The 115,343-nt window shown below is 68.9% G+C and carries 86 protein-coding genes and 4 pseudogenes (1 of these 90 running past the window's edge); 43 read left to right on the top strand and 47 right to left on the bottom strand.

Annotated elements, in window-relative coordinates:
• On the top strand, window positions 1-2,087 hold the 3' portion of the coding sequence (locus ACG83_RS37905; RefSeq protein WP_054571079.1) for a LuxR C-terminal-related transcriptional regulator. 652 nt of this gene lie to the left of the window's left edge; the window shows 2,087 of its 2,739 coding nt (coding positions 653-2,739); its start codon lies off the left edge, out of view; the stop codon is at window positions 2,085-2,087.
• A gap of 310 nt (window positions 2,088-2,397) precedes the next feature.
• Here ACG83_RS37905 and ACG83_RS48220 read toward each other — a convergent pair whose 3' ends face one another.
• The gene (locus ACG83_RS48220; RefSeq protein ID WP_161934844.1) at window positions 2,398-2,658 is read right to left on the bottom strand and encodes an integrase core domain-containing protein; all 261 of its coding nucleotides are present in this window, start codon (window positions 2,656-2,658) and stop codon (window positions 2,398-2,400) included.
• Between ACG83_RS48220 and ACG83_RS45640 the strand changes: the two genes are divergently transcribed.
• Complete coding sequence (locus ACG83_RS45640) at window positions 2,633-2,935, top strand: transposase (RefSeq protein WP_054571135.1); 303 nt, start codon at window positions 2,633-2,635, stop codon at window positions 2,933-2,935. The genes ACG83_RS48220 and ACG83_RS45640 overlap by 26 nt on opposite strands.
• Before the next feature lie 228 nt (window positions 2,936-3,163).
• On the opposite strand, the gene ACG83_RS37895 is transcribed toward ACG83_RS45640, so the two are convergent.
• Window positions 3,164-4,738 carry a diguanylate cyclase gene (locus tag ACG83_RS37895; RefSeq protein WP_161934842.1) on the bottom strand — a complete coding sequence of 525 codons (1,575 nt, stop codon included), beginning with the start codon at window positions 4,736-4,738 and terminating at the stop codon, window positions 3,164-3,166.
• A 721-nt stretch (window positions 4,739-5,459) separates the two neighbouring features.
• On the opposite strand from ACG83_RS37895, the gene ACG83_RS37890 reads away from it, so the two are divergent.
• Together ACG83_RS37890 and ACG83_RS37885 are read left to right on the top strand one after the other, a co-directional pair.
• Window positions 5,460-7,055 carry a PAS domain-containing protein gene (locus tag ACG83_RS37890; protein WP_369812948.1) on the top strand — a complete coding sequence of 532 codons (1,596 nt, stop codon included), beginning with the start codon at window positions 5,460-5,462 and terminating at the stop codon, window positions 7,053-7,055.
• Window positions 7,056-7,449: 394 nt separating this feature from the next.
• Window positions 7,450-7,983: a hypothetical protein gene (locus ACG83_RS37885; protein ID WP_054571076.1), complete on the top strand. Its 534-nt coding sequence runs from the start codon at window positions 7,450-7,452 to the stop codon at window positions 7,981-7,983.
• Window positions 7,984-8,671: 688 nt separating this feature from the next.
• Here ACG83_RS37885 and ACG83_RS37880 read toward each other — a convergent pair.
• The 11 genes from ACG83_RS37880 to ACG83_RS46300 form a co-directional block, all read right to left on the bottom strand.
• Window positions 8,672-9,133, bottom strand: a complete 462-nt coding sequence (locus ACG83_RS37880; RefSeq protein ID WP_054571075.1) for a hypothetical protein — start codon at window positions 9,131-9,133, stop codon at window positions 8,672-8,674.
• Window positions 9,134-9,280: 147 nt separating this feature from the next.
• Window positions 9,281-9,649, bottom strand: a complete 369-nt coding sequence (locus ACG83_RS37875; protein WP_152991629.1) for a hypothetical protein — start codon at window positions 9,647-9,649, stop codon at window positions 9,281-9,283.
• 831 nt (window positions 9,650-10,480) lie between these two features.
• The gene (locus ACG83_RS37870; RefSeq protein ID WP_054571073.1) at window positions 10,481-11,131 is read right to left on the bottom strand and encodes an NUDIX domain-containing protein; all 651 of its coding nucleotides are present in this window, start codon (window positions 11,129-11,131) and stop codon (window positions 10,481-10,483) included.
• Between the two features lie 8 nt (window positions 11,132-11,139).
• Window positions 11,140-11,913: a sugar phosphate nucleotidyltransferase gene (locus tag ACG83_RS37865; RefSeq protein WP_054571072.1), complete on the bottom strand. Its 774-nt coding sequence runs from the start codon at window positions 11,911-11,913 to the stop codon at window positions 11,140-11,142.
• The gene (locus ACG83_RS37860) at window positions 11,913-13,049 is read right to left on the bottom strand and encodes a hypothetical protein (RefSeq protein WP_063793341.1); all 1,137 of its coding nucleotides are present in this window, start codon (window positions 13,047-13,049) and stop codon (window positions 11,913-11,915) included. Before ACG83_RS37860 ends, ACG83_RS37865 begins: the two co-directional genes overlap by 1 nt.
• A complete protein-coding gene (locus tag ACG83_RS37855; RefSeq protein ID WP_054571070.1) occupies window positions 13,046-13,846 on the bottom strand; it encodes a hypothetical protein in 801 nt (266 codons plus the stop codon). The genes ACG83_RS37860 and ACG83_RS37855 overlap by 4 nt, the downstream gene beginning before the upstream one ends.
• The gene (locus ACG83_RS37850; protein ID WP_054571069.1) at window positions 13,843-14,397 is read right to left on the bottom strand and encodes a hypothetical protein; all 555 of its coding nucleotides are present in this window, start codon (window positions 14,395-14,397) and stop codon (window positions 13,843-13,845) included. Before ACG83_RS37850 ends, ACG83_RS37855 begins: the two co-directional genes overlap by 4 nt.
• Entirely contained in the window at window positions 14,394-15,365 is a 972-nt protein-coding gene (locus ACG83_RS37845) for a hypothetical protein (protein ID WP_200931446.1), read from the bottom strand. The genes ACG83_RS37850 and ACG83_RS37845 overlap by 4 nt, the downstream gene beginning before the upstream one ends.
• A gap of 585 nt (window positions 15,366-15,950) precedes the next feature.
• Window positions 15,951-16,289, bottom strand: coding sequence for a hypothetical protein (locus ACG83_RS37835; protein WP_235498444.1), 339 nt, complete (start codon window positions 16,287-16,289; stop codon window positions 15,951-15,953).
• A 127-nt stretch (window positions 16,290-16,416) separates the two neighbouring features.
• A complete protein-coding gene (locus ACG83_RS37830) occupies window positions 16,417-17,067 on the bottom strand; it encodes an ATP-binding protein (RefSeq protein ID WP_083473917.1) in 651 nt (216 codons plus the stop codon).
• A 10-nt stretch (window positions 17,068-17,077) separates the two neighbouring features.
• A complete protein-coding gene (locus ACG83_RS46300; RefSeq protein WP_193209800.1) occupies window positions 17,078-17,458 on the bottom strand; it encodes a hypothetical protein in 381 nt (126 codons plus the stop codon).
• A gap of 316 nt (window positions 17,459-17,774) precedes the next feature.
• Between ACG83_RS46300 and ACG83_RS37820 the strand changes: the two genes are divergently transcribed.
• Together ACG83_RS37820 and ACG83_RS37815 are read left to right on the top strand one after the other, a co-directional pair.
• On the top strand, window positions 17,775-18,632 hold the full coding sequence (locus ACG83_RS37820; protein ID WP_054571065.1) for a DUF5753 domain-containing protein: 858 nt from the start codon (window positions 17,775-17,777) through the stop codon (window positions 18,630-18,632).
• A gap of 4 nt (window positions 18,633-18,636) precedes the next feature.
• The gene (locus tag ACG83_RS37815; RefSeq protein WP_054571064.1) at window positions 18,637-18,840 is read left to right on the top strand and encodes a DUF397 domain-containing protein; all 204 of its coding nucleotides are present in this window, start codon (window positions 18,637-18,639) and stop codon (window positions 18,838-18,840) included.
• A 781-nt stretch (window positions 18,841-19,621) separates the two neighbouring features.
• Here the strand turns inward: ACG83_RS37815 and ACG83_RS37810 are convergent.
• The gene (locus ACG83_RS37810) at window positions 19,622-20,062 is read right to left on the bottom strand and encodes a hypothetical protein (protein WP_054571063.1); all 441 of its coding nucleotides are present in this window, start codon (window positions 20,060-20,062) and stop codon (window positions 19,622-19,624) included.
• 47 nt (window positions 20,063-20,109) lie between these two features.
• Between ACG83_RS37810 and ACG83_RS43285 the strand changes: the two are divergent.
• A pseudogene (locus tag ACG83_RS43285) lies at window positions 20,110-20,715 on the top strand (IS6 family transposase); the annotation flags it as partial.
• A 120-nt stretch (window positions 20,716-20,835) separates the two neighbouring features.
• Here ACG83_RS43285 and ACG83_RS37800 read toward each other — a convergent pair.
• Window positions 20,836-22,629 (bottom strand): reverse transcriptase domain-containing protein, encoded by a 1,794-nt coding sequence (locus tag ACG83_RS37800; RefSeq protein WP_200931445.1) that lies wholly within the window; start codon window positions 22,627-22,629, stop codon window positions 20,836-20,838.
• A 691-nt stretch (window positions 22,630-23,320) separates the two neighbouring features.
• Here ACG83_RS37800 and ACG83_RS47300 point away from each other — a divergent pair.
• Window positions 23,321-23,425: pseudogene (locus ACG83_RS47300) on the top strand (IS6 family transposase); the annotation flags it as partial.
• Window positions 23,426-23,478: 53 nt separating this feature from the next.
• Here the strand turns inward: ACG83_RS47300 and ACG83_RS47295 are convergent.
• A pseudogene (locus ACG83_RS47295) lies at window positions 23,479-23,790 on the bottom strand (transposase family protein); the annotation flags it as partial.
• A gap of 202 nt (window positions 23,791-23,992) precedes the next feature.
• Between ACG83_RS47295 and ACG83_RS37795 the strand changes: the two are divergent.
• Complete coding sequence (locus tag ACG83_RS37795) at window positions 23,993-25,666, top strand: diguanylate cyclase (RefSeq protein ID WP_161934841.1); 1,674 nt, start codon at window positions 23,993-23,995, stop codon at window positions 25,664-25,666.
• Between the two features lie 130 nt (window positions 25,667-25,796).
• Here the strand turns inward: ACG83_RS37795 and ACG83_RS37790 are convergent, their stop codons facing one another.
• A complete protein-coding gene (locus tag ACG83_RS37790; RefSeq protein ID WP_054571059.1) occupies window positions 25,797-27,038 on the bottom strand; it encodes an IS256 family transposase in 1,242 nt (413 codons plus the stop codon).
• 407 nt (window positions 27,039-27,445) lie between these two features.
• Between ACG83_RS37790 and ACG83_RS37785 the strand changes: the two genes are divergently transcribed.
• Window positions 27,446-30,487 carry an EAL domain-containing protein gene (locus tag ACG83_RS37785; protein WP_235498442.1) on the top strand — a complete coding sequence of 1,014 codons (3,042 nt, stop codon included), beginning with the start codon at window positions 27,446-27,448 and terminating at the stop codon, window positions 30,485-30,487.
• A gap of 435 nt (window positions 30,488-30,922) precedes the next feature.
• Window positions 30,923-31,297 (top strand): hypothetical protein, encoded by a 375-nt coding sequence (locus ACG83_RS37780; RefSeq protein ID WP_054571058.1) that lies wholly within the window; start codon window positions 30,923-30,925, stop codon window positions 31,295-31,297.
• 416 nt (window positions 31,298-31,713) lie between these two features.
• Here the strand turns inward: ACG83_RS37780 and ACG83_RS37775 are convergent, their stop codons facing one another.
• A complete protein-coding gene (locus ACG83_RS37775) occupies window positions 31,714-32,052 on the bottom strand; it encodes a helix-turn-helix transcriptional regulator (RefSeq protein WP_054571057.1) in 339 nt (112 codons plus the stop codon).
• Between the two features lie 154 nt (window positions 32,053-32,206).
• Here ACG83_RS37775 and ACG83_RS37770 point away from each other — a divergent pair, with 154 nt between their 5' ends.
• The 4 genes from ACG83_RS37770 (at window position 32,207) to ACG83_RS37755 (ending at window position 33,991) form a co-directional block, all read left to right on the top strand.
• Window positions 32,207-32,638 (top strand): Hsp20/alpha crystallin family protein, encoded by a 432-nt coding sequence (locus ACG83_RS37770; RefSeq protein ID WP_054571056.1) that lies wholly within the window; start codon window positions 32,207-32,209, stop codon window positions 32,636-32,638.
• 15 nt (window positions 32,639-32,653) lie between these two features.
• On the top strand, window positions 32,654-32,998 hold the full coding sequence (locus ACG83_RS37765) for a hypothetical protein (RefSeq protein WP_054571055.1): 345 nt from the start codon (window positions 32,654-32,656) through the stop codon (window positions 32,996-32,998).
• 96 nt (window positions 32,999-33,094) lie between these two features.
• The gene (locus ACG83_RS37760) at window positions 33,095-33,481 is read left to right on the top strand and encodes a J domain-containing protein (RefSeq protein ID WP_054571054.1); all 387 of its coding nucleotides are present in this window, start codon (window positions 33,095-33,097) and stop codon (window positions 33,479-33,481) included.
• A 183-nt stretch (window positions 33,482-33,664) separates the two neighbouring features.
• A complete protein-coding gene (locus ACG83_RS37755; protein ID WP_235498441.1) occupies window positions 33,665-33,991 on the top strand; it encodes a hypothetical protein in 327 nt (108 codons plus the stop codon).
• A gap of 159 nt (window positions 33,992-34,150) precedes the next feature.
• On the opposite strand, the pseudogene ACG83_RS48215 reads toward ACG83_RS37755, so the two are convergent.
• A pseudogene (locus ACG83_RS48215) lies at window positions 34,151-34,532 on the bottom strand (cation transporter); the annotation flags it as partial.
• Between the two features lie 281 nt (window positions 34,533-34,813).
• Between ACG83_RS48215 and ACG83_RS37750 the strand changes: the two are divergent.
• The 3 genes from ACG83_RS37750 (at window position 34,814) to ACG83_RS45635 (ending at window position 37,129) form a co-directional block, all read left to right on the top strand.
• Window positions 34,814-36,013 carry a PP2C family protein-serine/threonine phosphatase gene (locus ACG83_RS37750; RefSeq protein WP_235498440.1) on the top strand — a complete coding sequence of 400 codons (1,200 nt, stop codon included), beginning with the start codon at window positions 34,814-34,816 and terminating at the stop codon, window positions 36,011-36,013.
• Window positions 36,014-36,687: 674 nt separating this feature from the next.
• Window positions 36,688-36,870: an Hsp20/alpha crystallin family protein gene (locus ACG83_RS47290; protein WP_235498439.1), complete on the top strand. Its 183-nt coding sequence runs from the start codon at window positions 36,688-36,690 to the stop codon at window positions 36,868-36,870.
• Window positions 36,871-36,958: 88 nt separating this feature from the next.
• Complete coding sequence (locus tag ACG83_RS45635; protein WP_161934840.1) at window positions 36,959-37,129, top strand: hypothetical protein; 171 nt, start codon at window positions 36,959-36,961, stop codon at window positions 37,127-37,129.
• Window positions 37,130-37,515: 386 nt separating this feature from the next.
• On the opposite strand, the gene ACG83_RS37745 is transcribed toward ACG83_RS45635, so the two are convergent.
• Both ACG83_RS37745 and ACG83_RS37735 read right to left on the bottom strand, forming a co-directional pair.
• Window positions 37,516-37,818: a DUF6342 family protein gene (locus ACG83_RS37745; RefSeq protein WP_054571052.1), complete on the bottom strand. Its 303-nt coding sequence runs from the start codon at window positions 37,816-37,818 to the stop codon at window positions 37,516-37,518.
• A 1,114-nt stretch (window positions 37,819-38,932) separates the two neighbouring features.
• Window positions 38,933-39,829 carry an NYN domain-containing protein gene (locus tag ACG83_RS37735; RefSeq protein ID WP_226931215.1) on the bottom strand — a complete coding sequence of 299 codons (897 nt, stop codon included), beginning with the start codon at window positions 39,827-39,829 and terminating at the stop codon, window positions 38,933-38,935.
• Window positions 39,830-41,533: 1,704 nt separating this feature from the next.
• Here ACG83_RS37735 and ACG83_RS37725 point away from each other — a divergent pair.
• Complete coding sequence (locus ACG83_RS37725) at window positions 41,534-41,791, top strand: hypothetical protein (protein WP_083473895.1); 258 nt, start codon at window positions 41,534-41,536, stop codon at window positions 41,789-41,791.
• 335 nt (window positions 41,792-42,126) lie between these two features.
• Here ACG83_RS37725 and ACG83_RS44855 read toward each other — a convergent pair whose 3' ends face one another.
• The 5 genes from ACG83_RS44855 to ACG83_RS37705 all read right to left on the bottom strand — a co-directional run bounded on the left by ACG83_RS44855 (window position 42,127) and on the right by ACG83_RS37705 (window position 48,491).
• A complete protein-coding gene (locus ACG83_RS44855; RefSeq protein ID WP_152991628.1) occupies window positions 42,127-42,837 on the bottom strand; it encodes a hypothetical protein in 711 nt (236 codons plus the stop codon).
• 266 nt (window positions 42,838-43,103) lie between these two features.
• Complete coding sequence (xerC, locus tag ACG83_RS37720; RefSeq protein ID WP_235498438.1) at window positions 43,104-44,555, bottom strand: tyrosine recombinase XerC; 1,452 nt, start codon at window positions 44,553-44,555, stop codon at window positions 43,104-43,106.
• A gap of 1,351 nt (window positions 44,556-45,906) precedes the next feature.
• Window positions 45,907-46,767 (bottom strand): NAD(P)-dependent oxidoreductase, encoded by an 861-nt coding sequence (locus tag ACG83_RS37715; RefSeq protein WP_063793340.1) that lies wholly within the window; start codon window positions 46,765-46,767, stop codon window positions 45,907-45,909.
• A 95-nt stretch (window positions 46,768-46,862) separates the two neighbouring features.
• Complete coding sequence (locus tag ACG83_RS37710; protein WP_235498437.1) at window positions 46,863-47,408, bottom strand: nuclear transport factor 2 family protein; 546 nt, start codon at window positions 47,406-47,408, stop codon at window positions 46,863-46,865.
• A gap of 9 nt (window positions 47,409-47,417) precedes the next feature.
• Complete coding sequence (locus ACG83_RS37705; protein ID WP_054571048.1) at window positions 47,418-48,491, bottom strand: alcohol dehydrogenase catalytic domain-containing protein; 1,074 nt, start codon at window positions 48,489-48,491, stop codon at window positions 47,418-47,420.
• Window positions 48,492-48,822: 331 nt separating this feature from the next.
• Between ACG83_RS37705 and ACG83_RS37700 the strand changes: the two genes are divergently transcribed.
• Together ACG83_RS37700 and ACG83_RS37695 are read left to right on the top strand one after the other, a co-directional pair.
• The gene (locus tag ACG83_RS37700; RefSeq protein ID WP_054571047.1) at window positions 48,823-49,851 is read left to right on the top strand and encodes a dihydrodipicolinate reductase; all 1,029 of its coding nucleotides are present in this window, start codon (window positions 48,823-48,825) and stop codon (window positions 49,849-49,851) included.
• Window positions 49,852-50,479: 628 nt separating this feature from the next.
• Entirely contained in the window at window positions 50,480-51,790 is a 1,311-nt protein-coding gene (locus ACG83_RS37695; RefSeq protein WP_235498436.1) for an ABC transporter substrate-binding protein, read from the top strand.
• Between the two features lie 166 nt (window positions 51,791-51,956).
• On the opposite strand, the gene ACG83_RS37690 is transcribed toward ACG83_RS37695, so the two are convergent.
• Window positions 51,957-53,318, bottom strand: a complete 1,362-nt coding sequence (locus tag ACG83_RS37690) for a sorbosone dehydrogenase family protein (RefSeq protein WP_054571045.1) — start codon at window positions 53,316-53,318, stop codon at window positions 51,957-51,959.
• A gap of 198 nt (window positions 53,319-53,516) precedes the next feature.
• Window positions 53,517-54,845 (bottom strand): ABC transporter substrate-binding protein, encoded by a 1,329-nt coding sequence (locus ACG83_RS37685; protein WP_054571044.1) that lies wholly within the window; start codon window positions 54,843-54,845, stop codon window positions 53,517-53,519.
• 34 nt (window positions 54,846-54,879) lie between these two features.
• Between ACG83_RS37685 and ACG83_RS37680 the strand changes: the two genes are divergently transcribed.
• From ACG83_RS37680 to ACG83_RS37670, 3 genes are all read left to right on the top strand, one after another.
• The gene (locus tag ACG83_RS37680) at window positions 54,880-55,530 is read left to right on the top strand and encodes a TetR/AcrR family transcriptional regulator (protein WP_083473894.1); all 651 of its coding nucleotides are present in this window, start codon (window positions 54,880-54,882) and stop codon (window positions 55,528-55,530) included.
• A gap of 603 nt (window positions 55,531-56,133) precedes the next feature.
• A complete protein-coding gene (locus tag ACG83_RS37675; RefSeq protein ID WP_054571127.1) occupies window positions 56,134-57,492 on the top strand; it encodes an ABC transporter substrate-binding protein in 1,359 nt (452 codons plus the stop codon).
• A gap of 97 nt (window positions 57,493-57,589) precedes the next feature.
• Window positions 57,590-58,894 (top strand): ABC transporter substrate-binding protein, encoded by a 1,305-nt coding sequence (locus tag ACG83_RS37670; RefSeq protein WP_369812947.1) that lies wholly within the window; start codon window positions 57,590-57,592, stop codon window positions 58,892-58,894.
• A gap of 319 nt (window positions 58,895-59,213) precedes the next feature.
• On the opposite strand, the gene ACG83_RS37665 is transcribed toward ACG83_RS37670, so the two are convergent.
• The 3 genes from ACG83_RS37665 to ACG83_RS37660 form a co-directional block, all read right to left on the bottom strand.
• The gene (locus ACG83_RS37665) at window positions 59,214-59,834 is read right to left on the bottom strand and encodes a TetR/AcrR family transcriptional regulator (RefSeq protein WP_054571042.1); all 621 of its coding nucleotides are present in this window, start codon (window positions 59,832-59,834) and stop codon (window positions 59,214-59,216) included.
• A 309-nt stretch (window positions 59,835-60,143) separates the two neighbouring features.
• A complete protein-coding gene (locus ACG83_RS44850) occupies window positions 60,144-60,659 on the bottom strand; it encodes a hypothetical protein (RefSeq protein WP_131831286.1) in 516 nt (171 codons plus the stop codon).
• Window positions 60,660-61,205: 546 nt separating this feature from the next.
• Entirely contained in the window at window positions 61,206-62,444 is a 1,239-nt protein-coding gene (locus ACG83_RS37660) for an EAL domain-containing protein (RefSeq protein ID WP_054571041.1), read from the bottom strand.
• A 337-nt stretch (window positions 62,445-62,781) separates the two neighbouring features.
• On the opposite strand from ACG83_RS37660, the gene ACG83_RS37655 reads away from it, so the two are divergent.
• A complete protein-coding gene (locus tag ACG83_RS37655) occupies window positions 62,782-64,953 on the top strand; it encodes a WD40 repeat domain-containing serine/threonine protein kinase (protein ID WP_235498435.1) in 2,172 nt (723 codons plus the stop codon).
• Window positions 64,954-65,063: 110 nt separating this feature from the next.
• Here the strand turns inward: ACG83_RS37655 and ACG83_RS37650 are convergent, their stop codons facing one another.
• From ACG83_RS37650 to ACG83_RS37635, 5 genes are all read right to left on the bottom strand, one after another.
• Window positions 65,064-66,239 (bottom strand): hypothetical protein, encoded by a 1,176-nt coding sequence (locus ACG83_RS37650; RefSeq protein WP_054571039.1) that lies wholly within the window; start codon window positions 66,237-66,239, stop codon window positions 65,064-65,066.
• A complete protein-coding gene (locus tag ACG83_RS37645; RefSeq protein ID WP_235498434.1) occupies window positions 66,236-67,000 on the bottom strand; it encodes a SigE family RNA polymerase sigma factor in 765 nt (254 codons plus the stop codon). The genes ACG83_RS37650 and ACG83_RS37645 overlap by 4 nt, the downstream gene beginning before the upstream one ends.
• The gene (locus ACG83_RS47685; RefSeq protein ID WP_255354831.1) at window positions 66,997-67,122 is read right to left on the bottom strand and encodes a hypothetical protein; all 126 of its coding nucleotides are present in this window, start codon (window positions 67,120-67,122) and stop codon (window positions 66,997-66,999) included. Before ACG83_RS47685 ends, ACG83_RS37645 begins: the two co-directional genes overlap by 4 nt.
• A gap of 164 nt (window positions 67,123-67,286) precedes the next feature.
• Window positions 67,287-69,437: a PAS domain-containing protein gene (locus tag ACG83_RS37640; RefSeq protein ID WP_054571038.1), complete on the bottom strand. Its 2,151-nt coding sequence runs from the start codon at window positions 69,435-69,437 to the stop codon at window positions 67,287-67,289.
• A 16-nt stretch (window positions 69,438-69,453) separates the two neighbouring features.
• On the bottom strand, window positions 69,454-70,368 hold the full coding sequence (locus ACG83_RS37635; RefSeq protein ID WP_063793339.1) for a DUF5995 family protein: 915 nt from the start codon (window positions 70,366-70,368) through the stop codon (window positions 69,454-69,456).
• A gap of 678 nt (window positions 70,369-71,046) precedes the next feature.
• Here ACG83_RS37635 and ACG83_RS37630 point away from each other — a divergent pair.
• Together ACG83_RS37630 and ACG83_RS37625 are read left to right on the top strand one after the other, a co-directional pair.
• The gene (locus ACG83_RS37630; RefSeq protein ID WP_054571036.1) at window positions 71,047-71,742 is read left to right on the top strand and encodes a type 1 glutamine amidotransferase domain-containing protein; all 696 of its coding nucleotides are present in this window, start codon (window positions 71,047-71,049) and stop codon (window positions 71,740-71,742) included.
• A 153-nt stretch (window positions 71,743-71,895) separates the two neighbouring features.
• On the top strand, window positions 71,896-72,318 hold the full coding sequence (locus ACG83_RS37625; protein WP_054571035.1) for a PPOX class F420-dependent oxidoreductase: 423 nt from the start codon (window positions 71,896-71,898) through the stop codon (window positions 72,316-72,318).
• Window positions 72,319-72,572: 254 nt separating this feature from the next.
• Here ACG83_RS37625 and ACG83_RS37620 read toward each other — a convergent pair whose 3' ends face one another.
• Both ACG83_RS37620 and ACG83_RS37615 read right to left on the bottom strand, forming a co-directional pair.
• Window positions 72,573-74,174 (bottom strand): sulfatase, encoded by a 1,602-nt coding sequence (locus ACG83_RS37620; protein WP_054571034.1) that lies wholly within the window; start codon window positions 74,172-74,174, stop codon window positions 72,573-72,575.
• Window positions 74,175-74,499: 325 nt separating this feature from the next.
• Complete coding sequence (locus ACG83_RS37615) at window positions 74,500-75,834, bottom strand: ABC transporter substrate-binding protein (protein ID WP_054571033.1); 1,335 nt, start codon at window positions 75,832-75,834, stop codon at window positions 74,500-74,502.
• Window positions 75,835-76,377: 543 nt separating this feature from the next.
• Between ACG83_RS37615 and ACG83_RS37610 the strand changes: the two genes are divergently transcribed.
• Genes ACG83_RS37610 through ACG83_RS37595 form a run of 4 tightly spaced genes read left to right on the top strand, consistent with a single transcriptional unit; the run spans window position 76,378 to window position 83,326 of the window.
• A complete protein-coding gene (locus tag ACG83_RS37610; protein WP_235498433.1) occupies window positions 76,378-77,037 on the top strand; it encodes a TetR/AcrR family transcriptional regulator in 660 nt (219 codons plus the stop codon).
• 33 nt (window positions 77,038-77,070) lie between these two features.
• Window positions 77,071-77,607 (top strand): MarR family winged helix-turn-helix transcriptional regulator, encoded by a 537-nt coding sequence (locus tag ACG83_RS37605; RefSeq protein ID WP_054571032.1) that lies wholly within the window; start codon window positions 77,071-77,073, stop codon window positions 77,605-77,607.
• A 2-nt stretch (window positions 77,608-77,609) separates the two neighbouring features.
• A complete protein-coding gene (locus ACG83_RS37600; RefSeq protein ID WP_054571031.1) occupies window positions 77,610-81,749 on the top strand; it encodes an ABC transporter ATP-binding protein in 4,140 nt (1,379 codons plus the stop codon).
• Entirely contained in the window at window positions 81,746-83,326 is a 1,581-nt protein-coding gene (locus tag ACG83_RS37595) for an MFS transporter (RefSeq protein WP_200931444.1), read from the top strand. Before ACG83_RS37600 ends, ACG83_RS37595 begins: the two co-directional genes overlap by 4 nt.
• 732 nt (window positions 83,327-84,058) lie before the next feature.
• Here the strand turns inward: ACG83_RS37595 and ACG83_RS37590 are convergent.
• Window positions 84,059-86,086: a DHA2 family efflux MFS transporter permease subunit gene (locus ACG83_RS37590; protein ID WP_054571124.1), complete on the bottom strand. Its 2,028-nt coding sequence runs from the start codon at window positions 86,084-86,086 to the stop codon at window positions 84,059-84,061.
• Between the two features lie 152 nt (window positions 86,087-86,238).
• Here ACG83_RS37590 and ACG83_RS37585 point away from each other — a divergent pair, with 152 nt between their 5' ends.
• Window positions 86,239-86,700, top strand: coding sequence for a MarR family winged helix-turn-helix transcriptional regulator (locus ACG83_RS37585; RefSeq protein WP_054571030.1), 462 nt, complete (start codon window positions 86,239-86,241; stop codon window positions 86,698-86,700).
• 16 nt (window positions 86,701-86,716) lie between these two features.
• On the opposite strand, the gene ACG83_RS37580 is transcribed toward ACG83_RS37585, so the two are convergent.
• The gene (locus ACG83_RS37580) at window positions 86,717-87,304 is read right to left on the bottom strand and encodes a TetR family transcriptional regulator (RefSeq protein WP_054571029.1); all 588 of its coding nucleotides are present in this window, start codon (window positions 87,302-87,304) and stop codon (window positions 86,717-86,719) included.
• 121 nt (window positions 87,305-87,425) lie between these two features.
• Between ACG83_RS37580 and ACG83_RS37575 the strand changes: the two genes are divergently transcribed.
• Window positions 87,426-89,057, top strand: a complete 1,632-nt coding sequence (locus ACG83_RS37575) for an MFS transporter (RefSeq protein ID WP_054571028.1) — start codon at window positions 87,426-87,428, stop codon at window positions 89,055-89,057.
• A 266-nt stretch (window positions 89,058-89,323) separates the two neighbouring features.
• On the opposite strand, the gene ACG83_RS37570 is transcribed toward ACG83_RS37575, so the two are convergent.
• Both ACG83_RS37570 and ACG83_RS37565 read right to left on the bottom strand, forming a co-directional pair.
• Complete coding sequence (locus ACG83_RS37570; RefSeq protein ID WP_054571027.1) at window positions 89,324-90,061, bottom strand: TetR/AcrR family transcriptional regulator; 738 nt, start codon at window positions 90,059-90,061, stop codon at window positions 89,324-89,326.
• Between the two features lie 100 nt (window positions 90,062-90,161).
• The gene (locus ACG83_RS37565; protein ID WP_083473911.1) at window positions 90,162-91,700 is read right to left on the bottom strand and encodes an MFS transporter; all 1,539 of its coding nucleotides are present in this window, start codon (window positions 91,698-91,700) and stop codon (window positions 90,162-90,164) included.
• Window positions 91,701-91,946: 246 nt separating this feature from the next.
• On the opposite strand from ACG83_RS37565, the gene ACG83_RS37560 reads away from it, so the two are divergent.
• The 3 genes from ACG83_RS37560 to ACG83_RS37550 all read left to right on the top strand — a co-directional run bounded on the left by ACG83_RS37560 (window position 91,947) and on the right by ACG83_RS37550 (window position 95,668).
• Complete coding sequence (locus tag ACG83_RS37560) at window positions 91,947-92,519, top strand: DUF1990 family protein (RefSeq protein ID WP_076834265.1); 573 nt, start codon at window positions 91,947-91,949, stop codon at window positions 92,517-92,519.
• A 300-nt stretch (window positions 92,520-92,819) separates the two neighbouring features.
• Complete coding sequence (locus ACG83_RS37555) at window positions 92,820-93,446, top strand: TetR/AcrR family transcriptional regulator (protein ID WP_054571026.1); 627 nt, start codon at window positions 92,820-92,822, stop codon at window positions 93,444-93,446.
• A gap of 41 nt (window positions 93,447-93,487) precedes the next feature.
• Window positions 93,488-95,668, top strand: coding sequence for an ATP-binding protein (locus ACG83_RS37550; RefSeq protein WP_054571025.1), 2,181 nt, complete (start codon window positions 93,488-93,490; stop codon window positions 95,666-95,668).
• A 65-nt stretch (window positions 95,669-95,733) separates the two neighbouring features.
• Here ACG83_RS37550 and ACG83_RS37545 read toward each other — a convergent pair whose 3' ends face one another.
• On the bottom strand, window positions 95,734-96,387 hold the full coding sequence (locus tag ACG83_RS37545; protein ID WP_054571024.1) for a DUF2278 family protein: 654 nt from the start codon (window positions 96,385-96,387) through the stop codon (window positions 95,734-95,736).
• A 364-nt stretch (window positions 96,388-96,751) separates the two neighbouring features.
• Here ACG83_RS37545 and ACG83_RS37540 point away from each other — a divergent pair, with 364 nt between their 5' ends.
• The 5 genes from ACG83_RS37540 (at window position 96,752) to ACG83_RS37520 (ending at window position 107,912) form a co-directional block, all read left to right on the top strand.
• Window positions 96,752-97,495, top strand: a complete 744-nt coding sequence (locus ACG83_RS37540; RefSeq protein WP_054571023.1) for an ABC transporter ATP-binding protein — start codon at window positions 96,752-96,754, stop codon at window positions 97,493-97,495.
• On the top strand, window positions 97,495-99,006 hold the full coding sequence (locus ACG83_RS37535) for an ABC transporter permease (RefSeq protein WP_235498430.1): 1,512 nt from the start codon (window positions 97,495-97,497) through the stop codon (window positions 99,004-99,006). Before ACG83_RS37540 ends, ACG83_RS37535 begins: the two co-directional genes overlap by 1 nt.
• Complete coding sequence (locus tag ACG83_RS47280; RefSeq protein WP_054571021.1) at window positions 99,006-100,250, top strand: histidine kinase; 1,245 nt, start codon at window positions 99,006-99,008, stop codon at window positions 100,248-100,250. Before ACG83_RS37535 ends, ACG83_RS47280 begins: the two co-directional genes overlap by 1 nt.
• Window positions 100,251-100,339: 89 nt before the next feature.
• On the top strand, window positions 100,340-101,077 hold the full coding sequence (locus ACG83_RS37525; RefSeq protein WP_054571121.1) for a response regulator transcription factor: 738 nt from the start codon (window positions 100,340-100,342) through the stop codon (window positions 101,075-101,077).
• A gap of 151 nt (window positions 101,078-101,228) precedes the next feature.
• Window positions 101,229-107,912, top strand: coding sequence for a toll/interleukin-1 receptor domain-containing protein (locus ACG83_RS37520; protein WP_054571020.1), 6,684 nt, complete (start codon window positions 101,229-101,231; stop codon window positions 107,910-107,912).
• On the opposite strand, the gene ACG83_RS37515 is transcribed toward ACG83_RS37520, so the two are convergent.
• Entirely contained in the window at window positions 107,857-108,831 is a 975-nt protein-coding gene (locus ACG83_RS37515; RefSeq protein ID WP_054571019.1) for a DUF5996 family protein, read from the bottom strand. The two genes, ACG83_RS37520 and ACG83_RS37515, sit on opposite strands and share 56 nt — an antisense overlap.
• Before the next feature lie 151 nt (window positions 108,832-108,982).
• Entirely contained in the window at window positions 108,983-110,029 is a 1,047-nt protein-coding gene (locus ACG83_RS37510) for a hypothetical protein (protein ID WP_054571018.1), read from the bottom strand.
• Window positions 110,030-110,486: 457 nt separating this feature from the next.
• Between ACG83_RS37510 and ACG83_RS37505 the strand changes: the two genes are divergently transcribed.
• The gene (locus ACG83_RS37505) at window positions 110,487-111,341 is read left to right on the top strand and encodes an Fpg/Nei family DNA glycosylase (protein ID WP_054571017.1); all 855 of its coding nucleotides are present in this window, start codon (window positions 110,487-110,489) and stop codon (window positions 111,339-111,341) included.
• Window positions 111,342-111,379: 38 nt separating this feature from the next.
• On the opposite strand, the gene ACG83_RS37500 is transcribed toward ACG83_RS37505, so the two are convergent.
• Window positions 111,380-112,027, bottom strand: a complete 648-nt coding sequence (locus ACG83_RS37500) for a TetR/AcrR family transcriptional regulator (protein WP_054571120.1) — start codon at window positions 112,025-112,027, stop codon at window positions 111,380-111,382.
• A 214-nt stretch (window positions 112,028-112,241) separates the two neighbouring features.
• On the opposite strand from ACG83_RS37500, the gene ACG83_RS47820 reads away from it, so the two are divergent.
• Entirely contained in the window at window positions 112,242-113,249 is a 1,008-nt protein-coding gene (locus ACG83_RS47820) for an aquaporin (protein ID WP_054571016.1), read from the top strand.
• Window positions 113,250-113,346: 97 nt separating this feature from the next.
• Here ACG83_RS47820 and ACG83_RS37490 read toward each other — a convergent pair.
• The coding region (locus ACG83_RS37490; RefSeq protein ID WP_054571015.1) for an ATP-binding protein at window positions 113,347-115,343 on the bottom strand (1,997 nt) is incomplete at its 5' end.

The following is a 115,343-nucleotide window of genomic DNA, read 5'->3' as shown; positions in this document are numbered from 1 at the left end:
ACGTTCATCGACTGTGCTCCAGCACCGACGGCTGGGTTGCCGCGCTCCAACTCGCCACCCTGTCGCTACGCAACAGCGATGACCCGTCAGCGCTGATCCGCGGCTTCTCCGGACGGCATCACTCTATCGGCGACTACCTCGCCGAGAACGTGCTCAACACGCTGCCCGCCGACCTGCTTGACTTCCTCCTCACGACCTCCATCTGTGATCGTCTCTGCGGTGACCTCGCCGCCGCGGTCAGCGGACAGCGGCGTGGGCAGGCCCTGTTGGAGGAGCTCGAACAGCGAGACATGTTCCTGCGGCCGCTCGACGACAACCGGGAATGGTTCCGCTATCATCACCTCTTCGCGGACTATCTGCGGCGGCACCTGGAACGCACTCATGCGGACCGGATCATCACTCTCCACCGCACCGCGTCAGGGTGGATCGCCAATCATGACCTGCTCGGTGAGGCCGTCACCCACGCCTTGGCCGCCGGCGACGACACCGGAGCTGTGGATTTGGTGGAACGGCAGGCCATGCCCCTGGTAGAGCACAGCCGCATGGCCACTCTGCTCGGCTTGGTCAACAAGCTGCCGCAGACTCTGCTACCCGGCCGACCGGGGCTGCAGATCGCCATCGCCTGGGCCAACTGCCTCCTGCAACGGGCACAGCCCGCGCAGACCGCGCTCGATCACGTACGAGCCACCTTGGTCTCCGTAGCCGACGACACCAGTAGGGAAATCCTTGGCGAGGCCGATGTCGTCCAAGCCTGCATAGATGTTTACGGTGACCGGATCGACCGCGCCGCCATCCTGGTCGCCCCCTACCTCGCGGACGACCCGAGCTACCGACCCTGGCCAGTCGCGGTGTCGTCCAATATCCGTACATTTGTTGATATCCACACTTTCGCTTACGACACCGCGAAGACACGGCAGCAGTGGGCCAACGCCTTCCATGAGACGACACACGGGCCTTTCCCTGCCGTGTACGGGCGTTGCTTCGCCGGACTAGCAGCATTCGCCCAACTTGACCTGGTGACCGCCGGGCGCCTCTATAAGGAAGCAGTGGTCCTCGCCCGCGGAGGTGCTGGAGGAAAATCGCATGCCGCCCGGATGGCGGGAGCGCTACTGGGCAGGCTGTACTACGAGCGCGGCGACATCAACGCCGCCGAGCGGCTCCTTGAGGAGTGCCATGAACTTGGCGCCGAAAGCGGCGTTGCCGACTTCATGATCGCGACTTACTCCACACTGGCCCGTATCAAAGTGCTGCGAGGCGACGTCGAAGACGCCTGGTCATTTCTCAATGAAGGCGAAGAAGCGGCGAGCCAGCTCTCGCTACCTCGTTTGTCGGCCGCCGTCGATCACGAACGCCTGCGGCTGCATTTGGACCTCGGGGACATCAGGAGCGCACAGAACGTACTCGCCCGCCAAGTCGAGGATATCGAACGCGGCGACGATGGCATCGCCATGGCCACCCGCCACTACCAGCTCGCGATGCGCGCGCGAATAATGTCTGCTCAGGGCGACTACGAAGGCGCACTCCGACTACTGTCCGAGATTCTCCAGGAGAGTAGCTCCGTAGCCTGGCGGTACGCTGAAACGACCGCACGCGTCGAACTCGCCGTGGTCCTCTCTCTCGGCGGCGACTCTGACGCTGCGATCCGTGCAGCGGTGCCTGCGCTGGTTGCCGGAGCCCGCTCCGGTCTCGTGCGCACTATGATCGATGCGGGGCCGGAGCTCCTAAAGATCATCAGAGGGCTTCGAGACGCTAGTCGATGTCGCCGATGGCCCGCGAATTTGCCCACCGTACCGTCGGACTACCTGTACAAGCTGCTCACCGCGACCCATATCGACGCGGGGCGGGCAGCCATCCCCATTATCGATCGCCCGGGCGAGCGGAATCCGCCCGAAGAACCGCTCAACGCCCGCGAGATCGACATCCTCCGTCTCCTGAACTGCGGGCTGTCAAACAAAGAAATCGCACGTAGTCTCGGCTTGACTATAAATACCGTCAAATGGTATCTTAAAAACATTTATGCCAAGCTAGGAGTCGCCCGCCGCGGCGAATCAGTTGCGGAGGCGCGGCGCCGAGGTTTCCTGCCTTGAAAGCTCTACCATCTCTTCGGCGAAGGCGCTGACAGTAGCCTCGGGTTGGGTACGTCAGGCGGCGTGTGTCATTCGGGGTACCGGCTGCGGCGCGTTGCTGGTACTGGTAGCAGTGCACCCGCGAGATCTGGACTCCGCAACTTGGACACCTGGCCGGCGGCCGGCGCATCTGATGTTCGGTCCCACCCGGATCAGTGATCAGGTTGCCTTCTTCCTCTCCGGAAAGTCCGGAAAGCGCTAGATCCGGACTGATGTGCCCGTTAAATCCGGACAGGCGAAATTAAGCTAGTTTACGCCGCAGACTGTCTTTTCAGATAGTCATCGTGGACCTGGCGCGGGTACGGTAACCGAGTCCCGAGTGGCGGCGTGTCGTGTTGTAGCGGAGTTCGATGTAGCGGGTGATGTCACGGCGGGCGTGTTCGCGCGTGGGGTAGACGGTGCGGTGGACGTGTTCGTTCTTGAGGGCCGCGAAGAACGACTTAGAGTTGACCCGTTCCTGTTCACACCCGGGCTCTTTGGGGCAATGGTCCCAGGGAGGAGTGCAGGTGCCGAGATCAAAACCGCCGTACACCGAGGAGTTCCGCCGGCAGATGGTGGAACTGGTTCGAGCTAGGCGGATACTCGAGGAACTAGCGAAGGAATACGGCCCTTCAGGGCAGTCGATCCGTAACTGGGTCCGGGAAGCCTCCCGAGACGAAAGCGGCAGAGCGGACGAGATCAGCACCGCGGAACGCGAGGAGCTGAAACGCCTCCGGAAGGAGAACCGGCAGCTCCGCGAAGAACGCGACATCCTCCGCAAGGCCACAATTTTCTTCGCGACGGGTGTGTCCAGGAGTTCGACTATGTGAGGTGTAGTCGGGCGTAAGCTTGAGGTGGCCAGCCGGTGGAAGTCCAGTCTGCGGAGGTGCCGGAACCCGCGGTAGCTGGTTCCCGGCGTCGGGAGAGATCCCGGGCGTCGAAGCGGAACACGCCACCTGACCCGCCAAGCCGACGCCCTCGGCTACACCGTCCGCTTCGACCCCATCCCCGAGGCCGCCCGAGCCGGGCACCGCCGTCACCTCACGTTATTTCTCGGGTCAGACCCGCCACCGGTCGTCGTCAACTAGGGCGTCGGCGACAACGGCTCGGTTACGGCCAGTGTTCTTGGCGTGGTAGAGAGCCGTGTCGGCGCGGGCGAGAAGGGAGTCGAGGCCTGTGTCAGCGGCATGGAGAGTGGCGAGGCCGACGCTGACAGTGACCGACAGTGGGCCGACAGAGGTGGGGATCGGGGTCGCGCTGACAGTCTCGCGGAGCCGTTCGGCGAATGCGCGGGCGGTTTCGGTGGGTGCGTCGAGGGCAACAGTGAACTCCTCGCCGCCGATCCGGCCGATGATGTCCCGCGCGCGTAGCGTGGCGCGGAATCGCTGGGCGACCTCGGTGAGTACCGTGTCGCCGATGGCGTGTCCGTGCAGGTCGTTGACGCGTTTGAAGTGGTCGATGTCGGCCATCAGAACGGCCATCGGCCGGCCACTGCGCAGGTGTCGTCTCGTCATCGCCCCGGCCTGATCGAGGAGGTGACGGCGGTTGGCCAGTCCGGTCAGAGGGTCCATCTGGGCAAGGCGCTGGGCCTCCTCGTATCGGCAGGCGTTCTCGCAGGCAACCGCAGCGTGGCCGAGCACGGTGCGGGCGATTGCGAGCTGCTCGGGTCCATAGCAGTCGGCCTCCCGGCAGGTGATCAGGATCAGAACGGTCGGATGCGGGCGGAAGGCCGCAGGGACGGCCAACCAGCTACCAATAGGATGGCGTTGGCCAGGGAGAGGTTCGGGCGGGCCACCGCGGGGGTCGGCGAGCGCTTGCCCGGCGTAGGCATCCAGCAGCGACGAGCCCGGGCGCAGCCTGATCCTCTGGCCCACGGTACGGGAGTCCACGTCGCCATGAACGGCAACGACCCGCAGCGTTCCGCTCGGTTCGCGGGCCAGCGCCCAGACCGTGTCGAACGCGAGCATGTGGGCAGCAGCGCTCATGACCCTGCGCAGAACCTTGCGGGCGTTGAGGGTGGATGCCGCAGCGGCGGTGATGTTCTGAATGGTTTCGGCCAGCTCGCGCTGGCGGCATTCGCTGGCCACCAGCATCCGCAGTTTCGCAGGGTCCGCGGTGCGCAGCGAGATCAATTCCCGGTCCGCTCTGCTCGTCGAAGCGAGCACGGCTTGACGGATCTCGCCGGCTGCGATACTTGCCATCGCCGAGAGCAGGGGTCCTGCATGCCGGTTCGGGCAGGTCACGTCCAGCAGGCCGAGGAGTTCCCCGGTCACCAAGTCATGCAGCGGAACTCCGACGCAGGCGAGGTCGCTGTAGGGTTCGCCGTAGTGCTCGGCGCCGAAGACGCCAATCGGGGCATCTCCCGCCAGGGCGGTTCCGACGCCGTTCGTGCCGACGAAGCGTTCCGCGAAGTTGAAGCCGGGCGCCACCGGTACCCGGTCGAGCCGCCGCTCGAAGGCAGCGTCACCGGTTCGCCGAACGAGGATCAACCCGTCCGCATCGGTCAGGATCATACTGATCTTCTGGCCTTCCAACCGGTTACCCAGCTCCTTGATGATTGGTTCCGCCGTCTGAATGAAGGGCGCATCGAGTTCCAGGCCCGAAAAAGACGGCTCCGGGCGATCGGGGGCCACCGTAAGATCCCGCGACCGTTGCCACGACTGCAGGATCGGGTCCCGCACCCCGCGAAGGTCGCCGTCCTCGCCGGTGAGGAAAAGCTCTCGTGCGCGGGACCTCGATGCACGGCCGCCTGACTGTGACGCTGTGGATCGACCCGTCATCGAAACCACTTCTTTCACAGAAAGATCAGATAACCTAGATTCAGTCTATACCCGGGAGTACCCTTGGTCTGATCGAGATGTCGTTATGACCCATACGGACCGAAAGTGATATCTGTTCGTTTCGAAACCTATTAGACGAATTTTTCGGGTTCCGTCACGATCAGCTGTCAACGGCCATTTCGTTCTCCCCGTAGGCGGCCTGCGGTTGTCCCCACCGTCACCAGATGCAGGCCCTGGATCGCGCCGTACCGGTGCGGCCACCTCAGCCGCAGGCCTCGGGTGGGGACGCGGTGTACGTCGTGGCCATGTGTGGTCCGCTGCGTTGTTGCGGTGGAAAGCTGATGCAGGTGCTGCATAGATGTGATTTGTGCATCTGAGTTGGCTAGATAGCGGGCGGAAACGCCAGATAGAAGGGCTACCGGGGCTGTGGAGCATAGGGCGTGGGACAGCGTCAGGGTCTCGCGGTGTGCTCGTCGGCCGTCGCCTGCCGGTCGGGGGCGATCGGCGGGCCGCGCGGGCTCGTCTGTGTGAGGGGATCCGCCGTCGCGGGGGGAGGCGACCATCGGTGAGGTCTGTGTCGAGAGGGACTCTGCAGCGCGGGGATTCGCGGCGGACCGGGGCGGGGCGCGATGGGGACGCGGCCCGAGGCCGCGAGGCCGAGGATGTGCTGGATTCGCTAAGTGAGGTGGTGTTCCGGACCGACGCTGAGGGCCGTTGGACCTACCTGAACCGGGCCTGGACGACCCTGACCGGTTTCGATGTCGTCGCCAGTCTGGGTGCCCGGTTCCTGGACTATGTCCACCCTGACGAGGTCGAGTACACCGTCACGTTGTTCATGAGTGTGGTCGCGGGCGGTGCCGACCACTGCCACCACGAGACCCGCTATCGGACCCGGGACGGAAGCTACCGCCGGGTCCAGATCAGGGCCACCGTCGTGCGGGACACGGCCGGCGCGGTGGTCGGCAACATCGGGACGATCCTGGACGTCACTGCCGCCCGCCGAGACGAGAAGACCATCGGGGAGCACGCCGCGTTGCTGGACCTGGTGTCCACGGGCGTTCCCGTCGGCGAGCTGCCGGTAGGGGTGGCCCTGTATGACGCCGACCTGCGGCTGTGGCGTGGTTCACCGGTCATCGACGAGATCGTGGGCGTGCCCCAGTGTGTGGGGGACCGTCTCGACCAGCTGACGGAACGGCTGTCGCCGGCCGGTCCGCACCAGCGCTGCCTGGGCGGCGAATGGGGCATGATCGCGGCCGCGCTGGCCACCCACCACGCCCAGGTCGGCGATCTCGATCTGAGAGGGGAGCACGATTCCGCCCGGTCGGTGCGAATCACGGTGATCCCTTGGCTGCGGGGTGGTGAGGAGATGCTCGCGCTCGTCTTCACCGACATCACCGACCTGCGTCGGGCCGAGCGGGAGGCACACCGGCTCTGCCGGCGGGCGGAGCGGGGCCGGGCCTGGCTGGCGGCCAGCGCCGAGATCACGACCAGCGTGCTCGCCGCCCCGGACCCCCGCGACGCGCTCGGTCTCGTCGCGCGGATCGGCCGGCGCACAGCCGCCGCAGACCTGGGCATCCTCGCCGTCCCCGACGAAGACGGCGCCCTGGTCGTGACCGCCGCCGCCGTGGCCCCCGACCTGCCCGCCGACGCGGAGGCACTGCGAGGGCTGACCGTCACCCGCGACCCCGACGCCGGGGCGGACATGCCCACCGCGGGCCAGACCGTCGTTCTGAAAGGTCTGCACGTGCGAGGCAACCGGGCCGTTCCCACCCCGGAACTGACCCTCACGGGCGCGCTGGCCGTCCCGCTACGCCTCACCCGGAACACATCGCCGATCATGATCCTTGGGTACCGGTCCAGCTCGCCGCACCTTGCCGCGTCCGACATCGAGCTGGTCGAGGCGTTCGCCGCCGACGCCGCGCTCGCCCTCGATCTGGCCGAGGCACACCAGGAACACGCACGCCTCGCGGTTCTCGAGGATCGCGACCGCATCGCCCGTGACCTGGGTGACCTTGTCCTGCAACGCCTGTTCGCCATCGGCCTGCATCTGCAGTCCCTGACCCGCGTAGCCGGCGACCTCATCAGCGCACGACTCAACGCGGCCATCGCCGCCCTCGACCAGACCATCGAGGAGATCCGCCGCACGATCCTGCACGTGCAATCCGCATGATCCGGGCGGCACCGCCATGGTTTGCCTGCAGTGGTGAGCGGCGCGCCAGACCGGATCCCTCGCCGCTGCCGGTTCGGTGATCCGGGGCATGGCGGAACGCGCGCGGGTCCGGGAGATCGACCCGGACGAGAGGAGAAGCTGTTGCGGATTCGTGCGCTGATCCTCGTGCCCGGGTGACGCGGCGCCGAGCGCAGAGGACCCTGTTCTCAGCGCCGGCTATAACCCCAGCGCGGATCACGGAAAGGACGTTCCTGTCGGAGGACCGGGTCCGGGATGCGGTCCCGAAGAGCCCCGCGGTTTCCTCTCGGCCTGCCGCACGCCAGGATACCGCTGGCAGGCGCGGTCGCGGCGGCGAGTGGACCGGGTCGCACCACGAGGCTCACAATGGGCGACCGTGACCGATCCCGCGAGCGCCGCCCAGCGCACGTTGGCCCTGCTTACCGGCCAGCTCCACGTCGCAGACCACGAAGGCGGCCCGGACACCACCGCGCTGCGGGCCGCACAGCGACACCTCGACGCGATCATCCGCGACGCCGCTACCCGCGCCCCGATCGAGACCATCACCAGCGTGGAACGGCTGGCCGTCGGACTTCTGCTGCAGCTCGCCAAGACCACCCACACATCCCCGCAGACCACGCTCCAGGACATCGCCGTCCTCCACGCCCGCCAAAGCACGGACGCAGACCCGGCCGTCGCCTTGCTGACTGCCCGCCTCGACATGGCCGACACGACACCGGCCACGGCACCGTTGGACGCGGTACGCCAAGAACTGATCTTCCACGCGGTGCAGAGCAACCCCCAGCGCATCCTGCGCACCTTGACCATGGTCGCCACCGCGTTGCTCATCGCCCTCGCCGAAGCCCTGGGAACAACCCCCGAGAAGCTGATCGCTCGCCTCGCTCTCTACACCTACCCGCACGACCACTGACCTGGCGCGGGGGAAGACATCGGCCGCCCTCGCGCCCGCGCGCTGCGGCCGACCTTGGTCGGGCACGGGCCGACGGGACCCGCGTCACCAGCGACCGGTCGACTTAGGGGCCGGTGAGCTGTCCGTGGCGCGGCGTCCCCATCCCGCGCGGCATGGCTCGCGGGGAGACCGGCGTTGGCCTCGTCAGCCGTTCCACCGGGACCGGTAAGACCACGATCGCCACCTGGTCAGCTACCCAGCGTGGCTATGACGCGAGTCGGCGCCGTTTGTCGGTGGGGGGGAGTGTCTGCCGGTCGCGGACGGCTGGTAGGTCGTGTCAGCGGGAGTGAGCGCCGCTGGTGGTGAGGGCAGGAGGGTCGGGTCTGGGGTGGGCTGTTGGGGGTGGTGTGGGCGAGGCGGTAGGACTGGGTGCCGGTCTCGATGATGGGGCCACCGAATCGCCGAATCGGGATATCCCCGGCCCTATCCGTCATCATGGATGAGCCACGTGATGGCTAACTACGCCACGGTCGCCATGACGATCGCCGTGGCAGGATGAACTGCATGGGGCCGCCGCAGCCAACCCCCTACGACCGCGACCGTCGGTAGCCACCGATGGGCTCCGAACCAAGGCCGTGCTCCTCTAACCGTCGCAGGGAGGCCACGCCGAGCGCAGCGGCGGTTCGTGTCGTCGCGAGGTGCTCGTGATTCAGTCGTCGAATCCGACGGTCTCCGGAGTGAGCGGGCGTGCGGCTGGCCTGGTCTGGAAGCTGACGTTCCAGCCGTCATGTTCCGGTTCGCCGGCCATGGTGGCCTCCCATCGGTAACGCGTGCCCGCGGTCAGTGTCAGCGGCGGTAGGGTGATCGCGAGAGGGATCTGCAGGGGGGAGCCCTCGGCGAGGTCCTGGGTGCGGCCCGCCTCTATGATTGCTTCGAGCCGTACGGGCTGAGGCCCGGCCGGCCCGGGCTGGACGGCTGGTGCGCCGTCCTGATCGTGTAGCTCGAGTTGCAGCGTGAACGGTGAGTTCGCTCGGTCCCAGGGAACCTCGATCAGGATGCCGAGGGCGGACGGAGCAGGCGACGGCCCGATGAGGTTCCAGCCGCCGCCGAGAATGTACAGCTTGCCTTCCGAGACCTGGGCGGCATCGCAGAGGATCATGGTGAGTTTCACGGGCTACTCCTGATCTGCTCGTGCGGCGGGCGCAACGCGGCCAATCGGCAAGGGCTGGCTCTGCATCGCCGACGTAGGGCTGATACCTGTGGCCGTGAGGCGTTCGTTTCATCGCGATCAGACCGCCGCTCCCGGTGACCGTGAGGTTCAGGATCGCCGCAGGAGGCGGTCGTCGAACGCGATGTCGACAGTCTGCAGGAAGGACCCGGCACCTCCGCGGATATGCTCGCGGGTCGCGATCGCGACGGGGCAGATCGCCTGCGCCGAACGCCACACGCACGACGCCGCCGATCTCCGCGAGCACGCCCGGCCATCGAGTGGCCGCTTCACCTCGCGCCACAGCACGGCCGCGCGGGACGCGTCGCCGGCGGACTGCCTGGTCGGGTTCGGGCGCCAGCAGTAGTCTGAGCGTGCTGCGGGCGACAATCGCTTCAGACCCTGGCAGGCGTAATGGCCGAGGATGGCCACGGCGTCGTCGGCCGGCTCGGCCAGCCCGCCATCACGGTGCGCGATCATGATGGGCAGCTCGGACGAGCCGGACACCGTGGTGAACACAGTCGCCATGCTTGGTAAGCCGGCCAGCAGGTCGATGTGGCGGGTCCCACCGGCGCAGCACAGCGGACACAGGCCGGGTGTGGGCCGTTGGTCCGGCCGCAGTGCCAGCCAGGGCCGTCCGCCCCGCGCCGGGCGGTGTTGGCCTGGGCGAGGGCTCCAGGAGGGGGCATGGGTGGGTCCCAGTCCAGGTCGGCCGGGGCGGACACGTCGACGAGGCCGGGGCCAGATCCCGTTCTCGCTTGCGTAGCCAACCGCAAGACCCTCGGCGTCTGCCGCGCCTGCCACGAGGACATCCACGCCGGACGTCTCACACGCAGACCACGATGAGCACTGGAGAGCCCGCTGCTACGGAAAGCGGGCACGGCTGGTTCGGAGGGGGGCCGTCGGAAAAGGACCAGGCAACTGGCACCTCGCCGACGGCCTACCCTACGTCACGCCGGGATCTGTGGGAGCCCGGGGGTGTGATCCCCCCGGGCTCCCCGACCAATCATTCCTCGACGTTACCCATCGCTGATTGACGGTGGCCAGTGAAAAATCCCTGTATGTGGGGACAACCGCAGGCCGCCTACGGGGAGAACGAAATGGCCGTTGACATGGGTCGCCTTCGATGGCACGCGGCGCAGGTTCGCTGTCAAAGGACACCGATCTTGTCTACCGGTGTGGTGGACGCGCCGCCTGGCGCTCAAATCGATCGTCATCTGATCTTCCTTTCGGAGATCAGATCGTGCTCAATGCCGCGTGCATCTGGCGCTCGATGCCATGTCCGAAGCCAGATGGCTCGGTTCTCGGCGGTCACCAGAACAGGTGTGCGCGTTCGCCGGCGCAGAAGCGACGCGCGGCGATGAACAGGCGGAGGTAAAGCTGATCGAGTTTCAGGTAGTTGGGGATGAGGTCGGCCGTCGTCAGGGCGGCCTCGCGGTACTCAAGCCCGATGTCGGTGCGGGTGGCATAGCGGGCGGGCACGGTGTCGGTGTCACCGTCGGCGAGCTTGATCGCGTCGCCCAAGGCGATGTCCACCAGGCCGGATACCTCAGCATCGGCGAGTGGGATCTCCTCCAACGCCACGTCCAAGGGGATCAGATGCCAGTGTTGGAACTCGCGTTCGATGTAGTCGGGGGCGAGGGTGACGGCGGTCTGCCGCAGGCCGATCGGGTGCAGGTCGGCGTAGGCGACGGGCAGGCCGAGTTCCTCGTGGACTTCCCGCACGCCGTCGGCGATGGTCTCACCGGCCTGGTAGTGGCCGCCGACGGTGATGTCGGCGTAGTCGGGCCGGTCGAAGCTGTAGCGACCGGGGGCCTTCTTCTGGAGGAGCACGCGCCGGGTGGTGGGGTTGATCGCGAGTGCGGAGAAGGTGCGGTGCCACAAGCCCGTGGCGTGGGCGGCCTTCTTGTCCTCGGTGCCGACGGGTTCGTAGCGGTCGTTGAAAATATCGATCAGCGTCACGGTTGTCCTCAGGGGTGAACGGCGGGTTTCGTCTGGAGTTGCCAGTAGGTTTGGAGGGCTTCGAGGTATCGGTGTGGCTCACCGACGGTGACCCAGCGTCCGCTGATCCGGTGGACACGCACGTCGGCGATCCGGGCGATTTCACCCACGGCCACTCCGAGATCGACTTCTCCGCGGGCGTGTTCGGTCGGGACGAGCAGATCGAAGATCGACGGTCGCAGGATGAGTCGGGACACGACCGCGAGCGGTTCTACCACCGTGGCTGGATCGGGGCGTTGCCGGATGCCAAGGACGCGGTCGGGGTTGTCGGGATGGGTGTCGATCACACCGAACGAAGCGATGTCGGCGGGGGCTACGAGTTGCGCGGCGATCACCGCGTCGGCTCCGTCGTTGGCGAGGTCGCGCATCGCCGCGAGGTCGTGTCCGCCCAGCAGCACCTCGTCGCCGAACGCCACGGCGAAGGAATTCTGCGCGGAGAGTCTGTCCCGCAGGGTGAGTAGCGGGGTGCCGTTGCCGTAACCGTGCCCGAGGTCCTCGGCGATGGCCTCGACGGGCACACCGTCGTCGCGCAGCACATCCAGGTAGGCGGGCACGACGACATCATCGGGCCGGGTGGCGACGATGACAGTGGTGGCTCCGGCTCGGACACATTCGGAGATGACATGGTCGACGGCGGGCCGGTGCCCGACTGGCAGCATCTCCTTGGGGACGATCGTGCTGAAGGGCCGGAACCGTGTCGCGTGCCCCGCCGCGGTGACCACCGCTGTCCAGGCCTCTGGCATCACCGAATACCTCCCGTTGCGCTCTCAAGGATGCGGGCGAGGTCACTGATCGGGTTGTGCGCGCCGAAGTTCACCTCGATGCACGGCACGGCCGCCGCGATGTGTTCGATCGCGGCCCTTGCGTGGCGGTCGAGCTGGTCGTCCGTACTGCGGCGGGGGACCAGCCAGGGCCGGACCCAGAACTCGTCGCGGGGGGTGAAGCAGTTCGCTGCGACGATCCGGCGCGTCTCGGGGGCGGTCAGGCGGCGTGTCTGTGCCGGCTTGCTCGTATCGGCCAGCCGGGGCACCACGACCATCCGCAGCGCCGACCGTGAGATCAGGCGGGCACCGAACGCCTCGGCGAACTGGCGGGCGGTGAAGGCGTGCTTGACCGTCGAGCCGATGTCCGCGGGCATCCTGTCGAGCCCGCTGCCGGTGCCGGCGGTGCGTCGAACCAGGCTCTCCAGCTCGGGGAACGCTGCGATGGTGCCTCGCCCGGTCGGCACCGGAAGCGGCACCGCGACCGCGTGATCACCCTTGTGGAGGACAAGCCGATCGTTGGACATCAAAGCAGCGCCGGGTAACCGCAGCAGCGCCGCAGCCACGGTGGTCTTGCCCGCCCCACGGGGTCCGCAGACCATCACGGCCGTGCCGCCGACATCGACACCAGCCGCGTGGAAGATGACACCGCCGGCGTCTTCGTAGGTGCGCAGCATGGCCTCCCGGATGAGCCTGATCGGGTAGCGATGCGGGCGCACGGTCCCGGTATGGGTGAACAGATCGATGTCGTGGCCGTGCACGGTCACGGCGTACGCGCCCGGCTGGTGTTCCACCTTGTCCGTGGCGATGACGTAGCAACGGCGGCCCGTCGGGTCGTCGGCCGTCTGCATCAGCAGTCCCGGAACCGGTTCGATGAAGCTTGTGGTCGGCGAGCGCGTGATGGTCGCGACGACCTGGTGAAATGCCAGGTCGTCGGTGTGCACTCGGATGCTGAACCCGGCCAGATCGAGTTCCCCTGGTGGTGTCGTGAGGAAGTCCGACAGGTACGTCTGCTGGGTTGACAGCCATGTGGATGGTGCTGTGATCGCGAACGCCACATCTCCGGCGTGACAGTCCCACCTGGCCAGGGCCGCCGATGGATGGGCTGACGGTTTCATGTCAGGGCAAGCTCCTTCACTGCCTGGTCGGCCTGCCGGATGCGGCGGGCCCGTTCTGCTTCGGGTAGATCCCGGAACGCCCGTACGGAGGTCAGGGCGAAGAAGGTATGAGCGCTCGCAGGTTCGGCCTGCCCGGCCAGCGCGCGCAAGGCCAGCACGGCTCGCGTCCGGAACCACCATGCGGAGAACGACTCGACGGGCTGGGTAGCTGTCGGCGACACCAGGCATGCGAGATCCTCGCGTTGGCCTGCCGCCGCGGTGGCAGAGGGATGCAGGAGCGCGCGGGCGGCGTAGCCGATCATCGCGTCGAGGGTCACCGTGGTGTCGAAGCACAAGGCGTCGAACAGCTCCTCGAACAGGTTCGACGGCTCCGGACGCATGCTCGGGATGAGCGGTGGCAGCACGTCGACCAGCACGACGTGGTCCTCGGCGAGGCAGAAGTTCACCAGATTGGTGTCCACGCGGGCATCCGTGGCGTCCAGGGCGCGTACCCATCCGGCGATCTCGATGACCGCGTCGATGAAACGAGGCGGGTTGATGCTGGCGTGGTCGAGCAGCGTCGGGCCGGTGACCCAGCGATGCCGTACCGCGAGCGGCTGGGTGGATTCCACCGACAGGCGGGATGGCAGGGTGACTCCGGCTGCTCGCAGCGTGGACAGGTAGGCGTTCATGCCGGTCGCCCCGGCGTTCTGCGCCACTGCCGCGAACCGGGACCCCGCCGGGTGCTGTCCGTTCAACGTTTTGATCACGTCGTCGCCGTCGCGGCGATGCGCGGCGAAGTCACCCTGCTCGGTCATCGGGTGCTATTCCTGGCGCGGAGGAAGGCGTCGGCGTCGAGCACCATGGCGCGGAATTCCGCGAGCAGGTCCAGCCTGAGGCGGTTGGCCAGCGTGCCGGCGGCCGTGACCGCGCTGGCGCTGGCTGCCGGGATCGACGGCGGTGTGCCGGTGGGCTGGTGACGGAATCCGTCGTGCATCATCGCGGCTTCGGCGAGCTGGCCCACCGTGATCAGCAGGCGCAGGAAATGTTCGATCTCGCCGTCACGGCCTTCCGGTCCGGCTGTCGGAAGCGCGGCGGGCTCTGTGCCGGCCAGCGTGGGCACGCTGAGCGCGGCCAAGAGCACGTCGGCTAGTTCATCCCCGGTGTTCGTGATCGGCCGCTGCGGATCGTGGAGGCCGGTGGTGTCGGCTCCCCGCCGGCGGAGCAGACACAGGGCCAGGTGTCCGAGTTGGACGGTCATCTCGGCGGCGGCAGTGGTCGCGGTCCACGGCTGCGGCGCGGTGCCCGCGAACCCTGCCCGCAGCCGGCGCACGTCGGTCAGCGCGCCGGCCAGGTCCTCGGGTGTCATCGGGCATCACCGATGACCAGTGGGAGGGCGCCGGCTGTTCCGCTGCTCCAGTAGGGGTCGCTGTGCTGGCGCGCGATGCGTACCCGCATGCCAAGGTCTTGGGTCAGCGCGGCGGCGGCGCTCGTCGGCAGGACCGCATGGATCACGACTTCTCCATGGGGGTGGTCGAGGGTGAACGGCGTGTCGGGGTGGCCACGTCGGTTCAACGCGGTGCGAACGGCCGCCTCGGTCAGGGCGGGTCGGCTGAGAAGGTCGGCTTCGCAGCGGCGGCGTTGGGCGGCGGGGCAATGGTTGCGTGCCGTGCACACGCTGCTGCCGAACACCCCGAACCGGTCCGACTGGTCGAGTACATAGGCCAGGGCGCAGGAGTTCGTGTGGAACAACGGATAGCCGGGCCGGCGCCTATGAGTCGCGTGGATGAAGTCCCAGAACGCTTGGGGGTACACACATTCGGCCGCGGTGACACCCGGCGTGGTGGCCAGCTCCGACCACAGCTCGGCGAGTCGGGCCAACGCGGCGGACTCCACCTTCAGACCGGCAGCCACGGTGCAGCGTGCGTACTCCGCCGCCCAGTCGAAGACCGCTTCCATCGTGCCAGTGGTCGCGGACTCCGGGAACGCGGGCCGCCAGTAGTGCGCGACGGGGACGTCCGCGTCGGCCAGCCGAGGAAAGGTGGCCTTCAACTGGTCATGCCGGATGCCACGTTCCATGTCGCGCCCCAGGCCCGAATAGCTCAAATACACGATCGTCCGTAGTCCGGCCTGGCGAGCCGTGGTCACCACATGGAGTGTTTCATCGGGGATCGGGCATTTGGTGATCAGCACGAGGGGGTTGGAGATCTGCCGCTCTACCAGCACGGCCAGCAGGTCGGCGAGGTGCGCGCGGGAACTCGGCAGCGCCATCACATCGGTCCAGGTGTACAGCGCCACCGGGCGATCCGGCGCGTAGTACGGCGAGGCGGTTAGCATGTCGACCGTTTCCACCGGAGTGGCCAACTGCTCGGGCCGGACGGCGGTCTGCCCGCGCTCATTCAGAAAACAGTACGAGCAGGCCTTTGGACAGCCCTGGATGGGGTTCACCGCGATCCACGTAGCGTGCTGGTCGACAACGGCGGTCCTCGTACGGCGCGAGTGATGGACCCGGCGTGCATCTACGCCGAGGCGGCTTTCCATGGTCTCCACGCTCCTTGTCAGTCTGGGCAGAGCCTGTCAACCCCGGTGAGACATCAGGCGGCGGCTTGGTTGGTCGGTGGAGCAGCTTCGGTCCCGATGATCGCGGGGACTGGTTGATCCATGCCTCGCTCGGGCATGTGGGCGGGGTTGGTCGGTATCCTCAGTGACGACACGGACACCGAGATCTCGGCTCCCCGCTGCGGGAGGCACCTCCGCCGCCAGGGCACCGTCGGCAAGCCGATGCAGAGCTGCGGGCCGGCGGACCCGGTGACCGGTATGGTCAGACAGGCAAACTCGCTGAGGGCCGTAGCACGCGGCTGCCGTAGGTCGGTGGCGGCCATCGCCGTGAGATTGCGGTTCCTCTTGATGACCGGAGGGTCATCAATGGTCATGTGCGACTCCCGGGTTCCGCGGTGTTCGCTGTGTCGGCACATGGTGCGGGCTGGTCGCGCTGGTCGCGCTGGTGAGCAGGATGACGGCGGCGATGTGGATCTGTGTACGGGCCGCGTCGCGGCTGGCCTGGTTCTGCGCGGCGTCGTAGCGGTCGAGGGCGGCGCGTAGCGCGGTCCATTCCGGTGAGGCCGGGTCGATGGGCGGGGTAAACAGCGCGAGCATCCGGGCGATATCCCCCGGTGGGGTGATCTCGGGCAGGGCCGCCATGCGCGCGGTGAGCACGATCGGGCGTAGGGCGACTGGAACGAGAGGAACGTGGGGGGTCACGCGATCCGCACAGCCCGTATCGCCCGGTGGACGCCGGTGTCATGGTCGATGGTCTTCGACACGGGCGGGGCCGTCCCATCCCCTGGGCTGAGCGGCAGGGCACGGGTGGTGGGACTGGGATTGGTCATCACGCACGTCGCGCTGCCGTGCGGGTTGGCTGTCCGACCGCGGTGGCGGGTGGGGGCGTCCTGGGCGGGGCGGCCCTGGCGCCGGGAAGGTGCCAGTCGTCCAGGGCTCGTAGCCCGTCGACGACCCGGCGCAGCAGCGCCGGATTCTCCTCAAAGGTCACCGGCCTAATCGGATCTGGGGTGGGCTGTGCCGTGCGCTGTTCCAGCCGCCCCGCCTCGGTCCCCGGTTGCATCGGCTGCAGTTCCGCCCGTATCTCACCCCAGACGACTTTTCCGCCCGATTTGACCCGATACCACGACCATGTGCTGCACAGCGCATCAACCAGGACCAGGCCACGTCCGTCCTCGCTGAACGCCTCCGGACTCCCGATCCGGGGACCGACGTCGCTGCTGTCCCACACCTCCACCACGACCTGCCCGCTCGTCGCCGTCAGCCGCACGGCCACCACATCCTGCGGACGGCTCACCTTCACGGCGTTGGAGGCGAGCTCTCCCACGACGAGTTCGACGGTGCTCACGGCGTCGGTGTCCACCGACCACCCGATCAGCGTGCCTGCGGTCCTCGCGCGCACCTCGGGCACAGCGGCCACGGTCGGCGGGAAATGCGCCACCGCCACCCGGATCATCGGCGACCGGTCGGCCGCTGTCACGCCGAGCCCCTCACGCTGCGGCCGGCGCACGACTGGTGCGGATGCCGATGATCGTGACGTTCATGCATGCACTGGCCGGTGTCGCTGTTGATGGCGCGTGCAGTGACCGCAGGTCACAGCCAGGCAGGACGACGAACTCAGCCCAGGCCACCAGCTCACAGCGCGCGTGGGACAGGCGGCGGCTGACCTTCGCCACATGGTCATCAACGGTCAGGGAAAGACGGGTACGTGCCTGCCGCATTCGCCCGTGCGCAGACACGTGGGCGCTGTCGAAGTCGGCGAACGCCCCGAGCGCGTCCGGCTCCCACACCACGAACCGGCGATCATCTTTAGCCCTCTCCCCTCGGCCTGCCTTGGCAGGTTCCTGCCTGGTCTCTCCCGAGTCGTCCATCACGCTCTCCCTGCCATGCCCTTGCCAGTGGAGGTGGGGGATCAGCTCCTAGCCCTCGGGGGACGGCACGCGGTGAGGGCCGGGAGGCTGATCATGGCGGCGCGCACCCCGGCTGTCTCCATCCCACCGAGCGGGGGTAACGGAGCGCTGAGGGGGACCTGCTCACAGCATAATGATGAAGCACTACAGCTTTAGATGCAAGTGCATCTGTACTGTAGTTGTGGCGGTGTGGTCCTACCCGACGCCGGAGGACGAGGGGTGGGAGACTCGCCCAGCACGGGAAAGTCAGCCCAGACGTTCCAGACAGGAGGAAGCGTTGGCGCGTCAAGCGTCGGGAACTACCGTCCGCAGCCGCCGGCTCGGTCGAGAGCTACGCCGGTTGCGCGAGGCGGCCAACGTATCCGTGGAGCGGGCGTCGGAGGTGCTCCGCTGCTCCGTACAGACGATCTACCGCCAGGAGAATGGCGCGGTGTCGGTCAGGCTGAAGGATGCGAACGATCTTCTTGCCCTGTACCGCGTCGCCGACGCTGCGACCCGCGAAGCCGTTCTCGAACTGGCGAAGACCACGACTCAGCAAGGCTGGTGGCGACCGTACGGTGATGTCGTGCCCCGGTGGCTCCAGGTCTACATCGGGTTGGAAGGCGACACCACGGAGATCAAGGACTACCACTCCGCGGTCGTGCCCGGTCTCCTCCAGACGCGGGACTACGCCAATGCCGTGATCCGTACGGACTGGCTTGCCGCTGAGGAGGAGGTAGCGAAGCGTCTCGACCTGCGGGCCGACAGGCAGGCGAGGGTACTCGGAACGAACCCGCCGAAGGTGGATGTCGTCCTTGACGAAGCCGTACTACGGCGACCAGTCGGTGGCCGGCACGTCCATCGGTCCCAGCTCGGCCACCTCCTGGATGTGGGCAGCCGTGACGATGTCACGATCCAGGTCGCGCCGTACAGCATCGGGGCGCACCCCCCGCTCGGGACGCCTTTCACGTATCTGGGGTTCACCGACGAAGATGATCCTGACGTTGTGTACATAGAGATCCCGACTGGAAGCCTGTACATCGAGAAGCCGCAAGAAGTGAGGCACTACCAGCATATCTTCGATCGGCTACAGACAGAGGCTCTGTCGGCTGAGGCGTCAACCGACAAGATCGCAAGTGTGATGAAGGAGTTGTAAGGGGATGAGCACGGAACTCCCGGGCGGGCTGACCTGGGTGAAGGCGACCGCGTCCAACGACAAGGGGGCATGCGTCGAGGTCGCTAAGCTGCCCGACGGCGGTCGGGCTGTCCGTCACTCGCAGGACCCGGACGGCCCAATGCTGCGTTACACCGAGGCCGAGTGGACGGCGTTCCTGGACGGCGCGCGAAAGGGCGAGTTCGGCTGAGGCCGTGACCAGAAAAAGCGATAGCTCCGATTTCACCACCGCCACGGGGATGGCGCTCCGCGACCTGCCGGGGCGCCATCCCGTTCCGCTCACGAGAAAGGCAACCGCGGTCGGTCCCTGCCGGCATCGATTCGCTCGCGATCACCGACCGTGAGCCTGACCGACGGCGCGGCGCTCCACCCGCGCAGGGGTTGCCTCGGCAGCAGCGCGTGCGAGCCGGGCAATGCCGGCACGAGCACGACCCAGTGGGCCTCCACCGCTCGAAACCGAAGCCCACAGCGAGTGAACACACACGCTCGTAGGCGTCGTACATCACGCTCAGGGCCAGTTCGACGCATGGCCCCGCCTTCCGGCTGGTGCCGAACTGCGGCCTGGTGACTTGGTGTTCTTTGGTGGCGGCCCGGCGGAGTCACTCATGTCGGCCTCTACCTGGGAGTCCGGGACGGCCGGCCGGTGATGGTGGACGCGCCTCATCGAGGCGCGCCGTCATCCGGGTCGAGGCGTTCCCGACCGTAGGGGTCGCCTGGGGTGCGGACATCTACCTGGGCGCCACCCGACCCGCCTCTGACCATCGACCTTGAGTCAACGGGGCGAAGAGACGAGGAGACACGCGCAAACAACTCGCAGGAGATTGCCAGTTGGACGAATCACGTCTTCTTCGCCGATCGAGGAGGAGGTAAGGGATACCGAAAGGGATCATTAATGTGGGTGGGGTGTGAGGGGTCGGGTCCGCCGGCCCCGCCGGCAAGGGAGTTCCGGTCGACACTGGTGCCTGGCTGAATCAGGCCGCATCTGGTTGCCGGCGTGGCGGGCGCTTGCGGAGACGTAGTTTCGCGTAAACGGCCCGGGTCGACGTCTTGGCGGTCCGTGCCGCGAGGTCCTCGAAGTAGACCCAGAAGTTTGGTATATGTTCTCGCTCTGCGTAGACGTATGGTGCCAGGGCGTCCCACAGATACACGATCGATTCGCCGTAGGAGCCGATAACCAGGTCTTCGCTGATCACCTGGTGCGCGATGAGTTTACCAAGGTCGTCATAGATCAGCCCGATGGTATTGGCCTGGTCGCGTGCCTGCTGCGGCAGATCACGCCAGGCGCATCCGGCGGCGTGCTCCCTCGACAACCTGTTCAGGATGTATTCCTGCGCCTCGAACCACTCCGGGTAGCGCGACGCCTTGAAGGCATCGAGAACCACGGGCAGGTGGTTCGCGCGGCAGTGTTGCATCGGCGAAGTCCGCCATCACGCGGCTGCGGATCAGTCATGATCGAACGATGCGCCGACGTCGTGTCCGTCCACCGGTTCCGACGTCGGCGTTCGTCGGTTCCGGTTCCCGCCCGAGGTGATCGTGCTGGCGGTCCGCTGGTACCTACGGTTCGCGCTGTCGTACCGGGACGTCGAGGAGCTGCTCGCTGAGCGCGACATCGAAGTTGATCACGTAACTGTGTACCGATGGGTCCAACGCTTCACGCCCTTGCTGGTCGACGCCGCGCGGCCATGTCGGCACCGCCCTGGGGACAGGTGGTTCGTCGACGAAACCTACGTCAAGATCTCCGGCCGGTGGACGTACCTGCACCGGGCGGTTGACCAGCACGGACACGTCATCGACGTCCTCGCCAGCGAACGACGCGACCAGGCCGCGGCCCGAAAGTTCTTCACCGCGGCGCTGTCTCACGGCCGCCGGCCGGTCGAGGTCACCACCGACAAGGCCCCTGTCTACCCTCGGGTCCTCGACGAGCTGCTTCCCGGCGCCCGCCACGTCGACGCCGCGCGGGAGAACAACCGGATCGAATCCGACCACAGCCGCCTGAAAGCCAGACTCCGACCCATGCGCGGGTTGAAACGCCTGCGCTCTGCCCAGACGATCAGCGTAGGGCATGGTCGGGTAACGGGGGCGCATTGCTGCGTCCCCGTCCCCTCAGAACCGTGCGTGCGCCTTCCAACGCACACGGCTCAAGCAGCCCATTTTGGCTTTGCAGTCTCTGCAGTTGCTGTCCGTGTCAACTGCGTCTGCTGCCGGGTTGGCGGCGGGCGCAGTCAGCGTGCATGTATATCCCCATGTGCATGGTTTGGGTCGTGCTTGTGTGGCGTCCAGCCCGGCCGTCCGCGTTTCCTGTGATGATGTCCTTTCGTTCGATCGCCTTGCGGATTGCGCGGAACCAGTTCTCCCATTCGCCGGGGAGGTTCGGGGTGCGGTCGGCGAACAGCAGACTGTGGCCACAACCCGGGCACCTGCCGTCCTGTACGCGCAGGGCGTGTTGGATGGACGATGCCAATGGTGGGCTGTGACGGGTCTGCCGCCGACGTCGGTCGGCCCAGTAATCGGCAAGGGCCGGGTCGTCCGGTGACGACCGGCCCGCGACCATGACGTGCCGGATGATCGGAGTCCAGGCGTATTTATGCAGGTAGGCGCCGGTCTTGTGGTCTCCGAACACCCACTGATCGTTCCTGGACTCGTTGAATGGGCCCCAGTAGCGCTTTATGATCCACTGTCGGCCTTTGTTGGGGTGGGCGCCCCGAGCCCACTGGTCGAGTTGCACCCAGAGGACCCGGTCCAGATCGCTGAACGCCTTCTTTGCCACCCCTGTCCGGTAGTAGGCCGCCTGCCCCCTGATGACGGGGTTCAGCTTGCCTATCACGGCCGAGGCGGGCTGTCCCCGCAGCGCCCGCAGTTCGGCCTTCATCCGCCGCCGTATCCTGACCAGCGCCTCCTCGCTGGGTTTTATAAGAATTTTCGGGCCGTCCTTCGTCGGGTAACGGCGGACGTTGAATGAGAGGAAGTCGAAGCCCTCGGTGTCGGTGGTGATCCGGGTCTTTGCGTCGTTGAGACGCAGACCCTTCGGAGCCAGCCACACAGCAAGGCACTCCCGCGCCGCTTCGGCCTGTTCCCGGCTGTGGCACAGCACGACCAGGTCGTCGGCGTAGACGACGACGGCGGGGCAGTCCCGGGCCAGTTCTCCATTCTTCCGATATCTGACCCCGACGGCTTCCTCTATGCCCTGCAGCGCTATATTGAGTAGCAGCGGCGAAATGACCCCGCCCTGGGGAGTTCCTTCCGGGGTCGGGGCGTATCGGTTGTTGTCCACCACCCCTGCCCGCAACCACCCTGCTATCTGATCCTTCCCAGGGAATCCGCGGAGGCGGCCGAGCAGGTGGCGATGGTCGATTCTGTCGAACGCGGCCTGTAGATCCGCGTCGAGGATCCACCCGCGTTTCGCCCCTTTCTTTCCCAGCAGGGAGAAGATCTTCTCGATCGCGTCATGGCAGCCTCGTCCGGGCCGGAAGCCATACTGGCTGGCATCCAGCCGGGCTTCCCACTCGGGTTCCAACGCGTTCTTGACCCGGTTCTGCTGGGCGCGGTCCGCGATGACGGGTATACCGAGTGGTCTGCTTTTTCCATTTTTCTTGGGGACGTGCACCCGTCGGACGGGGAGTGGGACCGTGCCCGATCCGCAGCGATGCAGCCAATGGGCCAACGAGGCCCGCTGCCGAGAGGTCATGGCGACCTCGCCGTCCACTCCCGGAGTCCTTCGGCCGGAGTTGCGCTGGCTTACCTGCCGCACGCTGACCAACGTGTTGGCACGGCTGCGCAACATCAGTCTCTGTAGATTTCGGGCGCGCTTCATATCGCCTGCCTGCGTCGCCTTGAAGATCCTCTGCCGTAACCGCGCTACCTGCCTGTCCTGAGACAACCAGTCGAGGGCATCCCAGTCCGGTAGGTCCTCGGGTCCGTTCACCCCGGCTTCGGGCACGGCCGATACCGCCACCACGGCGGTGCTGGTCGTGTCCTTCACCGAAGCGCCCAACGTGCCCCTCGGACTCGGGCGGTTCCTGGTCATCGGTGTGTTCAAAGGGCCACCTGGCTCACGTCAGCTCCCTTTCGGGCCCAGGCACGGGTCAGGCCTGGTATACGGCCAGTTATGCGGGCGCGGCCGGTTGAAGGCCCCGCCATCTGCACCCGCCTTCCTGTCACCTTTCGGCTGCCGCCCTTCGCTTCTTGAGTCATCCTTTCCCGCCACAGTATTAAGCCCCCCTCACGGTCGGCTTACCGGAGCCGGTCAGCTCTCCGGACCTCGACGGGGTTTCCGCGTTCCACACATGTGAGATACAGCCGGGATTGGGTGCCCTCTCTACCCCGGGGCCATGGTGCTCATACGGCCAGAGGAAAGAACCCCAGCCGCCATCGCCGTCTCCCAGCGGCAGGCCCTGGACGCCGGTCTTGTATTCCATCTCCGGCGCTTCTGATTACGAGGCTTCCATCAAGGGTTCACCTTATTCACCCTTCCGGCCTTCCCCTCGCCTGTTCCCGACGGATGGACATCGGTTCTTGGGCTTTTCCCCGGGCTTCACACCCAGCCGCATGGGGTGCATGCGGCGCGCGTGCCAGGGCGGGGACGGGCTCCCGAGCACTAGCCCGGAGACTCAGTACCGATCACCGGCCCTCCATCACTGGTCTCACTCACTCTGTGCGACTTCGTCGTCGCATCGTTCGTCCAGAACATCCGCCGCGGCCACTACGAACTTGGGATCGGCACTGACCCGCACGCACGGCTGACAGCCGCGTTTACCGAGCTCACCCTCGCGATCTGATCACCCGCTCGACAGGGGCAACCATGCCCTGCCTTCCCCCAACGCAACAGACCCCGCTCCAGCACCCCGGGCAGCTGTTCGCGGAAGGTCTGCCGGCAGCCACGGTCGGGCAGACTAGCCGACGGACCCGCACGATCACAGCACCCGGCGGGCGTCGATCGCGACATCCGCCAGCGTCCACTCGTGATAGCTGTGCACCCGCGAGGTCACGACCCCGCAACCCGGGCAGGCCACCGGCCCCTCAGATGTCCGGGCCCGCACTCGGACCGGACCAGACTGCCCTCGCCGGCCGCATCCTCGATGACCAGCGGCGACAGACCCGGAAACACCAGCTTAACCAGACGATTCGTTCCCGACATGACCATCGTGTCGCCTCACGCCGAGCGGATCGGCCGCCTTCCAACGTGAGGCCTAGCCGTGGACCATGCTCCGTCACCACCGAAGGCGAGCCAGAGCCGATAAAGAGGATCATGAATATCGACGTACGTCGCGCAACGTGATCGTCGGACATGCGCGTCATCTCCGGAGCGGTCATCGTGGGCCTACATGGCTGAAGGAGGCCGGCCCTTGACGGATGGCGGCATCGAGACCCGAGGGGACAGGACGCCCTCGGCGGGCCGGGTGCGCGGCGTGCGGGCTCGGCCCGTCACGGATCGGACCTTCCATATCCTGCTGGCGCTGGTGACGGCGCTGTTCGTACCAGCGGCCGCGGGCCAGCTGGCCTTCTCCGGTCAGCCGCGGCTGGTCGCCCAGGCGACGGCTCTGTTCGTCTGCGGCGTGGCGTCGACCGTGTTCGCGGTCATCGGCATCGCGCGCACACGCGGCATCGGCCGTAGGTGGCGGGTGCTGGTCGCCGCCGGCCCACTCTCCGCGCTTCCCAGCGCGGTCGAATGGACACGCCAGTACTCTTCCGGTGATCCGCTGGAACTTCAGCTGACGCCCAGCGAGAGCCTGTTCCTGATCGCTCCGCTCCTCACGGTCGCAGGCCTGATCTGCGTGCCCGCCCGCACCGGCGACGGGCCGACCCGAGCGCCTCCGGACAGTGGCTGGTGGCCGCGGTACTCCCACGCGGTCATCGCACTGGACAGCCTGATGATCATCCTGTCCATCCTCATGATCGCTTGGTTCGCTGTGCTGCGGGACATCACCCACAGCAGGATCAGCGGGACGTCGTTCGTCATCGCGGTCACCTTCGTGGTCGTCTTGGCGCTGCCGGTGGTGGTTCTGGTACTCGTGGCGACCTTCCGCCGGCCCCGCAACGGCCGCGCGGTCGCCCTGCTCGGTGCCGGCCTCGTCGTGCTCGCCGCGTCCGAAACGGTGCTGGTCCAGCTCAGCCTGCCTGACCCGGACGGCGCGGAGGGCAGCATGCCGACATGGCTCGGAGCGGCCGCGGGTCCACTGCTGGTCGCCCTCGCCATGATCGCCCCCGAGCGGGACAGCCGGCCACCCGCGCCTGCGGTCGCCTGCCCCACAGCCAGCCGATTCCTCTGGTCGGGGCAGGAGGTCCGTCACTGGCTGCACGCCTATCTGCCCTATCTGCCGCTCAGCGTCGCCGCGGCGCTCGTCCTGGCAAGCGCCCTGCGCGACGGTGGGTTGTACGGGCTGCCCCTCTACCTGGCGATCTGCCTCGCCATGCTGGTCAGCCTCCGCCAGATCGTCATAATCGCGGAGAACCGCCGGCTGGTCAGCGATGTACGGCGTGCGCACCAGCGGCTTGAGTACCAGGCGCATCACGACGGGCTGACCGGCCTGGCCAACCGCGTCCTGTTCACCCGCGAGCTCGAGAAGGCGGTGACCGCGCACCGCCGACACGGAACACCCGTCGTCGTGTTGTTCTGCGATATCGACCACTTCAAGACCGTCAACGACACGTATGGCCATTCCGCCGGCGACGAACTCCTCCGTACGGTCGCAGCCCGCCTGCACACCGCCATACGCGACGGTGACCTCGCCGCCCGTCTCGGCGGCGACGAGTTCGCCGTCCTCCTCACCGGCACCAGTACCGACGCCAGCCCCCACACTGTCGGCGAGCAGTGCGCCCGACGGATCGCGATCGGCATGCTCCGGCCCATCACCCTGGCCGGTCGCCCTGCGCGGATACAGATCAGTATCGGTCTGGCGATCGCCGACGGGCGGCAGCCCTCCACCTCCGCCGAACAGATACTCCATCAGGCCGATACCCGTATGTATGACGCGAAGCGCAGGCGGGCGAAACCCCGACGAAGAACCCTGGCTATCTGACGGCCTGGACTGCCGGACGGCACGACAGCGTCGTGCCGAGGGCGTGGGCGAGCGTACGCGCCAAGGCGCATCGGGTCACGTCCAGGGGCGTGGTGTACGGAGAGTGACTCCGCGTGATCCTGACTGAAGGTTATGCGGCGAGGGCTTCGGGTGTCACGCGGATCTCGGGTGTGTCGGATGGGTTGTTCGCGGCGTCGACTTTCGCGAGGACTTCCACGCCGAAGTAGCGGTGAGTTTCGATCCACTCGTCGTGCTGTTCGGCGAGAACCGCACCGACGAGACGTATGATGGCTCCACGGTCAGGGAAGATACCCACGACGTCGGTGCGTCGCCTGATTTCCTTGTTCAGGCGTTCCTGCGGGTTCGAGGACCAGATCTGCCGCCAGATCTCCCGCGGGTAGGCGGTGAACGCGAGCAGGTCGACTTTCGCTTCGGAGAGATGTTCCGCAGCGCGAGGAAGTTTTTCGGCCAGTCCGTCGACGACCCGGTCGAACTGGACGACGACCTCGTTCGCGTCAGCCTGATCGAAGATTGTTCGCACGACGGTGGCGACCCACGGCTGCGACGATTTCGGTGTCAGGACGAGCAGGTCTCGCAGGTAATGAGTCCGGCATCTCTGCCACGAGGCGCCGGGCAGGGTCGCTCCGATCGCGTTGACCAGACCGCGGTGGGCGTCCGAGGTCACCAGCCGCACCCCGGACAGGCCCCGGGCGACCAGACCACGGAAGAACGCCAGCCAACCGGCACCGTCCTCGCTGCTCACGACGTCCAGGCCGAGGATCTCCCGGTGCCCGTCACCGTTGACCCCGACCGCGAGCAGACAGTGCACGTTGATCACACGGCCGCCCTCGCGGACCTTCATCGTCAACGCGTCGGCCTGCACGAACCGGTACGGACCGGCGTCCAACGGTCTCGACCGGAACGCCTCGACCTGGCCGTCGAGGTGCTTCGCGAGCTCGGACACCTGCGACTTCGAGATGTGTGCCACCCCGAGCTGCTCGACGAGTTTGTCGACACGGCGGGTCGACACCCCGAGAAGATATGACGTCGCGACGACCGAGATCAGGGCCTGTTCCGCCCGCCGGCGGCGGGTCAGCAGCCATTCCGGGAAGTACGACCCGGTCCGCAGCTTCGGAATCGCGATATCAAGTGTCCCGGCCCGGGTATCCCACTCGCGCGTCCGGTAGCCGTTGCGGCGATTCGTTCGATCCGGTGATATCTCGCCGTATTCGGCGCCACAGGCACTGTCCGCCTCGGCGCTCATCAACGCCTCCGCGAACGCCTTCACCATCGAGCCCAACAGATCCGGACTCGCCGCCAGCAGTTCCTTGCCGAACCCCTCGGCATCGGCCACAGTCGGACGCACGGCCATCGCGTATCTCCTCATCGAGTCGCTTTCGCAGGTTTCTCGTGAGGATCACGCGGTGGTCGCTCTACGTCACGGACCGCCACTCCGGCGAGTCGCTAGACGATCGCGATCCGTACACCACGTCAGTGGACTCCACTGCGCATCGGCGGTGCTGGCGGGTAAATCCCCTCGAAGTCGGCCCGCTGCACGCTCCAACGACTCATCCCGGGTACACGCTCCGACGACTCGTCACCGGGTATGGGAGGGGCATGGCCTGGCTGTGGACGAACGCTCGCCCGGGCACGGAGGGCCGCTCCCGCGCCCGTGTTCGCGGCGATCTGCCGCCGAATGTCCAGCGGTTTGGTCGGGGCATCCCGACGGGCGGGGATGGGCAGCGTCGCATCAGGGCCGTCGGCGACCGTGGGTTCTTCGTGGCTTCGCCCCTTGTCGGCTCCGTCCTTCTGCTGCTTCTGGTGGTTGTCCCCGGCTCGCCGGGCCACCTGGACCCGTCTGTCGCGGTGGGGGCCGGGCTCGGGCTGGCGACCGTCGCGGCGATGTCCGTCGCCGCGGCGACGGACCTGCGTCCGCTGGCCCTGGTCGCCTCCATGGCGACCGTCACAGCGGTCACGGTCGCGTTGGCCACGGCGGAGTCCGCCGAGCTTGCGCTGACCCTGCTGTTCTGGTTTCCGTGGGCGGGCAGCCAGGTAGCTCTCGCATGGTCCCGGCTCGACGCCGTCGGGGTGCACGCGGCCGTTGTGGCGGCTGTCGCGCTCGGCGCGTTCAGTCTGCACGGGTGGTTCACGGAGTTTCCCCTCGCGGGAGCGGGCTGCGCGATGGGCATCTGGGCCGCCGCGGTCCTCACCCACACGTCCCTCCACCGGGCACGGGACCGTACCCTCACTGACCCCCTGACAGCGCTGGCAAGCCGCGTGGGACTGAAGCAGGCCGGTGATCGGCTTGTCGCCGACATCCTCGCGACCGGGCGTCAGGCCGTACTGATGGTCGTCGATCTCGACCACTTCAAGGAGATCAACACCGCGTGGGGTTACGAGACGGGCGACGAGGTGCTGAGGAGGTTCGCGCGCCGGCTCCGCCTGGTAAGGCCGGCCCCGAGGCTCAGCGCCCGTCTCGGCGGCGACACGTTCGCCCTGCTGGTACCTGGAGCGGCCGTGGCAGCCGATGGCGGGGAAAGTCCACCGTCGTCGGCGGATCCCCCGCTTGCCGACTTCGGCCGAGCCCTCCTGCGACAGGTCGACGGCTGTCTGCGGATCAACGGCTGTCTGCGGATCAACGGAGTCGAGGTCGAGGTGGAGGCGACGGCGGGTCTCGCCGCGGCACCGTCCTGCGGGAACCGGATCACCGACCTCCTGTCGTGCGCCGACACGGCACTCGCCGACGCCAGACGCCGCGGTGAGCCGGTCAGGGTGTGGACGACCGGGATGGCCGCGGTACAGCCGTGGGAACTCGAACTGCAGGCCCAGTTACGCTCGGCGATTGAACGGGACGAGCTGGAGCTTCACTACCAGCCGATGCGGGAAGCGGCGACCGGTCGGACCGTCGGCGTCGAGGCGCTGATGCGCTGGCGGCACCCCACCCGTGGGCTGCTGCCGCCCGCGTCGTTCCTGCCGATGGCCGAACGATCCTCACTGATCGTCGAGCTGACCTGGTGGGAGCTGGAAGAGGCGTTGCGCCAGTGCGCCCGCTGGCGGGCGGAAGGCATACAGGTGCCCGTCTCGGCGAACCTTTCTCCCCGCCTGCTGGTCATCGACGAGCTCCCGCAGATCGTCGCCGAACGCCTGGCAGCCCACGATCTTCCCCCCGACATCCTCACCCTCGAGATCACCGAGAACGCGCTGGTCTCCCAGCCGGCCCGGGCTGCCGCGATGCTCGGCGACCTGCGGGTCTCCGGGGTGAAGCTGTCGATGGACGACTTCGGGACCGGCTACAACTCGATGGAGATCCTCAAGGCCCTGACCCTCGACGAGATCAAGATCGACCGGAGTTTCGTCGCGGACGCCCACGGCAGCCTGCCGGACGTCGCGATCGTGCGGTCCGTCGTCGACCTGGGCCACCGACTCGGGCTACGCGTCGTCGGCGAGGGCATCGAGGACGAACCCAGCGAACGGATCCTGACCGAGCTCGGATGCGACGTCCTCCAGGGCTACGCGTTCTCGCCCCCACTTCCGGCGCGGGACCTCACACCCCTGCTCACCGACCCGAAGCGGTGCGGCTCGTCCGCCGCCGCGCTGGCGGCGCCGCCCGCGCCGCGCGCCGGACTGTCGCGGGATACCCGGCCGCCGGGCGATCGGAGCACCGGGCAGCCGGTCGACGAAGGCATCGGGCACGCCCGGCAGGCCGGCGCTACGAAGGACGACAACGGCAGGCCCGCATACACCACCATGGCCACCGAGAAAGGCAACGGCCGCTGGGGCGAGGGTGGCCTGATCGCGTCCGTGCCCGCCGACGAAAACGACCGCTTGGCCGCCCTGCGCAGTCATCGGCTCCTCGACACCCCTCCGGAGCCCGAGTTCGACCAGGCCGCCGCCCTCGCCGCCGAGCTCACCGCCTGCGCCGACGCCCATGTGGTGCTCGTGGACGCCGAGCGGGAGTGGATCAAATCCTGGCATGGCCTGAAGACCGCCGAGGTCGCAGGCAGGGTGGGCGTGGCCTCCCACACGGTCGGGTCGGGTGAGTATCTGGAGGTCGCCGACGCGGCACGGGACATGCGCTTCGCCCCCACGGTCCACGCCGACCCGAACGCCCCGCGGCGCTTCTTCGCCGGGATGCCGCTGCGGACATCCGAAGGACGCACGCTCGGCGCCCTGTGCGTCTGCGACCGGATGCCCCGCCGGCTCACACCCGGGCAGCGCCGCTCGCTGCACGATCTCGCGGCCCAGACGATGCTGCTGTGCGACGCCCGCCGGGAACGGCTGATGAACGAGGAGGTCGCAGACGCGCTCCAGCGGCTCGACCAGCTCTGGTACCCCGACGACCTTCCCGCCGCGGCCGGCCTGACCGCCGATGTCGTCCGCTCCCTCGCCGTCGCGGACGCCGTCGCGGTGATGCTGGCGACGATGCCGGGTGCGACGGTGTTCGAGGCGGCCGGCACGTCGGTGTCCCCGGGCACCGAGCCGCTGACCCACGTGGGAGCCCGGGCCAATCCCGACGACGAGGCCGCGCTCACCGCGTTGGCCCACCTACGGGCCCCGATCTTCATCGCTGACCCCGCCGGCACACCGCTCATCCCGTCCAGTCGGACACGCCAACTGGACATCGGTTCCGCGCTGGTGGTGCCGATGCCGGACGAAGGCGGTCTGCTCGGCTTCGTCGCGGTACGGTGGACCCGCCCCCTGACACAGGTAGACCCCATCATCCGCCGCTCGGTGACTCTGTTCACCGCCGGAGCCCGTTTCACCCTCCACCGCCTACGGGCAACCGCCCGACGCACAGCCGAACACGGCAAGGACAGCTGACACCCAAGGATGTTCGGCCTGGCCTCGGCCTCGGCGAGTCGAGCCCCCAACTCTTTGATCTTCCATGACCCGCTCGATCAGGGTGTTGATCCGCTCGATCGCGCCCGGCGGCTCAACCTCGGCCTGAGACGCCCGGACCAGTCGGCCGTGACCGCGAGATCGCACGATTCCTGCGCCCGATGATCACTATGGGTCAGCTCGCCGCAGCCACGCTCGTCAGCGAGTTCGGTGATGTAGGTGTCCGTCCTCGGCTTCCCACACGACCGCGCGCCTCCGCCGGGTACTGGTACGAGCTACGTCCTGCCGTTCGACGCCACCGCTGATGCGTCCGATCGCCGAAGATGACCGACGAGCGGCCCCGTCGACGGGAACAACAGGAAATGCCGCGTCGAAGTCCACCACGCGGCTTGCCGAGAAGCTGAAGGAGCTCGGCTGGTGAGAGCCATCGTTCGGGTCGCCCGGCACCGCGACATCACGCCGCACGACTCCGACTACATCCATACGAAGCCGCGGGTCGGAGACGTCGCCCGCCTGGTCGTGGCCACGGCGCGGGGACAGCCAGACTTCGCGGGAGTTGCCCGCATAGTCCATGTTTCCCCAGAAGGAAACTTCATCACGGTGGACGGCATGCTGCCTGCCGCGGAGCCCGGCGAGCACAGCATGGACTTCATCGCACCCGCCGCTTTCCGGGACATCAACCAGTTCCTCGCCGCTACGAGTGGGGAGATGCTGACTTCGGCTCGCCTCTGCGAGCTGGAGCGGCAGCACATGACCGTCGCGGCTCGGACCCGGCTGCACACAGTCCGGTGACGGGCCCCGGAGAGCGCCTCAGCGGCGGTAGCCTGCGCCCTGGGCTGCCGACAGGGCCAACAGAAAGCCCGCTCACGCGAGAAGACCTGCAGGTCGAGCTCCACAGTCCAGGTCGGCCGGCATGCTCAACCCGCCACCGGGCGCTCTTGCGACCGCGTACCCGTTCTTTCCAGCAACGACGCGTCGCGGAGGGCATGGTCCGCACACCTGGCGAGCCGGACGCCTTCACCGACGGGAAACCGAATGAGTTCAACCAGTAACCTCCGATATCGCCCGACCCTCAACTCGGTACGGTCACCGTGCTGGCTCGCGCGGGAGAGACGGAAAGATCGACCGGGGGTGAGGGCGAGCTTCCTCGGGCTCGTACTCGCGACGCTCACCGTGCCGGTCGGTGTTTCGGGCGTGGTCTTCCTGTCTCAGCCCGTGCTTCGACGGGGGCCGGTTGGAGGACTCGGCGCCATGTCCGTGGCCTGCGTGCGTTCGAGGTCGGCGCGCAGCTGGGCGTTCTCGGTCTCCAGTTCGAGAACCCTGGCGATCCCGGCGAGGTTCAACCCGGCCGCGAGCAGATACCCGATCCGTTGCAGTCGGGCCAGGTCGTCGCTGCTGTAGCGGCGGGTCCCGCCGCCGGTGCGAGCCGGCTCCAGCAGACCGCGCCGCTCGTACAGGCGCAGGCTCTGCGGGTCCATGCCGACCAGATCGGCGGCCACCGAGATGCCGTACACCCCCTGGGTCGGGTCGACATCGGACGAGCTCACGGGGCGCCTCCAGGGACTCCGCCCGGACGGGCCGGACGGGGACTTGCCTCAGTCTGCCACCGGTGCTATATAAAAATCTAGGCCAGCCACCATAGATAAGTGGATGGCCTGACGCTCTGGTCTACAGGATCGTGATCGTGGAGGTGGAGTTCCGATGTTGGTGCGCACCGACCCGTTCCGGGAGCTGGATCGGCTCAGCCAGCAGGTGTTCGGCGCTTTGGGCACGGCGACCCGGCCGACCGGGATGCCGATCGACGCGTGGCGTGACGGTGAGGAGTTCGTGGCGGAGTTCGATCTGCCCGGGGTGGACCCGGCAACCGTGGATCTGGATGTCGAACGCAACGTGCTGACCGTCCGGGCGGAACGGCCGGCGTTGAACGGGGACCGTGAGGTCCTGGTCGCCGAGCGGCCCCGCGGGGTGTTCAGCCGCCAGTTGATCCTGGGTGACAACCTGGACACGGAGAAGATCACCGCCAGCTACCACGCCGGCGTGCTGACCCTGCGGATTCCCGTCGCGGAGAAGGCCAAGCCGCGGAAGATCGCGATCGACGTGTCCAGCGACGACCGCCGGGCCATCCACGCGTGACCCGGGGCGGGACCGATGGCGACCCTGTATGGGGCGGCGCCGGTCCGGCCGGCCTGTGCGCAGCTGGCTGATCTGATCTGCTCCGACCCCGACCTGCTGCACGCCGAGTTCGACGCGATCATCTCGGCCGCGTGGGGCAGCGACGTTCCGCCGGGCAGGCCACAGCGGCCAGCCGCGCCGCGGCCACCGTCGCCGGGGCCAGCGAGGATCCCGCGCCGTCCGCACCCGCAGCCCTGCCGGGCGCAGGGCTGCCGGCGGCTCCAACGCCGAGCGCGGCAGCGGGCGCCGCCTGGCCGTCCGACCCTCGACACCGACCACACGGCACAGAAGGGAGTCATAGCCACCGCTCACGACACCTAGGAATACCCCTCGGCACATCGATGCGGGCGCGGGCCGGGCCCCGGCCACTGACCGGGGGCCCGGCCCGCCTCCCTCGCAGGTAGAGGACACGGGCACATGGCGACTGACCAGGACCCCTATCGGGTGCTCGGGGTCGAGCCCTCGGCTTCGGCCAGCCGCATCACCCACGCCTACCGCACGCTGATACGCCGCCATCACCCGGACACCCGCAAGCCAGCGCCACAGGCCGCGCAATCCGGCCCCCACCAGAACCACGACGCCGCTCTCCAACAGGTCATCGCCGCCTACACCGTGCTGCGCGACCCCAGCCAGCGAGCCGACTACGACGCCAGCCGCGCCGCACACGCCCGGCGGGACCACGACCGCCTCGCACAGAAGCATTCCCAGCCAGCCCGGTCCGCCTGGCACACCGGGCCACCAGTCTTCCTCGGCGACGTGACGGACAGCCACCCACCGCCCCGGCTCTGGATCACCGTCCGCTGACCCCGCCCCGACCCGCTGGCGACGAACCCGAGTCCGGCACCCACCGACCAGGCCCCACGCCCGCCGGCCGCCGGCGGCGTGGGCCAACTACGGCGAGAAAGGGCACACCAGCACTGGCCAGGAACTCCTGAACTGCGGGGCCGGCCATACTCATGGAATTCCCACACCCCGGGGGTTGATCAGTTGGCTCGCACCATGGGCGACCCGCATGTGCATGTCGAGTGGAGCACGCCGAACACCAGCGCCGACGTACGCACGGTGACGGCAGCGGTCTTCGGGCTCGTCGCCGATTCACCGCGCACCGTACGGACAGGATGCGGCCAGCACGTCCCGTACGCGGCGACCTCCTCACGCCCCGAACGCGTCACCTGCCTGCCGTGCCGGGAGCACGCCCGAGACCGGCATCTGCGCTACGCCGCCAGGATCGAACAGTCAGCGCCCCTGGGCGGCGGTGACCGCGCCCAGACCGCCGCCCGCACCCTGCGCGACCTCGCCCACCGATTCACCTGATCCTGATCCAGCGACGCCTCGACCTGAAACGCGTTCCCTCTGGTCCGCCGCGCCGCTCCGTGGTCGGCTCCTCCAGGGACACCACAGCAGTGTCCGCCGCGTCGGTGATGATCGTCATCAGGTGTCACTCCTTGATCGGGGTTACACCGTTGCCCTCACGGAGTCCGCCACCGCGGAGACGGAGCCGAGTTCGCTGCCGGCGCGGCGCTGTGCGGCGGCAGGAGCGGCACCACCGCCAGTGACACTGCGGCGAGGACGATCTCGGGCACCGAGCGACCCGCATCGTCCCCACCGGTCCAAGGCCCGCGCGGCGACGAACGGCACCGCGATGATCCGCAGCGTGAGGTGTTCCGGAGCTTCCCGAACGGTGTGATCGACAGCGGAGAACCGCCAGACGGCCGCCGCTGCGGAGATGAGGCGGTGGATGACGCTGCCGCGCCGAGCGTCAGCGCGACGACGGCCTCGACGACGTTGTGGGCGATGGTGACAGGAGCCGGATCCGCCGGGCGAGCGGGTCACGGCAGCCCGGCGACGGCCCCAACGTAGGTCGCTGGTACGGATGCTGTGTCCGGTGGCCTACCGGTCGTAGGGCTGCGGGAGCGGGTGGTCAGGGAGCTGGGAGAGTGCGGCGATCGGCGTCTCCGATGAGAGCGGCGCGAGGTTGGTGGGCAGTGCCGTGGGCATGCCGATGAGGTCGTCGGGGTCGTGGTCCTGCGGGTACGGTGAGCGAGACAGCCATCCGATTGATGGTTGCGTGGGTGCACCTAGTGTCGCGTGGTCGGCAATTGGGTATACGTGGCCCTTTATCGAGGATGGTGCGGAATGTGCACCGCGACATATCGGATGCTCAGCTCGCTGTTGGAACTGGGCCGGCTGGCCGTGCTGGAGCAGCTTCCGGCTCTGGTCAGGGAGCAGGCCGAGGTGGCGGGTCTGGCGGATACGCGGATCTATCTGGTGGATCTGCAGGGACAGGTGCTGCGGGAACTGACGGGGCACGGACTCGACGCAGGCGCGGGCGGCGAGACGATCCCGGTGGAAGGGACACTGCCGGGCCGGGTGTTCCAGGGCATAGGCACCCTGCCCAGCCACGCGTCCGCCTCCGACGCACGATGGGTCTACTGGACGCCGCTCATAGACGGAACGGAACGACTCGGTGTTCTCAAAGCCCGCGTGGTCGACGGTGACGACGAGGCTCTCGCGGGTCTGGGCGACCTCGCCGCGCTGATCGGACTACTGCTCGTCAGCAAGCGGGAGTTCAGTGACTCCTTCGCCCGGTTGGTGCGTACCCGTCCGATGACAATCGCCGCCGAGCTGCAGTGGCATCTGACGCCGCCGACATCGTTCGCCAACCAGGATGTGGTGGTGGGAGCGGGAATGGAACCGGCTTATGAGATCGGTGGGGACGCGTTCGACTACGCGATGGCCGCCGGCGTCCTGCACCTGGCGGTGTTCGACGCGATGGGTCACGACGCCTCCGCCGGACTCGCTGCGAACCTCGCGGTAGCGACCTGCCGTAACCAGCGCCGCCAGGGCAGGGAGCTGGTAGAGGTCGGTCAGGCGATCGAGCGGATGCTGATCGACCAGTTCGACCCCGGACGGTATGTGACCGCGGTCCTGGCTGACCTCGACACCCGCAGCGGACTACTGAGCTGGGTGAACCATGGCCACCACCCGCCGGTCATCATCCGTGGGGGGAGGTGGGTCGGCATCTTGTCCTGCCCGCCCGCGCATCCGCTGGGTACTGACCTCGGCCTGACCACCACCCTGTGCCAGGAACAACTCGAACCCGGCGACCGGCTACTGCTCTACACCGACGGTGTCATCGAAGCCCGAGACCCCACCGGCCGCGAGTTCGGCCTGACCCGGTTCGTGGACTTCGTCGTGCGTCACCACGCCGACGGTTTGGCTGTTCCCGAAACCCTGCGACGTCTCATGCGCGCCCTGCTCGACTACCACCACGGCCGCCTCCGGGACGACGCCACCGTACTGTTCGCCGAGTGGGCCGGCGTCGGCGCGGCCTGATGAGGACGAGCAGGCACGCCCGGTCCTTGTCCGGACGGATGGTGACGTGGATGCCGTCCGCCCAGATGGGTGCATAGTCCACGCCGGCCGGGTCGATGGGTGAACGTCTGGTAGGCAACTGCCAGCTGTTTGTCAGCCGGGTCACCGTGGAGGCGGCCACTGCGGCACTCGGACCGGGGCACTGCCCTCACACGGGACGAAATCGCCCGTGCAGACCGTGCAGGTAGGCAGCGACAACACCGCCTCGGCGATTCTCGCGGAGCGGCGGCACCATCGCAGGTAGATGGCCGAGGAGCCCCTCGCGGTCACCGGGGGTCGGGCCGCCCCCTGCCGTCGTGGACCCGCGGCGTGGCGGCCACGACCACGCCGGCGGTCATCACATGCCGCCCGCTGGGGGCGGCGGACCACCAGCCGGCATGTCCGTTCCGCCCAGTTCTTCCAAGGGTCGCCGCGCACGACCGCCACCGATTTCAACTGACCGGGTCACCCGCCGCAGTTTTGGTTCGGTGGGATGCGGATAGCAGGAATGTGGAGCCGGCCAAACGCAGTGGTGACAGACTTGCGCTCGTCCTCGAGCTTGATCTTCCCGGGGTATCCCGGGACGACGTTCCCTGGAGCTACGCGGCAGCGAACTGTTCATTACCGGCGAAATCAGAGAGCGGAAACGCACGGAAGTGGCCCGTCGCCGCAGCCGTATGGTCGGCCGGTTCGAGCATCGCATCACTGTGCCGGGCGACGTTGATCCGGAGTCGGTGAGCGCCTCGCTGGCCGACGGAGTGCTCACCATCCGGCTGGCGAAGACCGAGCGGAGCCAGGCCGAGCACATCGAGATCGCGGCGCCGCGCCTGAAGATATAAGCACCAAACTTGAAATCGAGCGCTGACCGATCACGCCGAGGTCCCCAAGATTACCAGCCCGCACGGTAGCCACCGTGTAGTAGGCAACGTGGTCACCGAGTCGTTCTTCGCCGCCCTCGAAATGCTCCTCGACCGCACCAGCTGCGCCAGCCACGACCAGGCTCGCACCGCCATCTTCGACTTCATCGAGGACTTCTACAAACGGCGATGCCGCCAATCCGCCAACGGATATCTCATTCGTTCAAAGCCCTACCTGTGAACGAGACCGGGGCAGCTTTACCCTCTGACCGTCCGGCAGGCTTTCCTATCGGGTACCACCTCTTTCCGTATCGGTATCAGCGCTGGCAGGCTACGGGTCGCTTGTCCAGTCGGTGGCGGTAGGTCGCGCAGTCCAGTTCAAGATCGGCCATGTAGGCGGCGGCCTGACACGCTGACGCGTCCCCGGTGAGGAAAGCAAGCCTCACCGGGGACACCGGGCTGCACATTCACGTCGATAAACGGGGGCCAGGCCGTCACCTACCTCACCGACGTCCTGGCCACACACGACCTTCATGACAACCCAGACCAGATCGCCGACTTGGCCTTCGATCCGGGGTTGCTGCCACTGGCCCTGTCGCAGGCAGCATGCTGGTGGCGCGCTCGTTCCTACGTGTAGGACAGATTGGTCTGTCCCTGAATCACGCGGCCAGCGATGTACAGATCTCCCTGGGAGTCCAGCACCGCGATGATCTTCTTCTGATTACCGTGATGGGTCGTGAAGATAATCTTGTCTGCCTCCTGGGAAGAGGAGTAGTTCGTGTTGACCGAAAGCTCGATGCTCACCGGCGAGCTGATGAGCACGTCCTTCTTGGGCGAGTTGGGGTAGACCTGATTGTCCCGCAGCCGGATCCGGCCGTGGGTGTCACCCTCCTCCCAGTCGCTGGCCAGTCCGAGGTCGATGTCCGGCATGGTGATCTCCAGTCTTGTTGCGTGGGGAAACCTCTCCCGGTCAGGAGTAGGTCGCCTTTCTCCGCACCGATTGGCGGAGGGCATGTGTGGTGAGGCCTTTCGACCGAGGTCCCCGCAGTCCCAGGAGCCGCCGCGACTTGGTCCCGGACGGCGTTTCCCACCGATCGGATCGGTCAGCGGTTGCGGGCCCACCAGCGAGCGGATCGTAGCCGCACGCCGACGACAATCGGCGTCCGGGCATCGTCAGTCCGCACGCCGAACTCATGCTGCGACGGTGGATGGAGAAGAGTTCTGCGGCTGGCCTGTGCTTTCTCTGTTTCCGCAGCAAACATCCCAGACCGTGCATGATCGCAGTCACGCCTCTCCCCCCGGAGGTGTAGGTGACGAAGTCTCACCATCGCGCAAACCCAGCATCACACCAATGAAATTTCGGCGGGCAAAAATCACCGAGAGATATCATCTCGGTTAACCCATGCCTCTTAGAGGGCGGATTCGACCAAATTTTGCTTAGCCGCGACTGTTGGAGGCGCGGACGGGACGGCTGGGTTCACGTTCCTCACCGGCCGGCGGCGGCAGCGGTCGGCCACGTCATCCCGGCCGTCGTCGGTGACGTGCTGGAAGGCTTCGGTCAGCGTGCGCGGATGCGGACCGAGGACCTGTTGGTGGGGCTGCGCAACCTCGGCGAAGAGGTGTATCCCGACTGGGACGGAAACCGTCTCGCTGCTGAGCTGGAGGACGCTGGGTACGGGGCTTCTGCCAGCCCGCTCGGCACGCCTCAGGGAGGGCGAGTCGTCCGGGCGCACCGCGGGGATTTCCCACCAGGGTCTCGCGGCGACCCAGCAAGCCTCCGTCGTCCCCGCACGCGTGGGGATCTGGCCGAAACAATACGGTTCGTGAATGGCGGTGAAGGTTGCCCCCGCCCTCACAGGGTCATTTGCCTGTGGTGATCAAGGCTGAACCATGTAATTTCCCCTTTCGAGGTCGACGTTGTCCCCGGCGGCTCGTGCGGGACTCGCGGTTCGCGTCTACTGGCATGGAGGCGGAGCTGGTCCGGTCCCTTGGTGCGGCTGCGAGCACGGTGGGCGGGTCACCGTCGCCGTGGTGCTCGAAGTGCCTATTTGAGGCGTGCGTGGACGGGGCCGGACGTGCCAGGGTCGTGCCGCTGGAGCTCGAACAGGTCGGTCGCGACCATCAGGTCCGTGAGACGGGAGTAGCCGTAGGTTTTCAGGACGACCGCGGGGTGCTTACGGATGGCCAGGCCGACGGCCGACAGGTGGGCCCAGCCGTCGGGACCGGTGTTCGTTGTTACCGCGTCGCGGAGCCGGCTGATAAGCGCGGTGTCCGCGCGCAGGTCGTCGGTCGTCGCCCGGGTGTGAGGCGCGACCAGCACGGTCTGCCCCTTCTTCTTTGCCTGCGGGGCGGCGACAGTGACCTGCGGCGTGCCGGTGTCCACGCTCGGTATGGCCGTCGCGGTTGCGCCGCTCGTCCCATGTAGGCGCGGCAGCGGGGCGGCCTGGGCGGGTACGAGCGCTTGGTCGGGCTTCGTGGTGCGTGTCGGTGGCGTGTTCGCCGTGAGGGTTTCGACGAAGACGAAGGTGTCGCAGGCTGCGGGCAGGCCCGGGTTCGTCTTCGTCTCCTCGCCGAACCCGTGGACGGTCAGTCCGCTCTCGCGGATCCGTTCGGCCAACCGGGTGAAGTCGCTGTCCGAGGAGGCGATGCAGATCGTGTCGACGGAGCCGGAGTGCAGCAGATCCATCGCGTCGATCGTCAACGCCAGGTCCGCCGCGTTCTTCCCCTTGACGGCGGCGAAGACCTGCACCGGCCGGATGGACAGCTCCTGCAGGGTCGTCTTCCAGCTCCTCAGCGAGCTCGACCAGTCACCGTAGGCACGCCTGATCCGGACCTTCCCGTAGTGGGTGCTCTCGGTGATGAGTGGCTCGACGGCCCACCGCGGGATGTTATCCGCGTCGATGAGCACTGCAATCTGTGCCGAACCGGTGCCATCCACCATGCTGGTTCCTCCCTTGCGGGCGCCTGGCATCCGCGGTCTCGGAACGCGGCTGGCCGTCCACAGGGTGCCACGCAGCTCGTGCGCTCGCAGTGTCCACCAGCTCTTGGCCGTTCGCGGCGCCGCGTGCCTCCGTTTCCAGTCAGCCCGCATCCGGCCGCATCGCATCGGAGCGTGACGCGGAAGGTGTGGCGCTGGGGTCCCCGTCCTGGCTTTACGCCCGGCGAGCTGGGCGCCTTCGCTGGGGGCGCCGTGGACGAGCGCAAGCAGTAACCGTCGGTCCGGCCCGCATTCGGTCGCCGGTTGCCCGCTGCGTTCGTTGCCGGGACGTCAGGTAGACGCTTCCTCGTTCGGGTTCGGTTACCTGGTGTAATCGACGCACCTTCGTGTCCGGTATCGACTGATATGACTCTTATGTCGAGGGGTCGCCGGTGGCGTGTGTGCGCATTGTGTGCGCGGATGTCGCGGCACGACGCGGCATGCGCCGGCACGTTCCGGCACGAAAATCGCCCTGACCTCGGATTTTGCGGCACGGGGCGGCACGTTCCGGTATGATCCGATACGCGGGGATTCGTCTTGTAATCGAGCGGTTAGGGGTTCGAGTCCCCTCGCCGGCTCCAAAGTGACTGTAGCACAGGCACTTTCGCCGTTTTGCCCACTCGCTCAAGATCTCAAACCCCACGGTTACCCCACGGTTTGCATCACTTTCAGTGACCATCGTCGACCTTCGTGGGCCCGTTGTTCTTCCCGGCTGGATCGGATCGCCGGGCGTGGAAGGCGCGCGCCCGACAGGCGGGCGGGACGGGCAGGGACGACGCGGTACGGCGGACGAAAGCAACGCTGTGTCGCGGCTGCTGTGTCGTGGCTAGCCGCCGGCGGGAGGGTCCGAGAGGCGGGATTCGGCGCGTTTCGCTGGTACTCCGCACAACCCCGCTAGGCCTCTAGACCCCAGGTCAGAGGCATGTTCTCTTGCTAGAGGTGCTGCTAGACCTAGCAGGCGGGGGTGCTAGGTCTAGAAGCGCTCACGCCGGGCGTCAGCCGCAATTTCGCAACCATCCGTGACATTCGTGGTGGAGTTCGATGCCGCCCTGACGGTGCCGCGCCTACCCACCGGAACCGTGGTCCTGACATGACGAAGGCCGGCCCCGAGGACGATGCCTCGGGGCCGGCCCGCTCATGCCATGCCGCACGTCGACCGGTGGATGCCCCGGCAGGATGGCGCTGCCGCCTTCCCGCCGGAGGACCGGCTGGCCTACCTCACGACCGATCCGGTGGGGCTTCGAGCGTCGCCGGTCCGGAGTTCCATCCCGAACCGTGGTGGGGCTCCGCCGGCTTGAACGTCATCTCGCCGTCGGTCATCGACGTGAGCACGCACCCAAGCGGAAGCGTGCGGAGCGCCGTCGCGATCGTCGCCGGGTGAGCGCCCGTCGGCACCGCCACCGCGAAGCACCGGAACGGCCCGGTTCCCTGCTGGCGGACGACAGGATCGCCGTCCCTGCCGCTTCTCTCGGAGTCGGTGTGCGGTGGAGCTGACAGCATGTCGGACACGGTGTCGACCTCCCAAGTCGGTCGGTGCCGAGGGCCGGTTCCGGTGGTGACACACCGGGCCGGCCCGACCTGTTCCTGACACACCGCACGGTAGTCACTATCGGAGCGTAAGTACAGCGCCCACGTTGTAGACGTGGGTACGCTCCTAGCGTCAGTCTAGTGTCCGGGCAGAGCGACAGCGACGACGAGATGATCAGCCGTGCGGAACTCCGCACCCTGGTCGACATCGACGGCCTTCGCTCGCTACTCGGCGCGGGCACCGCCCGCCGGGAGCGTGTCAGCCGGAGCTACGCCACATCGGTGGCCAGCCGAAAAGGCTTCCCCGATCCCCTGATCGACCACCCGAGACTGCGCCTCTGGCGCCGGACCGACGTCGAAGCATGGCTGGACGCGAACCGCCCAGGATGGCGCGGCTAAACCGCCCCGGACTCGGGGAAATCCGGGGTTTCCTGCGTATCGGAATTGCAACTTTGTCAAGTTTATGAATGCGATCCGAAGTCGCCCCTCCCGTCTCGCGGAGTGCGACTAATAGCGTTCCCCGCATATAGGGGATGGGCTGTTTCTTGAATGCCTCTATGGGGTTGTTCGCGTCGCCTGTATCCGACGGCTTCTTATAGCGTATGCCGCGACATCCCCAACGAGTCTCGACAGAAATTATCTAAACGAATTTTTCGGGCGACAGCATGAATGCGCTTATTGTGCCGGCTCGTCATGCGAAGAGCCAGTGTCATATGCGATTCTGAATATAGGTGTCAGGAGTCGGCTCTCTCCCACCCATCAGGAACGAGGCTCAAGATGTCCCGCATTTCGCACCCCAGGGGCGCCGAGGCCCAGATCACCGCATCGCCGTCGAGGCGTACAAGAAATTCGGCACCAGCAAGCCATTTTACCGCCGGCCCATCTGGCTCGGCCCAGAAAGGGTGCTCAGGAATTCCAACCGGAAGTAGCGAGCTGGCAAGAACTTCGGCCGAACCTTCATCGAATTCGCGAAAGATGCGGTTATCCGAAGATGCCATAAATTCATTTAGAATTGCCTCGAGAATGTGTACGGAAAGTCGGTCATGGTAGGGTCGCCATTCGTACCCTGCATCGGCCGGGATTTTAAATAGAGTCGGAGGATCGCGCAGGCTTAGCTGTTGAGCCGCGACCCCCCAGAGTGCGCATCCCTGGTTCTCCTCCTGGATAACAAGTACGTCATCTTCAACATGCAGGTCGTGGGCCTTCAGTAATGGCTCCTGGAAGCCCATCAGATTCTCGCTTCTTCCATACAGGGTCAGGAATCCTCTTAGGGGCGATGGAATCTGCATTCCGAGTCTCTCCTGTGCCGCAACGAGCTCTTCGTGAGTGCAGCCATCTTGGATTCCAGTTCGGCCTCGCCATACCTCAACCAAATCTTCCAGCAAGCTGAGTGTCTCCCTAGGGGTGTATGGCAGCACGGCGAGCTTCCTGGCTATATCGAACACTCGCAACTCCCTCAACATGGTGGGACTTATTGCCCAATTGTGCCTGTCGCGTACAGGTCTGCCACCCTCGGTTTACCCTGAGCTAGCAGCCTGCATAAAGGCATCCGATTTAGCGTGAGAATAATGATTTGAGGCTGCTGCGGTAGATAGCGATTGGGCTGAATGGGCTGCAAGCATGCCCGTCCCGAAAGCTCTGATCAGAGCTGGCCGTGCCCTGATCTCCTGAAGACTGGGCATGGTCCGGTTCTCTGCGTCATCTTCCGGAATCAGAACGTCAGCGCTTCGAGGACCTCCGCCGCGCCGGTGGCCGCGACCTTGCGGCCGAAATAGCGGTCCTGAGTCATGCTGGGTGTGGAATGGCCGAGCTGGTCTGCCGCAGCCCGGGCCGTCAGACCGCTGAAGTCCATAGCAGTCGCAACGGACTTCCGACCGACAACGTGGGACGTTACCGATTCCATGCCGGCCTTACGGAACGCGTCCCGCAGGTCGGCCTGTGTGTTCGACGGATCCCGCAGTCCGCCAAGGGGCGCCGGGAAGACTGGAGCGTCGGCGGACTGATCACTGTGGCGACGTCGCAGAGTGGTGAGCATCCAGGATGGCAGGACGAGGCGCCGATAGCCGCTCTTCGTCTTGGGCTTCGGCTTGTTGATGAGACCCTGTCCGGCGATGCGGACGACCGTTGAGCGGATTTCGATCCAGCCTTCGTCGAGATTGACCGCACCCCAGGTGAGGCCGGCGGCCTCACCGATCCGGACGCCGGTGCTCATCAGGAAGTCCACGAAGTCAGGGACGTCTCTGCGGATCGCCACGTCGTCGTAGGTGAGGAAGCAGCGGAGCTGCCGAAGCTGGGCGATGGTGAGCGCGTGCGGCGCACGCTTCGGTTTCGCGCTTGCGATGGGGCCCGCGTCCCTGACCACGTTGCGCTCGATGGCGTCGTGGCGGGCGGCCATGCCGATCATGCCGGAGAGTACGGCGCGGGTCTGCTTGGCTGTCGCGGCACCGTGCTTGTCGGTCACGAGTGCCAGGAAGCGGTCGACCGCGCCAACGGTCAGCTCCCGCACCCGCAGTGTCCCGAGACCAGGAAGCACCAGGCGGTCGAGCCGCGACCGGTAGACCGCGGTGGTGTTGGGGGAGCGGTCCTGCTTGAGCACGGAGGCGTACCAGGTCTCCGCGAGAACGGCGACCTTTGTCTCCGCGGTGATCCCGCCTTCGCTCACGTCGACGCGGGCGCGGTCGCGCAGTGCCGTGCGGAGCGCCTGCTCGGCGGCGCCCTTGGTCTTGGCGTGGCGTTCGACGAGTCGCGTGCGCCCGTCGAAGTCGCGGTACCGGGCGCGGGCGCGGTACACGTCGCCGTACTTCGCCGTGTAGACGTTGCCGTACGTGCCGAGGGCCAGTGAGGGTCGGGCCACGTGGTCACCACCGTCCGTTTCGGGCGCTTCGTCAGCGTCTGCCACGCTACCTGGAGCCCCACGATTACCCCACGGAAACGACGGAAAATCACGACCGAGAGCGAGGGGGTGGGAGGGCATGTTGCGGCGCAAAGTGCCCCGATAGGAGCAGATCTGGATGATCGATGACGAGTACTGATTAATGATCAATTGTAATCGAGCGTTAGGGGTTCGAGTCCCCTCGCCGGCTCCAGAGAAATAGGCCCTGACCTGCGGTTTTGTGAAGCAAAAGATCATCTTTTCAAGATCGAAATGAGTTTGGGTGCGCATTGGGTGCGCATTCGGCAATCTTGTGCAGGGAACGATCTTGGGTGGGGTGTCATCTCCGGTCGTCTGAGGCCGGGATCTGCGGTTGCGCCACTACCCGCCAATGGTCACGTTCTGTAAGTATCGGCCCGATTTGAGGTGCGGGTCGGGCCGGCAAGAACGACGCGCGCCGGCTGACGGCGGCCGATTCGCTAGCGCACCACACGGTAACCGTGCTGCGGGGATCGAGCGTTCACGGCGTCGTCAGGGCCGGTGGCGGCGCTGCGGACGTGAACATGGCGATGGGGGCGCATGGTCTGGCTTCTGCCGCCACAACACACTCTCGTGCTTCTGCGCGGCTCGCTTACGCGGGTGGATCACGGGCCTACGTCTCGACCGTGGCCTGCGCTGGCAGCAGCAGCCGATCCGCCTGGGCCACCGTCGGGTCGACGCGGCTCGTATGCCACGGAGTGGGAGGACTGTTTGACTCCGCTGCCGGCCATGACTGCCTACTGCCATCGGCCAGTGATCAGGAGCGGAGGGCCGGGTTCATGAGGTCAGACCCACCGCCGCGCCGCGCACAGGAACAACATGACGATCTTCCTTGTCCGAGCCCCCGACTCTGTGGCGAACTCGTGCCAGACCCGGTCGGCCGGGCCTGGCACGGCGAGCGAGTTCACCCACATGTTCGCGGCGTCCAACCCGAGTGATCGACGACTTCAACCGTCGGTTGACCGCTGCGCTCATACGTCACGCACCCACCCTGCTAGCCAGGGTCGGCGTCGGACCGGACACCGCCGCGGCGCTGCTCATCGTCGCCGGCGACAACCCGCGACGGCTGACCAGCGACCGATCTCCCGTTCCCGACCTGGTGGGCCAGATGCAGGCAGTGAGCGATGCCCACGCGCCCGGTCGTGCCGGTAGCCGACCTTCTTTGGTCTAAGCCGTCTTCGTGCGCGAGGACGGCTTAGACCGGGAACGTCGAGAACATAAGTGCAGGGCGACAGGCCATTGACCACGAGCGGCTTGAAGCCGAGCGGCTTGAAGCGGTCAAGGACCCGCCACCGGCGGGTGGCCCAGCCAGGTTCGAGGATCTGGTGGGTGGTCAACACCCGGTGCTGGATCGCACGGGGATCCACCGCTCCCGCGGGGTGAGGCGGCGGGTCAGCCACAGCTGGTGCTCACCAGGCGTACTCCAGCCGCGCCAACCGGGCCTACCCGCGCGGCAGGCGTATCACCGCAACGATCCCCGAGAAGATCGACCAGAAGGCGAACCGGAGCCGCCGTGGTCGCAGCGGTCGACGTCCGATGTCCTTCGACGCCGAGGCGTAGTCCACGCCAGCTCCAGTGACGATCGCGGCTTTCCCTCGCAGCCTCATGAGGTCAGGGGCAGGGGTCCGTGGTGGGCGGTGTGGGCGAGGACGCCGGGGTCGGCGCCTTCCTCAGCAGCGGTGGTGAGGGCGGCGGTGACGTCCTTGCGCAGGTATTTGGCGCCGAGTTCGGCGTACTTCTCGACGGAGCCGACGGCCCGCATGGTCTCGATGGCGTAGGTGGCGGCGCTGCAGTGCGCGAGCGCGTCGAACAGGGCGTTCGTCTCGATGCCGAGCTGGCGGCCGAGGTGGGCGGCGGCCGCTGCGGTCTGGACGTTGACGGTGAACAGCAGGTTGTTGACGAGTTTGACCCTGGTGGCGGTACCCATCGCCCCGGTGGGCAGGACTGTGCCGTAGGTCTTCAGTGCCGGGCGGATCTGCTCGATGACGGCCGGGTCGCCGCCGGCGAGGATCGTGAGGCGCCCAGCGAGGATGTCGTCCGGCGCGCCACTGACCGGCGCGTCCACCAGCAGGACTCTGTGCGCGGTTGCTGCCTCGTGGAGGCGGGCGAGTAGCCGGATCCCCACGGTGGTGTGGGATATCAGGACAGCATTTGGTTCCAGCAGGGAGATCAGGCCGTCGGGGCCGAGCAGCGCATCCTCGACCTGGCTCTCGTTGAAGAGGCAGGAGATGACGACACTCGCGCCCTTCACCGCGTCCGCCAGCGAGGCGGTGGTACGCGCGCCCAAGCCGGCGAAGGTCTCCCGGACCTCGGGCCGGCGGGCATGCAGTGTGACATCGACGCCCGCGCCAAGCAGGCGCTCGACCATCGGCGCGCCCATCTGGCCGGCACCGACGAAGGTCACCGGACCAGCTGGCTGACTTTTCCCGCTTGGGCCGAGGCTTGGGGCGGCGGCGTCCGACATGCGATCACCTTTCTCCTGTCGTCTGTTCAAAGTCGTTCATGGTGCTACCCGAGGCGCGTTTCGTGCTCATCCGCCGACCGCCTGAATCGTTGGACTCAGGAGGGCTGGGCGCCGGCCTGAAACGGCTGGGTGCTGGCCTGGAACAGGGCTCTCGGCTCGGGCGAGCCGTCGAGGGCGCGGTTGACCCGACGGGTGACCCGCCAACCGTCCGGCATGCGGCGCAGCCACCAGCTGTTCGCAGACAGCCGCGCGGTCCAGAACCGGTCGGCTTCGGCGTCCCAGCGGATGTTGAGCGCGTAGTTCCAGGCACGGGCCTCGTCGCCGTCGACCTTGACCAGCGGCGCGGTCAGCACATGCCCGCAGCCATTCGCGATCAGACCCTGGTGCCCGGCGCCGTCGACCATACCGGCGATCTCGCCACGCCCGGTCCAGACCGCGTACGGCGGCACCTCGAACACCCCGTCGGATGCCCACAGCCCGGCCGCGGCGTCGGCGGACCCGCTGTCCACCGCCGGCCCGTACCGGGCGATCAGCTGCCCGATCGCCACCTGGTCCTCGACGGCGCGCAGCCGCGCGCCCAAGTCGGCCACGGTGGCCGCCAGCTCGGCGAGTTGTCCCTGGTCACTTGCCACGTCGCTCACCGATCCTCCTCAGTCCACGTCACCAGCAGGATGGATCATGATCCGGGCCGGGCCGTCGGCACGCCGCGCGATCTGTAGCGCGTCCGGAACCCCGTCGAGGTCGACGGTCATCCCGATGACCGGGCTCACGTCGAGGCTGCCGGCACAGATCGCGTCCAGGGTGCCGTACCAGTCCTCGGGGTCCGGGCCCCCGCCGAACTGAATGTTGACGCCCTTGCGCTTGGCCACCATGGAGGAGATACGGTCGCCCTCCGGCGGGCCGCCCGCGGAGAGGATGCGGGTGCCGCGTTCGCACTGCTGGATGATGCCGTCCAGCACTCCCGGCAGTCCGACGAACTCGAACACCACACACTGCGGCGCCGACGGGTCCGCCCCACCGAACGCCGGCCGGCCGGGCCGGCCGCCCAGCGTCACGTCACGCCACAGGTCGTAGGGGGACCGTTCGTCCGGGCTGACCACATGAGTGGCTCCCAGTGCTTCCGCGATTTTCAGCCGGCCGGCGTTGTAGTCCGAGACGACGATGGGACTGATGCCTCGGCGGCTCAGCGCCGCGACGGCGGACAGCCCGATCGCACCCGCCCCGATCACCAGCGGCACGTCATGTGGACCGAGATCTGCCTTGCGGACGTAGTATTCCCCCACCGCGAACGCGTCCGCCAGCGCCGCCTGATCCGTCGGAACATGGTCGGGCACCGCGCGCACCAGCGATTCGGTCAGCAGCATCAGCTCACCGAACCCGCCAGGCGCATCCGGGCTACACCCGACGATGCGCACCGGGCCCGCCCCGACCAGCACCGGCAGGCTCGTCACACGCGTGCCCACCGGCAGCCTGCCCTCGGTACCCGGCCCGTAGGCGACAACCTCGCCCACGAACTCGTGACCCATGACGATGTCCCGGTCTGCGTGGTAGTCCCACAACCCACTGTCATCGGCCGCCACGCCTTCGGGATTGTCCATGAAGTGCAGGTCCGACGCGCAGATCGCGCAGGACAACGTCCGTACCAGCACCTGGCCTGCTCCCGGCACGGGATCAGCTGTCTGGCGGACCTCGATCCGCCCCTCCCGCAACACCGCTGCCCGCATTCCGGCCCTCGCCTTCGTCCGATCACGGCCGCACCCACGGCGCGACCAGAACTGACCAGATATTAGTTACGACTCGCATCGAATCGTAACTGGCATGCAGCTGGCGCGCACGCGATGTGGAGGGCGGCCGGCGGCGGGACTGGCGCCATGCGACCGGCCGCCGCAGTGCCGCCAAGGCGCGGATGTCGACGCACGCCCGCGGAGCTGTCCACGCGCCTTCGCGACTCGCCGCAGGTCGCGGGACTACGCCACCCACTGTCGCTATCAGCCGGTCGGTGCTAATTTCGATGCGATATGCATCGTAAGTGATGCCTCGGCGAGGGGAACTACGTTGCCGTTACGAGTCGTTCAGTGGACCACGGGCATCGTCGGTCGCAGCGCGGTGCGCACGGTCCTGGCCCACCCGGACCTCGATCTCGTCGGGTGCTTCTCCTGGAGCGCCGACAAGGCAGGAACGGACGTCGGTGAGCTCTGCGGTATCGACCCCGTCGGGGTGGTGGCCACCGACAGCGTCGAGGAGATCCTCGGCCTGCGGCCGGACGTCGTCCTCTACATGCCGCTGCACTGGCAGGTGGACGAGATGGTCCGGCTGCTGGAGGCCGGTATCAACGTCGTCTCGACCGCGAACTTCATCACCGGCCGTTCCTACGGCGACGAGGCCATGCGCCGCCTCGACGACGCCGCGAAACGCGGCGGGGTGTCGCTGTACGGCACCGGCATCAACCCCGGCTACGCCAACGCCCTCGGCCTGATGGCCACCGCGGTGTGCCGCCGGGTGGACCGGGTGTCCGTCCTGGAGTCCGTCGACTGCACTGCTTATGCCTCGCCGCAGACCTGGCTGGAGACCGGCTTCGCCGTCCCGCCCGACACGCCCGGCCTCGTCGAGCTCGCGAAGAACCGGCAGCTTGTCTTCGTCGACGCTGTCGAGATGATGGCCGAGGCGCTGCGCGTCGAGCTGGACGAGATCGTCTACACACCCGAGTTCGGTGTCGCCACCGAGGACCTCGACCTCGGCTATATGAAGATCGCCAAGGGCCACGTCTGCGGGCTGAAGGGCCTGTGGTCCGGGCGGGCCGGCGGACGGTCGGTCATCGAGCTCGGCCTCGTCTGGCGGCTCGGCCATGCCATGGAGCCGGACTGGCCCACCGAGGAGGGCTACGTGATCGAGGTCGACGGTGAGCCGTCGGTCCGCTCCAGGTTCACGGTCCGCTACGACACCCTCGGCGTCGACTTCGGCATGCCCACCGCGAACCCCGCCGTCAATGCCATCCCCCATGTCGTCGCCGCGGCACCTGGCCTGGTGACCGTCGACGAACTATCGATGATCACCGCCGCCGGCCTCGTCACCACCGGTGGCTGACACCCACCGGCCGACGACGAGCACGACGCGGTCAACCACGACCGCCCGCCTCAGATTTGGAACGCACAGATCGCCAAGACCGGCGTTATCGGTCACCAAGCCCGCCGATCTGGCCGCAACCTGCGGCAACAAACAGGACGTCGAACCGGGCGACCAACGACCTTGAGCCTTCGCCGTCGCACCACCCGGGGGGCGCTATCCGTAATTACATAGATACAGAGAACGGCCTTGCGTACCCGCAACCATCACTCGCCGCCGATGGCGTTCGGCCCTCCGCACTCGGCGATGCTCCGCCAGTACAGCGTGCGGTCCAGACCCGTGGGACTCCGGAGGCGATCCGAATGGACACCCCACGGCCGGACCTGCTCGACGGGCCCTATCGGCGCCCACCGGTTCACCGGCCGGCGCCGCCTATTCCCGTCCACGACAACTCACGTCGCTCACATCGCCGACGCCGGGATGAAGTGGCATCCGGCTCGGGTCGCGACGGTATCGCCGTCCCTCCTGTCCGTCCGAACGACGAAGCGGGCGGACATGCCTGGGCGTTAGACAGTCCGCAGTCCTCAAAGGAGCTCCGATTATGCGAAATCGCCGGTTACTCATCGCTGTGACGGCGTCGATAGTTGTCATGGCAGTGGCGGCCGCATGCTCGTCGTCCCCCGACGGCCCGTCAGGCGGAGACGGTGGCGGCCAGACCGTCGCCGCCGGCTCGGTAAAGGCCGGCCCGATCACCGGTTGGGACGACGCCGCGTACAAGGTGGACACCTCCAGCCTCCAGTGTGGCCTGACCGCCAAGGATCCCACCCGCGGCGTCACCGACACCTCGATCACGGTCGGTGGCCTCGCCTACCTGACCAGCCCGACCGGGAGCACCGTCTCCGGAACCGACGTGGGTGCCAAGGTCCGATTCGAGCGCGCGAACGCCGAGGGCGGCGTCAATGGCCGCAAGATCAACTACACTGGTACTCTCGACAACGGCGACGACGTGAGTCGGTCCATCTCACAGGCCAAGGCGCTCGCCCAGCAGGAGAAGGTCTTCGCGGTTGTTCCACTGATGACCCGAGACTCGAACTTCCTCGAACCCCTGTGTGACGACCAGGTGCCGTTCTTCGGATGGGGAACGAACTCCGGCTACTGCAAAAACACCATCGGGTTCGGCATCACCGGCTGTCTAACCCCCACCGGGATCGACTACACCACCACCGCCTACGGCCTGATGATCCAGTCGATGCTCGGCGGAGACGCCGAGGGCAAGTCCACCGCCCTCGTCGGCATCGACAACGACGCCGCGCGCGAGGGCCTCGCCGAACTCGCCAAGCAGGTGCAGACGGTCGGCATCCGGACCGTGTACGCGGAAAACCCGGTTCTGCCCAGCGGTGTCACGGACGCCACGGCGATCGTGAACGACATCATGACCTCGGACGAAGGTCACGCCCCGGACGTGGTCCTGTACGTCTTGGACTTCAACTCGGTCGTCAAGCTGACCACGGCGATGAACGCGGCCGGCTTCCAGGGCAAGCATCTCAACGCCGTCGGCTATGACCCGCGACTGGCCGGGTTCAAGGACCTCGACCAGTCCTACACGATCGTCCAGTGGACACCGGGCGTCGACACCACCGTCCCAGCAGTCAAGCAACTCAACGACGACTTCCAGAAGTACGCCCCAGGCACCAGCATCAGCCTGCCCGCGGAGGCCGGCTACTGGGCCGCGGACATGTTCCTGGACGCTGTGAACAAAGCCGGCCGCGATCTGACCGTCGACAAGCTACTTAACCTCATGAACAACAACTACACCTACACCGTCCCCGGAACGGTTGCCGAGACACGCTGGCCCCTCAATCACAACATCGGCATACCCTGCGCGTCCGTGGTACAGCTCAACGGCCAGAAGTTCGACATCACCACCAAGCTCGCCTGCGGATCGCTCATCAGGAAGTGACGATCCGGCCTGGCCGGGCGATGCCCCGGCTCCGCCCGACCAGGCCGGCCCATACCTTGAGCAACGTCCACCCGCGGCCAACCACAACATTTGATCAATGGCCGATTCCCGGCGAGGCTCACCCCTGCCTCCATCGGGTGCTCGCGACCACCGAGACGGCCCCCGGTCAGCGTGCGGGGGGAGCCAGCCGGTACACGGCGCCGGCCTGGTCGTCGGTGATGTAGACGGCCCTGTCAGGGCCCTCGACCGCGGCCACGGGGCGGCCCCACCGGGATCCATCCGCGGCCTGGAACCCGCCCACCAGCGTCTGCTGCGCCCCCAGGCCACCGTCGCGCCAGGGGAAGAACGAAACCTCCGGAGCACGTGGCGGCGACGCGTTCCACGAACCGTGTACACCGACCAACGCACCGGAGGCGTAGCTACTCGGAAGGCCTCCGTCGACGAACGACAGGCCCAGCGGGGCAGAATGCCCGGGGAGCGCCTGCTCCACCGGGGTCAGCGCCGAGCAGTCGAGCATCCGCCCATCCGGATTGGTCTGCACGTCACGGACGAACGGGACATCGGAGAAGTCCTGCCGGCTACCCCGGACGCCGGGATCCACGTCGGCGTCCGGGTTGCAGTAGGGCCAGCCCAGGTTCCGCCCGGGGGTCAGTTTCGCGAAGGGCTCGACGGGATGGTCTCGTACGTATTCGTCGATCACTCGCCCTCGCGCCGATCCGGAGTCGTCGCCGTAGGGGCGGTCGTACGGGAACTGGATGTTGTCCCGGTTGTTGACCGCGGCCCAGACCGCGCCGTCGGGGGCGACGGCGAGTGCGGTGCCGTTGCGGACGCCCACGGCGTAGGGTTCCGGTGGCCCACCGCCGGGTGGTACACGCAGGACCGACGCCCGGGGCGGCGTCGAGGTGAGATCGTCGGCGCTGATGTTGCCGGTCGAGGCGACCGACACGTAGACGGCTCCGTCCTGGCCTACGGCAACGCTTTTCAACGGGTGGCCGTACCTGCCTCGCAGCTCGGGGCTGCTGGCATTGGGTAGATCGGTGACGACGGGGCGCGGGGCCGTCGCCTGCCCTGCCGCGTAGGTGTAGGCGTCCACGCGGTCGGTCTGCGCGACGTACAGGGTCGACCCGGAGAACGCGAGCCCATGCGGCTGGTTCAGCCCGGTCAGAAGTTCGGATGCTGTCGCGGTGCCTCGCCCGTCCGGTTCCAGCCGGACGACCGTGCCGTTCTCCGGCACCGAGACGAGCAATGTGCCATCCGGGGCCCACGCGGCGAGCCGGGCTGACGGGACCCGGGCGTACACCGCCAGTGTCCAGCCCGGGGGGACGAGCGCCCGCCGTTGTGTATCCAGCGGCGCGGCGCTCATACCTTCTGGGACGACGAGGGTCACGGGCACCAGCCCCGAAAGGGCGGCAGCGGAGGCTACCCCGCCCTCGCGCGGAGTGGTGGCGGGAGGGGATGAGTCCGATCCACAGGCGGTCGCGGTGAGGGCGAGAGCGATCGCCAGCAAGGGAAGACGTCGGACCGTCATAGGAGGCTCCTTCGAGGGCGACGGCGTGCCGATGTCGGCGCCGGAACAGCCGGCGGCGATGTGGTCGCATACACGCCGTCCGACGCTAACCGGGCTCGGGTACGTCCTGGGAGGCTCTGTCGGACCCTGGCAGGCCCGGGTGGTGCGATCAGCGGCAGGCCCTCCGCCTCGAGGCGCCGTTCGTCATGGCGGGCGTGGTCATCTGCCGGAATTGATTGAGTGCTGGGGGCGGTGGTAGCCGTCGAATCGCAGCTGGCCGCCACGAAGCTCCCGGATGGTCAGGAAATCGCCCTTATAGCCTTTGTGGTCCCATGGTCCGAACTGGATGTAAGTAGCGGGCCCGCCGTTGGTCGCCGGCAACCAGCGGATACGCTCGATACCGTCCTTGACCTCCTCGGGAGTAGCCATGGCGGCGTTGGCGAGGCCGTGGATCCCGACCCGGGCCGTGTCGTAGCCCAGCGCGACGACGACGTTCTTTGATACCCGACCGAAGCGCTCGCTGAAGCGGGCTACCATGGCCTCGTAGTTCGGGTTGGTACCGTCCTCACCGAGCTGGTCCACCCCGTGCCAGCCCTCGAGCCCATCCGCCCAACGGTTGGTGTTGGAGTAGAACATGAAAGCGGTTCCCATGACCCTCGGCGGGTCCCAGTCGATAGCCCTGAATGCCTCGGCGAAGTGAAACGTCGAGTAGCCGTATCCGCCGTAGTAGATACCAGTGATACCGTCCTCGCGCATTGACTGGAGGTGCTCGGCGAGGTTTCGCGGATTGGGTCCGAGCTTGATGTCTCGGGCAATGGTCAATCCGAGCCTGTTGCACTCGTCCCGAAAGAATCCAGCGTAGTCGCGTCCGGAACTTCCCTGCTCCCAGAACATTCCGATCTTGCGGTGCCCCTGGGACCGGAGCCACTGGGCACACATGACGGCCTCGCTTGGCACGTCACCGTTGGCGATGGTGAAGCAGTACTCGCTGGCAAACTTCCAGGCACCGGTCCAGGAAATGACCGGGACTCTGCGCTGGTTGGCGACCTCCTGCAGAGACAGCGAATTGTCGCTGATTTCCGGGCCGAGAACGACGACACATCCCTCGTCGCATAGCCATTCGTATCCCTTGCGGGTCTTTAGGAAGTTCTCTCGGGGCAGCCCTCGAGCATCGGCGACGAGAAGCCGCACCGGCCGGTCGTAGATGCCTTCGTTGAGAGCGTCCTCGAGAGCGAGGATCGTCGCGTTGATCCAGTCGAAGATGAGCTGCCCGTTGTCGATGTCGATGAGCAGGCCGATCTTCGCCGGCTCAAACGGGTCGCCCTGGGTCTGCAGGCCTCCGGTCGGGGGGTAGACGACGATGTCCGCGAGCGCCTTCTCGCCGACCCGCCCGCCACCTTCGTACCACTTTGTGGCCTCGCCGCGGTCCGGCGAGTCGGTGCCCGAGCGGACGTTGCTGATCGCCCGGTCGGGTTGGGCGATGCCGTGGTCCACCGGTTCCGGGAACATACGTTCCACGAACTCGCTGTCCGCGTACGAGCCGCCCATCTAGCACTCCCGCCACTCGAAGGATTTAAATTACGTGTCACACTATAACGATGATGCGACGCAGGCAACCGTCCATGGCTCCGACGCCGACCCGGGACCAGGGCCCGAGTCAGGACTCGGCTCGTCCCGGGGACGACCACGCGATCCCCAGGTAGACGAGCGGATCAGGAGGGCGACGCGGGAACTGCTGAGCGAGAAGGGCTTCGCCGAGACCACCATCGTCGCCGTGGCCCGCCGCGCGGGCGTGGGCGCACCGGCCATCTACCGCCGCTGGCCATCCCGCGTCGCCATGATCGAAAACGCGATCTTCCCCGGGTTCGATGACATCGTGGTCCGGGCCACCGGCGACCTCACCAGCGATCTTCGCCGTTACGTGGACGGCTTCCTCGCCGCCTTCGACCAGCCGGCGGCCCGTGTCGCGCTGCCCGCGTTGCTCAGCATCTACCAGTCCGACCCGGCAGGCCACGCCGCCGCCGCCCAACGGGTCGACGCCGGAGTCCGCGAGCCCTTCCGTGCGATGGTGGCCGCTGCGGCGCCCAGGGCGACCGGCGTGAACAGTGACGATCTCCTCGACCTCGCGATCGGCGCAGTGCTGTTCCACCTGTTCATCCGCCGCTTCTCCGGGCGCGACATGGCCAGCGACTACATCGCCGACCTGCTCGCCCGTGTCGCCGCAACGGCTTAGCGCCGCGACGGCTCGGAGCGCGCCCGCCGCTCTCCGAGCCATGTCGAGCGCTCTGAGCGCCGGAGAGATCGCCGCTTCCAGCAGCTCGATCCTTGACCGCCACCGGCGGTAGATCGTAAACGGCTCGACACTCATGGCGGGCGACCGTCTGCAGGCGCGATCGATGCTGTCAGGCCAGCCCCGGCCGGGGACACAGGGCACCCAGTCGTAGCTGCCGGCAACCGGTGAGGGCCGACCGGCGGGCCCGAGGTCGACCGGCGGGCTCGGTGAGGGCCGCGCCCGGACGCACCAGGTTCGGGGCCGGCAGGCCATCCACGCATCAGTCCTGGTTGCAGGTGTGCCGCCGACCTGGTTGTATATAAGATACGTTTTAAGTCGTAATTAAGGTTGGGCTGCCGCCGTGGCGTTGCCGCAGGCCGGCTCGCCGCTGACCGTGACGCTGGTCGCGACGAAACGTGCGGCGTTGGACGTCGGTGGCCAAGCGCTTGCGCCTTCGCCGAGGGACGACTCGGCCGCAGGAGCCTGTTGCTGGTCAAGCTCACCCCTGTTCACCGACACAGCCCGGACCGGTCGATCCGGCGCAAACCCCGGAAGGAGACCCCGATGCGAGGTATCCGGTTAGTGGCCGCCCTGGCCACGGCGACGGCGCTCGCCACCGGCCTGGCCGCGTGTTCCGACGACACCGAGGACGCCGCTGCGGCGCCAGTCGTCGCCGCGGACGAGGTGAAGGCCGGCCCACCGTCAGGCTGGAGCGACGGTGGGTTCGCACCGGACCCGGCCAGCCTGCGCTGCGGGCAGACCGCGGCCGATCCAACTCGTGGCATCACCGATGACGAGATCACCATCGGCGGGCTGGCCTACCTGACCAGCCCCAACGGCAGCTCGATGGCCGGCGTCGAACTGGGCGCCCAGGCCCGCTTCGACCGGGCCAACGCCGAGGGCGGCATCAACGGCAGAAAGATCAACTACGTCGGGACCCTCGACGACGGCAACGACCCGGCCCGCAACGGCGCCCAGGCCAAAGCGCTGGTGGACCAGAAGAAGATCTTCGCTGCCGTGCCGGTGATGACCAGCAGCGCCAACTATCTGGACACCTTCTGCGGCGAGACCGTCCCGTTCTTCGGCTGGGGCACCAACTCGGGCTACTGCGGCACCACCATCGGTTTCGGGATCACCGGCTGCCAGGTCCCCAACAGCCAGACCGGCGCCACCTCGACCACCTATGGCCTGATGATCCAGGCCATGTTCGGTGGTGACGCCAAGGGCCGCACCACCGCACTGGTCGGAGTGGACGCTGACTCCGCCCGCACCGGAGTCAGCGAACTGGCCCGCCAGATCCGCTCGGTCGGGATCGACGTGGTCTACGAGGAGAACCCGATCCCGGTGGCCGGCCTCACCGACACCACACCGATCGTGAACGCAATCATGACATCCGATGGCGGCGCACCGCCGGACGTCGTGCTCTACATCGCCGACTTCAACTCGGTCATCAAACTCACCGAAGCGCTCGCCGCCGCCGGATACCAGGGCAAGAACCTCAACCCCGTCGGCTACGACCCCCGCCTCGCCGCGACCAGCTTCGAGGGCCTGCAGCAGTCCTACACGATCCTGCAGTGGCAGCCCGGGTCGGACACCGGCGTCCCCGCCGTCAAACAGCTCGCCGACGACCTCGCGAAGTACGCACCGAAGGCCACGCTGAGCCTGCCCACCATGGCCGGCTACTGGGCCGCCGACATGTTCGTCCGCGCCGCGACCGAGGCCGGTAAGGACCTCACCGTCGACAGCCTCCTCAAGGTGCTCAACAGCGGCGACTACACCAACTACGTCGAGGGCGCGCTGCCGGAGACCCGCTTCCCGGTCAATCACGTCATCGGCGCGCCCTGCGCCTCCATCGTGCAGCTCAACGGAAACCAGTACGACATCATCACCGACCTGGCCTGCGGAACCCTTATCAAAAAGTAGCCGGCCGAAGCGCGCGACAACGACATCGGTCCAGGGAAGGAACCTTGCCCGGCTGGACCCGGGCAAGGTTCCTCTTAAATTCGGGGGAATTCCAGCGGTGCAGATATCCTTGCCAGGTGAAGCCAGTCGTGTGGGAAGCACGCCACCCGCACCCGGCCGGCGCCGTCGCACGGTGGTGGCGCTGTTGTCGTCGACCGTGCTGGTGGTGGCGGCTTGCAGCGGCCCGGAGCATTCCCCGATCACGAAAACCGCATGCTCGACCCCGGGGTTCAGCGCCACATCGGTCAGGATTGGGCAGGTTTACCCGGACAGCGGGGTGCTCGCTGAGGCGTTCCAGCCGACGCGCAGCGGCGTCGAGGCACGGATCCAGCAGGCGAACGCGGAAGGCGGCATCAATGGCCGGACCATCGAATATGTATGGGCCGACGACCGCGGCGACGTCACCGGGAACACGCAGGCCGTGCACAAGCTGGTCGACGACGATGAGGTCTTCGGTCTCGTCGAGACGACGCTCGTCGCCGCCGGCTCCGCTCAGTACCTTGACGACCGGCACATCCCCGTCACGGGCATGCCCGCAGAGACACTCTGGACACAACACCGGAACATGTTCAGCACCGCCTACACCATCACCGAGTCCGGCACCGTGGACACCTTCGGCCGGTACATCCGGGCCCAGGGCGGCACCACTGCGGCGATCATCAGAGCCGACGTCATGCCATCGACAACCGACATCACCGGCAAGATCGAACAAGGCGCCGCACAGGCCGGTGTCCGGATCCTTCCACAGTCTCTGATCTACAACCCCACCGTCAGCAGCCCAACGCAGCTCGCCGCAGCGATCAGGCAGTCCGGCGCGGACGTTCTGATCGGCAGCCTCAGTCCCGGTGACTGGGCCAACATCCTCCCGGCGGTCGCCGCCACGGGCACACCGATCAGAGTCGTTCTCGCACCCGGAGGCTACGACCCCAAGCTGCTGCAGCAGTACGGCACCAGCCTTGCCGGCCTGTCGACCTTCATCTCCCTGGTGCCGTTCGAACTCGGTACCGCGGCGCACCAGCGATACCTCCGCGCGATGGCGAACTACGCACCGGAGCTGGCTGATCCCCGTACCCAGCTCGCCCTGACCGCGTACGTGCAGACCGACCTCCTCCTGCACGGCCTCACCGTCGCAGGACCCTGCCCTTCCCGCGAGCAGTTCATCGAACGTCTCCGCGCGGTCAAGGACTACAACGCCGGCGGCCTGCTCCCCACGCCTGTCGACCTGACCGCCACCTTCGGAAAGATCTCCCAGTGCTACGCCTTTCTACGCGTCAATAATGCTGGGAACGGCTTCGAGGTCGCCCAGAATCCCGGTGCGACCGCTGGCTCCCCCTACAACTGGTGCGGCGACCGCATCGACTGACGGCAATGACTCGAAGGAGGGGCGGGTCCGATGACACGGTCGCCGATAGTTCACGGGACGACCAGCACGATGGGAACTGCTGCCGTTCAGCGCACGGCCGATCATCTGGCGGCCCCGACCTGCCCTTCATCACCGGCCGCCACCTGCTCGGCCGCACTACCGGCAGCTGATCCACAGCGGAATCGCCCAGTTTCAATGGGACTTTGCCAGGTCTTCGATCGTCTGGCTTCGGGGTGCGGATCCGAGTCTGGTCGGCCGCCGAGTGTGACACACCTCGACGGTCCTCGGCGACGATAGCCGTCGTCGGGGGCCTGACAGGTCAGGTCGCGGCGTCGCCGCTGCCGGGGCGCAGCGCCCGCAGCAGCAGGTCGCCCACGCGATCGTCCTGATTGCCCTGGTCCGCGTCGTCAGGCCGGCCGGCGAAAGGGCGGATGAAGGAGTAGTACAACGTCGCACCGATCAGCAGATCCATGACAGCGTCCGGATCCACCTCCGGATCAATCGTGCCAGGATCAGCCGCGGCGAGCGTAGCCCGGAACGCGGGACGCACGTCCTGACCGACCCGCTCCACCAACGTTCCATGCCGCTCCGGCTCCGCTTGGTAAGCGGCCAGCAGACCAGGAATGGCGGCACGAGCGGCCGGCGAGCTGAACAACTCGCGATAGGCCGCGATGTACCGACGAAGATCCTCCCGCACATCCCCCGCGGGAGCCACGTCGAGTGCCCCGATGCCCGGGAAGATCGCCGACTCGATCAGTTCGACGCGCGAAGGCCATCGACGGTAGATCGTCGACGCGCCGACACCGGCGTGCCGGGCGACGGCCTGGATCGTCGTCTCCGGGAAGCCCTTCCGTTCCAAGAGCTCGCGCGTCGAAGCCAGCACAACACCATCGATTTGTGGATCCCGCGGCCGGCCACGAGACGGCTCAGCCCCCACCATGACCTCCCTATACCTTGCTGTACGAAGCGAACCATATCCGAATTCGGGAGCATCCCGTGACCAGCCGGAACGATGCGCGCGTATGGCGTCCGCGTCCTCAGCGGTGGGAGGGCCGGACAATGATACGCGGCGGACCTTCAGCGCGCCGGGCCCGGTCGATGGCAGCGGGAATCTGGTCAAGAGTGATGATCTCTCCGACGCTCGGCAGCGGATCCAGTCGGCCGGCGCACGCGGCGTCGAGCCGCCGACCTGATCTACGGCAGATTTGCCACCGCTGTTTCCGTGCCAAATTTCGTTTGAGGTGAGGTTTCAGGGAATGATTTCAGTGAGACTTCCAACCCTGGCTACATCATGTCCGCCATTCCTTGGGCAGTGCCATACCGGCCAGTCCTCCGGGAAAGAAACATCGAAGGGCCAGTTGTGCTGTGGGCAGTCCGGCCAGGTGCGTAGGTACAGCTCTATGGCAAGTTCCTGGGTGCATGCGGCGACAGAAGAGACCATATCTTCGAATGTCGCCGGAGTGGTTTCTTCTTCGTCGTCGCTCCTTCCGGCATACACGCTGCTTCCTGCGCCGCAGTAGCTGCCGCTCGTGCTGAGGGCCACGTAGACCAGGACGTAGGGTTCGTCTCCTTCTATGTAGGGATCATCCATGTCGGAGGAGATCCATCGAAGCTGGAGTCTTCCTAGCTGCGGGAAGGTGGCGTCGATGTCTCTCTGGATAATTAGAAGTGCTCGCTCCAGATGGTCCCTGATTTCGCTGCCGAGTAGTTCCCCTACTCGGTCGGTTGGACGTTCGAACCAGAGATCGTCCGAGGCTTCTCTCACGTGCCGATCTTATGCCCTCCGCCTCGGAAGGTCTGCGGCCCATCTTCTGATTGGACGGCTGCGGAGCGATTCAGCCGCACAGTAGTTCAAGTATTGCGGCTGCGCCGGTCTCGGCGACCTGACGGCCGTAGTACCGGTCCCGGGTCATGCTGACGTGACGGTGCCCGAGCTGGTCGGCGGCGGCGCGTGCGCCGGCTCCAGAACGCCTGGTAGACAGGCATATCGGCAGGTGCTTAGGCCGTGCGAGATCTAGATCATCCCGTACTTGTCCCGCACTTTGGGAACCCGCGATGCGACAGCGCCCTCGTGGGCGAGCGGGATCGGGTGTTCTGCCACGGGCGGGTCCAGGCAGGGCCGGTTCCGGGCTGGTCTGGTCGAGCGCCTGGCACCTGTCGGAGCCGCCGACCAGACCGGCCGCCAGCCCGCCGGGGACGACCCGCCGGGCCGAGATGGCGCAGGGGGATCCGTCACGCAGTCGCTCTCTCGGCACGCGCCGGCTTCCCGTCTCTGCTGGTCCGAACCTGTGTGTGGCCGGGAACAACGCCTTCAGTGCCGGGTGAGCGCGCTGAAGGCGAAAGGAGACCGGCATGCGGCGCGCGGGTCGGGAGTGGGACGACCGAGGAGGTATCCCTGCCCACAGCGGATACCAGCCTCCCGGGCCGCGGTCAGGTCCGCCGGTGTCTCGATGCCTTCGGCGACGACGCGGCACCCCGTCTCCCGGGCGATGGTGGTGATTCCCGCGACGATCGCCCGGCGGACGGGATCGCCGCTCATGTTCTTGATGAGAACCCTGTCGACCTTCACGACGTCCGGCCGCAGGATGAGCAGCATCTCCAAGCCGGAGTAGCAGGCTCCCAGATCGTCGATGGCGATGAGGACGCCGTGGCGGCGAAGCAGGTGGACAGCCGCGACCAGGTCGGGGTTGTCGTAGGCCTGTTCCGCCTCGGTGATCTCGACGACGAGCCGGCTGGGTTCGCCGGTGTCGAGGAGGAGGTCGACAAGACCGCCGGTGACCGTCGACGGAGCGGCGTTGACGGCGAGGCGTACATCGTCGGGCAGGGCGGGCAGCGCGGGCAGCGCCCGCTGGATCGCGGCGGTCTCCAGTTCGGGGCCGAGACCGGCGGCGGCCGCGTCGCGGAACAGCGCGGCGGTGGAGAGGCGAGGGTCGGGAAGGCGGGTCAGGGCCTCGACACCGACGGTGCGTCCGGCGACGAGGTCGATGACGGGCTGGTAGTGGATGCGCAGACCGTCGGAGTCGATCAGTGTGTGCACACGGTGCCAGACACGGCTCCGGATCTCCCACATCCTGCGGAGGTCGGACACGTAACCGGTCAGGAAGCGGGCGAGCAGCCGCAGGAACCGGATGTCCCGGTCGCCGAGGGACGGCTGCGGATGCCGGTGGAGGCACCCGACCAGCCCGTAGAGGTTCCCATCCGTGTCGAGGATCGGGGTCGCCGCATAGGCGCCGATACCCAGGTCCTGTACCGAGATGATGTCCGCGGTGCGGGGGTCCCGCCGCGTGTCGGGGATCAGTTCCGGGAGGTCCCCGGCGAGCACCCGCCCGAACACGCCGGCGTCGCGGCGGATGGTGCAGCCGAGGGCGAGACCGAACGGCTGGGCGTTGCCGGAGAGTCCCTGAAGGATCAGAAGACCACCGTCAAGGCGGCCGAGCCAGGCGATCTCCATCCGCAGCCGCCGCCGGAGCAGATCCAGCAGACCCATCAGTGCATCGCCGGGTGCGCAGACCTCGCTGCGCGGTCCCAGACAGCCATGATGGGCGGCCATACCCCCTCCTCCTAACAGGTCAGGCCCTCCCGACCGGGGTTACCCACCTCACCGAGCCGCACACCACGCACCCGGATGGACACATCGCGTATCGGGCGGGCTGTTCGCCCCACGCGTGGACGCGCCACGCAGGGTCGTACGGCTGTGGGCCGTCAACACCCCCGCAGGACTGAAATGTCACCAGAATGACGATGGTGGGTCACCGTCCGCCGCACGGGCAAAGCCCGCCCTCCGCTGCGGATGTTCACCGGGCGGACGTCCTGTGCGTCGGGGCGGCGCCGCGGTGCGCGACACCCTCGCGCACACGCATCTGCACATGCGTCTACGATCACGAATCGTGCCGGATTGGGTCGGTTCGCGGTGGTCGCCAGACATCTTTCCCGGGGCTCCGGCGTCCGCCGCGGGTATCGATCGAGAGCAGGTCGCCGCGGCTCTGCCCGGCTACGACCTCGGCCGGGAACTCGGCGCGGGCGGTTTCGGGCAGGTCTTCGAAGGCTGGCACCGTGGCCTGCAACGACACGTCGCGGTGAAGGTGCTGTACACGCGGGGTCACGGCGCGCAGATCGATGACCTGGTCCGGGAGGCGCGGTTACTGGCCCGACTCGATCATCCGCACATCATCCGCGTGTACGACTACGTCCACGCTCAGGCGGGCGACCTGCATCTGATCGTGATGGAGCTGATGGCGGGCGGACCGTTGTCCCGCCGGCAGCAGACGATGACCCAGCAGGCGGCCTGCGCGGTCGGCCTGGCGGTGGCTGGCGCCCTCGCGTACGCCCACTCCCAGGGCGTCCTGCACCGCGACATCAAACCCGACAACATGCTGTTCGACGCCGTAGGTCTGCTGAAGGTGGCCGACTTCGGAATCGCGAAGCTCCTGAGCGGCGTGTCGGGCGGCCGGAACACCGTGATCGGAACGCCCCTGTTCATGCCGCCCGAGCAGCTCGTCGGGGGTTCGCTCAGCCCGGCCACCGATCTGTACGCGCTCGGCGTGGTCCTTCAGCTGCTGCTCACCGGCGGGTCCACGGTGGAGGCGACCCTTTCCCCGTCTCCCGGGCCTCGGCCTGATTCGGACCACACGGGATCACTACCGCGGGCACTCGCGGACCCCCTGCGCGACGTGATCCAGCACGCCCTGGAAGCGGACCCGGCTGCCCGCCCGCCGACCGCGCACGCCTTCGGGCTCGCACTCGCCACGGCCGCGGCCTCCGCCTTCGGACCTGGCTGGCTGACCCAGTCCGCCGTGCCGGTGCGGCTCGAGGACGACATCCGGGCCGTCGCGGAGCCGCACGCCGGAAGCGCCGCGCCGGTCCCGCCCGCCTCTCTTCCCTCCCCGCACAAGGACACACCGGTGGCAGCCCGGCGTGGCGATGCCCTGGGCGCGGGACGGCACGCCCGGCCCCGTGCCCGGTTGGCCCTGCCGCGACGTCGCATCCTCGCCGCCGGCCTGTTCGCCGTAGCCGGTGCCGTCCCCGCCGGATATCTCCTTGCCGCCGCCCTGACGAAGGATCCGGGAGGCGGTGTCGCCGATCCGCTGGGCGCGCTGCCACAGCAGCACACCGACTGGATCCTCTCCCTGAGGTTCTCGCCGGACGGCACGATGCTCGCAAGCGGGAGCAAGGACGGGACGGTGCGACTCTGGGACATGACCGATCCCGCGGCCCCGCGTTCGATCGGAGGGCCCCTGCCGGGACGCAGCCCGGGTGTGACCTCCGTGGCCTTCTCGCCCGACGGGAACACCTTGGCCAGCGCCAACTGGGACGGCACCCTGCAACTCTGGGACATCACCGAGCGGGCCAGCCCACAATCCCTCGGCGCGCCACTGCCCGCCCACGCCATCCTCGCGAACTCGGTGGTCTTCCTCGACCGCGGCCAGACGCTGGCCAGCGCAGGTCGCCAGGAAACCCGCCTGTGGAACATCACGAACGGCGCCGCACCGGAGCCGATCGGATCGCCCATCCTCGGCGACACGGACTGGCCGAGACTGGAGGTGGTCGACAGACCGAGAATGCTCCTGGCACGGGTCGGTGAGAACCGGACCATCCGGATCTGGGACGTCTCGAACGCGGCAAGCCCCCACCAGCGCACCAGGCTCGTCTCCAGCCATGCCGGCGCAGTCCACTGCGTCGCGTTCAGCCAGGATCTGCGCCTCATGGCCACCGGAGGCAAGGACGCCACCCTGCGGCTGTGGAACACCGTCGACCTCGCCAACCCCCAGATGATCGGAAAGCCGGTGACCGGCCACCACAACACCATCTGGTCGGTGCTGTTCTCCCCGGACGACAGGATCGTGGCGACCGCCAGCTATGACGGCACGATGGGCATCTGGAACGTGGAGGACCCCGAACACCCCCGGCTCGAGGGGCTGGTTCCGTCCGGCCAGGAAGGCTGGTTGATGTCCCTCGCGTGCTCCCTCGACCGAGCCGCACCCGTCCTGGCCAGCGGCAGCCAGGACGGAACCATACGGCTCTGGCGGCTCACCGGGACCGGCTCCGACCAGCGGTCCTGAACAGGCGCCGACCAGCGGTCCTGAACAGGCGCCGAACGAACGCGGTCATTCCGAGTGGTCGGAACAAGGTCGAGCAGCTGCCTCCTCGCACGCGCCTGCGGACGACACGGCTAGCCGGCGCGGCAGGCTGTCGGGTCCCGGGTGTACACGCAGAACGACTCTCGTTCCACCGTCCAGCGCGCGCCGTCGAAGCGGACCGTGGCGTCACCGCTGCTGAGCTCGCCGGGCCGGTCCTCGGTAGCCCGCTGGAACGCGACCACCGCCTGAACGGGGCTGAGGAATCGGACCAACGACACCTCCGCCACCCTGATCGGATGGAGGCTGTCCTCTTCCGGATACTTCATCTCGAAGGCATCACCGTGCCCCAGCAGGGACTCGCCATCCTCAACCGCGGCAGCCCGGTCGGCGGGCGGGGTGTCCTCCGAGAACGCCGTGACGACCGCCGCCAGCACCTGCGTGGTCGCCGCGGCGGGATCCGCCGGGCCCGCCGGTGCCGGACCAGCCTCGATTCCCTCGGCGATGGCGCGGACCGTGTTCACGTCCGGCGTACCGCCAACCCCCACCATTCCCTGCGGCGTCGCCCACCACAACGAGTAGATCGGGCGGGTGGCCTGGTTGTTGTCGGGCAATGACTCGGTCATCAGAACGGCGGGGGCACCGTTGACGGTGGTGCGCTCGGCAGTCCGCCCGCCGTAGGCGGCCAGGTCCATCACCTCCTCCTTGGGATCGAGGAGAGCTTCCAGATCAGAGGGGGCCCCAGGCAGGACGGTCACGTGGTAGCCGGCGTCCGGCTCGGTCGAGGCGGGCGCGCTCTTGCCGGTGAATCCGGCAGTGATCGCTACCTGGCCCTGCTTCGCCGGGATCGTGAGGGAATACCAGTAGCCATCGCTGACCCGGATGCCTGCCGACTCGAAGCCGGCCGGTAGCCGGGTGACCTTCATCCCGTACACGTCGATCGGGGAGACCTCGACGACCGGCGGGTGGGCCGGGGCACTCGTGCCGGCGGGGACCACCGAGTGCCCGCTGCCACCGCCCGGCGGCAGCGCGAGCAGCAGCCCGCCGGCCAGTGCCAGCGAACATGCCGCACTCGACGCCGCGACGAGGCGACGCCGATGCCGCCGGCGCCGGGCCGCTATCCGATCAAAAAGGTACGGGTCGGCGGTGACTCCCTCCGCCGCCAGGGTGAACGTCGCGCGGGCTCGGTCGTCGATGTCTGTGCTGCTGTGCGCGACCCCGCCCGGGCCGGCCGGCTCGGGCGGTGGAGTCTGCGCATCCGTCATGGTCATGCCTGAACTCCTCGCGATGGGGGTTGCCCGGGCTGCCCAGGCGCCTGCGGAGATGCCGCGCGCGGGCGCGGCGCGTCCTGCGCTGTGGCGAGTGCCGCCCGCATCCGGGCCAGGCCGCGGGCGGTGTGGGTCTTGACGGTCCCCGGAGAACACCCGACAAGTGCCGCGACCTCCGGATCGGGCAGGTCGTCGAAATAGCGCAGCGTGAGTACCGCGCGCTGTTGGATGGGCAGCGTGCGCAGCACCGCCAGCAACTGCTCGCGGACCGCCACCCGATCGGTCATCCCGAGCTGACTGACGTCGATGTCGCGGCCGGTCCCCGACAGGCCGTCGAGTTGCTCCTCACGAACCCGCCGCCGGCGGCGCGATCGCCTCGACGCACCGTTCACCAGGGCCCGGCGTATGTAGCGGTCGGGGTCGTCGATCCGTCGCCACCGGCTGTAGACCCGTTCCAGCACGTCCTGCAGGAGGTCCTCGCCGGCGTGCCGGTCGCCGGTGAGGAACATCGACGTGCGCAGCAAGGCCGTGGCGTTCAACCGGACGTACTGCTCGAACGTCGAGCTGCTCGTGGGTGGTGTGGCCGGTGCCTGCGCTCGCCAGTCGATCTCATCGACATCCGATGCCTGCCCGGACGGCGGCTCGTCCGCCTGCCCGGATGACGGCCCAGCGCTGTGGTCGGACGGCGGCGCTGACAGTGGTTCCGCCGGCGGCCGGCCGGCGAGCGTCATCGGCAGCCGCCCGAACTCGCTCCCGACGCTCATCCAGCCGATCCGGCCCGGCCCGCGGTGACCTGACGCGGCCGGCCTGCCGCCGGCGCATGCCCGCCGCCGAACGACACGCCTGGCATGCGCTCGATCCCGACTTCCCCTGTTTCGTCGCTCACCGGTGTCCTCCTTCACCTGGCTCTGTCTTCTCAGAGACCGGACGGGTGCTGCTGGAGGACAGCCACTCGCGAAAAGCTTCTACGACGCCGCTCCCGATTGGCGGTCGGACGAGACGTTCCATGCCCGCGGGAGGTCTGGCCCCGCCCGATGGGTGCCTCCCCGGCTAGCCGGTCTGGAGGTTGAAGATCGTGCGGCGGATGTCGTCGATGGTCTGGTCGAGGGCGTTGGTGGCGGCGGTCAGGCGGGCCGCGGCCAGGTCGCCGATGAGACGGATGAGCGACTGCAGCTGCAGGCCGACCGCGAACAGCCGCTGGATGACCTGGTCGTGCAGGTCACGGGCGATGCGGTCGCGGTCCTTGAAGACCGCGAGGCGGGCTCGCTCCTGCTGGGCGTGGACGAGTTCGAGGGCGAGCGAGGCGTCGTTGGCGAACGCCTGTACCAGGTCGTGGTCGCGGGGCTGGTGGTGCTCGAGGCCGGCGCGGTTGCAGAGGATGAGCGTGGCCGGGGCGTTGCCGGTGATGCGCATGGGGACGACGAGCGCGGTGGCGAAGGGCAGGTCCGGGACGGGGGTGAGCCGGCTGCCGCGGAGATCGAGATGGTCGAGGATGACCATTGCGCCGCGGGCCAGTTCGTCCAGGGCGCGCTCGTCGGAGAGCCGGATCGTCAGGCCACGGAGTGCTTCGGGCCCGACCGGGAGGCCGGCGGCGATGTCAGCCGTCGTCACCACCAGGTTGCCGTTCTCGTCGGGAACCGCGACCGTGGCGAGGTCGACGCCGGCCATCTGGCGGGCCAGGGCGGCGACCGTGTCGAAGGCGGTCACCTGGTCCGGGGCCACGAGGACGGCGGCCGTCATCCGAGCGCTGGCCGCGAGCCAGGCGTTGCCGCGTTCCGCCCGCTCGTAGAGCCGGCGCAGCTCGTGTTCCGCGCGCTCCCGCTCGATCGCGGCGGTGAGAACGTGCGCGACGGACTGGACGAACGTGGTCTCGTCCTCGGTGAAGCGACGGGACTGCGGCGATCGGGCGATTGCCAGGAGGCCATACGGCGACCAGCGGCTGCCGATCCGTACGGTGAGGATGGTCAGATCGCTGTCGCTGTGCGATGCGTAGCGGGTCTCCGCGAGCCGGGCGCTCACCGCCGCCGCGCCTGCGCCGGGGCCCGCGCCCCTGCCCCCGCCTGATTCCACGGCCAGGCCCGGTTCCGCACCTGCACCTGGCGCCGTACCTGCACCTCTCCCCGTACCTGCACCTGGCGCCGTAGCCGCACCTGGCGCCGCATCTGCAGCCGGCGCCGTACCCGGCCCAGCGACTGGACTCGTACCGGGCCCCGCACCTGTTCCCGCCTCGGTTCCGGTCGGCATGCCGCCGTCGTCGAGGCGGATGAGCTCGCATTCGGTCGCGTCCAGTGTCGAGGTGACCAGCGCCGTCGCCTCGGCCACCAGGCTGTCGACGTCGTGGCCGGACACGGCATGGTCGCCGAGCCGCGCGAGGCCCGCCTGGCGGCGCTCGGCCCGGCGCAGGTCGGTGACGTCGGCGAGTACGAGCGCGAGCAGGTCGTCGCCGTCCTGCGCATAAGGGATCACCGACACCCGCAGGGACAGGACGGGGCCGTTGCCGACGGTGATGTCGATGTCGCCGGTCTGTGCCTGACGGGTCGTGATCGCGGTTGAGATCAGGCCCCAGGGGCCACCGAGCGACCGCTGCCGTGGGTCGACCGGCCGTAGCAGCTCCACCAGGTGCGCGAGCGGCGTGCCGATGCGCTGCGGCCTGCCCGCGATCCGGTCGATGACCGGTGAGGCGCGCCGCAGCCGCCGGTCGGCGCCGCCGTACAGGGCGACGCCGACCGGCAGGTCCCCACCGGGGGCCTGCGCTGATACCAGCTCCAGCAGCGCGGCGTGTTCACCGATCGTCTCCGTGCCGTGGCGGGAGGCGGTGACGTCGAGGATCGTGCCCGTGTTGCCGACCACCTCGCCGGCGTCGTCCCGGATGACCATCGCCCGGATCTGGACCCGGCGGTAGCTGCCGTCCCGGGTGCGGTACCGGGTCTCGTGGTGGCAGTGGTCGGCGCCGCCGGCCACCACCGCCATGAACAGCGCGATCGTGTGCTGCAGCTCGTCGGGGTGGACATAGTCCAGGAAGCGTGATCCGAGGCTGGGACCGATCTCGAAGCCGGTCAGCCGTGTCCACGCCCGGTTGAGGTAGGTCCAACGGCCCTCGGCGTCGGTCTGGAACACGACCTCGCCGAGTGTGTCGAGTAACCGGAGGGCGTCCTGACCCCGGTCAGGAAGCGGGACGGCATCAGATGCTGACGAGATCATCGGGCCCCCTCGGCGATCAGGATCTCGCCGAACGCGCCGCGCAGTAGGTATCCCTGTTCTGGCCCAGCGGCAGCAGGCGGGGCACGGCGTAGGCGGTGCGCAGGACGGTCGCGGTCGCTGCGGCGGTCGTCTCGATCTCGCGCTGGATCTGTGCGCGGGCCTCGGCGGTGGGTGCGTTCACCAGGCGTTCGGCATTGCGCCAGGCTGTCTCACGCCAGGCCACGAGAATCTGCATGAGCACCGTGTAGGACAGGCCCAGCGGGCTCGCGATGTCGTCGATGGAGGGATCGAACCGATCCGCGGCTTCCCGCAGCAGGGGGTCGATCACCCGGTTGAGCATGACGTTGACCTTGTCGTGGTCCGCCTTGCGGCTCTGGCCGCCCGCCGTCACCAGCCCCAGCGAGGCGAGCACCAGCGGCAGGTCCCGGTTCACGTGCGCGTTCATCCCGAGCAGGATGTTCCCGGCGCCGGCGAGCTGACGGCCGGCCGCCGCGTCGAAGGCGATCTGCCAGGCGGGGGAGACACCGCCGCCGTCGCCGGCGAGCCAGGCGTCGTAGGCATGGAAGTAGTACGCGGCGAAGACGGCGTCCTCGGTGTTGACGTAGGCGACGTCCGCGAAGAAGCCGGGCTGGGCGGCCGTGCGCCGGTACTCCTCGGTGGTCCGCAGATAGGTCAGGGCGAACACCGCGTTGTGGTCGCAGCTCGCCGCGAGCGGCGCGAAGCGGCTCTGCATCTGAGCGATCGTCGCGTCGGCGCACTCCGGGGCCCCGTCGGCACACTGCTGCGCCTGCGCGGGGGAGTAGGCGGCTGGTAGCGGCGGCAGCAGGCCCGACCAGCCGATGAACAGCGGCTCGGTGGATGTGGCGGTCGTGGCGGTCGTGGTCGTGGTCGTGGCGGTGGCGGGCACGGCCGTCGCCAGGGAAAGCCCCACCGAAAGGAGGCCTGCGATAAATGAAATGAATAATCCCGAAGTCCAGCTTCGCCTTGCGGGCATGAAGGTCATAGCACCGCATCATAGGGTCATTGGCGATGGAATATCGGCAGGGGATTCTTGCTAGAAGTTCAAATGATTTATCTTTTCGTGTTTCTGGTGGCCGACTGGGCGTGTAGCGAAATCCCGAGAATCGGCGGATTTGGGCGTAACGATAGTGACCTGGCTGGCCGTGCCCACCCGCCGTACTTCGGCTCGCCGGGGATCTCATGCTGACGCATGGCGCCAGCAATTCGGGCAGACCACACACGCATGGCCACCCGCCGAGGATCCCGCGCTGCCGCGCAGTGCAGACAGTTCACCTCAAGCGGGGCAAAAGGGGCGCGAATTCGCCTGGCGACCCGCAAGAAAGAAGGATTTTGGTCGTCGGAACAACCGAAATCCTTCGCTTTTGCGACTCGCCAAACCGTGCTGCCGGGCTCTCGGGCTCTCGGAGGTACGGCGACGTTCGTGGAGCGCGAACCCCCTACCCATCGGCCGGCGATCTTGACTGGCGCCAGTCTGCGAAGGCTCTGTTTCGATCGAATCTGGTCGTTTCGTTCGGTAAGACGCAGAAGATGGCCGGTGGTTGGGGCGGGTCGAGGGGGCAGGGCGCGCAACGTGGGGTAGGAACGTCCCATGGTGAAGATCCTCTTTGTGGTGACCGGCTCCGACCGATGGACGCTGGCCGACGGGACGGCGCACCGCACCGGCTTCTGGGCCGAGGAGGCCCTGATCCCCTACGCGGAGTTCAGGTCCGCCGGCCACGAGATCACCGTGGCGACACCTGGCGGCGTGGTCCCGCCCGTCGATCCCGCCAGTCTCGCGCCGGATGCCGCAGGCGGCCCCGAGGCGGCGGCGAAGCTGGAGAAGGCGCTGGGCGAGGCCGCCGAGTTCCGCGCCCCGGTGGCGCTCGCCGACGTGCGTCTCGACGAGTACGACGCCGTGTACGTCCCCGGTGGCCACGGGCCGATGGAGGACCTGGCGGTCGACGCCGACTCCGGTCGCATCCTGGCCCAGGCACTGCAACGTGGCCTGCCGGTGGGCGTGGTGTGCCACGGCCCGGCCGCGCTGCTGGCCGCGGTCGGGCCGGATGGTGCCAACGCGTACGCCGGCTATCGCATCACCGGGTTCACCAACGCGGAGGAGCGGTTGGCGGGCTTTGCCGAGAAGGCCCGTTGGCTGCTTCAGGACCGCCTGACCGAGGCGGGCCTGAAGGTCGAGGTGGGTGAGCCCTGGGCACCGCATGTCGAAGTCGACCGCAACGTCGTCACCGGCCAGAACCCGGCATCGTCGGCTCCGGTGGCTGCCGAGCTGCTCAAACTGCTTGGCTGAGGTGGTGGCCCCGAGCTGGCGCCGGGCGTCGACCTCAGCTTAGGTACCTTCGGCTTTCCCCGGCCTGAAGCACCGGGCTGACGCTCGGCTCACCTCGACACCGACTTCTCATCTCGACACCGAATTCGTCCGCCAGAAACCGGGAGGAACCCGATGTCAAAGCCGCCGCTGCCGCCCGAGGCCGTCGAGCTGCTGCGCCGACCGAACCCGTGCGTGATGGCGACGCTGCGTGCGGACGGCACGCCGGTCTCCACCCCCACCTGGTACCTGTGGGACGACGGCCAGGTACTGATCAGTCTGGACGAGGGCCGGGTGCGCCTGCAACACCTGCGCCGTGACCCTCGTGTCACCCTTACCGCCCTCGCCACCGACGACTGGTACACGCATGTGACGCTGATCGGCCGCGTCACCGCGATGCAGGACGACGAGGGCCTGGTCGACATCGACCGCATCTCCCGCCACTACACCGGCAAGCCCTATCCGGACCGGGTCCGCGCCCGCGTCAGCGCCTGGATCGAGATCGAGCGCTGGCACGGCTGGGGGGCGATGCGGGACAGCGACCAGGCGTCTACCTGATCCCTGAGCCCGCGGCCTGAGCCGCGGCTGAGGCCTGAGGCCTGAGGGCTGAGATCTGATACTCCCGAGATCCGAGATCCGAGATCCGAGATCCGCGATCCGAGATCCGCGATCCGAGGTCTGCGGTCCGAGGCCGGCGAACCGGCGTCGGCCCGCTCGATGGCCCGCTGGCCGGGCACGGGACGTCCGTCCGGCCAGCGGGCGAGCCCCTCGCTCCGAACACGGGGCTGGTTCGGCGGGTGGTGGGTCAGGGGTCAGGTTCGGCAGGAGGCTCCGGTGCAGGTGGCGAGGGCGTCCAGGCGGGCGTCCAGCTGCGCGACGAGGGCCGCGTTCGTGGCCCTGCCCTGCGGTGTGGCCAGCAGGTTCGTGAGCTCGTACGGGTCGGCGTTCAGGTCGTAGAGCTCGCGCTGGTGGACGCCCGGATTGCGGTCGGCGTCGTACCAGCGGACGTACAGGTGGTCCTCGGTCCGGATCGCGCTCCACGGCGGAATGTCGAGGAACACTCCGGTCACGTTCTCGACCGCTTCCTGGGCGACTCCGTCCTGCCCGTCGACACCCGGGCCGGCGTACTGCCCGAGCAGGTCCGTGCGCCAGGAGGCCGGGGTCTGCCCGCGCAGCAGCGGTGCCAGCGACTGGCCGTCGACGTCCGCGGGGATCGGCACACCGGCCAGGTCGAGGAAGGTGGGCGCCAGGTCGATCTGGGCGACCATGTGGCCGTCGGTGCCCTTCTCGACGCCGGGCCCCGCGACGACCAGCGGAACCCGCAGCGACTCCTCGTAGGGGGCCATCTTCTGGGTCAGCCGGTGGGAGCCGAGGTTGTAGCCGTTGTCGGAGGTGAAGATCAGGTAGGTGTTGTCCAGCTCGCCGGTGTCCCGCAGGGTCTCGACGATGCCGGCGACCATCTCGTCGAGCGCGTACAGGGAGCCCATCCGGTCCTGGTAGTCCGCGTCGTTGGTCGCGGCCACCCGGGCGGAGCGCAGCTGGGCGCTCTCCTGCAGCCACCATGGCTTGTCGGAGACGTCGGCCTCGTTGAAGTTCGGTGTCCGCGGGGCGCTGTCGTCGGCGTACGGATTGTCCGCGTGCCGCGGGGCGGGGGGCAGCGGCAGGTGCGGAGCGGTCGAGGCCGCATACCAGAAGAACGGGGTGTCGTCGGCGGCCGCGCGACGGATGAAGTCGGTGGATTTCGCGGCGACCACGTCGGTGGAGTAGTTCGCCGGGTCCTCGGTCCCTCCGTACTGCACGAGGGTGCCGTTCTCGTTCAGCGTGTAGTTGTAGCCGGTGTAGAAGTTGTTGTCGACGCTGCCGTACCACTCGGACCAGCCGGGTGGAATGTGGTCGGGCGCGTCCTCGATTCCGTTCATGTACTTGCCGGCGAGGCCCGTGCGGTAGCCGGCGTCGCTGAGGTACTTCGCGAAGGTGTGCTCTTCGTTGCCGTTCGCGGCGAAGGTGGCCCAGCCGCCGCTGTCACCGGCGTTCGTGAGGACTCCGGTGTTGTGGCCGTACTTGCCGGTCAGGATCGTGCCGCGGGCCGGGCAGCAGATCGGGGTCGGGGCGAAACTGTCGGTGAAGGTCAGCCCGGAGTCCCGGATCAGGGCCGCGGTGTGCGGCATCGCGTCCCAGTACGGCGACGTCGTCTGGTCGAGGTCGTCGGCGAGGATGAGGACGAAGTTCGGCCGCTCGGTCGTGCTCGCCGCATTGACCGCGGAAAGCGTGCCGCTCGCGGCCTGCGCGCCGGCCACGGCGTCCGACGAACGAGCTGCTAATCCGGTGGCCGCCGTCACCGTCAGGCCGATCAGGCCGACCAGCCCGGCGGCCCCGAGGCGAGCCCGCCGGCTGAAGCTCCGGTGCCGCGCCATCAGCGGGCTCCCGCCGCTCGGTGGTGCGGCGCTGCGCTCGTCGGCCCGTGATCACTGAGTGGAGTGTGTCTCCGCATGCGATCACGGCACCATGCGTTCGTCTGCGTGAGACGCGAGCAGAATGTGGAAACCCTGAGAGTGGACTCGTCCTGCGTCTGCGATCAGGTGGACCGGTCGGCCAGACGGACCCGAGACGGACCCGAGACGGACACGAGATGGGCGCGAGATGGGCGCGAGACGGGCACCGGGCCCATTCGCGCGGTGTCGAGGCCAGGCAGCTCCGCCTGGTGACGCCTGGCCTCGTTCCGCGGCGTCTGGCCAGTGCTCAGCCGAAGCTGGTTGGCGTCGGCTCGGACCAGGACCGGTCCTTGTTCTGCCAGCAGACGAAGGGCTTTTCAGCGGTGCCGCCGAAGATCTGGAACTTTCCGTTCCGTATCTCGACGAACGCATAACATTCCTGCCGGTAGCCGTGGGTGGCGGGATCGTCCTGGGTCGGCCATTCGTGCTGCCGCGACCAGTCGATGGGGTTGACCAGGCCGCCGGCGTCGTAGTCGGTCATCCTGTTCGTCGCCGCCACGACGGACTTCCGGTCGAAATTCGGCCCGGCGGCGAGCAGCCCCTGGTAGGCGAGGTCGGCGTTGATCCATCCGTTCATGCCGGCCTCGGTGGGCTGGTGTCCGCCCCGGCTGGTCCACCGGAGGTACTCGGCAATTCCACCGCTCTTGGAAGTGGCCTCGAAGGGGCGGAAGAGAACGGTGACGACATCACCCTCGAACAGGTCGCCCGCCGCGGCCACGAAGGCGTGGTCGTAGGTGTTCAGGTGGTACATCGGGACGTCGGCCAGGCCTTGACGCTCCATCTCCTGGGCCAGCGTCTTCATGCCGTTGAGGTCGAAGCACCCGATGACCATGTCCACCCCTGCGGCGCGCATCGCCGACACCTCCGGCCCGACCCCGTTGGGCAGGCCGTACGTCATGTTGTCGTTGGAGTAGACGATCTGCTGCCCGGTCTCCCCGGAATAGAGCCTGATGGTGTCCGTGATGGTGCCGACGCATTTCTTCGGCGCACCGGGGACGTTGTAGCCGAGTGCGGCGATCCTGGTCGCCTTCTTCTTCTCCGCGACGTACGCGAAGCTCCTGATCGTGCAGTCCAGGCAGGTCGGCGCGATGTTGCCGAAGATCGAGTCCTTGCCGTTCATCGCCTCCGACTGGATGGCCCAGACGTACTGCGGGATCCCGGCCTTGTAGAGATCGTCCCAGCCGGTCGGGAGCTGGGCGGCGCCGAACGTGGCGAACGTGTCGTTCGCGGAGATTATCTGCAGGGCTCCTTCCTTGTTCTTGCCCAGCTGGTCGTCGACCCGGGTGGTGACGACCAGCTTCCGGCCGTGTGCCCCGCCCGTGCTGTTCCGGAACGCGAAGTAGTCCTCGATGCCCTGGGTGAGGCACTCCATGATGCAGGTTCCGATGGGGTTGTTGGAACCGGTGGCGAGAACGGCGAAGCGGATCTCACCGGAGGTCACTCCGGGAACGGTTCCGGGTGGGGCGGGGGGAGGGCCGGTCTGGCCGTCGGTGCCGCCGCCGGAGTTCGTGCACGCGGCGGCCAGGCAGATCGCGGCCAACGGGACGGCTAATCGGCGGGCCAGTGCGGGGATCGGGTTCATAGCGCCTCCTGAGGTTTTCCCGGCGACCGGGAGTATCTGGGTGCGGGGCCGCCGTCCGGTACCGCAGGGTGACCGGTGGGCGGGGGTGCATGCGGACTCGTCGAGATGTCTGGCGCGCGCGCAGAAGGAAGGCTGGGTAAATGATGTGCTGTGGGCCGTGGTGGGCCGGTGGAAAACAGCATCGAAGGACGCCGGAGCGCGGCGGAAAGGCGCCCAGGAGTACCGCCCGGCGAGACCCGACCTGGTCGCCGGTGTGCTGGTGAGTGAATGATCGAAGCGTCAGTGAAATATAGGATAGCCGATCGGCTATCCGGCGCAAGAAGGGTGTTGCGGTACCGGCCGAAAAGTGCCATCCGAACGCTTTTCGACGTTGAGTCTCTTGCGTGTCGGCCGGTTTTTGGCTAGCGCGGGAAATGCGAGGTCAGCGGATCGTCCGCCGTCCGCCGTCTGCCGATGTGACGTCCCTGCGACGCCGCCCCCACCTGCCACGGTGGCGGCGCCCGGTTCGGGTGACACTCGATCGCAGCCCGGTATCCTGCGGGTATGTCCACCCCCGGGCCGTCGGAGGGCAGTCGCACTCCGGCTGCGGGCTGGAGCGCCGCCCAGACCCGGGTCCTGACCGCGGCCCTGGAGCTCTTCGCGACCCACGGCGTGAGCGGTACGTCGCTGCAGATGATCGCGAGCGCCATCGGTGTGACCAAGGCGGCCGTGTACCACCAGTTCCGGACGAAGGAGGAGATCGTCCTGGCGGTGGCCGAGCTGGGGCTCGCCGAGCTGGTGGAGGCGGTGGAGGCCGCCGAGGCCGAGCCGCGCCGCGACCGCGCCCGGGACGTCCTGCTCGCCAAGGTTGTCGACACCGCGGTCCGGCGGCGCCGGGAGACCAGCGTGCTCCGCAGTGATCCGGTGATGGTTCGCTTCCTCGGATCTCATCCGCCGTTCCAGCATCTGATCGAGCGGATCTACCGGTTGTTGATCGGCGAGGTGGCGCCCGAGCAGGAGACACGGGTGCGTGTGGCGATGCTCTCCGCCGCGCTCGGTGGCGGGGTCTCCCATCCGCTTGTGGCGGGCATCGACGACGAGACGCTGACCGCCCTTCTCCTGCAGGTGACCCGCGGCATCCTCGGGGTCGAGGCGGCTGGCGCGGCCGCTGCCGAGGCGGCTGACGACGTCGACGGTCAGGAGACATCCGCCACGCTCTACTAGTTCGAGGCTCGAACCACTTGCTACGGTCGTGGGGTGGGTTATGACATTCCCGTCGACAGTGTCCGGGCGGTCGCCCGGCTGTCGAGGGTCCTTGAACGCTCCCTGGACGGACTGAGCCTCGCCCAGTACCGCGTGCTCGCCCAGATCGCGGCGGGGGACGAGCGGGCGTCCCGCATTGCGCACCGGCTGGCGCTCGGCAAGCCGGCGGTGAGCGCGGCGGTCGAGTCGCTGCGCCAGCGGGGCCTGCTCAGCCGCGGCAGCGTCGACGAGGACCGGCGGGCTGTCGCGCTGGCTCTGACCGACGAGGGCAGGGCCGTGTTCGACGCGGCCGAGCGGGCGATGGCCATGCGTCTGCAGGAGATCATCGCGCGCACCGCCGACCCGGCCGGGGCGGTGGCGGTGCTCTGCCAGCTGGGCACCGCGGTGGAGGAGCTCATGGGCGAACGCGCGGCGGGCAACCGGGCAGAGCGGGCAGAGCGGTCGGGGTGCTCGGAGCGGGCGGTGCAGCCGGAGCAGTCGGAGCAGCCGGGGTGCTCGGAACAGGCAGAGCGGCCCAGGCGGAGCGAGTGACGATGACCGCTGCCAGGGATGTGCCGGGCGCTCACCCGACCGGGGCAGCTGCGGCCGCCGCCCCCGGCTGGCTGCGTGGCCTGTGGGGCTTCCTGCTGCTGCATCGCCGCGACCTCGCCCTGGCCTGGGCGGCGGCGCTGCTGGGAAGTGCCTGCCAGGCCGTCGTCCCGCTGATCGCACGGCACATCGTCGACGACGTGATCGTGGCGCGGACGTCCCCGCTGTGGCCTTGGCTGTTGCTTCTGCTCGCCGCGGCGGCGGGCGCGTTCGGCTTCGCCTATGTTCGTCGCTACCGGGGTGGTCGGGTCGCCCTCGGCGTGCAGTTCGACCTGCGCAACGCCATGCACGACCACCTGCAGACCCTGGACCAGGACAATCTCGCCCGGCTGCCGACGGGCCAGCTGGTGGCCCGCGCGAACTCGGACTCGGCGCTGGTGCAGGGGCTGCTGAGCCTGTTGCCGATCATGATGGGCAACGTGCTCATGCTGATCGCGACGCTGATCATCATGATCTTCCTCTCGCCCCCGCTCGCGCTCATCAGTCTCGCCGTCGTCCCGACCCTGTTCGCTCTGTCCTACCGGCTGCGCTCCCGCGTGTTCCCCGCCACCTGGGATGCCCAGCAGCGCGAGGGCGGCGTCGCGCAGATCGTCGACGAGGACGTCAACGGGGTCCGGGTGGTCAAGGCGTTCGGCCAGGAGCGCCGCGAGCTGGACCGGATCGTCGACGCGGCCGGTGATCTGTACGGCTCGCGGATGCGCGCGGTGCGGCTGCGGGCCCGCTACCAGCCGCTGCTGGAGGCCGTCCCGTCGTTCGCTCAGGTCGCGATCCTCGCGGTCGGCGGCTGGATGGCGCTGAACGGGCACCTGACCATCGGCACCTTCCTGGCGTTCTCGACGTACGTCGGCCAGTTCGCCGCCCCGGCGCGCCAGCTCGCGGGTGTGCTCACCGTCGGCCAGCAGGCCAGGGCCGGCGTCGAGCGGATCTTCCAGCTGCTGCGCCTCACCCCGACCATCGCCGACGCCCCGGACGCGGTCGATCTCGGCCCGCTGCGCGGCGAGATCGCCTTCGAGGGGGTCGAGTTCGCCTACCGGGCGGACGTGCCGATCCTGCGCGGTTTCGATCTGCGGATCGCCGCGGGGGAGCGGGTGGCGATCATCGGGTCCAGCGGCAGCGGCAAGTCGACGGTGGCGGCGCTGCTGAGCCGCTTCCACGACCCCGACGCCGGCCGGGTGACGGTCGATGGCCACGACCTGCGGTCGGTGCGGCTGCGGTCGCTGCGCTCCCAGGTCGGGGTCGCGTTCGAGGAGAGCTTCCTGTTCTCGGTGTCGGTGCGGGAGAACATCGCCTTCGGACGTCCCGACGCGAGCGAGGCCGAGGTGGAGGCGGCGGCCCGGGCCGCGGCCGCGCACGACTTCATCGTCGGCCTGCCCCGCGGCTATGACACGGTCGTCGGTGAGCGGGGGCTGTCGTTGTCCGGCGGCCAGCGCCAGCGGATCGCGCTGGCCCGCGCGCTGCTCACCGACCCCCGGGTGCTGGTCCTCGACGACGCGACCAGCGCTGTCGACGCGCACACCGAGGAGCGCATCCACGGCGCGTTGCGCGAGCTGCTGCCCGGCCGCACCACGATCCTCATCGCGCACCGTGTCTCGACGTTGCATCTGGCCGACCGGATCGTGGTGATCGACGGCGGCCGGGTGGTCGAGTCGGGCACCCACGACGAGCTGCAGGAACGCAGTGGCACCTACCGGGCTCTGCTGGCCGGGCTCGACGCCGAGCTGGCCGACGAGCTCGGTGACCGCGTCGAGGCCCTCGCCACCCTCCTCGACGAGAACCGGTCCGGGAACGGGCCCGGGCCCGGATCCGGACCCGTTCCCGGGAACAGGTCCAGGAGCGGGAACGGGTCCGGGACCGAGAACGGGAGCGAGGGCGAGACCGGGAGCGTGGGCGAGACCGAGACCGAGACCGAGACCGAGAGCGGGATCGGGAACGCGGGCGAAACCGAGAACGCGGGTGCCGGAGCGGGCGTGGCACGGGTCGGTGGCCGCCCGCGCCGGCCGGCAGCCGCGGGGGTGGCCGTGGGGGCGCCCAGCCTCGGCGCCGGCCTCGGTGGCGGCGGCGGGTGGCGGATGAACCTGACGCCGACACCGGAGCTGCTGGCCCGGGTGGCCGCGCTGCCACCGGTGCGCGACGTCGCCACCGTCGACCTCGCGGTGGAGAGCCAGCCCGACCCGGAGTTCAGCCTGCTCCGGCTGCTGCGCCGGTTCCGCCGCCCGCTGCTGCTCGGCCTGCTGCTGGTGATCGGGGACGCCGCCGCCGGCCTCGCCGGGCCGGTGCTGGTCAAGACCGGTGTCGACAGCGGTGTCGCGGAAGGCTCGTCCGCCGTGCTGTGGGCCGCGTCGGCGGTCTTCCTGCTGGTGACGCTGGCGGACCTGCTGGACCAGATCGCCGAGACGTTCGTCACCGGCCGGGCGGCCGAACGCATCATGCTGTCGCTGCGGATCCGCATCTTCGCCCAGCTGCAGCGGCTCTCCCTCGACTACTACGAGCGTGAGATGTCCGGCCGGGTCATGACGAGGATGACCACGGACGTCGACCAGTTCGAGTCGCTGATCGAGAACGGCCTGCTGGCCGCGCTGGTCTCGGTGGTGACCTTCGGGGGCGTCGGGGCGGCGCTGCTGAGCATCGACCCGGAGCTCGGCGGGCTGACGCTGCTCGTCATCGTCCCGCTGGCCGCGGCGACCGTGGTCTTCCGCCGGCGGGCAGCGGCGCTCTACGACGTCGCCCGGGAGCGGATCGCCGTCGTCAACGCGGATTTCCAGGAGAGCCTCTCCGGTATCCGCGAGGCGCAGTCGTTCGTGCACGAGACCGCGACCATCGAGCATTTCCACGGGCTGGGCCGCGACTACCTGCGGGCCCGGCTGGGAGCGCAGCGGCTGGTCGCGATCTACTTCCCGTTCGTCCAGTTCCTGTCGGCGCTCGCGGATGCGATCGTGCTGGGGGTCGGGTCCGCGCTGATCGCGAACGGGCAGCTCAGCGTCGGCGCGCTGATCGCCTTCATCCTCTACATCGACATGTTCTTCTCGCCGATCCAGCAACTGTCCCAGGTCTTCGACGCCTGGCAGCAGACCCGGGTGTCGGTGGCGCGCATCGCCGAGCTCATGCGGCTGCGGACGCTCACCCCCGAACCGCGCCATCCGGTGGACCCGCCGGGACGTCCGCGCGGCGAGCTGACCCTGGACGGACTGCGCTTCGCCTACCCGGCGGCACCCACGGCGAAGGCCGACGCGACGTCGACGTCGACGTCATCGGAGACATCGGCGTCGGCGTCGGCGTCGCCGTCAGCGCGGGCGCGGGCGCGGAAGGCCGAGCGGAAGGCCGCGCGGCTGGCGGTGGGCCCCGCCGACCCGCGGTTCGCACGGCTGGAGACCGCCGCACCCACCCGGCCGCCCGAGGCGCTGCGCGGGATGGACCTGCGGGTCGCCCCCGGCGAGACGGTGGCGCTGGTCGGGGAGACCGGCGCCGGGAAGTCGACCGTCCTCAAGCTGATCGCCCGCTTCTACGACCCCGACGAGGGTGCGGTGCGGCTCGACGGGCTCGACCTGCGGACCCTCGACCTCGGCACGTTCCGCCGCTGGCTCGGGTACGTGCCCCAGGAGGCGTTCCTGTTCAGCGGGTCCATCCGCGACAACATCGCCTACGGACGTCCCGAGGCGAGCGACGCCGAGGTGGAGGCGGCGGCGCGTGCGGTCGGCGCGCACGAGCTCATCGTCACCCTGCCCGGTGGCTACGACCACGAGGTGGCCGAGCGGGGCCGCTCGCTGTCGTCCGGGCAGCGTCAGCTCCTCGCGCTCGCGCGGGCCGAGCTCGTCGACCCGGTGCTGCTCCTGCTGGACGAGGCCACCTCGAACCTGGACCTGGCCACCGAGCACCGGGTCACGACCGCCATGCAGCGCGTCGCGCGCAGCCGCACCACGATCGTCATCGCGCACCGCCTGCAGACAGCCCGAACCGCCGACCGGATCGTCGTGCTCGACCGCGGTGCCGTCGCCGAGATCGGCTCCCACGACGAGCTGCTCGAGGCCGACGGCCGCTACGCCTCGATGTGGCGCGCCTTCGAGCTCGTCGGCTCGGCCGCGCCTTGACCGGGCGGCGTGGCACCACCTCGACCAGTCGGCGCGGCACCACCTCGACCAGTCGGCGTGGCCCGGGACGTGCCGTTCGTGGTCTGCTGGCGGACCTCACCCCGCTGCGGACCTACCCGGCCTTCCGCCGGCTGTGGGTGGGTGAGTCCGTCTCGACGATCGGCACCCAGATCACCGCGACGGCCGTCGCGGTGCAGGTCTACGACCTCACCCGGTCGTCGTTCCTGGTCGGGGTGGTGAGCCTGGTCGCGCTGCTGCCACTGGTCGGCCTCGGGCTGATCGGCGGTGCCATCGCGGACAGCGTCGACCGGCGCCGCCTCGCGCTGGTGACGTCCACCGGGCTGGCGGCCGTCTCCGGCGGGCTGGTGCTGTTCTCGCTGTTCGAACACGGCGCCGGCGGTGACGGCGGCAGCGGCAGCGGCGGTGGCGGCGAGGCGGGTGGCGGTGGTCTCGCAGCCGGTCTCGGTGTGGTCTGGCCGTTGCTCCTGCTGGTCGCGGTCCAGTCCGCGTTCGCGGCGGTGGACGGGCCGGCGCGGCGCGCGATGACGCCGAACCTGGTGGCGCTGGGCGATCTGCCGGCAGCCACCGCGCTGACCCAGATCGGCTTCACGACCGCGATGACCGTCGGTCCACTGATCGCGGGAACCAGCGTCGCGCTCGGCGGCTACCCCCTCGCCTACGCCCTCGACCTGGCCAGCTTCAGCACCGCCCTGTACGGCCTGTTTCGGCTGCCACCGATGCCCCCCGCGCCGGCGCTTGCCGCGTCCGCCACGGCGGCTGCCGCCGGTGCACCGGCCGCGGGTGCACCGGCGGCGGGGGCAGCTTCCGCGGGCCCATCCGCGTCCGGGGCCGCACCCGCGTCCGAGCTGCCGGCGGGAGGCCGGCGGGTGGCCAGTGTCGGTGAGGGACTGCGGTTCCTGCGCGGCCAACCGGTGGTGATGATGACGTTCGTCGTCGACATCATCGCCATGGTGTTCGGGATGCCGCGCGCGCTGTTCCCCGAGCTGGCCAGCACCCAGTTCGGCGGCGGGAGCGCCACCGCGGGCCTGCTGTACTCCTCCGTTGCCGCCGGGTCGCTGCTCGGCGCCGCGCTCTCCGGTCCGCTCGGGCGGGTCCGCCGCCAGGGGCTGGCGGTGGTGGTGGCGATCGTGGTCTGGGGCGGGGCGATCGCCGTGTTCGGGCTCGTCCACAATGTCGTCGCCGCGGTCGGGCTGCTGGCGGTCGCCGGCATGGCTGACCTGGTCAGCGCCGTGTTCCGCAACGCGATCCTCAACGTCGCCACCCCGGACGCCATGCGCGGGCGGCTACAGGGTGTCTTCCTCGTCGTCGTCAGCGGTGGCCCCCGCATCGGCGACCTGGAGGCGGGCACCGCCGCCGCGCTCGTCTCCCCGACGTTCTCCGTCGTCAGCGGTGGCCTGGCCTGCATCGGCGGTGTGCTCCTGGCTACCGCCGCGGTGCCGGCGCTGGCGCGTTACGACGCCACGGCTGCGATCGCCGCTGCCCAGCCCCAGGCTGGCGTACCCAGCCCAAGGGCACGCGACGACGACGCCCCGGCGCCGGAGGCGAACCGCGCCTGACGCGGGAACGAGTGGGCAGTCCTCTGGGCTCTGGAAGGCCGATGCAGCGCAGTGCCACCAATTCGCAACAAGAGCCACAAAATTCGCGCTGGGCCCACTTGGCGGTCAGCAAGAATGAAGGATTCTGGTCGTCAGAGCGGCCAAAATCCTTCGTTCTTGGGCCTCGTCAAACCGGGCCATCGCGCTCAGGGACCCAGCCGCGTTCGTGAAGTGCGAACCTCACCCGCGTGATCGGACGCCGACCTGGTCTGAGCTGTGGCTTTGGGGCGGGTGGGATCGACGGGCGCCCTTGGTGCAGTGCAGTATGCGGGAAGCTGATGACGACGCCCGGGAATCGTTGGCATCGCCGGGGGCAGGAGATGCCGGCATCGAGCCCCGGGCGCCGTCCGTTCTGGAGCTGGTCCGCTCAAGGTGCGGACTGGCCGAAAAACGCCATTGGAATCAGAAAATGAATGCCCGAACGGTCGGAAGGCGGCCACGGCGGTGGCACTTACGAGGGCCGCCGTCCCGGAACGTCCTGCGTAAACCGCCGCGCGACTCGCTCCTCCTCGTGGCGGGCCGGTAGCCGTCCAGCCGGGAGTCCGATTGACCCCGGACAAATCAATCCTGCCGCCTTTGATGCGAATTGTCCTTGGTGTGGGGGTACGAAATCGTGCGTGCCGTACTGGACCGCTGCTCCAGCTGAGGAGCTCCGTTGTGGCAGTCTCCGGCCACGACGGAGCTCCGGATCGATCAGGAGGCGGACTTGGCGCCCGCGGTCTCGGCCTCGGACGTGGACGCGAGCACGGACGCGAGCACGGGCTCGGTCTCAGCCGTGGACGTGGCTTCGGCTTCGGGTGTGGCCTCGACCTCGGGTGCGGACGTGACCTCGGACGTGGCCTCGGCCTCGGACGTGGCCTCGGCCTCGGGTGTGGCCTCGGCCTCGGGTGTGGCCTCGGCCTCGGGTGTGGCCTCGGCCTCGGGTGTGGCCTCGGCCTCGGGTGTGGCCTCGGCCTCGGGTGCGGACGTGACCTCGGACGTGGCCTCGGCTTCGGGTGTGGCCTCGGCCTCGGGTGTGGCCTCGGCTTCGGGCGCGGGCTCGACCTCAGCCTCGGAGGTCGCCTTGACCTCGGCTTCGGGCTCGGCCTCGGATGTGGCCTCGGGCTCCGGTTCGGAGGCGACGGCAGCCGGCGATGCGGCAGCCTCGTCCGTTGCCGCCTTCTGCGTCGGCACGGCGGGCGGCTCGGCAGGGGCCGAGGTGATGTGAGCCGCGGCGTGGCGCGGCAGGAAGAACCCGGAGAGCAGGCCGATCACCGTGAGGCCGACGATCCACCAGAACGTCTCGCCGAAAGCGGCGCCGATCTTGTCGGCGATCGCCGGGGGCAGCTCCACCTGCGCGGCGCCCTCGAGCGTGGTGCCGCCCGCCGCCGGGACACGGTTGGCGATGGCGTGCTGCAGCTGGACGGCGACCAGCGCCGTCGCCAGCGAGCCGCCGACCCGCTGCAGGATGTTCAGGGTGGTGGTGGCCCGCGGCACCGCTGCGGGGGCGAGGGTCTGGTAGGCCGCGCTCATCGCCGGCATCATCGAGGCGCCGAAGCCCAGCCCGCGCACGAAGAGGAAGATCATGAGCACGACTTCGTTGGTGTGGGCGTCGACCTGGGTGTAGGCGACTGTGCCGGCGGCGCAGATGGCCATGCCGACGGGGATGACCCAGCCGGGGCCGACTCGGTCGACGACCCGCCCGGCGACCAGCATGCCGACCATCGCGCCCAGCCCCTGCGGGATCATCGACAGGCCTGCCTCGAGCGCGCCCTGACCGCGAGCGACCTGGTAGTACAGCGGCAGCAGGAACATGCCGCCGTACAGGGCGGCGCCGACCGTGAACGTGGTGACGCTGGCGAGGGTGAACGTGCGGTCGCGGAACAGCCGCAGGTCCAGCAGGGCGTCGCCGCGCCGCAGGGCGTACACGACGAACACGATCAGCAGCACCACGCCGACCGCGCTGCTGATCACGACCTGCGCGGAGCCGAAACCGCCGTCGGAGCCGGCCTGGGACAGGCCGTAGACGAGGCCCGCCAGACCAGGGGAGATCAACAGCAGCCCGGGCACGTCGAGCCGGTGGTGCGCCTGCCCGCGGTCGTCGCGTGGCAGCACCCGCCACGAGGCGATCAGCGCGACCGCGCCGACGGGCAGGTTCACGAAGAAGATCCAGCGCCAGTCGAGATGGTCGACGAGGAGGCCGCCGAGGACCGGGCCGAGCACCGGGGCGATCAGCGTCGGGATCCCGATGACGTTCATGATTCGGTTCATCCGCTGCGGCCCGGCGGCCGTGGCCAGCAGGGTCATGCAGATCGGCATGATCATTCCGCCGCCGAGGCCCTGCAGGACGCGGAAGGCGATCAGGCTGCCCGCCGACCAGGCGAAGCCGCACAGGGCGCTGCCCAGCAGGAACAGGGTCAGCGAGATGTTCCACATCCGGGTCGCGCCGAAGCGCTCCACCGCCCAGCCGGTCGCCGGGATGACGATGGCCAGCGCCAGCAGGTACCCGGTGGTGACCCAGGAGATCGTCGACAGGGAGGTGTCGAAGTCCTGTGCGAGGCGGTCGATGGCGACGGCGACGATCGTCGTGTCGAGGATGACCATGATCGCGCCGAGCGTGACCGTGAGTGCGAGACGGCGCAGCGCTGGGTCGATCTCGTTGCCGGCGTCGGCCGCCGGCACGGTGGTCGACCTGGTCGCAGCCCCGGCGGCCTGGTCGGTTCCATCTGGTTGATCGGGCACACGGGCTCCCTGATCGTGTTCCGTCGCGGCCACCGGTGCCTCCGGCGGCCCTGTCGTCGCCCAGCATCCGCCGATCGTTGAGTAACGTCAAACATTGATTGCGGCCAACAAAAACTGTTCGTGATCGGGGTTGGGCGAGGTAGTGTCGAGGCGTGATCCATTCGGCCGGGCAGGAGGCCTGGCTTGCCATCCAGGTGCTGATCATGGCCGGTGAGGGGCAGCGGCAACTGCATCGGGTCTGTCAGGAGGTCGATCTCCCGCCGGGTGCGCTGAAGGTGCTGCTCGTGCTGTGCGGGGGGCCGCGGCCCATGCGGGAGCTGGTCGGCTTCTTCCAGCTGGACCCGTCCTACATCACCAGCATGGTGGACGCACTCGAGCGCCGCGGCGTCGCACGGCGCGAACCGCATCCGACCGACCGGCGTGCCAAGACTGTCGCGATCACCGAGGATGGGCGCAAGGTCGTCGAGCGGGCCAGGGAGCTGATGACGGTTCCACCGCAGTCCTTCGACGTGCTCTCCGCGGCCGAGCAGCAGCAGTTGCTCGCCCTGCTGCTGCGCGTCCTCGACGCCGAGCTGGACATCCCGGATGTGATGCGCCCGAGGCCAACGGCCTGAGCCTCCTAACCCGCGGCTAGGTTCCAAGCACGCAGTGCAGTGCCGGTTCCAGCTGGTCGAAGGCCCGTTTGCCGATCTCGAGCAGGTCGAGCCGCCCGTCCGAGGTCTCCCAGTGGAGCAGGACGGCGTCGAGGGTGGCGAGCGTCCAGCTGGTGATCAGGCGGGCGGCGAGCGGGTCGTGGTCCGGCCCGAGCCGGGCGATGACCGAGGCGGTCAGCGCGGCGGTTCGCGCCCGTTGGGCATCGGACAGCCGCGTGCTCAGCTCCGGCCGGCTGGTGACCATGCGCAGGACGGCGAGCGCGGGGGCGGGGCTGTCGGCGCATGACTGCAGCACCGTGAAGGTCGCCGAACGCAGCGTGGCGACGACGGGTTCGTCCGGGGGGCGGGCGTCGACGATGCCGTCGAAGCCGCCGGAGTGGAAGATCTCGCTGACCACGTCCTCCTTCGCCGGGTAGTAGCGAAAGAATGTGCGTGGTGACACCTCGGCCGCGGCCGAGATGTCCTCGACGGTGGTCGCCTCGTAGCCACGCTCGGTGAACAGCGCCATCGCGGCCGCCGCGAGTGCCTCGCGCGTCCGTTCCTTCTTCGTTTCCCGAAGACCCATGACCGCCTCCCCGGCCGCGATGGTACCAATCCTGGCATCAGAATGTTAAATGGCACACGGTTGCCACTTCGCTTGCGGGGTGTGAGGCTGGTAGAACCCCTGACCTGAGCGGAGACCCCGAATGACTTCACCACCGTCCACGACCGCCGCGCACCGGCCCGACGGGGCGAGGAAGGGCGCGGGCGCGCAGGCCAGCGGCGGTGGCCGGCTGGAGAGGCTGCGGGCGAACCCGTGGCTGACGCTGGTCAGCGTCGCCCTCGGCGTGATCATGGTCGGTCTCGACGGCACCGTGGTGTCGATCGCGAACCCGTTCATCGCCCGCGATCTCGACGCCAGCCTGCAGAGCCTGCAGTGGGTCACGAACGCCTATCTGCTCGCGCTCGCGGTGCTTCTGATCGTCGGCGGCAAGCTCGGTGACCGGTTCGGCCGGAAGAAGGTCTTCCTCGTCGGCATCGCCGGGTTCGCGGTGACGTCGCTGCTCGTCGGCCTGTCCGGCAGCATCGGCGAGGTCATCGTGTGGCGTGCGCTGCAGGGCGTGTTCGGTGCGCTGCTGATGCCGAACACGCTGGCGCTGCTGCGTTCGGTCTTCCCGGCCGAGAAGCTCAACTCCGCCATCGGGATCTGGGGAGCGAGCTCCGCGATCTCGATTGCGGCCGGCCCGATCATCGGTGGCCTCCTCGTCGAGAACGTCTCCTGGGAGTCCGTGTTCTACCTCAACATTCCGGTCGGGGTCGTCGCCCTTGTCGTCGGCCTGGCGGTGGTCAGGGAAAGCCGTAACGAGGAGCCCGGGCAGCGCTTCGACCCACTTGGTCTGCTCCTGTTGTCCGGGGGTCTGTTCGCGCTGGTCTACGGCGTGGTGAAGGCACAGTCCTGGGGCTGGGGGAGCGTGAGCACGCTCGGCTTCCTCGGGGGTGCGGTCGTCCTGCTGGTGCTGTTCGTGCTGGTCGAGCTGCGAGTGGCGCAGCCGTTGCTGCCGATGTCGCTCTTCCGGGACAGGTCGGTCACCCTTGGCAGCATCCTGGTGCTGGTGAACTTCTTCGCTATGTTCGGTGTGCTGTTCTTCCTCACGCTCTATCTGCAGAACGTGCACGGATACTCCGCTGTCGACACCGGTCTCAGGCTGCTTCCGCTGACCGCGGTCTTCATGGTCGGCAGCCCGGTGGCGGCCAGCCTGACCACCAGGTTCGGCCCGCGGGTACCGATCGGCGTCGGGATGTTCGTGCTGTCGCTGGCCCTGTTCTGGATGACGACGCTCGGCACGCACACGTCCTACCTGCGGCTGTGGCCGTCGCTGCTCGCCATCGGGGTGGGCATCGCCTTCGTGTCGGTCGCCTCGGCCGAGGCCATCGTCGGGAACGCCCCGCTGGAGCTGTCCGGGGTCGCGGGTGGTCTGCAGAGCACGGCCATGCAGCTCGGCGGCGCGATCGGGACGTCGGTGCTGGGTTCCGTGCTGGCAGCCAGGGTCGAGGGCGTCCTGTTCGACAAGACGGTGAACGCCGGTGCGCCGCCCGAGATCGCCGCCCGGGCCGCGCAGGGGACGGAGGAGGTCGTCCAGGGTCTCGTGCCGACGTCGACCGGGGCCTCCGGGCAGGTCGCCGACGCGGTGGCCGCGGGCGCGCACGCAGCCTTCATGTCCGGCCTGCATGTCGCGCTGCTGGTGGGCGCGACCGTCGCGTTGATCGGCGCGCTGGCCGCACCACTGATCCGGACGAGCGGTAGGCCCGGCGAGGCTGCCCCCGCGTTCGCGGCCTGACGCGGCCGGGCGACGGGGGTGGCGGTTGTCACTCGACGACTGGCCTCCCCCAGGGATTCGGCACCGTCGCGCCGCATCAGCAATTCGCCGCACGAGGGACAAAAAGGGCGCAGAGTCGTTTGGTAATCCGCAAGGGTGGAGGATTTTGGTCGTTCCGACAGCCAAAATCCTCCACCCTTGCTCGGCAGCAGCCAAAGTCCAAAGCTCGGGATTCTGCTAAATGCTCTGCGGCAGCCGAAATCCGCACTTCTTGCGGGTTGCCACGTTCAGAGATTCGGAACGGGTGGATGCGCGAGCGGGGCCGCCCCCGGGCGCAGCCCGGCCAGGAGCAGGTCGAGGTAACGCTCGACGGCGCTGAGGCCGGCCGGGGCGGACATGTCCACCACGCCGCGTAGGGACCACATGAGCATCACGATGTCCGTGATGGTGACATCCGGTCGTATCGTGCCGGCCTGCTGGGCCTGGACGAGGAGCTCCGCCAGCACCGCGCGGAAGGCCATGCGCGGCTCGTCCGGCTGAGCCGCATCGTAGATCTTCATCATGTATCCGCGCTTGCTGACCTGGACGGCGGCGCAGCGGCGCAGTGTCCGTTCCAGGCCAGCGCCGTCGGCGGCGCCGAGCTCTGCCCGGGCGTCGTCCACCAGCGCGCGCAGCAGATCCTCGGCGAGCTGCGCGATCAGGTGCTCCTTGGTGGGGAACCGCCGGTACAGCGTGCCGACCCCGACACCGGCCCGGCGAGCGATCTCCTCGACGTTGGCGTCGATCCCACGCTCGGCGAAGACCTCGCAGGCCGCGGTGATGATCCGGTCCCGGTTGCGGGCGGCGTCCTGGCGCAGGCGGGGCGTTGCCGGCGCTTCGGCGCCCGCGCCGGTGCTCGAGCCTGTGTCGGTGCTCGAGCCTGTGTCGGTTTTCGAGACGGCCGCCGGAGCCGGCCCCGGCGGTGCGGCCAGGCTGGACTCAGATACGGGCGCCGGTGTGGATGGCGGCGCGGGCATCCTGCTCATGACGTCCTCTCCCGGTCGGCGGCTCCCGGGCGAGTCGGCTGGTGGGCGGCGACCGGCGCCGGTCTGGGAGCCGAGCCGGCACCCAGACCGGTCGACGTGGTCAGTCGACCAGTTCAGCCCCGGCGACGAGTGCGGATTCCGCGTGCTCGTGCCGGCCCGAGAGTTCCAACACGACAGTTTCGTTCCTGAAACGTGGAATGAGCAACGCGACCGCCGCCGCGACGACGCTCGCGGCGGCCAGGAACAGGAAGCCGTGGCTGTAGCCGCTGGCCTTCGGCCGGCTGCCCGCGGTCGTGCCGCTGGCGACCAGCACGGCGATCACGGCCGAGCCGAGCGAGCCGCCGATGGTCCGGATGTTGGCGTTCATGCCGCTCGCCACACCGGTCTGGGTGGGCGGCACGGACTCGACGATGATGTTCGCCAGCGCGGCGAAGACCAGGCCCATGCCCCCGCCGAACATCGTGGACGCGAACAGGATCTCCCAGACGTAGTCGTTGAGGTAGCCGAACATGATCATCGGCAGCACGCTGATCAGCGAACCGAGGACCACCGCGGCCCGCGAGCCGATGCTCGCCGCCACCCGGGCGCTGAACATGCTCACCACGAACATCGCCAGGGTCATCGGCAGGCAGTACAGGCCCGACTCGGTCACGCTCGCGCCCAGGCCGTAGCCGGCACTGGTAGGGGTCTGGAGGAAGGCGGGCAGGAACGACATCGTCCCGTAGAGGCCCATGCCGAACATCAGCGCCACGAGGTTCGCGGTCCAGACCGGGCGCTGGCGCATCATCCGCAGATCGATCAGCGGCTCCCTGGCCCGGCTCTCCGCGACCAGCCACAGCAGCAGCAGCACCGCGGCAGCCCCGAACAGGCCCAGGACGCGCCCCGACGTCCAGCCCCAGGCACGGCCCTCGCTGACACCGAGCAGCAGTGAGACGAGCCAGCCGGCGAGCAGGACCCCGCCGAGCCAGCTGACTCCCCCGGGCGTGCGGTTGCGCGACTCCGGGATGAACTTCGCCGCCGCGGCGGCCGCGAGCAGCACGACAGCCATCGGCGCCCAGAACAGCCAGTGGTAGCCGAACGCGTCCTCGATCGGGCCGGCGAGGACGAGGCCGGCACCGGCGCCGACCGCGGTCAGGGCGGCTATGACTCCGACCGCCGTACCGACTTTCTCCCGGGGCAGCTCGTCGCGCAGGATCCCGAAGGACAGGGGCAGGATCGCGCCACCGCAGCCCTGGATCGCCCGGCCGATGATCATGATGCCGATGTTGGGTGCCAGCGCCGACACCAGCGCGCCGAGTGCCAGCAGCAGCAGGGCGAGAACGAAGATCTTCTTCTTGCCCGCCATGTCGCCGATGCGGCCGAGGATCGGTGTGGCGATGGAGGCGGCGAGCAGATAGGCGGTCATCACCCAGGTGACCGTGCTCTGGTCGGTGTGCAGCTCGCGCTGGATCGTCGGCAGGACCGGGCCCACCAGGGACTGCAGCAACGCGAACGCCGCCGTTCCCGCGATGACCACGCCGTAGGTCAGCTGGTAGCTGTTCGCCCTGTCCGCGCTGCCTGACCTGTTTGTGTTGCCTGCGCTGCCTGACCTGCCTGACCTGCCTGCGCTGCTCGTGCTGCTCGCCGTGCCCGCCTTCATCCGCGCCCTCTCGACTGCCGCCACGAAGATCGATTGATGTGGCTCCTCGCCGGCTGGCAGCGCGGCGCCCAGGCAGAAGTGGAATCGAGATTCCGGTCGCTGTCAAGAACGCTGCCGCTGGGCGGAGGTGGGCCCTTTGCGTGAACCTCTGTGAGGTGATGGGTGTGGTCGGCCGGGCTGCGACAGGGCTCACTCCGCCGCCAGTCGTCCGAATTGTCCATATTTGAACTGCGTAGGAGGTCTGATTTGCGACTACAGCGAAGCTCTCCGTCATCACTCGAACGTGATGTTCATCGCTGTCGGAACCTCGAGCTGACCTATCCCGAACGGGGCGCGACGGCGGGTCCGCTGCCCGACGGTTATCACCATGTGATGCATCGCATACAGATCGGAACAGGGCGGACGGTTTTCGACCGGGCGTCCGGCGCGCTGCTGGACTGGTCCATGCAGCGCGGCGCCGGCCTGCGGCTCGCCGCCACCCGGCCGCTGGTGGAGACCGGCGCGACGGTGCTGATGTGTGCCGGGCCGGGGCCGGTCGGCATCGCCGCGCCCTGCCGGGTCGTCTGGGTGCTCGACGAGCCGGACCGGCGCGGTTTCGCCTACGGGACGCTGCCCGGCCATCCCGAGAGTGGTGAGGAGGCCTTTGTCGTCGAGTGGGACGCCGGTGCGGTCTGGCTCACCATCGCGGCGTTCAGCCGTCCGGACGGGCTGCTGTCCAGGCTCGGCGCGCCGGTCGGCCGCAGGGTCCAGGACGTGGTGACCCGGCGGTACATCCGGGCTGTGCGTCGGCTCGTGGCTGATGCCGACCCGAAGGGGTAGGGGCCGGAGCTTGCGTCCGCGACGGCGTCCGTACCCGCGACGGCGTCCGTACCCGCGACGGCGTCCGTACCCGCGACGGCGTCTGTAACTGCGACGGCGTCCGTACCCGCGACCGCACCTGGCCGGGTGCCCGGCGGTGCCGTCTCCGCCACTGCCGCGGCCTGCCTTGCCTCGGTTCAGATATCATCCAGGACAAATACTTTACCTGGTAAAGATCGAGTTGGTGGGCCGGGAGCGTGGCTGACCGCGGGGCGGCTGATCGAGATCGGGGCGGGCGGGTCGGATGACGGGGCGTGTCGGATGAGTGGGCTGCGGGAGCGTAAGAAGCGGCGTACCCACGACGCGCTGTCCGAGGCCGCCATCGCCCTGTTCCTGGAGCGCGGGTTCGACAACGTTTCCGTCGCCGAGGTGGCGGCCGCGGCGGAGGTCTCCAAGCCGACGTTGTTCGCCTACTTCCCCACCAAGGAGGACCTCGTCCTGCACCGTCTCGTCGATCACGCGGGCGAGGCCGGTCGGGTGGTGCGGGCGCGGCCCGCGGGCGAGTCGCCGTTGCAGGCCCTGGAGAACCACTTCGTCGCCGGTCTGGCGCGGCGCGATCCCGTGACCGGCCTGAACGGTGACCCCGCGGTCCTCGCCTTCCACGGGATGGTCTTCGACACGCCGAGCCTGGCCGGGCGGGTCGCCCAGTACACAGCCCGGGACGAGGAGGCGCTCGCCGCGGCGCTGGCCGAGGCCGTACCGGCGGCCGGTGACCTGGCCGCGCGGCTGGCGGCCAGCCAGGTTCTCGCCGTGTGCCGGGTGCTCGCCCGGGAGAACTGGCGCCAGCTCTGCCTGCCGCGGCCCGCACCCGCGGTCCATTCCGACGCGCTCGCCGCCGCCCGCCTGGCTTTCCGGGCGCTGCGGAACGGGCTCGTCGAATTCGCGTGAAACCGCCAGCCGGGCCACCGGACGCCAGACAGGGAGTTCTGTTGTACGCGCAGAGGACCGGCCCGACCGAGGACGTCGCGCGAGGCGATGAGCTGTGTGCGGAGCAGGCCTATCTGCGTCGTGCGCTGCTCGCGCTGCGCGGAATGTTCGAACAGGTGCGGAACACCGCCGTCGCCGCCGGCGACCCGGTGGCGGACAAGGTGACGAACGCGTATCTGCGGATCGACCGGGAACGGCGGCTCGCGGCACTCGGCCCGCGCGACGATTCGATACCGCTGTTCTTCGGGCGCCTCGACTACCGGCAGGACCACCCAGCTTCGGCACCGGCACCGGCACCGGCGGTGGCGCTGGCCGAGGTGCCGGCCGCGCCGGTCTACCTGGGCCGTCGGCTCGTCCGGGAGGAGGCGGGTGACGACCCGCTGGTGGTCGACTGGCGGGCCGACGTCGCGCGCCCCTTCTACCGGGCACACCGCGCCGACCCGATGGGCCTGCGGGTCCGGCGCAGGTTCGGGTTCGTCGACGGCGAGCTGACCGCGTTCGAGGACGAGGCCTTCGGACCCGGTGCCACCACCAGCTACGACGAGACCGCCGCGACGGCAGCGACCGCCGCGACGAGCCTGCTCGAGCAGGAGATCCAGCGGCCGCGGTCCGGCCCGATGCGGGACATCGTCGCGACGATCCAGCCGGAGCAGGACGAGATCGTCCGCGCCGGGCTCGAGCTCAGTATCTGCGTGCAGGGCGCACCCGGTACGGGGAAGACCGCGGTCGGGCTGCACCGCGCCGCCTATCTGCTGTACACCTACCGCGAGCGGCTGGCGCGTTCCGGGGTGCTGGTCGTCGGCCCGAACCGCGCCTTCCTCGGCTACATCGCCTCGGTGCTGCCGGCGTTGGGGGAGTTCACCGTCGAGCAGCGCAGCATCCTCGACCTGCTCGACACGCCGTCCACGCCGTCCACGCCGGCCGCGTCGGCCGCGTCGGCCGCGCGCGGCAGCGGTGCCGCCGAGCCGGAGGATGTCGCCGTCCTCAAAGGTGACGCGCGGATGGCCACCGTGATCCGGCGTGCTCTGCACGGTGCCATCCAGGCACCCACCGGGCCGGTCACCATCGTCACGAGGGAGGGCCGCTGGACCGTCGCCGAGCAGGAGGTGACGTCCATGCTCACCGCGCTGCGGTCCGGCTCATACGGGTATGGCCCAGGCCGGGCGATGCTGGCCCGGCGGATCGGCGCGGCCGCCGCGCGCCGGGCGGAGCTGGCCGGGGCACACATCACCGACGCCGGCATCGAGGCCTTGGCCCGCAGCCGACCGGTTCGCGCGGCGGTCGAGGCGATCTGGCCGAAGGCCGACGGGGCGAAGCTGATCCGGCGCCTGTTCACCGACCCGGAGTTCCTCGCCGCGGCGGCCGAGGGGGTGCTGACGGGAGCGGAACAGGCCCTGCTCGTCGGCCACCGGTCCCGCGGCGGGTCGGTCGCGGACGCCTACTGCGTGGACGAGGCGCGACATCTGATCGAGCGGGTGCCCGGCTTCGGCCATGTGATCGTCGACGAGGCGCAGGACCTGTCGGCGATGCAGTGCCGGGCGATCGGGCGCAGGTGCGAGCAGGGATCGCTGACCGTCCTGGGCGACCTGGCGCAGGGAACCAGCGCCTGGGCCGCCGGCAGCTGGCAGGACCTGCTGGCCCACCTGGGTAAACCGGCCACTCATGTCGAGGTGCTGGACCGCAGCCACCGGGTGCCCGCCGAGATCCTCGGCTACGCGAACCGGCTGTTGCCGAGCATCGCGCCGCACGTTCCGCCCGCGACATCGGTCCGCCACGTTCCGGCTGCGTTGACCGTGGTCCGAGCGGCGTCGGACCGGCTGGCCGTGCCGGACAGGCTGGCCGCGGAGGTCACGGCACAGGCGCGTGTCGTGCTGCGCAACGAGGGCTCCACCGCGGTGCTCGTCGCCGACAGCCAGCTGGCTGCCATCGGCCCGGTGCTGCGCGACGCGGGCCTGCCCTTCATCGAGCTGCGGGAGGACACCGCGCCCGGCCGGTTCGCGCTGGTGCCCGCCTCACTGGCGAAGGGACTGGAGTTCGACCATGTGATCCTCGCCGAGCCGGCCGCCGTCGTCGCCGGTGAACCTGGACGAACGAACGGGCTTCGCCGCCTCTACGTCCTGCTGACCCGTGCGGTGACCTCGCTGACGGTCGTTCACGCCGACGACCTGCCCGCGGAGCTCTGACCGCTGTTCCGCGGGCGCGGCGCAATCCGTCCCGGGGGCATCCGGGCGGGCCGGTCAGTCGATGATCAGACGGGCAGGCCGTTGTCGTCGGTGTTGAGGACCTGGGGCTTGAACTTGGTGAGAAAGGCGTTGAGCTCACCGCTCGCCGACCTGATGATCGTGCCGCCGTCCTGCCAGATGCCGTCCAGCCGTTGGAAGTCGCCGGGCGGGTCACCCTGGTTCAGGTGTATGTCGTGGACGCCGAGCCCATGGTTGTAGGGGGCGCCGAAGACGTACACCTGCTGGCAGCCGGTGAGGCGTTTCTCCAGCAGGTCGAGCGCGTTGTCGGCGGTGCTCTCGACCCAGCCGAACCGCGGTGAGCGCAGCACGGAATTGACCAGTGTGATCAGCGGGTTGGCGATGACCGTCACACAGCCGCGGCCGCGCAGAAGGGGGGAGCGCAGATAGTCCAGCGCGCCGGAGGTGGCGTCGCGCGCCAGCACATGCCAGCCCGGCCCGAGCGCGGCGACCGGCGCGAACAGCGCCTCGTCGAGATTGCGCACCTCGCGGTACTGAATCGGCACGCCGCTGGGCGTCGACACATCCACCGCGCACTCGTACTGACCCGCGGGCGCGTTGACGTACATCTTGCCGTGGTACCAGGACCCGAAGTCGTTCGGATCTTCGCGCGCGAACCGATCCAGTGTGCCGATCAGGACGCCATAACCTGCCAGTGGCATGCCTGCCCCCGCGTCACACGAAAATGGAACGGGTGTTGATCGCGAGAGGTCCTGTTAATCCCCGGGAACGCGCCATTTCAGTTTCCCCCCGACCGCATGCCCGACACGGGCATGCCTCCTGCGGGCTATCCTGCCCGATTTGCGGATCGTAGCACCGTCTTATAGGTGAAAGTCCGTCCGCCACGGCAGGCGGCTGGCCGCGCACACGTCGCCGGGGGCGCCCGGGGGTCCGGCGGAAGTGCCGGTCGGGGGTGGGGACAGCCCCACCATGAAGAGGCCCCTTACGCCCATCGACCGGTCCGGGCGCGGTTTCTAGCGTCTGAGGTGCGCTTTTCCAGCCCCTTCCCGCCTCCGGAGCGTTCCGTTGACCAGGTACAGCCCCGTTCTCGAAGTACACGACCTCGCCCGGACCTACGGGTCCGGAACCGGGAGCGTCGCCGCGCTTTCCGGGGTTTCCGCCGCGTTCGCGCGCGGCACGTTCACCGCCGTCATGGGCCCGTCCGGCTCGGGCAAGTCCACCTTCCTGGCCTGCGCCGCCGGGCTGGAGCCACCGACGTCCGGCCGGGTGGTGATCGACGGCGCGGACATCACCGACTGGGACGAGGAACGTCGTACCCTGCTGCGCCGCGAGCGGATCGGCTTCGTCTTCCAGGACTTCCATCTGATGCCCTACCTGAGCGCGACGCAGAACGTCGGCCTGCCGCTGCGCCTCGCGGGCCGCCGGCCGGACCAGCGCCGCGTCCGTGCCCTGCTGGAGCAGGTCGGGCTCGGCGAGCGGGCCGGCCACCTGCCGGCGGCGCTGTCCGGCGGGCAGCGCCAGCGGGTCGCCGTCGCCCGGGCGCTGGTCACCGACCCGGCGGTGGTCCTCGCCGACGAGCCGACCGGCGCGCTCGACTCGGCGTCCGCCGCCTCGCTGCTCGAACTGCTCCGCGGCTGCGTCGACGAGCTGGGCCAGACCGTCGTCATGGTCACCCACGACCCGGTCGCCGCGGCGTACGCCGACTCGGTCATCTTCCTGGTCGACGGGCGGGTCGCGGGCCGTATGGAACACCCCACCGCCACGGCGGTCGCCGGCCAGCTGGCCCGTCTCGACGAGTGGGTGGCCTGATGAGCACGCCGGTGGGGACGTCGGTGAGAACTCCGGCGAGCAGGCCGGTGGGGCGTCCGGTGAGCCTGGGGTGGCTGGCGCTGCGCTCGCTGCGGCACCGGCGCGCCGCGTTCGCCGCGACGTTCGTCGCCGTTCTGCTCGGCACGGCGCTGATCGGGTCGTTCGCGACCCTGATCGAGACGGCGGCCGGCCCGGTCCCGGCGCAGGACGCCGAGTCGCTGCGCATCATGGGCACCGTGGTCGGGGGCTGGGGCGCGGTGATCGTGCTGTTCTCGGTCGCTTCGACGGTCGGTATCACGGTCGGCCAGCGCGACGTCGAGATCGGCCTGCTGCGCACGATCGGGGCCACGCCACGTCAGGTCCGCCGGCTGGTCCGGATGGAGACGTCCGTGGTGTGCCTGGCCGCGTCGGTGATCGGGGCCGCCGTCGCCTTCGGCGGCGGTTACGCGCTGCTGGCGGCACTGGAGGCGGCCGACGTCGTGACTGATGTGGAGTACCGCGGTGGCGTCCGCTCGCTGTCGGCCACGGTGCTGGGCATCCTGCTCGTCTGCCTCGCCGCGGCGTCGATCGCCGGGCGCCGGGCGACCCGCGGGCCCGCGTCGGTCACCGCCGGCGAGGACCTGGCCGGAGCGGGGGCGGGGGCCGGTGCAGGGGCCGGAGGTGGAGCCGGGGCGGGGCCCGTCCGCTGGTGGCGGGTGCCGCTCGCACTGCTGCTCATCGGGTACGGCGCCGCGATGGGCGTCATCACCGTGACGGTCACCGGCCACTCGGACGACCCGTACGACGCGATGTCGACCGCCGGCTCCAACTCGATCCTGGTCGGGGTGGGTCTCGCCCTGCTCGGCCCGGTGCTGCTACCGGCCGGTGCGTGGCTCGCCCGGCCGTTCCTGCATAACCGCGGTGGCGCGGCCTATCTGGCGGTGTACAACCTGTCCCGGCGCGCCCACCTGCTGTCCGGGGTGTTCGGGCCGGTGGTCGTGCTGACGTCGGCCGGCGTCGGCACGCTGATGCTGGTCGGGACGGACGGCCGCACCCTCGTCGGCCCGCAGCCCGAGGGGACCGAGACGATCAATCTGCTGAACAACGTCGTGACGGGAATGTTCAGCCTGTTCGCCGCCATAATGGTGGTCAACTCGTTCGCTGCCGCGATCGCGCACCGGCGCGGTGAACTGCGCCAGCTCTGGCTTGTGGGCGGAACCCGCGCCCAGATCGAGCGTTCGGTGGTCGCGGAGGCGATGCTGGTGGCGGTGGTCGGTGTTGTGCTCGGCCTGGTCGGGTCACTCGCCACGATCATTCCGTTCGGCCTGGCCCGCGACGAGGGCGTGGTTCCGGACGGTCAGCTGTGGCTGCCGCCCGTGTTCGCCATCGGCGTCGGCGCCCTCACCGTGCTGACCGCGCTCGCCGTGGTGCGCCGAGCCACGCGGGCTGTCGGTGCTTCCGGTGCTGCCGGTGCCACCGAGGCCGCCGGCCCGACGCCGGGTGCTCGCGTCGCGACCCTGCCGGTGCCGTGATGCCGGAGGCGGGCCTGGGCGGCCTTCTCGCACCGATCGGGAACATCCGGCCCGGTCCCGCCGACACGCCGGCGTTGCGTGAACGGGTCCGGCTGACGGTCGTCGCCCTCGGATACGCCCTGTCGATGGTGCCGGCGCTGGTGCTGGCGATCCTGTCGGTCGTCACCATCGCGCTGGGCCCACTGACGGTCGGGCTTGTGTTCGCGCTCGCGGTGGTGCCGGCGACCGCAGGCGTCACGGCAGGCCACCGGTGGGTCACCGGTGGCCTGCTCGGCCAGCGCCTGACAGCCACCTACACAGACACCTCGGAGACGACCTTCCTCGCCCGGCCGCTGCGGTGGCTGCGCGACCCGGCCCGCTGGCGGGACTTCGCCTTCCTGTGGTTCTCCGCCACCGGCGGGTTCGTCCTGGCGGTGATCCCGCCGGGCCTGCTGGCCGCGCCGATCACCTACCTGGTGTGGATGATCGTGGACCCGCGCTGGCTGTGGTTCGTGCTGCTGCTCCTGTCCGGCCCGGCGGTGTACGTGTGGTGGCTGGTCACGCCGGCGCTCGTGCGCGCCAGGGCGGTGGCGGAACGGGCCATCCTCGGTGGCTCCCGGGTCGCGGAGCTCCAGCGGCGGGTGGAACGGGTCACCTCGTCCCGCAGCAGCGCGCTGGACCATTCGGCTGCGGAGATCCGCCGCATCGAACGGGACCTGCACGACGGGGCGCAGGCCCGGATCGCCGCCGTCGGGATGAGTGTCGGGCTCGCCGAGAAGCTGGTCGAGCAGGACCCGGCGGCGGCCGTCGAGCTGCTGCGGGAGGCGCGCGCGACGACCGTGTCCGCGCTGGAGGACCTGCGGGCGGTGGTGCGCGACATCCATCCGCCGGTGTTGGCTGATCGTGGGCTCGTCGGGGCGGTCGAGGCGCTGGCCCTGACCCTGCCGCTGCCGGTCACGGTGTCGCTGGTGCTCGACCGGCCGCTGCCCGACCCGGTCGAGTCCGCCGCCTACTTCGCGATCGCCGAATGCCTCGCCAACACGATCAAGCACGCGGACGCGACCTTCGCCCGCGTCTCCGGCAGCCACGACGGTGAGCTGCTGCGGCTCGTCGTCGGCGACGACGGGAAGGGCGGGGCGGACATCGGCGGCGCCGGCCTCACCGGCGTCGCCCGCCGGCTCGCGGCGTTCGACGGCACGCTGGACGTCGTCAGCCCCGCCGGGGGGCCGACCACCGCCACGATGGAGATCCCGTGCCGGACCTGACCTCGCCGCCAGGCGCCGAATCCGTCCCGGGCCACGCCGTCCCGGATGGCTCGGACAGTTCGGCCTCGGACGGCCAGGGCCCGCGCCCGCTGCGGGCGGTGGTCGCCGAGGACCAGGCGCTGCTGCGGGTCGGGCTCGTCCGCATCCTGGAGGCGGGTGGGATCACCGTTGTCGCGGCGGTGGCGGACGCCGCCGGCCTCGCCGAGGCGCTGGCCCGCGACGACATCGACATCGCGATCGTCGACGTGCGGCTCCCCCCGACCCACACCACCGAGGGCCTGGAAGCGGCGATCCATGCCCGCCAGGCACGCCGGGCGGTGATCGGGCAGGGGCAGGGCTTGGGCACGGGCCCGGCGGGGGATACCGCGCCGGCAGAGCAGTCGTCGGAGCCGGCAGTGCCGCTGGTGCTGCCGGTGCTGGTGCTGAGCCAGTGGGTGGAGCCGCTGTACGCCCGCGACCTGCTCGCCTCCGGCGCCGGGGCGGTCGGCTACCTGCTGAAGGACCGGGTCGCCGACGTGGACGAATTCCTCGCCGCGGTGCGCCAGGTGGCGTCAGGCGGGACGGTGCTCGACCCCGAGGTGGTCGCCAGGCTCGTCTCCCGCCGCGAACGCCCGCTGGACCGGCTCACCGCGCGGGAGCGGGACGTCCTCACCCTGATGGCGCAGGGGCGTTCGAACGCCGCCATCGCCGCCCAGCTCGTGATCACGGACAAGGCGGTCGGCAAGCACACCAACAGCATCTTCACCAAGCTCGACCTGCCCCCGGCCACCGACGACAACCGCCGCGTGCTCGCCGTCCTCACCTGGCTGAACTCGACGAGCCTGTAAACAACGGCCGGAACGCCAGACAGCTTCTGCCCCCAGCTACCGATCCGCTGGCACCCCCCGGGCGGCCAGGGCATCGGACGTCCGGTGATCAGTGGTAGGAAGATTGCTGACGGTGGGGCGCAGTCCAGTCACGTGCTGACATACTCGGCCTGTGCTCGACGGGGGTCACGACACCACAGATTCGGCCGATCGCTGGGACTTCTTCGTCTCCTACACGCAGGCCGATCGTGCCTGGGCGGAGTGGATCGCCTGGCAGCTCGAAGCCGGCGGATATCGGGTTCTTCTCCAGGCGTGGGACATGGTCGCCGGTACCAACTGGGCGCATGCCATGCAGAACGGCATCAGGCATTCGGCCCGCACCGTCGCCGTGCTCTCCGCCGCCTATCTGGAGTCCGCCTACGGCACGCAGGAATGGCAGGCCGCAGTGGCGGCGGATCCGGACAGTGCTCGGCGCAGGCTGATCCCTGTCCGGGTGGCGGACTGTGCCCGCCCCGGCCTACTCGGGCAGGTCGTGTCCTTCGACCTGTTCGGAGTGTCGGAGGAGCATGCCCGCCGTGAGCTGATGGCGCGGGTCAAGGAGTCGATCGCGGGCCGAGCCAAACCGGCCAGCGAACCGCTGTTTCCCGGTGCGCCTGTGGCAGCGTCCGGGCTGCGTGTCGTGCCGACATCCGCGGTCTCGCCCGCTTTTCCTGGAGCCGGAGTCGGCGACCTCGTGCCCGTTTTGCCGGAACGGCCGGCGGAATTCCATGCGTTGCTTATCGGCGTCCCGTCGTATGAGGACGATCGGCTGCCCGGTCTGCCGTGGCTGTCGGGCATGCTCGACACGGCCGCAGAGAAACTGGAGTCCGTCGGCTACCGGACGGAGATCCACGACCGTTCCCGGATGGGCGCGGGCGCGGTGAAGGCGGCCGTCCACAGCTTTCTGCGCGGCGCAGCGCCCGGTTCCACGCTGCTTCTTCTGCTCGCTGGGCATGCCGTGCACCGTGCCGGCGAAGGCGCGGCCGCCGGCCGGGACTATCTCGTTCCGGCGGATGCCACCGTGGGATACCAGCCCTTCTGGGATCTGTGCGTTCCCGTCGACTGGTCCGGGCCGCTCGCCCGCACCGCCGCCGCACGGGTCCTGGTCCTCGTTGACGGGGACACCGGATTCGACGATGACGTCCACGATCTGGTCACGGACAGGGGCTGGGGAACTGGCCACCTCGACCCGGCGACGGGCGTCGACGTCGCCTACCTCTACCGCGGGCCGGCCGCGGCCGGGGCGGGCGGCCATGGCGAGCCCCCGGCGCCCGCCGCGCCAACCACGGATCCTGCCGCACGACGGTCGCTCACCCGGGCGCTGGTGGACATTCTCTCCGCCGGACCGTGCCCGGGCACTCTCGGGGAACTGCATACCGCGCTTGACCGAGCGATGTCCCCTCCTGCCGAACACCCCCCGGCCTGCGCACCAACCGGGCGGCGAGGCATGCCCGACCAGCCCCGCCTACCGAGGCAGCGCCCCGCAGGCGGGGCCAGGGACGAGGATCCCGGGTACGAGAACGACCACTGTCTGCTGCGCCCGGTGTCGTCCTGTGATCCGCTGCGGTTCCGCCCCTTCCCGATAGCACCCGGCGGCGACGGGGCCGCAGCTCCTGAGCACGCCTGGGTGGCCGCCGCCGACCGGCACCAGGCATGGGAGCGGGCATCCGACAATCCGGTCACAGCCTCGCTGCGGGCGGCTACCTGCGCTTTGGTCGGCCGCCTCGGCCGGGCCTACGACGAGGCGGCTGCGGTCCTGGCGGAGGACCCCTGGCACGACCCGGATCTCGCCCGCCGGATGGCCCGCCGGGTCGAGTTCCTCGTAGGCAAGCTTCCCACCGGGCCGGAGGAACTGTCCGCTGCCGAGGCGGCGCTGCTCGTTGCCGGGCCCTATCTGCACCAGACCGTGTGGACGCTGCTCGTCGCCCGGGCCACCGTCGCCCATCCGGGCTCGGCCGATGTTCTGAGCGGTCGGGCCAACCGCGGCGAGTTCGATGCCTTCACCCGCACCCACCCCCGGCTCAGTCGCCGGATCGAGCGGGCGCGGCTGTCCGGGGACCAGCCCTCCGCCGCGTCCGTCACCTGGTGGCTTGCCCACAAGCTGTGTGAGTCCACGGTGACAGCCAGGTGGGAGTCCGTGCTGCGCGAGGTGCTGCCAGGCCCCACCGCTGACGGTGCTCAGGAGACGCTCGTCGCCGAGGTTTTCTGCCCCGAGCGGATAGCGGAGATCCTCACCTGCCTGCGCGCCGCTCCCACGTTCCTGAACCAGGCCGGAAGGACCGGGGCACTGCGCGACCTGGTGACGGTCGCCCCGGCGACGAGTGAGGAGTCGCCGCTGCGGGAGCGGCTAGTCGCCTACCTGCTCGCCGTCGGCCAGAAGATGGCGCTGGAGCTCGCCGCGCTGCCGCCCGTGCTCGTGGAGCACCTCGGGGTCGCAGACGCGGTCGACCTGGCTGAGGTCCGCTCGGCCCTGCGCCGCGCCGAATGGCAGGGCCGGGGCCGCTCAACCCGCGTGCTGTCGGCCGAGTGCCGCCATCCGGCCACGCAGATCGCCCTGGAACGGTATGCCGCAGGCCTGGACGCCCTGCTCGCGGAGGCACACCGGGCGACCGCCGAGATCCCTGCGCTGGCCGGGCTGCCGACCCACGCCACCGCCGACGGGGTCCATGCCGCCGAGATCGACGGGCACCCGGCCTATGCTTCCGCCGGTGCCCAGTTCCGCCTCGCCGAGGACAGGGTGCAGGAGCTGCTCATGGGCGAGCAGCTCTACGAGAACCGGGCACTGGCCGTGCGCGAGCTCTACCAGAACGCCCTTGACGCCTGCCGTTACCGCCAGGCGCGTACCCAGTACCTGGAACGGACCGCGGGGCGCCCGTCAGGTTGGACGGGCCGGATCGACTTCCGACAGGGCTTCGAAGCGGACGGGACGCCCTTCATCGAGTGCCGAGACAACGGCATCGGCATGGGCTTCCGGGAGATCGCCGATGTGTTCGCCGAAGCCGGTACGCGCACGGTCGACCTCCCTGAAGCCGTCGAGGAAATGGGCCGTTGGGCGGCCTGCGACCCGCCGGTCGAGTTCCACCCGAACAGCCGTTTCGGGGTCGGCGTGCTGAGCTATTTCATGATCGCGGATGAGATCCGGGTCGAGACCTGCCGCCTCGGGCCGGACGGGCGGCCCGGCGAGCTGCTGCGGGTCACGATCGCCGGCCCCGGCAACCTGTTCCGCATCGAGCCGCTGGGCCCGGGGCGGGACAGCGGCACCAGCGTGCGGCTGTATCTGAGCCGGGACCCGGAGCGGCCATCGATCTCCTGCGTGGACATCCTGCGCCGCATCCTGTGGGTCGCCGAGTTCGAAACCCACGCCGCCGAGGGCGCCGCACTGGAGCACTGGCCCGCCGGCCAGCTCGCCCCGTCCGCGCCGGTCGGGCGGACAGACCCACCGTACGATCAGCTTGGCCGACTGACGACACAGATCGTGAGTGCTGGCCATGGTGTGTGGTGGTGCAACGGCGTCGGCGCGATACTCGCCGACGGGTTGTGGGTGGGCGAGGCGGTGTTTGGGGTGGTGCTCGACCTGACCGGCCCACTCGTGCCCGAGCTGTCGGTCGACCGTAACAAGATTAGAAAGCTGCTCGACGAGCCGGCGGTGGACGCTCTGTTGTCCGCTGCGATACCGGTCCTGCGCGCGTCTGATGTGCTGGAGGTGACGGTCGACTGGCTCATCGCCTTCGGGTACTCGTTCCCCCTGGCCGCTGACGCGGTACTCGAGGCCATGGCAGCCGACGGTGAATCCTGGGATGGGGTGGGCGGCGTCCGGGTGCCGGTCGCGCGTACCGGCCTGATCGCTATTGACAGCGTGCTGGGACCGGTTGCGGGAAGGACCGGCCACCCGACAGCCCGATCAGGAACCTCATTCCTTCAGACTGCTCACGTGCCCGACGCATCGTTCTTCGTGCGGATGGCGGACTGGGTAAATGCTGAGCATTATTTCCCGGTCGCCCAATCGAGCCCTGATGATTCCAGTCGGGTGGTTCCCAGTGACTTCGCGACTCTGACAATGGTTGTTCTTAGCTGGCGCTGGATGGTCCCGGTGCGTTTCCGCGCTTTCGTGGCCTTCACGGCCGGCAGGTTGCGTTGTCCGCCGAGAGCGGTCGGCCGGCGGATGCGCCGACTTGGTTACCAGGTGCCCAGTCTCAATGGTGTCGAAGTGGCCGAGATCACCGAACTTGATCAGGCGCTTCTGAGTACACGGCTTGACGGCGGGGTGCCCCTCCAGACGTGGGACTCCAGAAATGATGTGATAGCTCCCGGCCATGTCATCGCCGCCGCGGGTCGGCTGTTGATGTCCTGGGGTCAGATCGTCGACCGTCTGCGCACGCTTGGTCTCGTGGTGTGGCCGCAGCCCGTCGATCTAGTGGATGTGGCTCCGATGGATCTGGCTCTACTGAGCGAAGGGCTTGACGGGCGATATCCCTGGCATTCGGCGGGCCGGGTCAGCCTGGCCCACATCTTCCGCTCGGCGTTGCACACCGAGTCAGGTTTCGCGGAGGTCTGCGCTCGGTTGCGCCGATTTGGCTACCGGACGCCCAGGATTGATGTGGGAGGCCAGCGCGGATTGGGTGAGCGGGACGCCTTCATTGTCAGCCGAGATTCGGCTGGCGCGCTCGGCACCGTTCCGATTCCCACAAGCTACCTGACCGGACTGCGCTCGGAGAGCCCTGGTGGTCGCGACGCCGCTGTCGCGCGTCTGCGTGAGCTTGGTTTTCCTGTGGCGCGCTCGCTGCGTCTGCCGAGCGACTCGCGAGCCGGCATCATCGACCGTATCCAGGGCATCAACGAACTTCACCCACTGTGGACGACGGGCGCGCCTGTGGACCGAGCTCATCTGCTCCTCGTCGCGAATGCCACCAGGATGTCCTTCCCGGCACTCGTGACACTGCTCAGTAAGGAAGGTTACGCGACGGCGCATGTACCCGAGCCGAGAGCATCGCGCGTTGCGCGAATTTCCGAGATCAATTCCCTTCTGCTGGCAGATATCTCGCGGGTCGGCCGCTGCGAGATTCGCCATCTCCTGAATATGGCTGGCGCGACCGGTCTTCCCGTCGAAACGTCGCTCGCCCTCCTCGCGGAGGTAGGTGTCGCAACGCCGGATATCGAAGACCTGGAAATAACGAATGACGACGGAATCATCCTCAGTCGTTCCCTTGACGGTGCTGCGGACCTTGCGAGAGAAGACGATTTCGTTCCGGCCGCACAAGTCCGGGCGGCCGCGACCCGCCTGCGCCGTGAACCCGAGGACGTCGCGCGGCGGCTGCGCCAGCTTGGCCTGGCAACCGCCGATCCGGCGGGATGGGCGGCGTCACCCGTTCGTCCGGAAGACATCGCCCAGCTAGCCCGGGACTTTGACGACCACCTGGCATTTCTCCCCGACGGGAGCGTCGCCGCGGCGCATGTCATGCGCGTCGCAGCGCGCACAGGCGAGGCGCCGCGGACCATCGCCAGCCGGCTTCACGAGCTTGGTTTCGACGTCGACGTCGTGGCGGAGCGTGAACTGACTGCGGACGAGGAATGCGCGGTTGTCGACCTGCTTGACGTGACCGATGAACCCGGCTTCGGACATGGATGGGCTGGCCTGAGCCGTGCGAGTATTCTTGCCACCTCCTACCGTGATTCCATCCGGCACCGTTCGAGCGGCCCGAGTGCCCGACATGCATGCCAGCCGGAGCAAATGGCCGCCTGGGTCGGTACGCTGGGTGCCGGCCTCGACGGATATGCCGGCGTCCGCTTCCCCGAGGACCTGGGCTTCGACGACGTCGACCTACTGAGCTGGGCGCTGGACGGGGAGCCGCCATGGTTGGCGGACGACGCGATCAGCCTCGGCCATGTTCTGGCCGCCGCCGGCATCACCGGCCGGTCGCCGCACGAGATCGCAGGCCGGCTGAGGCACCTGGGCTTCACCCTGGCTGATCTCCCGGGCCGGACGCCGGACGACGTGGACTCCGTCGACGTCATACTGCTCAGCAGGTTCCTGGACGGTATGGCACCTCGGCTGACGGACCATCAGGTACCGCTCGCCCACATCTACCATGCCGCCTGCGTTCTCTCGTGTGATGCGGCAGAGATCCGGGAGCGGCTCGACCGGTTGGGCCTGGAAGCACCCGGTGAGGTGGCGGAGCTCTCCCCGCAGACCCGCCCCCTGGCAACCGTCGCGTTTCACCGCACGGACACCGCCGCGTTGGGAGCCAACCGGCTGTCACCAGCGCAGATCCTGGGTGTTGCTCAGTTCAACGGGCGTGATCCGCGAAGCGTCTGCGAGTCGTTCGCCGGGCTTGGCCTGTCTGTTCCTGAGGCGGACGAGATGCCGGCCCTCCCGGTGACCGCGCTCACTGCCCAGGACGCCATCCTGCTGAGCGCATGCCTCGACGGGCGAGGCCCCTGGCTGGGCCGACGTCCCGCGCCGCTCGCCCACGTCGTCGCTGCGGCCGGGTATCTGCGGTGGTCGCAACGGCGTGTCGTGGGCCGGCTGGTGGAGCTTGGCTGCGCCGGGCCGGTGCTGGCGGACACCGCACTCGACACCCTCGTAAACGGCATGGATCGGCAGCTCGCGGCGCTCCTCACCGACGCGTCCGGTGCGTACGTGGATCGGACGGTCTCGCGTGCCGAGGTGCTCGCGGCCTCCTTCCGGTTCCGTTGGTCCCCGGCGCGGATCGCCGAGCGCATGATCGAACTGGGATTCGAAGTTCCGTGTGCCGCGTCACTGATCAACGGGCAGGCGCTGTTGCGTGCGCCGCGGAGCCCAGCAGGACCGGGTCGGTGACGCCGCCGGGGGAGGCGTAGCGGTCGATGTCCCAGCCGGCGAGGACGGCCCCGGCCTGGTAGGCGTCGCCGAGGAACTGCAGGACGGCGCTGCACCGCTGGGCGTCCGAACCCGGGGCCAGGGCCGACAGCGGAAGGACCGCGAGGTGGCTGCCGCCGCGTTCGAGCCAGCGCGCGCCCGTCGGGTGCAGGCGGGTCTCGGCGAGGCCGGGTGGCTCCGGGCTGGTGTAGGAGTAGAAGGCGGGTTCGGGCAGGGACTTGTCGCCGAACCAGAAGCCCGAGCTGATGACCTCCCGGGAGTAGGCCTCCCTGGTGACCGGGTCGGTGCTCGGCCCCTGTTCGACGGCACGGTCGCGGAAGCGGGTGTGCGCGACGTCGAACGTGTGCCAGAAGTGGTGCACCGGGCTGACCTTGCCGCTGAACCCGGCGGCGAACTCCTCCAGGATGAGGACGGCCTGGCTGAGCGTCTGCCAGTAGCGCAGGGCCATCGCGGGGTCGTAGGCGGCGTGCTCGGTGTCCTCGGCGAAGGGGCGCCCGGCGTCGGTCAGGTCGAAGGGGTGCGGGTGCTCGAGCCGCACGGTCACGCCGATGTCGCGCAGGGCCTCCATCAGCTCGGTGTAGAAGGAGGCGACGGACCTGCCGGCGAGCGGGAGGGTGATCCGCTCCCCGTCGAGGCTGTGGACGGCCAGCTCGTGCGAAACGAAGTCGAAGTCGATGGTGAAGATCGGGTTGCCGTCGACCTGCCCCATCGGCCGTGACGTCACGCCGCGCCCGGTGAGGTGGAAGGGCACGTTCCACCAGTGGTTGCGGCGCTGACTGGCGGCCAGCCGGATCTTCCCGACCACCTGGAGATAACGGTGCAGTGTTTGCTGGGTGCCAGCCCAGGCTGACAGCGGGATGGACGGCAGCATCTCGACCATGCGGACTCCCCGGATCGATTACCCGATGTAATCAGATTGAGACAGTCGGGTCACCTTGGCAACCGGGCGACGTTCCGGGCGACCTTGCGAGCGACGTTCCGGGAGACCTTCCGCGAGGCCCCTGACCTGGGCGTTTATGGTTCGGTGCCGACTACATCCTGGTGCCGACGGCCATCAGGCCGAGCATGCCGAGGGCAACGATGATCACGGCGATGGTCATCGTCGTCGCCACCCGGACGGAGCGCTGCTCGGCGAGGTCGGCGCGGGCGGCGGCGGTCTCGTACTCGTACGGGCAGCGGGTGGAGTAGTGGTTGTCGTTCCGGCTGTTCGTGACCCGGCCCGGCAGCGGGGTGGACGGCACGACCACGCCGTTCGGGCCCTGCGAGCCGTGCACGGCGGACGGGCGGCTGCCCGCGGGGCGCTGGCCCGGCTCGCAGATCGTGTGCCAGCGTCGCAGGTCCGGCCGGATCGACGTGACGAACGAACGCGGCAGGTCGGACGAGTCGAGGTCGGCGAGGTCGGCGAGTTCGGGGATGTCCGGCAGGCTCGTCGTACCGGGGAGCCCCGGCATCCCGGGCATGCCGGGTACCGAGACGCCGGGCGCGAAGTCGGCGATGCCCTGGCTGGCCGCTTCGGCCGCTTCGGCCGCGGCGGGTGCCTGCGCCGGTAGGGGAGTGGCTGCGGGCGACGGAACGGGTGCGCGGCCTGGGGCTGCGGCCGGGGTGAGGCCTGGGACCGGGGTCGACCCGACGGGGGTCGCGGATCGGATACCGCGCAGGCCGGACCCACCGGAGCGGATGCGGCTGGCGCGCGGGCCGCGGCGCTCCGAGCTGATGATGTCCTCGCCCGGACCGAGGCGTTCGAGCCCGAGGCGTTCGAGTCCCAGACGTTCGACTCCGAGGCGTTCCGGGGCGCGATGCACCGGCCCGAGCCCGCTGGGACGTCCGCGTCCCGGCCCGCGCCGAAAGGCGTCGGGGTCGATCACATCGCGGGGGCGGGGAATCCGCACAGTGCGGTCGATCGGTGCGTCGGACGAGATCGGGCTGGCCGGGTGGACCGGGCCGGCGAGTCCGGTCGCGTCGGCGGAATCGGCTGGATCGAACTGGTCCCGATGCGCCTGGAAGGGCATCGGCTGGAAGGGCACCGGCCGCGTGGCGGGGCCGATTGGTAGCTCGCCGGTTCCGCTTTCTCCGCCCATCGGTGACCGCTCCGTTCTGTAGGTGGCCCGGTACCCGCCGGCAGCTGCTTCACTGGCTGACGCACCTGGCCGGATGTCGACCGGTGCGTCGCCGGGAGCTCGCCGCCACCGTCGCCCGCCAACCCCCCGTTGGGGGTAGTGCGAACGTAGATGTTCACCTGTGATCGGGTAAGCCTTGTGCCAGGTGGGCATGGAAGAAGCGGATTCAGCCGTCAGAACGGCGCAACCTTTTTCATTTCACCCAATTGCGTCCACACATCGCGGACGGCCTATCGCGCGAGCATTAGTTCGCCCTTTGTGACAGTGCTCACCAAAATTCTTTTCAGGTGGCGGCGGCGACGTCGGAGTTGCCGGAGCCGGCGGAGCGCTGCCGGCGGACGGCGGAGCGCTGCCGCCGGTTGCCGCGCGTCGCCGCCCGGATCGGGAGGACCGCCGGGATCGGTATGCTCTGCGGGCCATGCCCGAAGGACACACTGTGCGCAGACTGGCCGACACCCACCAGCGGATGTTCGGCGGGCGGCCGGTGCGCGTCGAGAGCCCGCAGGGCCGCTTCGCCGACGGGGCGGGCCTGCTCGACGGCCGGGTGCTGGCGCAGGCCGAGGCGTACGGCAAGCATCTGCTGCTCCGCTTCGACGACGAGCGCGTCCTGCACGTCCACCTCGGGATCTACGGCAAGTACCAGCTGGGCCCGGCTCCGGCACCGGAGCCGACGGGTGCCGTCCGGCTGCGGCTGACGTCCGGCACCGGTTACGCGGACCTGCGCGGGCCGAACGCCTGCGAACTGCTGGAGCCCGGCGAGGTGAAGGCGCTGCTCGACCGGCTGGGGCCGGACCCGCTGCGCCCGGGCGCAGACCCGGAGCCGGCGTGGCGGCGCATCGGGCGCAGCCGCACATCGGTCGCCCAGCTGCTGATGGACCAGGCGGTGGTCGCCGGGCCCGGCAACATCTACCGGGCCGAGGTGCTGTTCCGGGCGGGCGTCGACCCGTACCTGCCCGGCCGCGAGCTCACCCGGGCGCAGTGGGAGCTGATCTGGTCCGACCTCGTCGAGCTGATGGCGGACGGGGTGCGGGCCGGGCGGATCGACACCGTGCGCCCGGAGCACACCCCGGAGGCGATGGGACGTCCGCCGCGGGTCGACGAGCATGGCGGCGAGGTGTACGTGTATCGCCGAGCCGGGCAGCTGTGCCTGGTCTGCGAGGCGGAGGTGCGGACGGCCCGGCTGTCGGCGCGCAACCTGTTCTGGTGCCCGCGGTGCCAGCCCCGGCGGGACGGGTCAGGGCCGCAGCGCCCGTACGAACGGCGCGGCGGGTAGGAACGCAGCGCGTAGGAACGCGGCGCGTAGGAACAGGGTCAGGGGCGTAGTGCCCGTAGGAACAGCCGCACCAGCTCCCGGGTGTGGCGTTCCTGTTCCTCGGGTGGGCGCACGATGCCGAACGAGGCGAGCCGGGCGGGGGCGCCGGAGACCATGCCGAGGAAGTGCTCGGCGAGGGCGTCCGGGTCGTCGGCGGCGATTGAGCCGGTGGCGCGGTGCCGGCGCAGCAGGTCGGCGACGAGCTGCTGGCGGGGCCAGACCGCCACGGTCTGGCTGCGGCGGGCCAGCTCGGGGAACCGGGAGACGTGGCTGATGGCGATCCGGCTGAACTTGATCATGGTCGGGTCGACGGCGCGCCGGACCGCCGCGTCGGCGATCGCGGTCAGGGCGCCCTCCAGATCGTCGAGGTCGGGCGGCGGCGGCTCGGGCACGGGCCAGTCCCGGCGCATGATCGCCCACTCGAACACCGCGCTGAAGACGGCCTCCTTGCTGGGATACCGGGCGTAGAGGGAGGCCTTGGTGGTGCCGGCGGCGCGGGCGATCGCGTCCATGGACGTGCCCTCGTAGCCGAGGTCGAGGAAGAGCCGCAGGGCATGTTCACGGACGACCTCGTTGAGCCGTTCGGTCTCCTCCCGGCTGGGCCGACCTCCCCGGCGAGGCCGTGCCTGCGGCGGGGGCGACGACATCACGCCCTGCAGTGTGGCAGACGGTGCCCGGGGCGCCGAGACCTCGCGTCCGGTGCGTATCACCCGACGGGATCTAAAAATTGCGCTATGTGATATCCGGGTTGATGTTTAGGGCTGGTCGACGTTTTGCTTCACCCTCAGTGGGTGAACCAGATACTACGGGTATCCGTCCCGTCGCAGGTGAACGTTCGTTTTGAATCGGGCGGGGGAGGCAATGAGACGTTTTGTCGCCGAAGGGCTCGGCACCTTCGCATTGGTGCTGGCCGGTGTCGGCACGGCTGTGCTTGGCGGCATGGGCGTGGGAGTTCTCGAGATCTCGCTGGCGTTCGGGCTGGCACTCGTGGCGCTGGTCTACACGATCGGGCCGATCTCCGGGTGCCATGTCAATCCGGCGGTCACGGTGGGCCTGCTCGCCGCCCGCCGCATCGGGCCCCGGGTCGCGGCCGGCTACATCGTCGCGCAGTGCATCGGCGCGATCATCGCCGCCGGGGTCGTGTGGTTCATAGCCGATACCAACGCCGTCGGCTATTCCGCGTCCGCGCAGGGGCTGGGTGCCAACGGCTTCGGGGCGCACTCGCCGGGCGGGTTCGGCTGGGCCGGAGCGTTCGTCATCGAGATCCTGGTGACCGGGCTGCTGGTACTGGCGGTGCTCGTCGCCACCGACCTGTGGGCGCCGCTCGGCGTCGCCGGGCTGGCCATCGGCGTCACGCTGGCCGCCGCCAACCTGATCGCGATTCCGGTCGACGGCGCGTCCGTGAACCCGGCCCGCAGCCTCGGGCCGGCGGTGTTCGTCGGCGGCTGGGCGCTGAGCCAGCTCTGGTTGTTCATCGTCGCGCCGGTGATCGGAGCGTTGCTGGCGGTGGCCGTGCACTCCGTGCTGCGGCCCCCGTGGCAGGTGCGTCCGAAGCTCGCCACCCCGTTGCCCGACGAGTCGCTGCACGAGATCGCGCGGGAGACGGCGCGTCTCATCGGCAACGGCCACGGCGAGGGCGACGGCCATGGCCATGGCGATGGCGTGCGTGTCGGTGCGGGTGTCAGCAGCGACAGGGACGGTGCGCGCGCCAGCGGCGACGGTGCCCGGACCCGAGCGGGAGCGGGCGCGGGCGACTTCGACGGGGCGCCACTGGGCTCCACCGGGCGTCTGGGCTCTACCGGGCGTCTGGGCTCTACCGGGCGTCTGGGCTCCACCGGGCGTTCCGAGGTCGATCGCGGACCGCGTTGATGTTGATGACGAAGGGCCGGGCCGGGAAGGCCCGGCCCTTCCTTCGCGATCTTCGGCTCGCTTGGTCCTGCCTGGTTCGTTCAGGCCCGGGTTCGGGCTACGGCTCGGGCTCGCGTTCTGGCTCTGGCTCTGGCTCGGCGGCGGTCGGCAGCGAGAGCACCATGGTCAGGCCGCCGCCGGGTGTCTCGTCCGGGGTCAGGGTGCCGCCCATTGCCTCGGCGAGCCCGCGCGACAGTGCCAGGCCCAGCCCGACCCCGGTGGTGTTGTCCCGGTCGCCGAGCCGCTGGAACGGCTGGAAGACGTCGTCGCGAGCCGCCGCCGGGATGCCGGGCCCCCGGTCGATCACCCGCAGCTCGACGCGGTGCCCCAGCGCGCTGGCGGTGATCGTCGGCGGCTGGTCGGCGGGCGCGTACCGCAGCGCGTTGGCTACCAGGTTGACGATCACCCGCTCCAGCAGGGCCGGGTCGGCCAGGACGGCGGGCAGATCATCCGGTATGCGCACCGTGACCGTGTCCGCCTGCGGGCCGATCTCGTCCAGGGCCGGCGGCACGATGTCGTCCAGGCCGGTCACGTGCGGGAAGACGCTCAGCGCGCCGGCCTGCAGGCGGGACATGTCGAGCAGGTTCTCGACCAGGCGGGCGAGCTTGTCCAGGGATTCGTCGGCGGTGGCGAGGAGCTCGGCGCGTTCGTCGTCGGTGAGGTCGAGGTCCTGCTCGCGCAGCCCGTTGATGGCCGCCCCGGCCGCGGCCAGCGGGGTACGCAGATCGTGGCTGACGGCCGTGAGCAGTGCGGTGCGGACCTTGTCGGCCGCCGCGATCGGCGCGGCCTGGGCGGCCGCGGCGCGCAGCCGGTGCTGGTCGAGCGCGGCGGCGGCCTGAGCGGCGAACGCGGTGAGAATGCGCCGGTCGGCGGCGGGCAGGGCACGCCCCGCCAGTGTCAGCCGCAGGCCGTCGCGGATGGGTATGTCGACCTCGGTGCCGGCATCGACTTCAACCCCGGCACCGGCATCGACCGCAATGCCGGTGCCGGTGCCGGTTTTGGCGTCGACGCCGGTGTCGGTGGTGCGGATGCCGGCGTCGCCCGGCTGGGAGGTGTCGGCGTGGACAGACATGACCGGGCGCCACCGCTCACCGGCGGGCTGGTCCCCATCGGTGCGCTCGAGCAGTGTCACCGAGGTCATCCCGAAGGTCTCCCGCGCCTGCGCGAGGAGCGCGGGCAGCGCGTCCTCTCCGCGCAGGACGCTGCCGGCCAGCACCGACAGGGTGGCGGCCTCGGCCGAGGCGCGCACCGCCTGCTCGTAGCGTCGGGCGGAGGTGGCCACCACCCGGCTGACGAGGCTGGCGACCAGCACGAAGCCGAGCAGGGCCAGGACGTTGTCGCCGTCCGCGATCCGCCACTCGGTGACCGGAGCCGTGAAGAAGTAGTTGAGCAGCAGGGAGCTGGCGACCGCGCACAGCAGCGCCGGTCCGAACCCGCCGACCAGCGCGACGACGATCACGACCAACAGGTAGGTGAGCATCTCGGTGGCCTGGTTGAACGTGCCGCGGGTGGCGTCGAGCCCGGCGGTGACCGCGGGGAGCAGAGCCGCGGTGAGCAGCATCGCCACGATCCGGCGGCGCGGCGCGAGCGCCGTGCGCCGGCCGGGCAGATGACGCCCCGATCGCCGGGCGCTGCCAGCAGCCGTGGCGCGTCCGGTGGTTCCGGTACGTCCGGTGGTTCCGGTACGTCCGGTAGCGCCGGTGGTGCCGGTGCCTCCCGTGGTGTCGGCGGTGCCGGTCGGCTGTTCGGGCCAGGGCGCGGCGTCCTCGTCCAGCGGGAGGGGACGGTGCCCCCAGGCCTGCGCGTGGGTGACCATGTGGACGTCGATCGGGCCGGACAGGCTCGTCGTCGTCGAACCGATGCCTGGGCTGAGCATCCGTGCCAGCCGGCCGCGGCGGCTGGCGCCGAGTACGAGCTGGGTGGCGTTCGCGGCGCGGGCGAAGTCGAGGAGTGCGGTGGGGACGTCGTCGCCGATGACCTGGTGGTAGCTGCCGCCGAGGCTTTCGGTCAGGGTGCGTTGCCGGGCGAGTGCGGAGGGGTCGGCGCCGGTGAGGC

Origin of the sequence: Frankia sp. R43 (assembly GCF_001306465.1) — a bacterium.
GTDB lineage: Bacteria > Actinomycetota > Actinomycetes > Frankiales > Frankiaceae > Parafrankia > Parafrankia irregularis.
Note: the sequence above shows the minus strand (reverse complement) of the source record. Positions and strands in the feature narration are given on the sequence as shown.

Coding starts and splice junctions, on each gene's coding strand:
- ACG83_RS37750 (WP_235498440.1), top strand. CDS start 34,814: ATGTGCACCGCGACATATCGGATGCTCAGCTCGCTGTTGGAACTGGGC.
- ACG83_RS37660 (WP_054571041.1), bottom strand. CDS start 62,444: ATGGCCGCCCATCATGGCTGTCTGGGACCGCGCAGCGAGGTCTGCGCA.
- ACG83_RS37610 (WP_235498433.1), top strand. CDS start 76,378: ATGTCCACCCCCGGGCCGTCGGAGGGCAGTCGCACTCCGGCTGCGGGC.
- ACG83_RS37845 (WP_200931446.1), bottom strand. CDS start 15,365: ATGCTAACCGCCTCGCCGTACTACGCGCCGGATCGCCCGGTGGCGCTG.
- ACG83_RS37565 (WP_083473911.1), bottom strand. CDS start 91,700: ATGAAGGCGGGCACGGCGAGCAGCACGAGCAGCGCAGGCAGGTCAGGC.
- ACG83_RS47280 (WP_054571021.1), top strand. CDS start 99,006: ATGCCGGAGGCGGGCCTGGGCGGCCTTCTCGCACCGATCGGGAACATC.
- ACG83_RS37535 (WP_235498430.1), top strand. CDS start 97,495: ATGAGCACGCCGGTGGGGACGTCGGTGAGAACTCCGGCGAGCAGGCCG.
- ACG83_RS37675 (WP_054571127.1), top strand. CDS start 56,134: ATGCGAGGTATCCGGTTAGTGGCCGCCCTGGCCACGGCGACGGCGCTC.
- ACG83_RS37790 (WP_054571059.1), bottom strand. CDS start 27,038: ATGGCCGTGCGTCCGACTGTGGCCGATGCCGAGGGGTTCGGCAAGGAA.
- ACG83_RS37855 (WP_054571070.1), bottom strand. CDS start 13,846: ATGACCGAGCAGGGTGACTTCGCCGCGCATCGCCGCGACGGCGACGAC.
- ACG83_RS37580 (WP_054571029.1), bottom strand. CDS start 87,304: ATGGGTCTTCGGGAAACGAAGAAGGAACGGACGCGCGAGGCACTCGCG.
- ACG83_RS37510 (WP_054571018.1), bottom strand. CDS start 110,029: ATGGGCGGAGAAAGCGGAACCGGCGAGCTACCAATCGGCCCCGCCACG.
- ACG83_RS37615 (WP_054571033.1), bottom strand. CDS start 75,834: ATGAACCCGATCCCCGCACTGGCCCGCCGATTAGCCGTCCCGTTGGCC.
- ACG83_RS37865 (WP_054571072.1), bottom strand. CDS start 11,913: ATGCCAGAGGCCTGGACAGCGGTGGTCACCGCGGCGGGGCACGCGACA.
- ACG83_RS37695 (WP_235498436.1), top strand. CDS start 50,480: ATGGCAGTGGCGGCCGCATGCTCGTCGTCCCCCGACGGCCCGTCAGGC.
- ACG83_RS37810 (WP_054571063.1), bottom strand. CDS start 20,062: ATGCAACACTGCCGCGCGAACCACCTGCCCGTGGTTCTCGATGCCTTC.
- ACG83_RS37555 (WP_054571026.1), top strand. CDS start 92,820: ATGAGTGGGCTGCGGGAGCGTAAGAAGCGGCGTACCCACGACGCGCTG.
- ACG83_RS46300 (WP_193209800.1), bottom strand. CDS start 17,458: ATGGACGACTCGGGAGAGACCAGGCAGGAACCTGCCAAGGCAGGCCGA.
- xerC (WP_235498438.1), bottom strand. CDS start 44,555: ATGCGCACCCAAACTCATTTCGATCTTGAAAAGATGATCTTTTGCTTC.
- ACG83_RS37645 (WP_235498434.1), bottom strand. CDS start 67,000: ATGAGCGTCGGGAGCGAGTTCGGGCGGCTGCCGATGACGCTCGCCGGC.
- ACG83_RS37815 (WP_054571064.1), top strand. CDS start 18,637: ATGAGCACGGAACTCCCGGGCGGGCTGACCTGGGTGAAGGCGACCGCG.
- ACG83_RS37570 (WP_054571027.1), bottom strand. CDS start 90,061: ATGAGCAGGATGCCCGCGCCGCCATCCACACCGGCGCCCGTATCTGAG.
- ACG83_RS37770 (WP_054571056.1), top strand. CDS start 32,207: ATGTTGGTGCGCACCGACCCGTTCCGGGAGCTGGATCGGCTCAGCCAG.
- ACG83_RS37715 (WP_063793340.1), bottom strand. CDS start 46,767: ATGTCGGACGCCGCCGCCCCAAGCCTCGGCCCAAGCGGGAAAAGTCAG.
- ACG83_RS37575 (WP_054571028.1), top strand. CDS start 87,426: ATGACTTCACCACCGTCCACGACCGCCGCGCACCGGCCCGACGGGGCG.
- ACG83_RS37505 (WP_054571017.1), top strand. CDS start 110,487: ATGCCCGAAGGACACACTGTGCGCAGACTGGCCGACACCCACCAGCGG.
- ACG83_RS37850 (WP_054571069.1), bottom strand. CDS start 14,397: ATGACACCCGAGGACCTGGCCGGCGCGCTGACCGACGTGCGCCGGCTG.
- ACG83_RS37650 (WP_054571039.1), bottom strand. CDS start 66,239: ATGACCATGACGGATGCGCAGACTCCACCGCCCGAGCCGGCCGGCCCG.
- ACG83_RS37545 (WP_054571024.1), bottom strand. CDS start 96,387: ATGCCACTGGCAGGTTATGGCGTCCTGATCGGCACACTGGATCGGTTC.
- ACG83_RS37685 (WP_054571044.1), bottom strand. CDS start 54,845: ATGGGCGGCTCGTACGCGGACAGCGAGTTCGTGGAACGTATGTTCCCG.
- ACG83_RS37515 (WP_054571019.1), bottom strand. CDS start 108,831: ATGGTCGAGATGCTGCCGTCCATCCCGCTGTCAGCCTGGGCTGGCACC.
- ACG83_RS37600 (WP_054571031.1), top strand. CDS start 77,610: ATGACCGCTGCCAGGGATGTGCCGGGCGCTCACCCGACCGGGGCAGCT.
- ACG83_RS37690 (WP_054571045.1), bottom strand. CDS start 53,318: ATGACGGTCCGACGTCTTCCCTTGCTGGCGATCGCTCTCGCCCTCACC.
- ACG83_RS37625 (WP_054571035.1), top strand. CDS start 71,896: ATGTCAAAGCCGCCGCTGCCGCCCGAGGCCGTCGAGCTGCTGCGCCGA.
- ACG83_RS37705 (WP_054571048.1), bottom strand. CDS start 48,491: ATGCGGGCAGCGGTGTTGCGGGAGGGGCGGATCGAGGTCCGCCAGACA.
- ACG83_RS37665 (WP_054571042.1), bottom strand. CDS start 59,834: ATGGTGGGGGCTGAGCCGTCTCGTGGCCGGCCGCGGGATCCACAAATC.
- ACG83_RS47820 (WP_054571016.1), top strand. CDS start 112,242: ATGAGACGTTTTGTCGCCGAAGGGCTCGGCACCTTCGCATTGGTGCTG.
- ACG83_RS37760 (WP_054571054.1), top strand. CDS start 33,095: ATGGCGACTGACCAGGACCCCTATCGGGTGCTCGGGGTCGAGCCCTCG.
- ACG83_RS37860 (WP_063793341.1), bottom strand. CDS start 13,049: ATGAAACCGTCAGCCCATCCATCGGCGGCCCTGGCCAGGTGGGACTGT.
- ACG83_RS37620 (WP_054571034.1), bottom strand. CDS start 74,174: ATGGCGCGGCACCGGAGCTTCAGCCGGCGGGCTCGCCTCGGGGCCGCC.
- ACG83_RS37640 (WP_054571038.1), bottom strand. CDS start 69,437: ATGATCTCGTCAGCATCTGATGCCGTCCCGCTTCCTGACCGGGGTCAG.
- ACG83_RS37500 (WP_054571120.1), bottom strand. CDS start 112,027: ATGTCGTCGCCCCCGCCGCAGGCACGGCCTCGCCGGGGAGGTCGGCCC.
- ACG83_RS37630 (WP_054571036.1), top strand. CDS start 71,047: ATGGTGAAGATCCTCTTTGTGGTGACCGGCTCCGACCGATGGACGCTG.
- ACG83_RS37875 (WP_152991629.1), bottom strand. CDS start 9,649: ATGATCGCGCACCGTGATGGCGGGCTGGCCGAGCCGGCCGACGACGCC.
- ACG83_RS37735 (WP_226931215.1), bottom strand. CDS start 39,829: ATGGTGGATGGCACCGGTTCGGCACAGATTGCAGTGCTCATCGACGCG.
- ACG83_RS37765 (WP_054571055.1), top strand. CDS start 32,654: ATGGCGACCCTGTATGGGGCGGCGCCGGTCCGGCCGGCCTGTGCGCAG.
- ACG83_RS37745 (WP_054571052.1), bottom strand. CDS start 37,818: ATGCCGGACATCGACCTCGGACTGGCCAGCGACTGGGAGGAGGGTGAC.